Genomic DNA, 115343 nt, shown 5'->3' with positions numbered 1-115343 from the left:
AGCAGGGTCAATTCTGGAATCAGGGCGGAAAGCAGCAGGCTGCCGGCTCAGGCTCTGGTGTTATCTATAAAAAAGAAGGCGGCAAAGCGTATATTGTCACGAACAACCACGTGGTTAAGGATGCATCCCGTCTGGAAGTGACCTTGAGCAACGGTACGAAGCTGAAAGGAACACTTCGTGGAACTGATCCGCTGATGGACCTTGCGGTGGTGGAAGTGGACGGAAGCAAGGTGAAGAAAGTGGCACAATTCGGATCTTCCAGCTCGCTGAAGCCGGGTGAACCGGCAATTGCGATCGGTAACCCGCTCGGCACCTTCCCTGGTTCGGTTACAGAAGGTGTGGTCTCCAGTGCCGACCGTACGATGCCGGTTGATATTGATGAAGACGGCAACCCGGACTGGCAGGCAGAAGTCATCCAGACGGATGCCGCGATCAACCCGGGTAACAGTGGCGGTGCGCTCGTGAATATTGCAGGACAGGTCATCGGCATCAACTCCAGTAAGATCGCTCAGGAGGAAGTAGAAGGAATCGGATTTGCGATCCCTGTCGATACCGCCAAGCCGATCATTAATGACCTAGAAAAGTATGGCGAAGTGAAGCGTCCGTTCCTTGGAGTAGGACCGATCCCGCTGTCACAGGTCAGCAGCTATCACCGTCAAACTACATTGAAGCTGCCATCCAGCGTGAATTCAGGAGTCGTGGTAATGGATGTTGAACCATTGTCACCAGCTGACCGCGCAGGCATTAAAGAAATGGATGTGATCACAGAGTTTGACGGCAAGAAGATCGGATCTCCGCTGGAGCTTCGTAAAGCGCTCTACAAGAAAAAGGTCGGAGACAAACTTGATATCACCTATTACAGCAAAGGCAAAAAGAAAAACGTCACCGTGAAACTGGCGATGCAAAAATCATCATAACAAAATCAGGAGAGCCTTCTCCTGATTTTTTTGTCGAATAAAACAAGAGAATAGCGAAGGTGCGCTTTGTGTTAAAATACGAGGAGAGTATCTTGTGGATAAGGAGAATGATTTTGAAGAAATATTGCTGTGATGAACATGTGGATATCGGAATCGACGAATTGATCGATGAATTGGAAATTTACCCGAACCTGGAGTTATTAACAGAAGAAGAAAAGTTATCAACAATCTGTACATATTGCGATAAAACGGCCATATATAAAGTGTCGAACGAGTGATCCTATACTAAATGTGGATAGAATCTGTGCATATGTGGATAACTTTAGTGGATAAGTTGTTTATAAAAGGAGTTTTCCCCTGTGAATATCTTAGTTGTAACGGTTGGCAAACTGAAAGAAAAGTATTTAAAAATGGGAATTGACGAATATGTAAAGCGGCTCGGACCATACGCAAAAATCGACATTGTCGAAGTACCGGACGAAAAAGCACCCGAAAACCTGAGCGACCAGGAAATGCAGCTCGTCAAAAAAGCAGAAGGCGACCGCATCCTGGCCAAAATCCCCCAGGACGCCCACGTCATTGCCATGGCGATTGAAGGCAAACTGATTTCCTCAGAAGACTTGGCCAAAAATCTCGATCAGCTCGCCACCTACGGCAAAAGCAAAGTGGCCTTTGTCATCGGCGGATCACTGGGACTCAGTGATGAAGTAATGAAGCGGGCGAATGAAAAGATTTCCTTCGGAAGGATCACCTATCCGCATCAACTGATGAAGCTGGTGCTGGTGGAGCAGATCTATCGGGCGTTTCGGATTAATCGAGGGGAGCCTTATCATAAGTGAGTATATAGGTCTTTTTTGAGGCGTCAAAGTAAAACGCAATGTTTTGACGCTTCTTTTTTTTGTTTCAATGATACAAACAGTAATATGTTTATCAAGTTATATTAGTAAGGTACTCATTTACGTTTAATAAAATGAAAGAGTAGATAGTAAACAATACATTCATTAATGTTAATAAAAACTTATTGATCAAAGGTGAAAAATTAGTGGGGTTGTTTTTAAAATTTTTAACAATAATGGGAAATAAAGTAGAAATTACATTGATAAAATTGTAGAATAAAAATGGGGTTTTTAAAAGTATTTATATCTTTGCTTAGCAAAAGTAATTGGTAATAAATTTATCAATAGGGAGGTACTTATGGAGATACATCTAAAGAGGAAAGAGTTATGGATATTTATCTTATCTGTATTTATATTGGGTGGGGAGATAGGACTTATAGCCAATGTATTATTTACTGAGTTTTATAGTGAAAATAGATTATTGTTTGTTGCTTTTTTAGCCTTATTATTGTTACTAACTATATTTGCATCAATTAAATTAATGCTGGCAACTAATGAAAAAGTTTTTGAAAGAGACTTTATTTTTACTTATGATTTAAGTTCTAATAAATTTATTGATATACCTTATAATCCTTCAAGTGTCAATGCAAGAGTTTTAATGGATAACTTAGGTGTAAAAAATAAAGAAAGGGTAAAAATAGAAAGGGTTTTTGAAAAGAATATAGAGTTTTATAACTTTAGTAATAATATTGTGGCTCAGATTATTTTGTCTCGCATTATTAAACATAGCCGCAATAAATATACAGAAACAGTAACCTTACAAAAACTAAAAGAACTACTTGTTAATTATAGATATATAGATGTAGATTCTATTGTAGGAGAAGATATAACTTTTAGAGTTAAGGATGGTAAGGAAATTAAGCGGCCAAATTTAATTCTTCCTAAAGGATTTAAAATTAATTGTAACGATATTAGGAATATTAATATAAAATCCTATTATGGTTTTGTGAATTTTGAATGGAATACCGTTGCAACCACTGATACTAAAACATCACAGTTACTATCTACCTTTAACGATATTGATCTAAGTAATTGTATTGAAGTTCAAGTGAAAATTAGACTTAAATATGGTTATAGTATTTTCAAATTATTTAAGAAGGATATTGTTGACTTTAATGAATTTATTGAGAATTGTAAGGATAAAATGAATACATTTAGTGTAGAGTATAGTAAACAAAAATATGATAATGATTATTCTGTGAAAATATTGAAGTATATTGAAAATCAGTTTGAAGATAACTTTAATAAAATCAAGAATATAATAAATAAATTGTTATTGATTAATCAACTTATGCCTTGAAAGAGATGTGAAACCACTTGTCAGGAGATAAACAAATTGCAAAAAAAATACTATCTTCAGGATATTTTGCTAGCCAAATACCAGGTGAATTTAAATCTACTTCATTATGTGAGAGTTTAGATAACCTTGATTTAACAAAATCAAGGTTATCAAAAGAAGTGCTAAATAAATGGTGCAAATTAATAGATTTTTCAATCCCGAAGACAGAAAACTTTCGTAGAGTTTTATCTATTCCACATCCACTACACTATATATTGCTAGCAAGATTAATTGAAGATAATTGGGATGGTTTAGAGGTGCATTTCTCAAAATCAGAGTTTTCCTTAACAACTCCACAAATTTATGAAAGCAGCATAGAACCAAAATATAAAATGTCAGAGAAGATTAATAGAAGATTACATAATCTGGTATTTAAAAGATATATTTTACAAGCAGATATTACAAGGTATTATCCGAGTATTTATACTCATTCAATACCATGGGCACTTCATACAAAAGAGGTCGCAAAAGCAAAACAAAGAGATGATAGCTACTATGGTAACGTGATTGATAGGTTAATAAGAAACATGCAGGATGGGCAAACTATTGGAATTCCTATTGGACCTGTTGCCTCATTCATAATACAGGAAATAGTCGGTACAAAAATAGATGAAGATTTTAAAAGTGAATATGGAGATGGTTTAGTAGGTTATAGATATACAGACGATATGGAATATTATTTTAGTTCATCTGAAGAAGCAGAAAGAGCTCTAAATATTTTAAATAAAATACTAAAAAATTATGGGTTAGATTTAAATATTTCTAAAACTAAAGTAATTAAAATACCACAAGCTTTGGAATCAGAGTGGTTGTATTACTTTCAAAAGTATAAATTTAGAGGAAGTAAAAAGGATAAGAGACAATCAATTTATCTGCAACATACTGATATCAAAGAATTCTTCAGTAAGGCTTTTAAATATAAAATTCAATTAGAAGAAAAGGGAATATTAAACTATGCAGTCAAGGTATTAAGAGGGGTTGTAATACATAAAGAAAATTGGGATATATTCGAATCATTGTTATTACAATCTATCCTAGTAGATTCAACAATAATGCCAACAGTTTTTGAAACTATTGAAGGATATAAGTATAGAGGTTATCCATTAAATTATGAAAGAATAAAAAAATTTATTAATATTCTTATCAAGGATAATGTGGAGTTAAGAAATGATTTTGAGGTATCCTGGGCTCTTAGTTTTGCAGCAAAGTTGAGTATTCCTATTGAAGAAGATGTAAGTAAATTTTTATTGAAGAATGATAATGCAATAATAAATATATTAGTAATGATATTAAATTCAAAAAATCTTTTAAAAGGGACTTTAGATTTTTCTTACTATGAAAGCCTTCTTACAGAAGAAAGTCTTTATGATAGCAATTGGCTCTTCTATTATCAGTGTTGTATTTATGGTTGGCTAGGGCAAGACAAGAATAATAAGCATTTTAAAGATGATAAATTTTTCCAACAGCTTTTAAATAACAATATATCATTTGTGGACTCTACATATTCTAAGGGATTAGAGAATTTAAAGATGTCTATCATTACTTTATGTCTAAATCACTATAAAAATAATTTAAAGACCTTAAAAGCACAAGATATCTTGGAAAGAATAATTGAAGAGTATTCTTTTTCAATTGAAGCTGATTTAATACAAGAATTGATTAGTAAGGTCGAAAAAGAAATTATCAAAATAAACACTGCTCAGGGAGCAGAGGAAGAACCCGAGGAAGTTGAAAGAGCAGAGGAAGAACCGGAGGAAGCTGAAAGAGCAGAGGAAGAACCCGAGGAAGCTGAAAGAGCAGAGGAAGAACCCGAGGAAGCTGAAGGAGCAGAGGAGGAACCCGAGGAAGCTGAAAGAGTAGAGGAAGAAAACAAAGAAACTGAAGTAAACGAAAATCATAGATTAGTTAGAGCAGGGAAAGATAATAACTGGTTTTTTAATTTCTTAACTACAAATGTGAACAAAGCTTCTAATATAAGACAGTATGAAATTGAAGAGGAGTATTAAGTTTTTGGCAGGTAACTGCTCGACAGAGTCACGTCGCGTCCGCTTGGCTACAATAGGGTGGAGAATACGAAAGTGATTCGGGTTCCGCCTTTTTAATGTGGGCATCTTACTCACGTTCTCCCTTATTATCTTTAATATTTACCTCCCTCCTCGGCTGCCACCTCTACCTTAGGAGACAAATTTTCATAAGGAACAGATTTGTTCAAGCGCTCTTTAAAATACTCATTCAGCTCAGGATCTGTACAAAAGATAAAGCACCCTTTCATCCCTCTCGTCATAAGGGTTCGGTAGGTGTTTCTGATAATTTGGTCTGCCAGTTCTTGTGCTTTCTCAGAATCCTCTTTGGCCAGTTTTTTAATTCCTCTAAGAGATTGATCGGTTTTAGCGCGCTTAGTATAATCTGTAACCACATGGCCATCCTTATAAGAAATATCCGGTCCTATTATAACACCGACGTAGTCAAATTCGAGTCCTTGAGACGTATGGATGCAGCCGGCTTCTGAGACGGAATCCTGTTCAATGGCCCAGATGCTGTCTGATAGATTCCAGCTGATTTTAAAATTGTATTCCGGTAGTTCAATGTCTTTATGTAATGTGTTTTTCCTGCCTTTCGTTGGCCATTCCCAACAGTATCCTGCGAGCATACGTGACTTGTTGTTTTTCTTATTGAGTTCTTCAATTTCCCTCAGCATGGCATTCGGATCATCACAGACCCTGAAGTCATAATCTATGCCACGGTCATTTGCGTTAGCCGTGTTCCTAATTTGAAGAACGTCATCCAGCCAGGCAATATAGGCGTCAGACCCATCACAGCGAAACTGTGAAACAAGCTTACCCTGAATCAGTTCAGCGTTTAGCTCTTTTGCATACTTGTTTATGAGATCAATGCTGCCAATATCTTTTAATGTGACTTTTTGGTTCTCATCGATAAAGAAAATCGTAAATTTTGATGAGTGGATTACCTCTTTTATCTGATTTTCTCCTAGATTACTGTATAGACCGGACTTTTCATTTAGACGGTGTGCTTCATCAATTATGAGAACGTCAAATTCATCCTTATCGGATTCCGTGAAGCTTCCGGATCCTTTAAACAGGTTATCAATCTGGGTTTTCTTAATGGTGCCTTTCAATTTAGAAGCGTACACATTACGTGGAGCTGAATTCTTCGAAACATAGAGGGCTGTTAGTTCCTGATTAATAAGATTTACAAGAAGGTTTACAGCCATAACTGATTTCCCTGTTCCTGGTCCGCCTTCAATGACCATAACTCTCTTTTTGCTCGTTTTAATACTCTCCAATGCTAAATGAAAGGCATCTTCATAAAAAACTTTTTGTTCATCAATCAGTACAAATTCCTCGTTCCCTTTCAACATGCTTGCAAGAGAATCCTGTAATGACTTTGAAGGACGAATTTTGCCGTGTTCTATTTGATAAATTAACTGATTACGGTCACCGAAACGAACGTACTTCTTAATAAAGTCCCTTAATTTTTGTATTTCACCCTTTGCAAAAACCGGTGCTTTCTCCAGATGATCTGCATAGTGAGGATCCATTAACGGGTCATTTTCTGTTTTCCTGTAGTTATGTAGATAGGCACAGGGATCCAACAAAATATGCTGATCCTGTACATTTTGATTAAAGTCATGAATTAAGGCAGCATATGACCATGCCTGATAAGAGGGATGGGTGACTGTCCGCTTCCCTCCTCCGAGATAGGTAGAAACAAGCGCATCCTTGGAAGTTACCTTCTCAACCACCGACCATTGCTTCAATTCCACAATTACAACATGATCCTGAAGGCCATCGTGACCGGCTACTAAGAAATCAACCCGTTTGGATGTATTGGGTATCTTAAATTCTATGGCAACAGCCGAATCATCTGGGATTTCTTTATCCTGCATGACATTTGACATTCGTTGGAGTGAATTCTCCCATGAGTGTATTTCACTTTTACTCGTCCGGCCGATTTTCTTTTGATAGGAGTCGTAAAGGCGTTCCACAAGAAGTTCATTTGTAACATCAGAGATAAATTCCGTTTTTGTCGCTTCATAAATGATCAAGTTGATGTCACCTCTTTGGAGAGTTTAGTGCCTATATTTTATCACTTATTGTAAGAGGTATTGGAAAATTACGCCAAAAATTATTTGATTTTATAGGCTTTATCTTTTGGCTAATAAATATAATTTCAAAAAAACTAATTATAAGTGAAGACATATTGAGCTTCCTTTTTTATTTCCTCCCAGTTCATATTCAGTTCACATTAATCCTTTATCATTACCTTCATAATCAGTTAAAGAGTTAGAGGGAGGATTTCCATTGAATCAATTTACCAATAAAAGAAAAGGTATGGATCATAAAGACTTGGCTGTGGAAGCGCATGGTTTGGTTAAGGTATTTGGTGAGAACCGCGCGGTGGATGGCGTGGATTTAAATGTTCGTGCGGGCAGCATCTATGGCGTGCTTGGCCCGAATGGAGCGGGGAAAACGACGACGATTCGGATGCTGGCCACCTTGCTTAAGGCGGATGCAGGTTCAGCAAAAATTTTCGGATACGATGTGGCGAAGGATGCGCAAATTGTTCGTCAGTTGATCGGAGTGACCGGCCAGTATGCGTCCGTCGATGAGTCACTCAGTGCGACGGAGAACCTCGTGATTTTTTCTCGTTTGCTGGGGCTGAGCCGGGCAGAATCCAAGCGCAAGGCTATGGAGTTATTGGAGGAGTTTGGTCTAACGGAAGCGGCAAAACGTCCGCTTAAACATTTCTCAGGCGGTATGCGCCGCAGGCTGGATCTGGCCGCAAGCCTTATTGCCCAGCCGCCTCTCATCTTTTTGGATGAACCTACGACAGGACTTGATCCACGGACACGAAACCAGATGTGGGATACAATCCGCCAGTTAGTTAAGGAAGGTTCAACGGTCCTACTCACTACACAATATCTTCAGGAAGCGGATGAACTGGCTGACCGAATCGCAGTGATTGACCACGGCCGGGTTGTGGCAGAAGGCACGGTAAATGACCTGAAAGAATCAGTTGGCACCTCCTCCCTGCATTTAAGCATTCAAAACGAACAATCGTTGTCAAAGGCCCGCTTGATTGTGGAGCGAGTGCTTAACGTCAAGTCTGCGGTAACGGCGGAAGGCGGAAAGATCACCGCACCGATGGCTGATGCGGACCGGGTGACAGATTTGTTAATCACCCTGAGAGAAGCCGGTATTCAACTGGAAGAATTAAGTGTGCAAAAACCAACGCTCGATGAAGTATTCCTGTCGATCACTGGCCAAAGTACGGCATCCCATACACCGGTGAAAAAGGAGGAGTTAGCATGAGCAGCACAACGATAAAAGCACCTCATGAACGGAAACTTCGCAGGAAAACGAGCTTTCGGGAATCCGTAAGAAATTCGTTAACGATGGCTTACAGAGGCCTGCTTAAAATTAAACGTACACCTGAACAGCTATTTGATGTGACTCTTCAGCCAATTATCTTTACGCTCATGTTTACGTATATTTTTGGCGGAGCGATCTCGGGGAATGTGCACAACTATTTGCCTGTTATTATTCCGGGGATCCTCGTCCAAACGGTGATTACAACCTCTATCGTGACAGGCGTACAACTGCGGGAGGATATGGATAAAGGCGTATTCGACCGGTTTAAGTCGCTGCCCATCGCGCGCATCGCCCCATTAGCGGGGGCGTTGCTGGCTGACACTATACGGTACACGATCGCAACGGTACTCACGTTTTCCATGGGCTATGTGATGGGACTCCGTCCTGAGGGCGGATTAGGCGCAGTCGTTGTTGCCGGACTTCTCGTCATCGTATGTTCCTGGGCCATCAGCTGGATCTTTGCTTTCTTCGGGGTCATTTCGCGTACCGCTTCAAGCGTACAGGGAATTTCAATGCTTGTTCTGTTTCCGCTCACGTTTCTCTCGAACGCCTTTGTGCCGGCAGAAACCATGCCTAAGCTGCTTCAATGGTTTGTAAAAATTAATCCTATCTCGCACCTGGTGACAGCTGTACGAGAGTTAACCAACTCCGGCACAGTGGGCTGGGACTTCACGATCTCCCTGATTGGAGCGGCAGTGATCGTGGCGATTTTTGCGCCAATCACGGTACGCGCTTATATGCGGCGTGCCTAGTGAACAACGAATGGAAATGCTAAAATAAAGATCATTGAGCTTGTGAGAACTACCCTTTGAATTGGCGGTTCTCACTATTTTGTTATAAAAGGAATGAATACGATGGCAAAAATATTAATTGTTGATGATGACCCGCATATCCGGGAATTAATACATGTCATTCTGGCGAAAGAAGGCTTATCCACGGTAGAGGCAGCAGATGGGGAAGCCGCTCTTTCCTTGCTTGATAAACATAAAATTGATCTCATCATTCTTGATATCATGATGCCGAATATGGATGGGTATGCATTTTGTCAGGAAGTACGCACCTATTATTCAGATAAGCTCCCAATATTAATGGTCACCGCCAAAGGAGAAACGGCTCAAAAAGTAAAAGGGTTTGACCTTGGTGCAGACGATTACCTGGTGAAGCCTTTTGCCGGAGCGGAGCTGGCGGCACGGGTGAGAGTTTTGTTGAAACGGTATCAGATTAATCTTTCCAATCGAATAGAAATCGGCGATGCCGTTATTGACCGCGACACCAATAAAGTCCTACTGGGCAAAGAGACGATTGACTTGCCGCTAAAAGAGTTTGAGCTTTTATTTATGCTCGCCTCCCATCCGCAAAAAATCTTTTCCAGAGAGCAATTAATTGAAGACATTTGGGGCTTTGACTATGCGGGTGATGAACGCACGGTCGATGTCCATATCAAGCGGTTGCGGCAGCGGTTTTCTGATGAGGATTGCCCGTTTAAAATCTCTACTGTCCGCGGGCTGGGCTACCGGCTGGAGGTTCATTCATGAAGCTTCCGGAATGGGTGAAACGAGTCTTTGGTTTTCTGGCTGTTATTACTGCGTTATTTATCAGCTGGTCCTGTGCCTATTGGCTGACCGGATATGTTTATGAACGAAACGACGGTGTCCCTCATGAATTTTTAAGACAGATTATTAATTCCTTGCTGGGATTTTTTATTTTTGGATGCGGAGTCTATTTGATTACCAGAATACCCTGGGTCAGGGCTCGGCAGGAGAAATTCCTGCATCCCTTGATTAACGCTATGAAAATGATGGCTGAAGGAAACTTTAAGATCGATCTGTCCTTTTATACGCAGCAAATGGGCGGCCGCAGCGATCACCCTTATTCCAGAATCGTCGAGAGCATTACCGATATGGCGGAAAAGCTGGGGAAGATGGAGGAAATGCGGCAGGAATTCATCTCGAATGTCTCCCATGAAATTCAATCTCCTCTCACATCCATCATGGGATTTGCCCATGCGCTCAAGAACGAGAATTTGAGCCATGACGAACGCAAACACTACTTGGACATTATCGAAACGGAGAGTATACGGCTTTCAAAATTAAGCGATAATCTTTTAAAGCTCACTTCATTGGAGTCCGAGCATCCACCCTTTGAGTTAACGGAGTACCGGCTGGACCACCAAATTCGCCGAATCATTCTGGCTAATGAGCCGCAATGGACCGAGAAACAAATCAACATGGAGATTGACCTTGAAAGTCTATCGATCACAGCGGATCGGGATTTAATGGATCAAGTATGGATTAACCTGCTTCATAACAGCATTAAATTCACACCGGAAAAAGGGACTATTTCAGTCGAGGCATTCAAAAAAGAAGACGATTCGCTGATCGTTAACATAAAAGATACTGGAATCGGCATGAACCAGGAGGCCCTCCTTCATATTTTTGAACGATTTTATAAAGCTGATCAGTCCCGCAACCGAAAATACGGGGGCAGCGGTCTTGGACTACCCATCGTAAAAAAGATCATCGATTTGCATAAAGGCAGTATCCACGTTGAAAGTGAGCCTGGAAAGGGTACGTCGGTTACTGTTGCTTTAAATGAAGTGATAAACCAAGAAAATAAAGCAAACGAATACTAAAAAGACCTGCCGGATAAGAACCGGCAGGTCTTTTCCTCTATAACGGCATTCCTGCTTCCAGGAAGGCGAGGGCTCGGTCCAGGGCATCGATAAAATCGGTCTCCGGGTGCTGAACACAGTAATATTGCGAGGAGACAATGGCTCCCATCAGTGCCCCGGTGAGTGTAACGATGTCCTGATCACTGGATTCGCGATTCTCCCGTTCGGCGATCAGCTCCGTAATCATCTGGGATGTATCGGCGAGCTGGTTGAAGGAAGCCACACGGAGTTCGGGAATGGACATGATAAGCTGCATCCGTTCCTGAAGCGCCTCCCTCTCCTTTTCCGGTATTTGGACTAAACCGGACTTTACGGAACTGCGAAATGCCTGAATGCTCGTTAATTCCTTGGGTTGTTTTTTAAATGCATGGATTAAGAGAGGATCATAATCGTCATAAAATACGACAGATTCCTTGGTAGGAAAATAGCGGAAAAAGGTGCTCTGTGAAATTTCCGAAGCTTCCGCAATCTGCTCGATGGTGGTCTCAGCGTATCCCTGCTGCTGAAACAAGCGCATCGCGTTTTGCTGGATGCTGTTTCTTGTTTTTGCTTTTTTCCGCTCGCGAAGACTGGGTTTTGGTTGATGTTCTGAGGACAATAGATCACCCCTGTGTTGGATACTGTACAATTCGTCTCTATGTTACAGTTTACAACTTTATCAACCGGTACACAATTATCCGTCCCTACGCACTCTTTTCTTCGGACTGGGAACCTTTGCGGGGCAGGAAGACTAATGTTGCCGCTATTCCGATGATGGCAATTCCTGCGCAGGCGATCAGCATGGTATCCATCCCTTCAACAAATGCTCCCCTTACGTTTGTTAATAAGGTGCCGGACTTTAATTGCATGGCAACCGCTACTCCTGCTGATACACTCTGTTCTGCCGCATGGGCCGCTTTTGCGGGCAGGCCGGTCAGCTCCAGTCCGTTGCGGTAGCTTGAGTTCAGGATGGTACCCAAAACCGCTACACCAAAAGCACCGCCAACCTGGCGCATGGCCATAATCAGAGCTGAACCAACTCCGCTTCTTTCCGCGGAAAGCACCCCAAGTGCAGAATCCATAGCGGTAGGCAGGGCCAGCCCAAGCCCGATTCCTGTGATCGTGATCCAAAAGGCTGAAAAGCTGAACGTGCTGCCCGTTTTGGTCAGTGCTCCGGCTGCCAGGCCTGCAGCCAGAAAGAAAAATCCAAAAGCGACATTATTTTTTGTCCCTGCTTTTTTAACCAGATTTCCCGAGACTTTTGCCCCCACGATCAATCCTGCAATTAACGGCAGCAGACGGAGGCCGGTGCCAAGTGTATCAATCCCTTTGACCGCCTGGAAAAAGAGAGGGATGGTAAAAAGAATCCCAAACATCGCGAAGGAAACCAAGGTAGCCAGTATCGCTCCCCATGTAAAGCTTGGTGAACGGAATAACAATAAATCAATGAGCGGATGCTTCGTTTTTCTTTGCCAATAGACAAAGACAGCCAAAAGAATCACTCCAGCTGCAATGGAAATCAGCACGCTGCCCGTGCTCCAGCCTTTGTCGCCTGCCCGAATGACGCCATAAGTAACGGCCACGAGTCCAAGACTGGAAGCTGCAACACCGAAATAGTCTATTTTTGAAGCTCTCTGGCTTCGGGATTCAGGCATTAAGATAGCAATGGCGAGCAAGCCAGTGACTACAAATGGAAGGTTAAGCAAAAATACAGAACCCCACTCATAATGCTTCAGCAGCCATCCGCCTACAATTGGTCCCAATGGAATTCCCATCATGTTTGCGGTCGCCCAGATCATCATCGCTTTTGTCCGTTCTTCTCCTGAAAAAAGCACGGGAAGAATGGACATGGATAGTGGCATAAGAAAGGCAGCACCGAGGCCAAGAACAGCCCGCATGCCAATCAGCATTTCCGGTGAATCGGAATAAGCGCAGCCTAAGGAAGCAAGACCGAAAAGCACAAGGGCCATCAACAGCATTTTTTTACGTCCATAACGATCGCCAAGCATTCCGGCAGGCAGCAATAAAGCAGCCAAAACGAGGTTGTAGGAATTCGCAAACCATTGAAGCTCACTTGTGTTAGCGTCCAATTCCGTTGCCAATGTAGGCAAAGCGATGTTCAGCACGGTCATATCAAACCCTACAGCCAATAAAGCAAAAGATAACGCACCAAGCACCCACCATCTCCGTGTCTGCATATCCATCATCTCATCCATCCCCTTTAAAAGTGAAAGTTAATTTATAATGAAAGTTTATATTAAATGAAAGTAACTGTCAAAATATTTTTGAGGGGTGAAATTCGGTCACATGAAAAGGAGGCTGAACACCATGTTCAGCCTCCTTCATACTTTATTCTGAATCGTTTATTTCAATGCTGCATTCTCGCGGTGTACACCAACATATTTAGCAGCCTGAGAGCCCGATATCTTTCCAAAGACTGCGCCAGACATCAATCCGGAACCGCCGGGATAGTTTTTGTAGAAAATGCCGCCAACCATCTCGCCTGCTGCAAAAAGGCCGTTAATCGGTTCTTGTTTTTCGTTTAGCACTTCGCCATCGGAATTGACATGCAGTCCGCCAAAGGCAAACGTAATCCCGCAGGTGACCGGAAAAGCATAAAAGGGTCCTTCTTCAATTTTGAGTGCCCAGTTCGTTTTTGAAGGGGTGATGCCCTTTGTTCCCTTCCCATCTTTTACGGAAGGATTATAGTCTCCCTCCTGAACCGCCTCATTATATTCTTCAATCGTCTGCAGGAATTGTGCTTTATTTACCGGCAATTGCTCAATCAATTCTTCGAGGGTATTGGCCTCATAAACCGTTGCTTCCTCCAAATTGTATTCTTTTCGCAGCAGCGGTCTGACCTGGGAATCAAAGATTTGGTAAGCCACATGATCGGGCTGTTTTAAAATTTCACGGCCGTATTTCGCATAGGTATAATTCCTGAAGTCCGCTCCTTCATCGACAAAGCGGTGCCCGTCCTTGTTTAACATGATCCCCAGTGGATAAGAGTGCTTTTTGAAAATATCACCAGGCTTGGTAAAATCGCCTACCTTTGGAACGTTCGCATCTGTTCCGATGGAATGGCAGCCATCCCATTCGCCAAAGGTTTGAGCGCCTAGTTCAAGCGCCATCTTAATGCCGTCCCCGGTGTTGTATTCCGTTCCCCTTACAATCGCGGCTTCCCACTCAGAACCAATATGCTTGGAGCGCATCTCTTTATTGGCTTCAAAACTTCCGCAAGCCAATACCACGCTTTTGGCTTCCACCGTTTGTTCTTGTCCCTTTTGCTGGATGACGACTCCCGATATCTGCTCATTGTCAGTGAGCAGACGGACAGCCTGTGAATCGTACCAGATATCAATGTTCAGCTCGTTTGCGCGCTTTACCAGCTGTTTAATCAGGCCAATGCCTTTATCCTTTGTCTTGACCGGAAGCCCGCCCCAGAAGTGAATCTTCCCTTCTTTTTCAAACGACTGGTTTTCATAGTTTAATTCAAATTCGACACCGTGTCCGCGCATCCATACGATCGTTTCATAGGACTTTGACACCAATTGTCCGGCTAATTCGGGATGGCTTTGCTGCTCGGTGACTCTCATTAAATCATTGTAATAATCAGACGTGCTGTACTCAGGCATGACGATCGTGTCTGCCTCTTCGTCTTTTAACTGAGGTATAACTTTTCGAATATCTTTTAGCTCCGAATAGGCAAAACGGATCGCTCCGTCTGTAAAAAAGGAATTGCCGCCACGTTTATGGATGGGTCCTTTTTCTAGAACCAACACTTCTGCTCCGTTTTCTTTTGCAGAAATCGCTGCACATAAAGCCGCATTTCCCGCCCCCACAACAATCACATCATATGCTTTTGACATTGGGCCCCTCCTATTATTTTGAGTATTACTAATAGTATGATAATTATAGTAAACTGTAACAAATAGATAAAATATTGAATTTCTATGCGCAGCGATAGATATTCTTTATTTTTAACAAGATAGGTGAAGTAAAATTGAATGAAAAAGACTGGCTGATTCTAAGAACCATTCATGAAGAGAGAAATATCACTAAAGCGGCTGAGAAATTGTATATCTCACAACCGTCTCTTACATACCGTATTCAACAACTGGAGCAGGAATTAAATGTGAGAATTCTTTCCCGTAGAAAAAGAGGTGTTGATTTTACGCAGGAAGGCGAGTATGTGGTTCAATATGCCACGGATATGACACACCGGCTGAACGAAATGAAGGATTATTTGGCAAATCTGCAAGGAGCCATAAAAGGCACGCTGCGGCTCGGAGTATCTCAAACATTTGCCCGTTACAGGCTTCCGGGCATCCTGGCAAACTTTTTAAACGATTATCCTGAAGTGGACATTCACCTAAAAGCCGGGTTTAGTTATCAGGTGATTCAAATGATCAATAAAGAAGAAGCAAATATCGGGATTATACGCGATGTCAGTGATTGGCGGGGTCCAAAATTATTACTGGATGAAGAAAGCATTTGTATTGTATCGAAAAGTAAGATCGATATCGACCAACTGCCTTACCTGACGAGGATTAATTACAACACAGATCCCTCCCTGAAAAGTGTGATTGATGCCTGGTGGAAAGAATCGTTTGACCACCCGCCGACCATAACGATGGAGGTCGATTTAATCGAAACTTGCCGGGAAATGGTGCTCAATGGGTTGGGATATGCGATTTTGCCTGCCATATGCCTGGAAGGATACGAGAAGCTGAATACCTATGAAATGTACATTCATGATGAAAAAGTGGTCAGAAATACATGGCTCATTTTTAACGAACGGTCATTGGATCTTTCTGTTGTAAAAACATTTATTGAGTTTATGGATAAAGGGTCGTGATAAAACGGAGGAAGGAAATGAGAAAACTTCTGGCTGTTTCTTTAAAGGTTAAAATACTTACGTTAATTATCTTGTTGATTGTCTTTATCGTTATTTCATTGTCCTCCATGTTCATCCTCATGAAGCGAAAAGATGATATTGCAAAAGCAGAACAGCTATCCTTGCAGACAGTTAAAACCTTATCGTATATGCCGGTTCTTCATGACTACTTCCGATCTGGGCAAAAGACTCTTAATCTTGGAATGTTGATCGAGCAGATTCAAAGAGAACCTGAACCGATTACCGTCTTTTTTCAAAATCGTAATGGCGCCACTTTTGCTTCGACAGACGGGCTTCAAGTCTATAAGGATATAAAGGCAAAGGATAATGATAAAGCGCTTACATTCGGAAGCAGTTATGTCTTAAAAACGACAGAGGACAGGAAAGAAGTGTTAAAAGCAGTCGCCCCCATCGTGGTGAGTTATGGGAAGTATAAGAAGATAGAGGGAGCCGTTGTTGTCCTGTATGATGTGGACACCTTATATGCCAGTATTTGGGAAGATATAAAAAAGATCTTCACAGCATCGATTATTATTCTACTGATTGGAGTGATTGCGAGCTATTTACTGACAAAGAGTATCCGTAAAGATACCCTGAACCTTGAACCCTCTGAAATTGCCGCCCTGTTCAGGGAGAGAGGAGCGATCCTCCAATCGGTGAAAGAAGGAATCCTTGCGGTAGATGAGGAAGGATCTATTACCATGATGAATTCGTCGGCCCATGATCTATTGGATATAGATGACCATTCAGAAGGAAAACAAGTATCAGATGTGATTCAATCCAGTGAAATGCTGGAGCTTCTTGGCAGTAATGAAAAACAAACAAATGTTGAAATTCAATACCAAGAGAAAATGATGATTATCAATACACAGCCCATTATAGAGGATGGGAAAAAGATAGGTACGGTTGCCAGTTTCCGCGATCGCACCGAATTCAAGCATATGATTGAGGCCCTTTCTGAGGTAAAGGAATATTCGGATGATCTGCGGGCGCAATCTCATGAATTTACCAATAAGTTGTATGCCATTCTGGGGCTTCTGCAGCTGGATAAAAAAGAGAAGGCGATTGAATTTATCAAAAGTGAAACACATATTCAAACAGTGGAAGAAGATCTGCTATTTACGAAGATAAACGATGAACGGTTACAGGCCATCTTGCTCGGGAAGATCGCACAGGCATCAGAAAAGAAAATCGATTTTGTCATCGACAAAGAAAGCTCATTGGCGTATCTCCCGGAAGAAATCAACTTATCTTCACTCATTATTATTTTAGGCAATCTGATTAACAATGCTTTTGATGCGGTTAAGCATACAAAGGAAAAAAAGGTAAGCTTTTTTGTAACGGATATTGGAAATGAAATCATTTTTGAGGTGCAGGATAGCGGAACGGGAATTCAAAAAGAGATGGAACACCAACTGTTTCAAAAAGGGTTATCGTCAAAAGGGAAAAACCGAGGGTATGGTCTTTTTAACGTGGAAATCGAGGTAGGCTCACTGGGAGGTGCGATTGAGTATAGCAGCGGCAGTGGTGAAGGAACGGTGTTTACCGTGTATTTGCCAAAGGCTTCTTAAGGGGGGATTAGCACGTGGATGTAATGAATGTGGTTATCGCAGAGGATGATTACCGGATTGCCCAGATTCATGAAGAGTATTTATCCCATGTTAAAGGAATGAAGGTGGTGGGAAAATCTCTGAATGCAAAAGAAACGATGGAACTGCTGGACCATCATGGTCAATCGGTAGATTTACTGTTAATGGATATTTACATGCCGGATCAATTGGGAATTGATCTTTTAATAGAAATTAGGGAGAAGCACCCTGCGGTTGATGTCATTTTAATAACGGCTGCCAAGGAAAAGAACTACTTAAACCGGGCGTTAAAATTAGGCGTGGAAAATTATTTAATTAAACCTGTGACGTTGGAAGTTTTTGTTAAAACGATAGAGAAGTACAAAGAAAACAGGCGCTTGTTTAACTCCATTTCAGAGGTGGATCAAGAAGTGGTTGACCATTTTTTTGGACAATCTGCAGTAAAACAACAGCAAAGAATAGACTTTCCTCCGGGAATTGATTATTTAACGTTGGATAAAGTAAGCGCTGTCCTGAAAAAGGAAGACGGCGGACTGACCGCTGATAAAGTAGGGGAAAAAATGGGAGCTTCCCGAACAACCGCCAGGAGATATCTTGAATATATGGTGAGTATCAAAAAGGCATCGGTTGAACAAGTATACGGAGTCGTCGGACGGCCGGAACGGCATTATTTTTTTAAGAAGATATAAAGGATAGGCACATATATCGTGCTTTTCCTTTTTTATTTGGCCGGCTTTTGCTTGTGAAACCTTTAACATATGAACAATATGTACTTAATTTGGTTTTTGGTTTTAAAGAACAATTTTGAGAAAACGTTTACATTTCTGAATAATAAATCTACGATTAACTCAAAATTCAAAAGAAAAGGGGATAGAAACACATGAAAAAATTGATCATCGTGTTGTTTGCGGTTCTTTTGTTGTCGGCATGTTCCACAAGCAAAACTTCAGGCAACGCCAAGTATCCTACCAAAAATATTGAGTTTGTTGCTCCGGCAGCACCAGGCGGAGGCTGGGATTTAACTGCGCGTTCGGTCCAAAAAATACTCAAGGATAAAAAACTCGTATCCAATAATATCAATGTCATCAATAAGCCCGGCGGAGGCGGAGAAGTTGGGTGGAACTACCTTCATACGAAAAATAGCCACTACCTGGCTGTTAATTCCAGCTTGCTCCTCACCAATAACTTACTCGGCCAAAGTAAGCTGACGTATAAGGATTTTACACCGTTGGCCACCCTCGTTACAGAGTGGCAGGCGATTGCAGTACCTATGGATTCACCATACAAGAGTGTAAATGATTTATTTGATCAAATCAAAAAGGATCCAAAATCGATAAAAGTAGGTCTCGGACCTGGCTTGGGGAATGATGATCATCTGGCTTTTGTTCAGGCAGCTGGTGAAAAGGGCGTGAATGCCAAGGATTTAAACTTTCTCGTCTATGATGGCGGAGGCGGAGATGTGGTTACCGCCCTGTTAGGAAAACACGTGAATGCAGTAACCACTTCATTATCTGAGGTTAAAGAGCAGCATTTGGCCAAAAAATTAAGAATACTAGCCATTTCAGCTGATAAGAGAGATGAATCGATCAAAGATGTGCCTACATTGAAAGAAGAAGGGATCGATATGGTCTTTCCGCACTGGAGAGGAATTATGGGACCTCCTGATATGACGGACGCGGAGATTAAATATTGGGATGAGAAATTAGGAGAGATGGTCAAGACCGACGAGTGGAAGAAGCTGCTTAAAAATAACGACTGGGCTACCTTTTACCAAGACAGCAACGAAACGAAAAAGTTTTTGGAAGAGCAGGACAAGCAGTATCGGGATTTGGTAGAAAAATCGGGATTAGGTAAATAAAGGGGCAATTAGAATGAAAATAGTCAAAATCGGAATGCCTGTTTTAATGATTTTGATCAGTGCGGCCTTTTTAATCGGTTCTTTCATGTTACCTAAGGCCAATCTTGGTAATCCCAATGGGCCACTGTATTTTCCAATGGGTTTAAGTATCTTTATGCTTATTTTAAGTATCATTTACTTGTTCAAAGAACTGAAAACGATCAATGAAGTGAATGAAAATATACAGGCATTACTTAATAGCAAGGCCATGAAATTAATAGGGGTATCGATCGTTTTGGGTGTGGTGTACTCCTTGATCTTTGAGATCGTGGGCTTCCTGGTTTCTACCATTGTGTTTTTGGGATTGTTGTTATTTTATTTGAACGGAAGAAAGAAATGGATCGTCAATATCGTGGTGGCGGTTGGTTTTTCATTTATTACTTGGTATGGCTTTAGTCAATTGTTAGGAGTAAGTCTGCCGTAGAACAGGAGGAAAGCTGAATGGAAGGTTTTTTTGAGGGACTTTTGACTGCAATCCAGCCCATTAATATCTTTTGGTGTGTTCTCGGTGGTTTCTTAGGAACAGTGGTTGGAATGCTGCCGGGATTGGGACCAGCGACAGCGGTTGCGGTCTTAATCCCAGTGACCTTCGGAATGGACCCAACCAGTGCCATCATATTAATGGCGGCCATTTATTATGGGGCGATGTACGGAGGGTCAAGGAGTTCCATCTTATTAAATACACCGGGAGATGGATCAGCGATTGCGGCGACCTTTGATGGATATCCCATGTCCAGAAAGGGGCAGGCCGGCCAGGCGATGGCGATTTCAGCTGTTGCTTCCTTTATTGGCGGTGTCTTGGCTACCATTGGTTTTGTTTTCTTGGCGAAACCTTTGGCAAGCTTTGCTTTAAAATTTGGTCCGTCCGAGTATTTCCTGTTGATGCTGTTAACTCTTTCGGCCATTGTTTCGCTTTCGGTCGGCAAAATCATCAAAGGATTTATTGCCATGAGCTTAGGGCTCTTATTAAGTACCATTGGAATTGATCCGCAAACGGGCATTCATCGATTTACGATGGGAAGCCCTCATTTAAGCGAAGGAATCGATTTTCTTATTGTTATCATTGGGGTATATGCGGTTGGTGAAGTATTTTATAACTTCTTGACCATCCATAAAGAGAAAAAAGATCCTGATGATAAGGATAGTATGAAAAAAGTTTGGTTCACAAAAGAACAATGGAAGAGGTCGAGATGGCCGATCTTGCGCAGTGCACCATTAGGTTTTATCATTGGGGTTTTGCCTGGTGCCGGCGGATCAATTGCCTCCATGATCAGTTATTCGACGGAAAAACAGATTTCCAAAAGGCCTGATGAATTTGGTAAAGGGGCCGTTGAAGGACTGGCAGCACCTGAATCGGCCAATAATGCGGCTTCCGTTGGGGCCATGATTCCCTTATTAACAATGGGGATTCCGGGTTCAGGAACGACTGCCGTCATGCTTGGCGCATTAATTATGCTGGGTGTAAGACCGGGACCCATGCTGTTTGAAAATGACCCGGGAGTCGTATGGAGCCTCATTAATAGTATGTTTATAGGCAATATCGCGTTGGTTATTCTTAATGTGCTTTTGGTTGGTCTGTTGGTAAGGGTTTTAAAGACACCTGCCCAAGTTCTTTATCCAATCATTATCATGCTTGCCTTTATTGGGACGTATACGCTAAGTTACAGTACGATGGATTTCTATTTGTTATTGCTGTTTGGTGTCATCGGCCTGTTCATGAAGGTCATGGGCTTTCCGATTGCTCCGCTTGTACTTGCCTTAATCGTCGGAACCGATATGGAGCAGAATTTCCGGATGGCGCTTACGTCATCAAATGGAAGCCTGGGAATCTTTTTCTCCTCATGGATCTCGATTTTGTTAATCGTCTTAACGGTCCTGTCACTATGCTACCCATTACTGATCAAACTGCTTAACAGCAGAAATAAAAATAAAACCAATACAGTGGCGGGTTAAAAGGTACCGCCATATAAAAACAAGTCCCTGCTAATTAGCGGGACTTGTTTTTCTTTATAGAGTTGTAGCGTAAGATCATCACTTTTCCTTTAGGAATAAGGCACTTGCTCTTTTTTATGATTCTTTGACATGTTCCAGACATACATTCCGAGGCCGGTCAATGCCATGGCCGACAGCACCGGGTGCTTGGAGGCTTTGACGTACCAGCTTCGGTTGCGTACCCAGCCGGTATTGGTGCCCCGCTCATGCATACCGTAGCCGGGATGATACAGTCCGCTTTCTTCGCGCGTGTTGGACGGCCCGTTGTCGTGCTGTGTGCGGAACATGGTCGCCTCCATCCATTTGTCCATCATGCGGGGAGCGAGTCTTCCCAATACCGCGGTAAGCTTCGCCTGTGATCCGACAAACATGTCCCTCGTCGGATGGGATGCCGCATACAGAATGGCATCCGCTACCGCTTCAGGTGCGTACATCATGCCGATATGGGCCGGCTGCTTGTCCAGGTAGCTCATCGCGTGCTCGTTGTATGGCGTATCGATCCTGCCGGGATGGATTAAGGTCACCGAGACGGGTGCCTTATCTTTTTCTAGTTCCATGCGCAGGTTCTCGGTCCAGCCATGCAGAGCAAATTTTGCCGCGGAATAGGTGGACTGAACGACGGCCCCGCGGTCGCCGAACAGGCTTCCCACGTTGATCAACGCTCCGGGAACGCCTCTTTCGGTAAAGTGCTTTACCGCCATTCTTGATCCGTACACCACGCCCCAGAAATTCGTTTCAAACATTCGCTTCATATCTTCTGTGCTGACGTCCATCGCTTTGCCGAAAATCGATACCCCTGCATTGTTGACCCATGTATCAAACCGGCCGAATTCACTCAGTGCAGTGTCGGAGATTTTGCGTACATCCTCCTCCTTGCCCACATCTGCTACAACATAGGCAGCGGGACAGCCTTTGCCTCTCAGTTCCTCTGCCAGCTGCTGAAGAGCCGCTTCATTCCGGGCTGCCAGCACCACTTTTGCTCCTTTTGAGGCTGCCATTCTTGCCGTTGCCAGCCCAATGCCGCTCGATGCCCCGGTAATGACCACAACCTGATGCTTCAGTTTCTTTAACGAAATTGCCATCATGTTCCCTCCTCATTAAAAGTAGACACCTTATCCTCTACCCGGTGGGCTACGGTACCAATCATGAAAGCTTGTATTCCATAAAAAAAGAAGCCTTGCGATAAGCGAGGCTTCTATATTTTCACTATGTTATTCAGGCTCCACAACTGCACCATCAAAGGCAGACCGGTAAATGTTCCGGATATCATCTTCCAGCAGTGGGAGCGGGCTTCTGGCCAGGATTCTTTTTTGTTTTACCCCGTCCTGTGTCAGGCTCTCGAGGGCTGATTCGGGGACATCAAAACCTGAGAGTGTATTGGGAATGCCCACATCATTGACCAGCCGCTTCAGTTCCTCGACACAACGGTAGGACGCCTCTTCATCGGAAAGGAAGGCAGAGTTGCCGCCAAGCGCATTTAAGATATCTCCCATGCGTGTAACGCAGCTTTTTCGGATATAGCCCATCACATACGGCAGCAGTACGGCATTGGACTCGCCGTGAGAAATGTGGAATTGGCCGCCGAGCGGATAGGCAAGCGCATGAACACCGGCCACACCTGCATTGAAAAAGGCAAGACCGGCGATATAGCTTCCGTTGCTCATGTCAATCCGGGACTGTTCATCGTTGCCGTTCTCAACAGCGCGGCGAAGGGATCGTGCGATCAGGCGGATCGCCTGCAGAGCTAACCCGTCTGTCGTAAGGCTCGCGTTGACGGAAATGTAGGCTTCCACCGCATGTGTCAGTGCATCAATGCCGGTTGCTGCAGTTACTTTTGGCGGTACGGACAGGGTCAGTGCAGGATCAATGATCGCCACATCGGCAAGCAGGTTATCATGGGTGACCACGTCCTTTGTCGTTTCAAGTGACAGTACGGAGATATTGGTGACTTCTGAACCGGTTCCGGAGGTGGTTGGAATCAGGATCTTTGGCAGGCCTTTTCTTTCAACCTCTCGTGTGCCTGTTAAATTCAAATAATCCGTAACAGGGCCTTCGTGAACAGCGAGAACGGAAGCAAGCTTGGTCAAATCCAGTGCACTTCCCCCGCCAACCCCGATCACCATGTCAAATCCGCCTTCCCGGGTGAAGGACACGAGCTTTTCTCCCACTTCAACAGGCGGCTCCGGAACGACCTCCGTGTACAGGGTGACAGAATATCCCTGTTCCTCGAGCGGACCGGTAATCTTGTCGGTCAATCCAATTTTGGCGAGCATCGGATCCGTAACCACAAGAACCTTTTTCGGACCGTATTTTTCAACCTCGGGCAGCAGTTCCTTTAACGCTCCCCAGCCAATATAGCTTAATGGTGTAAACACCAGCTTTGCTGCATTCATTTTTCGTTGTCCTCCTTCACTCGTAATAGCCTTCCGTTGATTTGCGGAAGGTTTTAAATTGATTGGCATCATGACCAAACCAGACCTGAGAGTTGGTTTGATTGGCGAGACGTCGGATTTTTTCCACGGCATTCAAATAGCCGAGGGAGTCATAGATAATGCCCGGAGGCTTTACGGGCGGGCCGAAGCTCTCAGCTGTATAAATAGCGTCTGAAGCCAGGATAATGCCGCCGGTTTCCGGCATGTTGATTTGCAAACCAAGCATGCCCCATGCGTGTCCGCTTCCAAAGTTGAGGAGGCTGATTCCTTCTGCCAGATGAATCTGATCTTCATTTCGCTTGATCGTTTTCCATTGCAGATTGTTTTTGATCCAGGCATCAATATCTCCCCATATGTAGGCGCCTTCCTTTTCATTTCGGGCATAAGCTTGCAACGCGCCGCTCAGTTCATCCTCATGGACGATGATCGTGGCATTCGTAAACAGCTCAAGGCATCCGGCGTGGTCGAGGTGGAGGTGAGATGCCACAACGTATTTAATGTCTTGTGGCCGTACGTTTAATTCCTCTAGCCGGTTGTGCAGGTAGCATTCCTCCCCCATGTTGATCGGGAACAAGGATTGAGTCGCTTTTCCCCATCGTCCTTCTGCACCCATTGATTCCGGATTGCAGGCCGTATCAAACAGGATTTTGCCTTCGGGATGGTCGATCAGCACGGTATACACCGGGAACTCGACAAACTCGGCAGGCGCATTCGGATTGTCCGCCGTGGCCGGATTGTGCATCGCAATCATCCAGTTTTTGTCCATCTGCATCCTTCCGTTATCCATTACATAAAGCTTTGGATTGGGTTTGATCACATTTGCCATTGAATTTCCTCCCCATTTGTTTAGTAAAACGCTTGCAAAACAACATTCTTTACATTCCCCTTTTTCACCATTCAGTAACTTTGTGGCTTGAAATGGAGCGGTTTTAGCACGATTTACCTATACCTATTTCGCATAATTTTTATTTTGGTGAAAATGATGTGTTTGGTGAGTAACTGATTAAAAATGGTGAGTAATGTACAGATTTCCGTGAGTAATGACACTAAAATGGTGAGTGAACCGAACATTTCCGGGAGTAACCACCATAGAAAGGTGAGTAAACCTAATCAGAGCAGAAAAAAGCCGCCCGGAAATCCGGACGGCTTTTCTTATACGTGAAAAATCCATACGACGATCGGACCGAACACCGAACCAAGAACGGCACAAAGCGTCATCGATACCGAACTCATGGATACAGTCAGTTCTCCGTACTCAAAAGCTTTTGACGTGCCAAGAGCATGAGAGGCGCTCCCAAAGGCAATGCCTTTTCCAAGATAGCTTCGGATCCGAAACCATTTCATAATCTTTGGCCCTAAGATAACACCCGAGAATCCGGCGATCATGACGAAAACAACGGTCATCGAAGGGACACCGCCGATACCAGTGGCGATCTGAATGGCAACCGGAGTTGTAATCGACTTAGGCACAATGGATAGGATCAAATCCCGGTCGATGCCGAATAATTCAGCAAAGAGAAGACCGCTGATCATGCCTGAGAACAAACCCGCAAATACGCCTCCGATGATAGGCAGGCTGTACTTCACCAGAATTTTGCGCTGGTTATATAGCGGGTACGCCAATGCGACAACCGCAGGACCGAGAAGGGAATTGATCCACTTTCCGCCGATCATGTACTGGTCATAGGAAACATGAAAGGCCAACAACAGCAGGATGATTGCCACGGTGGTGGTCAATACAGGAATGAGAATCGGATAGGAGAAGCGTACATATAGCTTTGTCATTGCGATATACACCGCAACGGTAAGCAAAATAATCAGGATTGCGATACTTGCTTGTTGCACTCGTCATTCTCCTTTCCCTTGTTGGCGTTTTTCTCGAGCAGCTGGCTGGCAATTCCTGCAGCGACCATTGTGACAATGGTGCTCAGCACGACAATCAGCAGCAGAACCAGGCCTTTGCCTGAAAATAGTGCCGGGTAATTCATAACACCCGTCATTGCGGGGATAAATAAAAGAGGAAGAAATGACAATAAAAAACTTGCTCCGTCTTCCACAATCTTGACCGGAACAATTTTAAAGGTTAAGCAGATCAGCATAAGGATCAGTCCCACGATGCTCCCCGATACCGGAAGATGAAGCAGGTTATGAACCCATTCTCCAATGAGGGAAAACGCGTAAAGAATGGCGATCTGCAGAATAATTCGTATAGCTTTCACAAAAGGTGCTGTTCTAATAAGAACAACTCCCTCCTTTCTGTCTGACTAGGGTAGCTCTTTACATTTTTCGTAATTACTTGTACGATACAATTATATATTTGTATTATACAAGCATATAGGCAAATGTCAATGAAATCGGGCTATAAGCTTGTGCAGGAGTGATGGGCTTTGAACAACAAGAATGCAGTTGAGCGAATTGAATATGAACTGACCACCTTTATCCGGCGGGCGGTATACATTGATAACTCGGAAAATAAAATAGGAAATCTGGAGAGAGCTTCGTATTTGATCTTGAGGCAGCTGGACGAGTTCGGACCTGCGCGGGTCAAAAAGCTGGCAGAGTCCTTTAAACTTGATATATCCACCCTCTCACGCCAGGCAGGAGCATTGGAGGGAAAAGGACTGATTGAGCGTTCCTCCGATCCATCGGATGGAAGGGTGAGTCTCTTTACCATTACCGAATTGGGCCGGGAGAAATTGAAAGCGGATAAAAAAACGAGGCTCGCCCGGTATCAAAACATGCTCGAAACCTGGACGAAGGAAGAGAAGGAGTTGTTTGGGGAACTCCTTGAGCGGATGAATGAGGCGTTTTTTGACTGATGGTATAAGGTAAATATAAAGAAAAAAACCAAGACTCAACGTTTTGGCTTTTTTATAAGGTCTCTCGAAATGGTTGGGTACACCAAAATACCCAATCCAATAATTAGTAATAAACTCCTGGGGAGAATAGACTAAAACCGGAGACACTCAGGTCTCCGGTTCTGCTTTTACCGTTTTTCTTCAATTAAGTTAACGATTCGCTCGCAAATCTCATGGGTAAGGAGTGAGTCATCCAATGACGGATCGGGCTGTCGATTCTGACGGACGCAGTCCAGAAAATGATCGGTGATCTGATAGAAGCCGCGCTTGAAGAGGGTGGGCTCCCAATCGCCAAATTTGGCCGTTTGAATGTCTTTATTGTGATAATGAGTGGTCTCTACCAAACTATTGACGACATATTTGTGATGGCCGGTATGGTATTCAATGATCTCCTCGGTCACACCGCCGTTTCGGTTCATGATTCCCATCGCCGTACAGCCATCCCCAATCAGCTGGATGATCACGAACTGGAGTTGGTCATCCTTTTTTTGATGCTCCACTTTCACATCAAGCACCTCGGTTCCCATTAAAAAACGAAGGGTGTCAACCACGTGGATAAAATCGTCAATGATAAAGCGGCGGGTGTAGTCAGGGGATGAGAATCGGTTCTTTTGCATCAAAATCAGGTTGGCTTTCCCTTGTTTTTTCAGCTCGCTGACTCTTGGAACAAACCGGCGGTTGAATCCGATCATGGCAATCACATCATTTTCTTTGGCGAGTTGAACCACCCGTTCTGTTTCCTGCAAATGAAGGGATACCGGCTTATCGATGTACGTATGAATACCGTTTTGCAGCAGCTGCTCTGCGATCTCAAGATGCGCATCGGTTGCTGCACTCACAAACGCGGCAGTAATCCCTTTTGCAAGCAGCTCGTCCACGGTTTGGGCTGTTTCGGGGATCCTATACTGGCTCGCCAGCTGCTGAAGGGTTTCTTCATTTCTCGTACACAGAACAAGTTCGATGCCTTCCTTTTGGGTAAGCACCGGCATATATGCCTTACGGGCAATATCCCCAAGTCCAATGATTCCTACTTTCATCTTTCTCACCTCATCTTCAGTATGTAAGTCGCTTTTCGAAAACCGTTCCATTTAAAGGTAACACGTTTACAGGCAAACCTCTTCCCTCACGTATCAGGTGCTATCCAAAATTTGTATTGACAGTGTAAGCAGCCGTCCCTTATCATTTAATAAAATGATCTGAAAATTAGGTCTTTTATTTTTGTTTAATTATTAAAGGTTATTAATTAATGTTCTTAAATTAGAAATGAGAGGTTATGGATGAAATCTTATTTACCTAACGATATAAAGGATGAAAACAGAAAAATCATTTTCGATATCCTTCTTCACCATCCGGAACTGGCCAAGGTGGAAATCACAGAAAAAACAGCGATGAGTTTTGTGACGGTCAGTAAAATCGTGAATTATTTTACCGAAATCGGCATTTTAAAGGAGACCGGAGAAAGCCGCGAGGGAATGGGCGGGCTTGGCCGGAAACGAACGGTTTACAAGTTCAATGAAAACAGCTATGTCACGATTGGGCTGGAGATCATCGGCCAGGCTGTGACGGGCCTACTTGTGAATTTAAAGAACCAGGTCATCGCTTCCCGCACCTTTCATACCGATCTTCCTTTCTACCATGAGGGTTTTGCCCGCATTTTTAATGAAATCGTAGAAGTCATGGAGGAGGAAGCAAAGCAATCCAGCAGTGTAGTGCTTGGAATTGGCATCGGTGTGGCTGGTGCCATTAATACAAGAAGCAAAACCATCAGGATGAAAACAGTAGAAGATCAGGAAGAGGATTTTCATTTCGCGGAGATTGTTGAAAGGCTGAAGGACAGTGTCTCCTATCCTATACTTCTTGAAAATGATGTGAATGCGTCAACCGTGGCAGAATTCCGCAGTCTGGAAGCGTTCGATGAAATGCCCGCCGATTTGATTCATATCTCCTTTGGAGAAGGAATTGGCGCCGGATTGATCCTGAATAAGCAGCTTCATAGAGGGTTCAATTCAAGAGCGGGTGAGCTTGAGTATCTATGCTTTGATGAAGATTTTAAAAAGACGCCTACTTCAGTCGGCTGGCTCGAAGGGAAGCTCGGTTTTAGTGCGATTGTAAAAGCATTTGATTTGAGCAATCCGCAAGAAAGTGAAGCATGCCAAGAATATCTGGCCAAAAAGGTCGCATTGGTAATTACCAATATTATCAGTGTCCTGGATGTGGACCGCATTATTGTCAGCGGCAAAACGATGGATTTGTTTTCGGACGATCTCCTGGATAGGATCAGAAAGTATGTCGGGCAGTATATGGATTGGGATCCAACCATTTCGTTCAGTGCTGCCGAGCACATGTCTGCTCTGGGAGCGGGAATTTTATCACTGCAGCGTGAAATGGGAAAGGTCATATCTGCTGAAAAAGCAGCCGGAGGTGAAAAACATGCTTGAAATTTTTGAAAAGGAAGAACAGGTGGCAGAGGCTATCGCCGATGCAATGGCAGCAGGCCTGAAAGAAGAGGCTCATCCTTTATTTTGTTTGGCTTCTGGAAGCACACCGCAGAAAAGCTACCAGAGGTTTGCTGTACAGGCGAAAGACACGGACGATATCAAGAAACTTCGGATCGTCAGTCTCGATGAATGGGTGGGCATTGAAAAACACTCGACGGGAAGCTGCTATCAAATGCTGCAAAGGGATTTATTTTCTCCAGCCGGCATCCAGTCACACCAAATCCTTTTTTATGATGGGATGAGTCCTGACTTGCAGCAGGAATGTGAAAAAATCGATGCTTATATCGAGCAGCATCCCATCACCTTCAGCTTAATGGGCGTGGGAATGAACGGGCATATCGGATTAAACGAACCAGGAACGCCAGTGCGGGATCATAGCAGTGTTGTCGATCTTTCAAATGAGACAAAAACAACCGCACAAAAGTATTTTGACGAGCCTGCCGCTTTGTCAGAGGGAATCACTCTTGGATTAAAACAGGTGATTCATAGCAAAAAAGTCATCGTAGCCATTACCGGCGGTCACAAAGCAGATATTGTGAAAGAGATCTTTAACCATTCGGAAGCTAAGCTGCCTGCCCAGGAATTGCTTCACCATGACCATATTGATTTTTACCTGGATACGGAGGCGGCAAAGTACATTACGCAAAAAGTTGAGGGATAAAAACATGAATGAAAGTGTGATCGGCATTGATGTCGGCGGTACGAATATACGTGTAGGCCTGGTGGAAAACGGCCTGTCTCTAACCAGGAAAGAAACCGCCTTGACAACTGAATACAAGAAACCAGCTGAATTCTTTGAAGAGATTTTTAGCATGATCAAAAAAATAGACCCGGATCATACTGCTAAAAAGATTGGCATCGGCCTTCCAGTGCCCTGGCCGGATGAGGCGGACCAAATCGTGGATGCGACCAATATTCCGTGGCTGGAAGAAGTGAGTGTGGATACCCTTCGCTCTTATTTTTCCGGTTATCAAGTGTTCATTGATAACGATGTGAACGTGGTTGCGCTGCTTGAGGCTCATTACGGCGCGGCAAAAGGATGTCGAAATGCAATGTACATCACGGTAAGCACCGGTGTGGGCAGCGGAATCATCATTGATAACAAAATTCTCAGAGGCTCACACGGATATGCCGGTGAAATTGGAAGCATGATTGTTTCCAGCCTGAAAAAAAACCATCCGAGCCTGTACGACGGCTCACTGGAATCATTATGCAGCGGTCTTGCCCTCGAAGAAGAAAGCAAGAGGGTGTATGGCGAAGCTGCCACGGCTTCCCTGCTTTTTGAGCAGTATCAAAAGAATGATAAAGAAGCGAAAAAGGTTATCGATTTATGGATTGAGCACTTCTCAAATGCCATTGCTTCCCTCATGCAAACGATTGATCCCGATATCTTTGTTTTAGGAGGAGCCGTTATCCATCATAATCCATGGCTGATCGAGAAGGTCGCGGAAGGCACCAGGAAAAAAGTTTTCAAAAACCTGAGAGACAAGATCAATATCGTCATCAACCAATACAGCTCTGAAGCAGGAGTCATTGGAGCAGGCTATCTGGCCATTCATCAATCTGAAGGAGAGATATAACATGAAAATTGCTTTAATTGGAGCTGGAAGTGTGTCGTTCGCACTTGGCGCGCTAAACGATATTGTTTTATCCGAAAAGCTGAAAAAGGCGGATCATTTGGAAGTCGCCTTAATGGATATTGAACAAGAGAATGTTAACCGGACGTATCAATACGCGTCAGAGATGTTTTCAGCGTTCTCCCATCCTGGTGAATTGTCCAGAACCACTAATCTCGAAGAAGCGTTAACTGAAGCTGATTTTGTAATCGTTGCCATTGAAGTAAACCGGTACTTTTACTGGTCTCAGGACTTCCACATCCCCCGCCGTTATGGAAGCAAGCAGATTTACGGAGAAAATGGCGGTCCCGGCTCCATGTTTCACACCTTAAGAAACCTGGGTCCGATGCTTCATATTGCCAGGGAAATGGAAAAAATATGCCCGGAAGCATGGTTTATCAATTACACGAATCCGGAAGCGAAATTGGTGGAAGCCATCTCCAAATTAACTTCCATCAAGGTTGTCGGACTTTGTCATGGACTTGATATGGGAATTGATCAGCTGGCAAGCTTTTTGGACATCCCGGCAAGCTCTATCGGTGTTGAGGGCGGAGGTTTGAACCACTTCGGCTTTTTTACAAAAATTTGGGACAAGGAAACAGGAGAAGACCTTTATCCTTTATTCTATGAAAAAGAAAAATCAGCCAATCGCCTGGCTCACTTTGATCATTATGCGTTATCCAGAACGATGTACCGTACGTACGGATATTATCCGTATCCGGGAACGAATCATTGCGGCGAATATGTTTCATACGCTGAAGACTTTTACGCAGGTTTGTCTCTTCAATTCCGCTATGATCCGATCCGGGAAAAGCTGTGGCAGAGCGGTTCTGAAGTACCGGAATTTGTGTATTGTGCCAGCGGGAATTCCCTGGATAAAGGGTTATTTGACGACACGACCACACAAGAAGATTGGGCAGAACAAGCGTACACGTTTGATAAAAATAATGTGAGTAAGAGTAACGAATATGCCATTCCAATCATTGAAGCCATCTACTTTGATGAAGAAATCCAGATCAATGCCGCGAACATGCCTAATAAAGGAGCAATCAAAGGACTTCCGGATGACATGGTGGTGGAGACTCAAGCCATCGTGAACGGAAACGGGATCTCGCTCAGGCCGATGGAGATTGAACTGCCGACAGCCATTCTCGGAACCATCAATATTCAGGGAAGCATTCATAAGCTGTTGCTTGAAGCCTATGTGGAACAATCCAAAACCAAACTGCTGCAGGCTATATTGCTCGATCCTCAGGCTCCTTCCTATTATCAGGCTTGCGCCATGATCGATGAAATGTGCGAATTGCAAAAAGATATTTTGCCAGAATTAGAGTGGAAATAAAGAAGATATCCCCTGGGTATCTTTTTTCATCTCTAGACATCAAGCTCGCTCATTAAGGCATGGGTGTTTCCTTCTGTATCCGTAAAGAAGGCCATCCACGTTTCCCGTTGTCCCATTCTCGCAATGAGATGGGGTGCGCTGATGAATGATACTCCGCGGCCGGCCATCTCTTGATGTGCTTTTTGAATATCCTCGACCTGAAAGTAAATGACTGAGCTTGGATGCGCAGAGGCCTCGTTTTCAGGTAAATCAAGCAATAACCGCAGGCCATTGCACTCGAAAAATGCCATATTGCCCGTTTGGAATAATAGATTCAATCTCAATTTTTCCTGGTAAAAGGTAATGGCACGCTTTAAGTCGTTTACTGGGACTCCGATTTGACCTACTTTATGTATGACTGCTTCCATTATCATCTCTCCTTTATTTGTATTCTTCATCAGCATACCGGATGCCGCTTAATCTTTCTTATCCAAAATCACTTTTTTTCGGTATGAAAGAGGGGAATATCCAGTTTGCTGCTTAAACATTTTGCTAAAAGAAGCGGGTGTTTCAAAACCCAGGTCAAAGGCGATCCGGGTCATGCTTATTTCCGGCTGTTTCAGCAGTTGTATCGCTTTTTGTACACGGTAAGCGGTAATGTGCTGATGGGGCGTGCAGCCATACACAGCGGTATAGTTTTTGATGAGATGGTTTGGAGAGAGACAAGCGATATGGGAGATTTCCTTAAGTGTAAGCGGCAGATGAAAAAAGGCACGGATGTATTCTTGAGCAACACTGACTCTTCGGTAGACTTCTTCTCTCGTTGATCGTTTTAATGCAGGCAGCGCAATGATTTCATTCTGGAGATGGCATTGCTCCGTGATAATATGCTCCATAATGGTATAAAACTGCTCTTCTTGCCAAGTGGCACTTTGGAGTGACATATTTCCCCGGAAATAGTCGATTTGTTGGGAAAGATCCGCGGAGATAGGGTAGGTTTTTTCAAAAAAACCTGCAGAACTTATCGTTTTGAAGGGATCATCGAGCAGGCTGTGTTCGGCTTCGGATAATGTCCTCATCACTTCACCCGCAAGTTCATCGGTGAAAAATAAACAGAAGGACTCTACCTCTGTTTCTTCCTCAATGGAAATAGCATAATCTCCCGCGTTTAAAAGCAGGTAGCTGTCTTCCTCCACGGCAAAAAAACCGGAGTTCGTCTTGTAATGCGCCTTGCCGTTTCGAAAGGTTTTAATGGATAGCTGTCCTTTTCCTTCATAGTAAAATTGGTTGCTTTTTGCGTTCAGCGCGTAATTCAGCATACATTTCTCCATGGGATTTGTCCTGTTTACATTATATCCTCATGAAGGTCAGGTATAAAGATATCCATTGAAATATCGGGCATATCGGAGGGCGATACACCAAATCGCTGACCGGGTTTCCATTTTTGTGGAAAGGGGGAAGATATAGATGTGTCAAAGTTGCTCATACTGGGAGTAGCGAAACTCCTCAATGCCTGTTATTGTATGTTAAGATAACAATTGAAAATTAAGACCTTGTCTGTCCCGGTGGCAGTTCAATATAGAATCTGAAAAGAGGGTAACAACATGATGAAGGAATCCATTTATGGATTAACATTCGAACAGCTTTCTGCCTGGCTGCTTGAGCGCGGCATTAAGCCATTTCATGCGGCCCAGGTGTGGGAGCAGCTATATCGAAAACGCGTGACTTCATTTACGGAAATGTCCGGTGTAAAAGAAGAATGTGTGAAGCTTTTGTCCGAACGTTTTTCGTTTCAGACGATGCAGCAGCACGTCAAACAGGAATCAGAAGACGGAACGGTCAAATTCTTGTTTAAATTGCAGGACGGCAATTTGATTGAAACGGTGCTGATGAAGCATAAATATGGATTGTCGGTTTGCGTTACCACCCAGGTTGGCTGCAACATCGGATGCAGCTTCTGTGCAAGCGGTCTGCTGAAGAAAAGCAGAGACCTATCCAGCGGGGAAATCGTGGAGCAGATTATGAATGTCCAGCTGCACCTTGATGAGCGCAACAAGGACGAGAGAGTAAGCCATATTGTGGTCATGGGGATCGGTGAGCCGTTTGACAACTTTGAAAATATGATCGATTTTATTAACGTGGTAATCGATCCTAAAGGACTTGCGATCGGCTCCCGCCGCATTACGGTATCTACCAGCGGGCTGGCGAAAAAAATCCGCGAGTTTGCCGATACGGGGCTTAATGTGAACCTTGCATTGTCGCTGCATGCTCCCAACAACGAGCTGCGCACACGGATCATGAAGATTAATAAGGCGATTCCGCTTGAGCCATTAATGGAAGCCGTCGATTATTATATTACAACCACCAACCGCCGGATTACGATCGAGTACATTCTGCTGCGGGATGTGAATGACCATCAGAAAGAAGCAGAAGAGCTTGCCGATCTGTTTCAGGATAAAAAACAGAAAGTGTATGTGAATCTGATTCCCTACAACCCGGTGGATGAGCATGGCCAATACCAGCGAAGCGAACAGGCTTCCGTTCTGGCGTTTTACGATACGCTGAAAAAGCGCGGCATCAACTGTAAAATCCGCCAGGAGCACGGCACCGATATCGATGCGGCATGCGGCCAGCTGCGAAGCAAGCAGATCAAGAAGGAAAAAGCACAATAAGGATTTTAAAGGCTGAATTTGGTTTCAGCCTTTTTTTATCTTTTGTGAAAATGATGTGTTTGGTGAATAACTGATCAAAAACGGTGAGTTAACTCTATACCATTCTGCCGGTAGTCCAGAAAAGCTGTCAGGGAATTCGGCAGCTACACTGAGCAGGTTAACGCTTAAGGGGGAAAGGGTATAATAACATCAATCATTTATTTATCCCCTGAATACATTTAAAGGAGAAATCGTATGATTCCCAGAACGATAGAAGAACTAGAGGAAATTCGCAAAGAGTGTAGAGCGCTAGTGAACAAGCGGGCATCTGCTTCGGCTGCTGCTTCAATCGTTCCCATTCCCGGCATGGATGTTGGGGCCGATATTACGATCATGATGGAGCTGCTCCCTACGATCAATGAAAAATTTGGCCTGGCACCCAAACAGATTGAAAAACTGGATGCCACGCTGAAGGGAAAAGTCATTGTGGTTCTTACCTCGATGGGAAGCGAGTTTGCCGGCAAGGTGATTACGAAGAAAATGATCGGTCTTCTGTTAAAGAAGGCTGGGAAGAAGATTGCGGTTAAGCAGGTTTCGAAGTTTGTACCTTTGGTGGGACAAGCGGTGGCGGCCGGCATCAGCTTTGGAGCAATGAAATATCTTGGAAACTCCCACGTGGAGGAATGTTATCAAGCCTGCAAAAAGATGATTGAAGACCAGCAGGTACCCGTCGGTTAACAAAAAACACCCCGTATACACCGGACGTATAAATCCAACGTATAGGGGGTGTTTTTATTTATTTTTTAAGTTGGCCAGACGGAAGACCGGAGATATAACCGACACCGCCAGTTTCCTGAATGCCGATTCCTTTTTTCATGGCTTCTTCAAGCTTCGTCTTATCTACTGCTGTAATCTGTTTTCCTTCCAAATCCTCACCTGGGTGCTGGAAGTTGCTGAGAACATAGCGTGAGTTCTTCACGTGGTCCACTGCACGTAAGCCGGTGGCTTCTGCTCCAACAGGTACAGATAAGATTCTTGATAGTTTCTTTGTTTTCACATTGTAGGCCCAAACAAAGTTATTCGTATGGTGTGCGCTGTCTTCACCAATGAACAGAGTGTTCATGTCGTCAGAAAAGCTCAAGTTGTCAGGGTTGGCTACTTTATTTGGATTCGCTGTATTTCCATAGGCATCCGCTTTAGGATAATCTTCACCGACCAACAGGCCATTCATGCTCGAAGGCACATACTTGCTGTCAATGTGTCCTTTTTTATGATCTTTTTCACCAGGATTCAAATCCAGTTCAAAGGTAACACCTGAGTCAATGACCGGAAGCTGGATATCATCCTGAACCCCGTCGATTTCTTCTTTTTTCATACTGTTGTTTTCATAGGAGATGGCAATATAGGCTTTGTTGTCCGCTTTATTTACTGCGATGCCTTCCATCTTGTTGAATTCGGAGGTTGCCCCAAGCAGTGCACCATATCGGCGGGATTCCAGGAATGCAGCTGCTTTTTCCATGCCCGGCTTCACTTTCAGGTACTCCACTTTTTTGCTTGCTGCGGTTTTCACGGCTTTAAAGCCGGGTGCAAGCTTGTCTGATGTTTCAAAGATATCGCTGAACTTGGTGCCTTTGTCGATGATTCTCTTTACTTCTTTATCCGTAGAGTGGCCAAGCTTAATCCACTGCAGATCTCCTGCTCCACCGTTGGCCGTTGAAGTCTGCTTGAATTTTGCCGCATAAAGTGTGCCTGCAGAGAAGTCACGCTTTTTATCAGCAACATACATAAACATCATGGTATTGCCGCCGTCATCTCCGAAAAGTGCGGTCTTTTGGTCTGGAAGCACCTGCATGATCTCATGAGAGAACCGGCCTGTACTATAATGCTTTACAACCGCTGCCTTACCATTTGGATGTACGGAAATCTCAGGAATCCATCCGTAAAAATAAGGATTGGCTTTGGATGCATCACCAAAATACTGTTTGGCAAAGTTGGTGACGTCACGGTAGGAAGAGGAAGCTGGATCTTCAAATGCTCTTGCATCCGGTTCATATTCTTCAGACCCGAGATGAGTTCCCCATTCTGTTGTTGATCCATTACATGGTGTCCATAGTCCGTTTACATTAGAGAAATCAATCTTTTTTGCATGATTTACGGTAAGCTTGCCGGTCTTCTTATCCCGGTCTACTTGTGTCAATGTCATGGACGCAGGAAGGCCGCTAATCTCTTTTCCGGAATTGTCCATTGAATCATACTCATAGTGAGAGATGATATAGTCTTTTCCAGCAATGGTGATGAAGCTGTTGGAATCGGGTGCATCAGAAATGTAATAAGACGGCTTGTCCGGAACACTGCGGTCAATGATTGGGTTACCTTTAGCGTCTATTGGAGTGCCGGCTGGTATCTTTTCGCCTTTGTTGTCTACAATTTTATCCTTTGATAAGAAGAGCTGGTTGTAGTCTAGAGGCATTTCTTTCACTTTACCATTTTTATAAGTAATTTTTACTTTGGCGTCTGTGTAGGTTTTGACCATGTTTTCGATGGTGCTGGGGGCTTTCATTGATGAAAATTCGATGTTCTTGATTTGATTGTGTTTTTGCTTGTCATGATGATTATGCTCAGCGAATACAGGAATGGCGCTTGAAGCCATAATGGCTAATGATAATCCGACTGTGATACCTTTTTTCATGGTTCATCCTCCCTAACGAGTGTGATTCGTACTCATTAAACCACTTTACTGTTAAGGAGGTATGAAGAAAAGGGGATTAGTGTTGGCGTTTCGTAAAGAAATCATGACAAAGCTTATACATTTAATTCTGATTGCCCACTGCAATGGGTGTCTTGTAGCCTAAGGCATGAAATTCCGAGATTTTTGGCTCTGACTGCCTGGCCACCAGTCCCTCTCTCCCTTTCTCGCACACGGCCTGAACGTTACTAATCTTGATTTGCTGGATTCCGGGGCCGATATGCAGAGCGGTAGGTGCTGAATCCTGAATGGTCACGTTGCGGATCTCTACAGCATCTGCCCCATGGCCACCGCCAAATACTTTGATGTCTTCCCCTGCGGTTTTAAAATGCTTGATGTCCAGCCCGTTTAATATAATATTCCGCGAACGGTATTGCACGGCAATGACCGGCTCTCCGCGGTAATCGTAGTCAGGGTCTCCAACGACGGTAAAGTGATTGATCACCACATTTCTGTAGGCAGAAATGACCATCGCCCTTGGCGTGGAATCCTTGTATAAAGGCGTTCTTATCGGAGCCACCGCGACAATATGGCTCGCTTTTATATTATAGGCGGTCATCGACTCTGGATCGGTTTCGATGTGATGGCCGATATGCCTGAAGTTATATGAGCGGTTGTCATGAATGGACAGGTGCCCGATAATCTGTGTGTTGCTTGCGGCTGCCGAATTATAATGAGCTTTGATTTCCACACCGCCGAAGCAGCGGGTTGTTGAATTGTTCACGAGGGTGACGTTCCTGGAGCCATCATCGACCTCGATCCCGTTGGAATTTGAAAATCCTTCTTTGTGCGCCCGGCCGCTTGGATCACACATATGGCAGTTTGAAATTAGAATATTATCGCTATGATGGGTGGTAATTCCATCATCCCCAAAGCCATACCCATTTAACTGATCGAGCCAGATGTACCGGCTGCTCCTTCTGGCCCTTGTGCCATCCCCAAAATACGTGTAAACCGCAGAGGACACATCAAAACAGTGCAGTCCCGGGTTGATTCCTTCGACATCCTTCACCCACCCGTAGGTGACGTGTGCAAAGGTGAGACAGCTTGATTGATTGTTTCCGGATGCTGTCCGTTTATTGGGACCTAATCGTTCGACGTTCCAATCCAGACTCATACCCTGGACAAAAACATGGTGGCTGCCTCTCCATCGCCCCGAATTGGTGAGCAGCTGCCGGCTTCTGGGTGCGCGGTCATGAAGCTTGATTACGGTTGTTCCTTTACCGGATCCAACGAACATCGTCCATGAAGGAAGCCGGATGCCTTTTGTGATAAACATGCCTTCAGGCACAATAACTTTTACCTTTCCATGGCCGATCGCTTTTTTGAACGCTTCCGTATCATCGGTTACTCCATCGCCCGCTGCGCCAAACTCTTTGACATTAACCTCCCTGGTAATTTCGTTTTGAAGTCTGCTAAACTCCTGATCGAGTTCCTTTTTCCATGAGGGAAAAATCGTGTCCTGCCCATCGGTCTCCACCATTGGCATGTCTTCGAGATGTTTGTCCCATGACGTCGACAGCAGAATTCGCGGAAAGCCGTGCAGCAATTTTTTTAACGAGAATAACGAGGAATGCAGCACGGCAGGCAAGGGTTTCAGTTCCTGAAAAAGAGTGTCTGTCTGTCCGATCACGTTTTTCAGGTTCTGTTTTTGGCTGAAATAGGAGGCAATCAGCTCCTTGTTTTCCAGTGGATTATGTTTTTTATCTAATGTCAGCATGCATGCTTCACCTCAGCTCAAACGATATTATCTTTCCTGTACCTTCTATTCCCGTTTTTTTCTCCAAATGAATCGCCATTCCTTCTAAAGGCATAAGAAAACCCCTTCAGATGAAGGGGGGATTAATGCTCAGTTAAGCTGCCCAGTGAAACCTGCTGCTCGTTTTCAGGCTGCCCGAGCGGATAGATGCGGGCGGTTTCTCCTTGTTCGTCGACATGCTGGATATATACTGGCACGCCATCTAAGGTCACGTTTGCCATCACAGGAGAAGACGCAATTTCTTGTGCGCGTTGCTTGTTCATTTAAAAAAACCTCCTTTTTCGTCCTTACTATGGCCGGGGAGGAGGTTTTTTATACGAGATGAATTTATTGTGCCAAAAAGATCAGCTGATATAAAAACAGCACGGCGAACACGTAGACAAGCGGATGTACTTCCCGTATTTTTCCTTTGGCAAATTTCATGATCGGATAGGATATGAACCCAAGGGCAATTCCGTTGGCGATGCTGGATGTCAGCGGCATGCTGACGATGACGAGAAAAGCCGGGAAGGCTTCATCGAAGTCATTCCAGTCAATTTCCGATATACTTTTAATCATAAAGCTGCCGACAATGATTAAGCTTGGTGCGGTAATGGCAGGAACAGCAGAAACAGCGCTGACGAGCGGTCCGAAAAACGCGGCGATCAGAAACAGGATGACGACGGTTACTCCGGTTAAGCCTGTTTTCCCGCCTGTACCGACTCCGGCCGAGGATTCCACCGTTGCTGCCGTTGGGCTGGTCCCGAACATGGCACCAACCGCTGTACCGATTGAATCAGAAAAGAAGGCACTGCCTGCACGGTCGAGTTTGCCGTTCTTCAGCAGTCCTGCCTGGCGTACGATGCCGAGAAGAGCGCCGGTTGTATCAAAAAGCATAACCAGAAGGAATGAAAACACAACGCTGTACAATCCGTAGTGAATGACATCGGCCACCGACTGGATGGGATTATAGACGAGCACTCCTTCAGGAAGGTGCGGCACGGAAAGAAATCCTTTATCAAAATTTAACCGTCCGGTGAAAAAGGCGATGATGCCTGTAATAATCATGCCGATAAAAAGGGCACCCTGCACGTTGAGTGTCATTAATGTAATAGTGATGACAATTCCGATCAATGTCAGCGCCACTTTCGGCGAGCTAAAGTCTCCAAGCGTTACGAGATTGGTTGGATGATCGGCGACAATGCCGGACAGGCGCAGTCCGATAAAGGTAATGAACAGTCCGATGCCGGCTGCAATTGCATGTTTTAAATTGGATGGTATAGCATTAATCAGCTTGGCCCGGAATGACGTCAAGGACAAGATTAGAAAAATAATGCCTGTGATAAAAACCGCCGAGAATCCAATGGCATAGGAAATGTTATGGCTGCTGATGACCGAGTAGGCAAAATAAGCGTTCAGCCCCATGGATGGACCAATGATAATTGGGTAGTTTGCGAAAAATGCCATACACAGTGTTCCCACGACCGTAGCTATAATGGTAGCGGTAAAGCCTTGCTCGAACGGCACGCCCGCATCTTTTAAAATCATTGGATTAACAACAATAATATAGGCCAAGGTTAAAAAGGTGGTAATACCAGCCAGGAATTCCGTTCGTATGGTGGTATTCCGCTCCTTAAGTTTAAACATATTGACACTCCTAACTTCAATTTCATTCTATTTAAAAAGGTGCCACTAACAAATAGACTTCTCCATTACGGGTTCAAGGTAAACCTAAAAAATTACTTTACCACAAAAAAGAGGCAAATGGAGTGAGGAAGTTTTTCCAAGAAAACATTCAGAAACTTCTGAGCGGAGTATTTCTTTAAAATAGAAGGTGTTACTCTAAAATTGTCAAATATTATTAAGTAGAGGAGTGTCGGAATCTATTCAAATCGTTCGAAGTTCTATATAGTAGAACTTCAGCCACTATTATTTCAGACTCTCTTCTTTAACAGCATACATATTTTAACGTATGGCTGAGTAATACCTTGTGCCACCAGGTAGTTTTAGATAAAATATTAGGAGGAATAGATACTATGCAATATCATTTTTTAGTAGGTAATGACAACGGAAACAGCGAGCATGATATTTATATTGATGGACGTTTGTTTCAACAGCCGAACGTCAACTGCGCAGTGGACCAGCTGCCTTGGAGCGAAGAGCAGGCTCCTGAAACCATCGTACGCAACCTTCAGGAAAACCTGATTGTAACGATTGATTCTCCTGCTGCACGTGCGGGTATGTACTATGTGGGCAAGTTCGCGCTTGAGAGCGGCGAGCTGATTGAAAACATCCAGGTGGGTGTGGACTACAAATACGAGATTGACCTTCCAGTCGTTAACACGCTTGCTCAAATTGCAGCTGTAGCGGTTCAAAAAGGATTTGCAGAAGAAAAGAAGCTGCCTGCCTCCATCGATGTATCGGCCGATATGGCAACTGCACTTCCGATTACCCAGCATTCTGACGAATCTGCAGCAAAATTTGAAAAGCGCTTCATGAATGGCCCGCACCACGTAACTGTTCATGTGGGCAAACAGCGTGTAGCTGTAAAAGTAGAATTTGAGTTTGTAAAAGTTATTCCTGAAGCAACTCCAGTAACTTTCTCTCTTCAAAAAGATGCAGATGGCAACTGGAGAAAAGGCGATATTTTTGATGCTTTTATTGAAGAAAATGATCTTCCGAAAAACTTTAACGGAAGCTTCTTTAAAAACAAACGAATCCTTCACACGGATATTGGCGACGGTTCAACCGAGTATCCAATTACAGAAGGAAATAAATTTTTGCGCCAGTTCGTGCACGGTACCAACCACGGTGCAGGGTATGCGATCGAGGAAGCGCTCAGCGAGTTTAACCGCCTGATCCACCTTCCGGACAGCCCGCGTCAATTTTTCAGTGACGTGATCAAAAACCCGAACCACAAATATCATGCGCGTGCGATGAACACGTTGAAAAGACCGCTTGAAGGACAAGCGCGCCAGATCATCAACAATATCCGCAAGCAATTGACAAAAGCCAGAAACGAAATCGATTTGATCTGCGTATACGGCGGCGGAAGCATTCTTATGCAGCCGATCCTTGCTCCGATGCTAAAGGAACTTTGTGAAGAGCGCGAAATCCAGCTTCTTTACATCCCTGCAAAATATGCAGTAACGATGAATGCGAACGGACTGGATGCGTTTGTACGCGGAAAAATCTACGGTGCGATCAAAGACCGCGCGAAACAGCCGGTTTAAGTTTTAATTTTAAATGGTAAGGGGGTGTAATGATGAAGAAACAAAAAAAGCCAGGCGATAATATTTCATTGAAGACGAAAAAAAATGAAGCCCCCGCCATTATTGACTGGATCAACTCACAAACGAACCTGATGGATTCCATCCGCTATCTCGTCGAAAATGAAATTAAAGCCAACGGTGTGCGAAACCTTCAGCAGCATGTGCCTGCTGACCGGGGCTTTGCCTTCGGGGATGAAGACCAAGGTATGGTGCAGGAAGATCCGAAGCATTCACCGGAATATGATAATGTCACCGATGATGAGGAAGAAATCGACGAGGACGATATTGAGTCCTGGACATAATAAGAATACTGAACTTGAAAGCCGGCTTGGGAGATATACTCCTGAGCCGGCTTTTTTTTGCAGATTTGTCTGTGTACCGATTTTTCGGCAAAGTTGCCCGCAAACTCCGAAAACCTGCCTGAACACCCCGCAAACACACTCTCATCACCCTCCAAAATCCCCCCTTCCCTCGTTCACTATGAAAATACGCCTCAAGTCTTAGCAGAAATATAGCTGGAGTACATTATAGGAAAATTCGCCAGAAGGTAAGCTAGATTTAAGAAAGGAGGAAACAACAAATGAAAAAATTTGGTTTGTTTTTACTCGGAGGCATTGCGGCGGTTATCCTGCTGGCGAACCTCGGACCGATGATCGGCCTCGCGATCGGGCTGGTGATTCTATATTTTGCCGTCAAAGGCTTCATGAAGGCGGAAACGACATCCAAGAAAGTAATCTGGGCCGTAATCGGCATAATCGCGGCGTGCTCCGCTATATCCAATATTCCGGCATTGCTGGGAATTGCAGCAGTTTATGTACTATACGTGGTGTATAAGAGCTGGAGCGGGAAAAAACAGGATTCGAACGATGACAGTGACCCATTTGTAAACTTTGAAAAACAATGGGCAGAAATGAACAGAAACTAACAAAAGGAGAGAGGATTAATGAGTACATTGTTTACAAGAATCAAGAATTCTATTGCGGCGGATTTTCATGAAATGCTGGATCAAAAAGAACAGAAAAACCCGATTGCCCTGCTCAACCAATATTTACGGCAGTGCGAGCAGGAAGCGGACCGGGTCAGAAAGCTGGTGGAACGCCAATATACGCTGACTGAGGAATTTACAAAAGAACATCGGGAAGCAAAGGCCCACGCAGAAAAACGAAAGCGGCAGGCGGATTTGGCACTTCAAGCCGGTGAAAGCGAGCTGCATGAATTTGCAGTGGCTGAACAGCAGCAATACGAGGAACGTGCAGGCCGGCTGAATCAATCAAGAGAAGAAGCGGCACGCGAGCTTCAAAATTTGGAGCAAAAGTTTGAGCAAATGAAGCATAAATTAAAGGATATGTATGTGAAACGCATGGAATTAATGGGCCGTGAGAATATTGCCCGGGCAAACCGGGGCATGAACAAGGTGCTTGATGCGAGTGCAGGCGCTAAGCCGGGGCTGCGTTTCGATGAAATGGAGCGTTATCTTGAGCGGCTTGAGCATCAAGTCAATTCCGACTACCACCGCAACACGATCGATGAGCGTTTTGCCCAGCTTGAAAAACAATGGGAAAATAAAGAAAAACCTACGATTTCCTGAGATAAAAATGGTATTCTAAAAGGCGTAGAGCTCTGCGCCTTTTAGGAATATTTAGGAGCCGGAGACTGAGAGAGAAGGGGGTGCACCATGTTTAGCGGTAAGAAAACAGATTTAATCAGCTGGCTACTATTGATCGGTCTATTTCTTCTTATTCTTGAACTTATTTTTCGCGGCGGCGAACTGATTTTCATTTTTGCCGTTATGGCAGGCTGCATCTATGTTGGAGGGAAAAGAAGGACTCGGACATTCGGGAAGCTCCTCTATTGGGGAGGATGGTTTGGAGCAGCAGTTACATTGCTGAATATGATGGCATTCAAATTTGTGCTTGTTGCTATTCTCATTTATCTGCTGATCCAGGTGTATCAGAACAAAAAACGGCCGGCATGGATTAAGCCGGAAATCAGAGATCCGGATTCCAGGCTGTCCGAGTCACTCTTTAAAAAGAAAAATCTATTTAAAAACATTGTGTACGGACCTCAGCAAACCCCGGACCATGTGTACGAGTGGGAAGATATTAATATTCAATGCGGAATCGGCGACACGGTCATTGATCTCAGCAATACGGTCCTCCCTGAGGGCGAGTCAGTAATCACGGTTCGAAACATTGTCGGCAATATCAAAATTTTCGTTCCGTACGAAGTGGCGGTCAGCGTCCATCACTCAGTGCTTGCAGGCAACGCGACCATTTTTGATATCCATGAACCGAAAGTGTTTAATCAGCTTTTTTCCTACCATACAGATAACTACTATGAAGCGTCACAGCGGATTAAGATCATCACGACGTTGGCGGTTGGGGATTTAGAGGTGAAGCGGACATGAGTATGTTAATGCGCAGTGTCGTCATATCCCTTGCCATCGCTTTTGTCGTTATGTTGGTGATCTTCATTACGGTGTTTATGGCGTTTCCCCTGCCTGATGTCTCTTATTTATGGGAGCAGCATCTGTTCAGCCTGCCGTTTATAGTGGTTGTTCCTGCCCTGAGCCTTGTTATTGGCGGTTTTTTTGGTTTGTTTCAGGGCATCACTGCACGCCGGCAGCTGAAGCAGGTGGAAGAAGGATTGCGGGAAATCGAGAACGGCAGACCCATCTATCTTCCGGTGGTGTCCGAGGGCACGGAAGTGGATGCGCTCTGGAAACGGATGAAAAATGTTCAGCGCCATGCTGCCGAGCAGGCAAGGGCATCCCAGAAGCTGGCGAATGAGAAAGCGGAAGACCAGGAAAAAGTCATTCAGGAAATGATCTCAAGAGAACGGCACCGTTTGGCAAGGGAACTGCATGATTCCGTCAGCCAGCAGTTGTTTGCCGCCTCTATGCTGATGTCCGCCATTAATGAATCCAAAGATCCGGATGCACCCGAAAACCGTCAGCTCAATTTGGTGGAGCAGATGATTCATCAGTCCCAGCTGGAGATGAGAGCCTTATTGCTCCATCTTCGCCCTGCCGCTTTGAAAGGAAAGTCATTGCAGGAAGGAATTAAAGAGCTGCTCGATGAACTGACTCAAAAAGTACCGATTGACATTCATGAAAAAATTGAAGACATGCGTTTGGATAAAGGTGTGGAAGACCATCTGTTTCGAATTTTGCAGGAGTCGGTTTCCAATACATTAAGGCACGCAAAAGCCACCTCGCTGGAGATTTTGCTGATCGAGCGGGAAGGCCTGATTATTTTACGGGTGTCCGATAATGGCGTTGGGTTTGCACTTGATGAAAATAAAGCAGGCTCATACGGTTTGCAAAATATGCAGGAACGGGCGCTGGAAATTGGCGGTACGTTAAAAGTGGTGAGTCTGCCCGACAAAGGGACCCGACTGGAAGTTAAAGTACCTGTAATTTCGATGGAGGAGGATCAAAATGATTAAAGTATTGTTTGCGGATGATCATGAAATGGTGAGGATCGGTGTTTCATCCTACCTTTCCGCCCAGCAGGACCTGACCGTGGTCGGTGAGGCGGAAAATGGAAAAAAGGCCGTAGAGCTGGCTCTTGAGCTGCGTCCGGATGTGATCTTGATGGATCTTGTTATGAATGAAATGGATGGCATTGAGGCAACCAAAAAGATTATCGAACAATGGCCCGAAGCCAAAATCATTATTGTCACCAGCTTTCTGGATGATGAAAAAGTGTATCCCGCCATTGAGGCCGGTGCGGTAAGCTATATGCTAAAAACCTCCAAAGCCAGCGAGATTGCGGATGCGGTTCGAAATACATATTATGGCCAGTCCGTTCTGGAGCCCGAAGTGACAGGCAAAATGATGAACCGCATGCGGCAAAGGAATAAGCAGCACCCACATGAGGAGCTGACAAGCCGAGAACTGGAGGTGCTGCTTCTCATGACAGAGGGGAAATCCAATCAGGAAATCGCCGATGCCCTGTTCATCGCCCAAAAAACCGTCAAAGTTCACGTAAGCAACATCTTGAGCAAACTCGACGTACAAGACCGCACCCAAGCCGTCATCTATGCGTTTAAACATAATCTTGTGAAATAAGGGTGTTAAATTAATGCTTGTAGAATTTGGAGGAGCTTTTAAAACTCTTCATTGACCAGTTGATTGTAGTGAAAGGTGCGAGACTCCTACGGGAAATGCGTGACAGGTGAGACCCGCAGGCGCTTGCGCCGAGGGGCTCAGCGCACGCCCCGTGGAAAGCGAGCATCCTGGAACAGAAATCAACTACCCACATAAACAACATAGAATACTAAATTCTCCGCCGAGCATTCTCCAGATGCCGGCGGTTTTTTTGCGTTCACCGATAAATCCTTGAGAAACGGGGAATAAAATAGTAGACAGAGAAGTGTGAATATTGTCCACATGATGTAAACAAAACCGAAATATGATAATATAATTTAAGAACGAGATACTTATCATCACTGGCTAAACTCTGAATAAAAGTGTTTTTCTCACGTGTACATTTGTTCAGACTCACATAACATATTTTTTTATCCATGAAAGGAGAGTAATGTATGTCAAGTCATGTACTGGACCAATTTTTACAAGAAAACCTTGGAGATTTAAAAGAAAAAGGGCTTTATAACGTGATTGATCCGCTTCAAAGTGCGAACGGACCGGTGATCAAGGTTGGCGGAAATGAACTGATCAACCTCTCTTCCAACAACTATCTTGGATTGGCGACGGATGAGCGCCTGAAGAAAGCTGCCAAAGAGGCCATTGAAGAATATGGTGTTGGTGCAGGGGCAGTGCGTACCATCAACGGTACGATGGAGCTTCATTTGAAGCTTGAAGAGAAGCTGGCGGAATTCAAACATACGGAAGCCGCGATCGCCTATCAGTCCGGTTTCAACTGCAACATGGCTGCCATCTCTGCTGTCATGGATAAAAATGACGTAATCCTTTCTGATGAATTAAACCATGCTTCCATTATCGATGGTTGCCGTTTATCAAAAGCAAAGATTATCCGGGTGAACCATTCCGACATGGAAGATCTTCGTGCGAAAGCGAAGGAAGCCAAGGAATCCGGCTTATATAACAAAATCATGGTCATTACCGACGGTGTTTTCTCCATGGACGGAGATATTGCCAAACTGCCTGAAATCGTGGAAATTGCAGAAGAATTTGACCTGATTACGTATGTGGATGATGCCCACGGTTCCGGCGTGCTGGGCAATGGCGCAGGAACGGTGAAGCACTTTGGGCTGTCCGACCGAGTAGATTTCCAAATCGGTACACTTTCAAAGGCAATTGGTGTGGTCGGAGGATATGTGGCCGGCAAGAAGGATTTGATCGACTGGCTCAAAGTCAGAAGCCGTCCATTCCTATTCTCGACCTCCCTTACTCCAGGAGATGTGGCCGCTTGTACAAAAGCCATCGAAATCCTGACTTCCAGCACAGAGCTGCAGGAACGTCTTTGGGAAAACAGCAAATACTTAAAACATGGTCTTGAAAAGCTCGGTTTTGATATTGGGAACAGCGAAACACCTATTACACCGGTCATCATTGGGGATGAAGTGAAGACGCAGGAATTCAGTAAAAAGCTGAACGAAGAAGGCGTATATGCCAAGTCCATTGTTTTTCCTACCGTACCCAGAGGGACGGGCCGAGTAAGAAATATGCCTACTGCCGCCCATACAAAGGAAATGCTCGACCAAGCTCTTGCCATTTACGCAAAAGTCGGCAAGCAGATGGGGATTATCTCCTGATCGCACAACCGGCATAGATTTGGAGGAATTATGATGAAGAAGATTCTGATTACAGGGGCGCTTGGCCAAATCGGTTCAGAGCTGGTCATGCATGCCCGTAACATATATGGAAATGACAATGTTATTGCAACGGATATCCGTAAAACCGACAGCGCGGTCGTCCATTCGGGACCATTTGAAGTGCTGGACGTTACCGATCCGCAAGCGATGGCGAGCATTACAAAAAAACATCAGGCAGATACCATTATCCACCTTGCAGCCCTGCTCTCTGCCACAGCAGAAGCAAAGCCTTTGCTCGCATGGAACCTGAATATGGGTGGTCTGGTGAATGCGCTGGAAGTGGCCAAAGAAATGAACTGCCAGTTCTTCACGCCAAGCTCCATTGGCGCTTTTGGCCCGTCTACGCCGAAGGACCAGACACCGCAGGATACGATTCAGCGTCCGACCACGATGTACGGAGTCAACAAAGTAGCTGGTGAGTTGCTGTGTGACTATTATTACAACAAGTTTGGACTGGATACACGGGGTCTCCGTTTCCCTGGGTTAATTTCATATGTAACACCTCCTGGGGGCGGAACAACCGATTATGCGGTTGAAATTTATTATGAAGCGGTACGCAAGGGAAGCTATACCTCTTTCATTGATGCAGAAACCTACATGGATATGATGTACATGCCGGATGCGTTAAATGCGATCATCAACCTGATGGAAGCAGACCCTTCCAAGCTGGTACACCGCAATTCGTTTAACGTGTCGGCCATGAGCGTGGAACCAGAACAAATCGCAGCATCGATCAAAAAGCAGATGCCTTCCTTTACGATGGATTATGATGTGGATCCAATCAGACAGGCGATTGCCGAAAGCTGGCCGAACCACATCGATTCATCTGCTGCTGCCAATGAATGGGGCTTTAAAACAGACTATAATTTAGATAAAATGACAGCAGATATGCTGTCAAAGCTTACTGATAAGCTGAACAACAAAGTGGCAAATTAAATACCAAAGAAGAAGGAAGCCTGAACTGGCTTCCTTTTTTAGAACGGAAAGGAGTACATAAATGGCTGATTTTAACTTCATGCATCTGAACCCGCGGCTCTTGGAATCACTGAAGAACCAGGGGATTTACGAGCCGACGCCGATCCAGGAACAGGTTATCCCTCTTCTATTGGAGGGAACGGATGTGATCGCCAAGTCACAGACCGGAACAGGGAAAACCATGGCATTTGCCTTGCCTGTTCTGCAGCGGATAGATCCGGAAGTCAAAAATGTCCAAGCATTGATTGTGGCACCAACAAGAGAACTGGCCATCCAGGTGGCGGAGGAAGTAAGAAAATTAAGTGAACCGATGGGCATTGACGTTTTATCCGTGTATGGAGGACAGGATGTAGTAGCGCAAATCCATAAGCTCGGCGGTCACGTGCAGATCATTATTGCTACCCCAGGCCGCCTTCTGGACCATGTCAGGAGGGGCACAGTGGATTTATCGCAAACCTCCATGCTTGTTCTAGATGAAGCCGACCAAATGCTTCATATCGGATTTCTTGAAGACGTGGAAGAAATTATCCGGCAGACATCCAAAGAGCGCCAAACGATGCTTTTTTCCGCTACAATGCCTCCTGAGATTGTAAAACTGGCAGAAACCTATTTAAACCACCCGAAAGAGATTTCCATACGAAAAAAGGAAATCACCGTGAAAGAAATCAGGCAGCGGGTTATAGAAACAACCGACCGCTCCAAGCAGGATGACTTAAAAAAACTGCTTCGGATGCACCGGCCGTATCTGGCAATCATTTTTTGCCGTACGAAACGCAGAGTGAGTAAATTGTATGAAGCCTTGAGGGAAGCCGGGCTTGAAGCGGACGAACTGCACGGAGATCTTTCACAGGCTAAGCGGGAAGCAGCGATGCAGCGCTTCAGGCAGGGAGAGACCCGTTTTCTTATTGCAACCGATGTGGCTGCACGGGGACTGGATGTCGAGGGCGTTACTCATGTGATTAACTATGATATTCCCCATGATACCGAAAGCTATATTCACCGGATCGGACGTACAGGGCGTGCAGGCAGCAAGGGGCTTGCGATCACCCTGGTTGCTCAAAAGGACCGAAGGTATCTTGAGCTGATCGAAAAAGGAATCCGGCAGCCGATCCAAAAGCAAGTACTGGAAAAGCCGGAACGGAAGGATATCATCTCACCAGAAGCGAAAAAAATTGGGCAGAACCCCCGTAAGCCATATCAATCAAGCTTTAAAAAAGGCAAAAGGCCCCGGAGGTAATGACTCATATGGGAGCAATGATCTATGAAAGTTTTATTGGCTGAAGACGACCGCCGTCTCGCCCGTCTGGTCATAAAAATTCTTGAAGATGAAGGATATCGGCTCGAGTGGTGTGAAGATGGCGAAACCGCTTTGTACCGTGGCCTTGAAGAACCTTTTGATATTATGATTTTAGATTGGATGCTTCCGAAAAAAGACGGAATTGCTGTCAGCCGTGAACTGCGGAAAGAAGGCTATCATGGCGCCATTCTCATGCTTACTGCAAGGAATCAGGTGGATGACCTTGTTCTCGGATTTGAATCGGGTGCCGACGATTATCTGGCAAAACCTTTTGAGTTCAAGGAGCTATTTGCCAGGCTGGCTGCGCTGGGCAGAAGACGGACAATTCAATATGAAGAAAGCTGGATGGAAATCGGGGATTTACGTCTCGATATTCAACGCCATGTGCTTAAGCGAAAAGATGAAACCATACAGCTGACGCCAAAAGAATATCAGCTTCTTGAGTTGTTTGCCCGCCATAAAAATCAGGTGCTGACACGAGAAGTTATTCTTCAACATGTTTGGGGAGCAGAAAGTGACGTGACGATGAATACACTTGAAGCATTTATCAAATTATTGAGGAAAAAGATGGATCCTTCCGGCAAGAAAAAATACATTCAAACCGTCAGGGGAATCGGTTACCAAATGGTGAGAGACTGATGCTGAATCAATTGAGACGGAAACTGACATGGAATTACAGCAGCTGGTTCTTTATTACGCTGTTTATTATTTTTGTGCTGTTATATTTTTTAGTAAAAGGCATGATGTTTGAGACTGCCAGAGAGGACATCCAGGATATTCTTCATTACGAGCTGAATAAAGACAAGGCTTCAGAGCTCAATGAAGATTCTGTAACACAGGATCCAGGTTCACTCTATTATTCAGTAGTCGTAAAAAACGGATCCGGTGATTCAACAGGAAAAAGGAATCAGGCGTTTAACCGGTTTGTTCAATCCAAATCATGCTGTTCCAGGGAAGGCAAACTCGCAGAATTAAAAGGAAAGAACGGCCATGAGAAACAGCACATCATCTATGCAAGTGCACGTCTGAATGAGACAACGGTCCTGTATGTCGGAAAAAACATCAGTGGCGTCCATGAAAAGGTGGAGCGCTGGTTTTTCCTGCTTTCCCTTCTGGGTCTGGCGGTCTTTATTTTATCCGTCGTTATGGGGGAACGACTGTCCAGAAAAGCGTTAAAGCCGGTGATTCAAAATATGGAGAGCCAGAAAAAATTTATTGCTGATGCTTCCCATGAACTCCGGACACCCATAAGTATCTTTTCTGCTTCACTTGAAGTATTGGAAAAAGAGGAAAAAAGCAAGATGTCGTCTTTTTCCCAGGAAACGCTCAATGAATTAAAGGAAGAGGTTCATCAGATGAAAAACCTGGTGTCTCATCTCCTGACGCTGGCCAAAGACCAGGAACGACAAGAAATTCATAAAGATTCTTTCTCGATTAATGAGCTTGCAAGGAAAATGGCCAATCAATATGAGCGGCTCTCTCAAAGCACACGAACTGTCAAAGTGATTGCCCCTCCTGAAGATCTTATAGTGGAAGCGGACAGGGTGAGAATTAAAGAACTGCTTCAACTATTGCTCGATAACGCGCTTAAATACTCTGACGCGGGTTCTCCAGTTGAAATCAGGCTTAAAGCGCAGGCAAAGAATAATTTGGTGATTGAAATAAGAGACGAAGGAGAAGGCATTCCTTCGGCGGATTTGCCTTATCTGTTTGACCGTTTTTATCGAGTGGACAAGGGAAGGTCCCGGACACAGGGCGGGGCAGGTCTTGGTTTATCGATTGCTAAAGAAATCACCAGTCTATATAGAGGAAGCATAGAGGCCGAAAGCCAGCTGGGCAAAGGCACTACCTTCAGAGTAGAGCTGCCGATCCTGGCGTAAATGTTTTTCAGTTTAATTTCAGTTTCTTTGTGTATGTTAAAAAAAACACAAGGGAGCTGAAATTTTTTTATGCTATCTACTCCGCTTCATCCATTATTGGTTCACTTTCCTATTGCCTTGCTTATCATTGGTGTGATTGTACAGATCATCGCTGTTTGGAAGAAACCATTTTTTGACCGGCTGGCATTATTCCTTTTCTCGACCGGCTTTTTGACAGGAATCCTTGCTTATGTGTCAGGAGACGGGGCTGAACACTTTTTAAGAAACCAGGTAGGTCACAGTATTGAGAGTGCGGTTCATATTCATGAAACCTATGCACTGGTCACTCTTTTTATTTTTGGAGCTGTCGTTTTGCTGAAACTGCTCCATATGTTTGGATTCATTAAGCCTCTTTTACCGCTGGTGCTTGTCCTTTCATTAGCCGGTGCGGTTACATTGTCTCTTACAGGGCATTACGGGGGCAAAATGGTATACCACCCGGAATCCATTACTTCTGACTCTTCATCCGCGGATAAATAAGGGAATGATGGGGAAAAAAATAAGACCTAAGAATGGAAAAACTTAAGCGTTGAAATTATTTTTCAGAAGTGGTTTAATATGAAACGCAGAGGGAAATACCATGGTTAGAACTTAAAAGAGTCGCCGCAGACGGCGGCTTTTTCTTTTCTTGTGTATGGAAATAATTCGGAAATGGAAGCGTAAGAAGGAAATCCCAGAAATATGAACATTCTTTGAAAAATATGTGATGAAGTCGTGAAATTTAGTTGAAGAACTTATGACAGTTTATAAAAGGGTATCTATTTTTGGTGGAAATTTGGTATTATGTGAACAAAAGCACAATGTTAGTTATTTTGCAGTGAGAAATCTCACACGATGTTGAAAGGAAGGAAGGTGGGCCTAGTGTTTAAGCGGTTTAAACCGTTTTTTGCGTTGGGACTTATGCTGTCCGTTTTCTTATTAGGCGGATGCAGCAATTATATAGTTCTTGATCCGAAAGGGCCTGTTGCTGCGCAACAGAAGGATCTTATTCTTTACTCTATAGGCTTTATGGCACTTATTTGTGTAGTGGTTTATGCATTATTCGCAGTTGTCGTTATTAAATACCGCAACCGAAAGAATGATGATAACTTTGAACCGGATCAGCATGGAAGCAAAAAGCTTGAAACGATCTGGACAGTTATCCCCATTTTGATTATCATCGCCCTTGCCATTCCGACGGTAATTTCGAACTATGATCTTGAAAAGCCGCCGAAAGCTGTGAATGCGCAGCAACAGAAAGAACCTATTGTCATAAATGCTACAGCAGTAAACTGGAAGTGGATCTTCTCCTATCCGGAGCAGGGCATTGAAACGGTCAACTATATCAATATTCCAAAAGACCGTACGGTTTTGTTTAAATTGACCTCTGCAGATTCCATGTCTTCATTCTGGGTTCCAGAACTTGGAGGACAAAAATATGCCATGGCCGGCATGGAAACAAAACTTTACTTACGAGCCGACCATACAGGAACTTTCTCCGGCAGAAACTCCAACTTTAATGGTGAAGGATTTGCTCACCAGATTTTTGATGTGCATTCCGTTAATCAAAGCGAGTTCGACAAATGGGCAAAGGATACAAAAAGCAAGGCGCCTAAGCTGACCAAAAAGCAATATGATCAATTAATGGTTCAAGGCGAAGTAAAGAAAATGACATTCTCGTCAACACACTTAAAATGGGTAGATCATGCTAAAGAAGCAGACTATGCAGTGAAGACTCGTGAGCGTTTAGGCGAGGTTCCGCAAAATCCGCATGGATCCAAAGCGAAAGATGCGAACAAGCCGGAATCTGACTCTCATGGGGAATCTCATTCCCATTAATAGAGGAGGCACTAAATTATGAAATGGGATGAATTTTTTGTTACGGGAGACCCGCTGATTTATGGTGCGGACGTCTCTATCGTTTTAACAGTTATCGGAATCCTATTCTATCTGACATTTTTTAAAAAATGGAAGTGGCTATGGACTGAATGGCTTACTACCGTTGACCATAAGAAACTAGGAATTATGTACATCGCATCCGCAGTACTCATGCTGTTTCGAGGCGGAGTCGATGCTTTGCTCATGCGTGTACAGCTTGCTACACCAGATTCCAAGTTTTTGGATTCACAGCACTATAACGAAATCTTTACAACACACGGTACGATCATGATTATCTTCATGGCGATGCCGTTCTTGATCGGACTTATCAACGTTGTTATTCCGCTTCAAATCGGAGCGCGTGACGTAGCATTCCCATATCTGAATGCTGTCAGCTTCTGGACATTCTTTATCGGTGCCATGCTGTTCAATGTGTCCTTCGTTATCGGGGGATCACCATCTGCCGGATGGACAAGCTATATGCCGCTTGCCGGTAATGAGTTAAGTCCCGGACCGGGTCAGAACTACTACTTGCTCGGACTGCAGATTGCCGGGATTGGTACCCTGTTAACGGGTATTAACTTCCTTGTCACGATACTCAAGATGCGTGCGCCTGGTATGACATTGTTCAAAATGCCTGTATTTACCTGGTCTGCATTGATCACTATGATTATCATCGTGTTTGCATTCCCTATTCTTACAGTAGCGCTTGCACTTATGACATTTGACCGTTTATTCGGTGCCCATTTCTTCACCCTCCAGGGGGCTGGAATGGATATGCTGTGGGCGAACCTTTTCTGGCTATGGGGCCATCCGGAAGTATATATTGTTGTCCTTCCTGCATTTGGTATGTTCTCAGAAATTATCAGTACTTTCTCCCGTAAAACGATTTTTGGCTACAAAGCAATGGTTTGGGCGATGGTTATTATCGCCGGGTACAGCTTCCTGGTTTGGGTTCACCATTTCTTTACCATGGGCTCAGGAGCATTAGTTAATTCGGTATTCTCGATTACAACAATGATTATTGGTATTCCAACCGGGATTAAGATCTTCAACTGGCTGTTCACGATGTACAAAGGTAAGATTTCCTTTACGACACCAATGCTTTGGTCACTTGGGTTTATCGTAAACTTTGTAATCGGTGGGGTTACAGGCGTCATGCTTGCAATGGCTGCAGCAGACTACCAGTACCATAACACGTACTTCCTGGTTGCCCACTTCCACTATGTATTGATCGCTGGTACCGTATTCTCATGTTTCGCAGGACTTATTTTCTGGTATCCGAAAATGTTTGGTTACAAGCTGAACGAAGCGATAGGAAAATGGGTATTCTGGGTGTTCAACATCGGCTTTAACGTATGTTTCATCCCTCAGTTCATTCTGGGTCTTGACGGAATGCCGCGACGTGTATACACATACAGTGCTGCATCAGGCTGGGGCGGATTAAACATGCTCTCCACTGTTGGTGCATTCTTGATGGGTATCGCGTTCTTGATTCTTGTTTACAACTTCTACTACAGCTTCCGTTATTCGGAGCGAGAAAATACAGGCGATTCTTGGGGTCTTGGACGTACGCTTGAATGGGCAACCACTTCTGCCGTACCGCCGCATTATAACTTTGCGGTAACTCCAACAGTAGATTCCTTTGATCCGTTGATTAAAATGAAACGTAATAATGTAGATCTTAAACCGAAGATTGAGGACATCAAAAAGATCCACATGCCGGACAATTCAGGAGTTCCATTCTTTATGGCTTCCTTCTTCTTTGTCGCAGGTTTCGGTTTAGTGTTTGAATGGTATTGGATGGGTATTGTTGGTTTGATCGGTGTGTTTATTACCTTAATCATCCGCTCATTCGATAAAAACGAAGGATACTATGTAAGTGAAGAAGAAATAAAAGAAACGGAACGGTTAACCGTTTAAAGGAGGCGTGAACAATGGCACATGCAGAAGTACACGATCATAACACGCCTTTAGAATATCAGTCAGAGACCGGGCGCTTGAACATCCTCGGTTTCTGGGTTTTCCTTGGGGCGGAGATCGCGTTGTTTTCAACGCTGTTTGCAACGTACCTGGTTTTAATGTACAGAACAGGTGACGGGCCAACCCCACATGAGCTTTTTGAATTAAAAGGTGTGTTGATTGAAACTTTCCTTCTACTGACAAGTAGTTTTACCTGCGGTATCGCGATTCACGAAATGCGACGCCGCAATAGAAAAGGTTTATTTATTTGGATGATCATCACATTGGCTTTGGGTGCAGGTTTCCTTGGCTATGAGATCTACGAATTTGTAACGTATGTGCATGAGGGCGCTGCTATTGGTACGAGCGCATTCTGGTCCGGTTTCTTCGTTATCGTAGGAACGCACGGATTGCACGTAACAATGGGTATCGCTTGGATTACCTTAATCTTGATACAGGTGGCAAGACGGGGACTAACACCTCAAACGTCTGCTAAAGTCTTTATTTCAAGTCTTTACTGGCACTTCCTTGACGTGGTGTGGATCTTTATCTTTACCGCCGTGTATTTAACAGGGATGGTGTTGCATAATGGCTAATCCACAAGATTCACTTTCCAGAGAGCACGGCGGAATTCCATGGAAACACGTGATTGGATATATTTTGTCCATCGTTCTTACAGCATTCGCTCTTTGGGTGACGTTTGGAACCGGATTTCCACCCCGCACCATATTGATTATCATTTTTGTTTTTGCCTTTTTACAAGCAACTCTGCAGTTACTAATGTTTATGCATATGACAGAGAGCTCTGAGAAGAAAAGCAAGCTTACTGGCAATACACAAACAGGAAACATCCTGTTTGCCGCTTTCATCGCGATTGTTATCGTTGCCGGTTCAGTTTGGGTAATGGCAGAATTACATGGATCGCATGATCATCATAAGATGGAAATGGATCATGATATGAAAATGGATGGCGACATGAAAATGGACCACGGTGATCATAAATAAGAACACAGAAAAGCACCTTGCAGATTCTGCAAGGTGCTTTTTTTATATTGTTTTATTTAGATTCACGGTACAATCTGCGTCGTTCACGCTCACGGCGGATAAACGGAATTGCATAGATCTTGAAGGCCGCTACATGGGCGAACACGACGTTTGCAACGAATACAATATTAAATATCAGATGTGCTAAAGGATTTAAATCTCCCATAACGTACAGTCCTACATACAGCCACATGACCGCAATAAATGGAATCTGCCATAAGGCAAGTTTTCTATGATCATGCCATAGGAATAACGGAGTAGCAGTAGCAACGAAAAGATAGACAACATAAACATCCATTATAATCAGCTCCTTAAAATTGTGACAGCGTTTCCAATTGTGTCGAAGTTAGGTCTGTTTTGTGAACAATTTGTTACAGTTAGTATACCACATTTGAAAAAATTTACTACAGAAAAACAAAAAATTGGGGACAAAATTTCTATATTCTCCTAAATGGATGGGAAATCCATCTGGGACAATCGAGGGATTATTAAACTGTTCAGTCGTTAAAACCATTTGAAATTCCCACACGTAAAAAAGCATGGCGCCTTTACTAGACTGCCATATTGAAATGAGACAAGAATAAAACACCTTTATTAGGCTGCCATTCGACCAAATTCCATGGGTGAATGGTAGCCTAATTTTTCTTGTATTCTTTCTTCATTGTAGTAGTTTATATAATGGTCAATTTGCTCACGTACCTTATCTAAAGATAAAGAATTGAATTTTACATACTGAAATTGTTCCGATTTTAAATTGGAATGAAACGACTCGATGACGGCGTTATCCCAACAGTTGCCCCTTCGCGACATGCTGCTGATTACTTCTTCCTCTTTCACAAAGTTCTGAAAGGCATAGGAAGTATACACACTGCCCTGATCGGAATGGAGAATTACCCCTTTCGGGTTCCCTCTATGGTCCAAAGCCTCTTTTAGCGTATCCATGACTAAGGGGGTTTGCTGATGTGTATAGAGTTTATAGGCTACAATTTGGTTATTATATAAATCTATAACCGTCGATAAATAAAGGGTAGACGATCCATATTGAATATAGGTAATATCCGTCACCCATTTCTGATTGGGCGCGCTGGCCCGAAAATTTCGCTCTAATAGGTTGGGGGCCACCACGATCGTTTCTCCTTGGGATTTCCATCTTTTTTTCGGCTTTACCCTGCATTGAAGATGATGTTTCTGCATTATGCGCTGAACGGTATTTCGATTGAGCTTTACTTGGTGCTGACGCCATAATAAGGCTTTGATTTTGCGGTGTCCATATCGATATTTTGTTTCCTTGCACAATGAAATAATGACCGTTTCTTCTCTGCTTAATGATTTCAACGGAAGCGTCTTGACCCAGCGATAGTAATTCGCCCGCGGCACATTTAATACGGATAGAACGGCAGAGACCGTATACTTTTTCCGCAATTTCTCCACAAGCTGCAGGACTACTTCTCTTTCAACTCCTTTACCATCTCCAAGTACTTTTTTAAGATTTCGTTCTCCTGTTTTAAATGGGCATATTTCTTCTCTTTTTTCTCTTCCTCACTCAGGATGTCTGGACCAAGCCCATAGGTGTATTGCTTTCCAATCGGCTGATCAAACCGATGGATCTCATTATTTTTATACCATTTCATCCAGGTACTAATTTGCGTTTTGTTCTTAATCCCGTGCTTTTCCATAATCTCCTGGTTGGTCAATTGGCCGCTCATTTTATCTTTAATCACAGCCCACTTCACTTCACTTGAATATACGTTTTTGCCCATGCAAAAACACCTCCGAATTCTCACTTGTTTTAAGTGTAACATTTCGAAGGTGTTTTATTGTGTCTCATTTACTTAGGTTAGTCTATTACGCCATGCTTTTTCTCTTCGTTTTTATCGGATTTGTCCATCGCCTGTCATGCAGTACTTGGTGGTGGTCAGTGCAGGCAAGCCCATAGGACCGCGAGCATGGAGCTTTTGGGTGGAAATACCGATCTCAGCCCCAAACCCGAGTGCAGAGCCGTCAGTGAAGCGTGTGGACGCGTTATGGTACACAGCTGCTGCATCAACACGGTTCATGAAGTTTGCTGCTGCACGGGCATCTTCTGTAACGATCGCTTCAGAATGCTTTGTTCCGTAGCGGTCAATATGATCAATAGCCTCATCCATGCTGTTTACGGTTTTAATCGCAATGGAAAGGCTGAGAAATTCCTCTGCCCATTCTTGTTCAGTAGCAGGAACGGCCTCGGAGAAAGTAGAAACGATCTGTTCATCACCATGGACCGTAATGCCTTGCTCCTTCAATGCACGTTCGAGTTCCTGCTGATTTGCTTCCAGCCAGTTACGGTGAACGATCAGTGTCTCTGCGGCATTGCATACGGCAGGACGATCCGTTTTGGCGTTAATCAGGATATTCAGGGCTTTGTTAACATCTGCTGTTTCATCGAAATAAATATGGCAGTTCCCCACTCCGGTCTCCAGAACGGGTACGGTGGCTTCGTTCACTACGGTATTGATGAGTGAACCGCCTCCCCGGGGGATAAGAACATCAATATATTCCTTCATTGTAAATAGTTCGGCTGAAGCCTTTCTGTCGGTCGTTGCAATGAGCTGAGCCGCATCAGATGGTATCTTTGTTTTGGCTAAAGCCTGTTGAATAACGCGGATGATCCCTTTATTGGAATTTAGAGCGCTTGAACCGCCCTTTAATACGATAGCGTTTCCTGACTTGAGCGCCAGTCCTGTGGCATCCACCGTGACGTTGGGGCGTGCTTCATAAATCATGCCGATTACGCCGAGTGGAACACGCTTTTGTTCGACTTTCATGCCATTATCGAGTGTCCATTCACTTACAATCTCACCGATTGGATCGTTTTGTCCCGCAACCTGTCTCAGTCCTTCAGCAAAGTCGGCAATTCGTTCTTCTGAAAGGGAAAGACGGTCCATAAAGGCTTGGGTAAAGTCTTTTTCTCGTCCGTTTTGCAGATCCTTTTCGTTTTCTTTTAAAATGAAGGCAGCCTGCTGTTCCAGCTCGTCCGCCAGGATATGCAATGCTTCGTTCTTTTCCTGTTCAGAAAGGCCTGCCAGTATTTTTGACGCAATTTGCGCGGCCTTTGCCTGTTCTTTTACACTCATCTGGGTTACTTCTTTTTCTAAAATACTCATCAAACGCCTCCTTATGATAGTAGCGGTACAGCTAAACTGGTGTGGCATACAAGATCAGCATTGTTAATAGCTTCCTGAGGATCAACATCAATGATATCTGCAATTTCTTCCTTCGTATGTCCTTTAATCTTGATTAAGTCCTTCGATGAGTAATTGCTGACGCCAAGTCCAATCTGAATGCCGTCCATATCTTTGATGCGCACCACAGCGCCTTTTTTAAAATAACCTTCCACATATTCAATTCCTGTAGGGTACAAACTTTTATGCTCTGTAATCTCAGCTTTTGCTTCGTCTGACACCACGATTTCACCTTCTGGACCTGAATGAAACGCGATCCATTGTCTTCTGACATCAAGGTTTTCACTGTCCTCCTGCGGGGTGAAATACGTTCCTCTTGCTGTTTCCTGTACCGCATTATAAATAATGTTGGGTTTTGCAGCATCTCCGAGGAACGATGGAATACCGGAGGCCATCGCAATTTTCACAGCATCAATTTTTGAACGCATGCCGCCTGTTCCTACTTCACTTGCGGAATCGCCGGCAGAGGCTTCAATTTCTGGTGTGATTTCGTAAACCTCTTCCAATAAACGGGCATCCGGGTTATTTCTTGGATCTTCCGTATACAGACCATCGATATCTGATAAGATCAGAAGCTGGTCGGCATTGACCAGGCCTGACACTTTGGCGGAAAGGGTGTCATTATCTCCGAACTTCAGGCGTTCCACCGTAATCGTGTCATTTTCATTAATGATCGGCACGATGCCGCGGTCCAATAAAACATTTATGGTGTTCCTTGCGTTCGTGTATCGTTTTTTATCAGAAAAATCACTTCGCGTAATCAGGATTTGAGAAGCAGTATATCCGTGAGAAATAAATCTTTCCGAATAAGCTTCCATTAAAAGTCCCTGTCCGATTGAAGCAGCGGCTTGCTTTTCCGGAAGAGATGTCGGTCTTGAAAGGCATCCGAGCTTTCGGTATCCGGCAGCCACAGCTCCAGAAGAAACGAGCACTACCTCATGTCCATCATCCTTAAGCATGACAATTTCGTCCACCAGGCGCTCCAGCTTTCTCCGGCTGATTTCACCATGACGGCTTGTTAAGGAACTGGATCCGATTTTTACGACAATGCGTTTATTTTTAATAGTAGATAGACTCAAAACGTTCACTCCTCATGTGTTCTTTTTCCGGTTCAATAAGCAACGGTTACGAGTATAACGAAGCATGAAAATCGATACAACCGCTCATGCCGAGATAGTGTGGATGATGTCCATAAAGGGAGGAATATGGAGGATACCGGATTTAATTTCATCATGGGGTGTGAGAGGACGTGAAGGAGGAGGAGGGGATGGATTATGAAAGGATAGAAATCGAGCAAAATGAAAAAATGTGGGTATTTTCGGAAATTTCAAGCAAGCGAAACCATTGTCATGAAAGGGTTTTCATTGGTTTTCAAAAATTCAAGCAGGCTTTATGAAAATAAAAAAAGAAACTGTCCCGAAAGACAGCTTCTTCTCATTGAATTTACTTTCCTGACGGTATAACCCGCTTGATGAAAAAGGAGAGAACCAGGGCCACAAAGGCGATTCCTGTTGCGACGATAAAGGCATCGTTAATTCCATCAATCGCTGCCTGCTTTGCGGCTGTACCGTAGATCACCTGAATACCTAATGAATTTCCTGCGCTTGAAGGCAGTCCGGCCATATGGGCAAGTCCCTGGCCCAAAGCACCGATTTTCTCTGAAACGATCGGATTTGAGGTGGTTACGACATTGGCGTAATCAGCGGTATGGAATTCCTGACGGTTGGAAAAGATCGTCACCAGGAAGGCCGTACCGAGTGAACCTGCCACCTGTCTCATCGTGTTGGATGTGGCGGTACCATGGCTGTTTAAGTGCCGCGGCAGCTGATTCATCCCTGCGGTCATTACGGTCATCATCAAAAACGACATGCCAAACATTCGGGAAACATACATGAACAAAATATGTCCATAGGTGGTGTCGGTGGAAAGATGGCTGAATTCCCATGTGGTGATTACCGTAATGGTCAACCCGATGATGGCCAGCGGGCGTGCACCGATCCGGTCAAACAACGCTCCGGAAATCGGAGACATAATCCCCATAATGATGGCTCCCGGCAATAAGAGCAATCCGGACTCCAATGGAGTAAATCCACGGATATTCTGCAGATAAATCGGCAGAAGGATCATGGCTGCAAACATCGCCATATTGATGATCATGCTGATGACGGTTGTCAGTGCAAACACATCATATTTAAATACACGTAAATTCAACATCGGTTTATCGGTGGTAAGTTCCCTCCATGTAAATGCGGCAAGGGAAACTAACCCGATCATAATGGTAGATAATACAATGGCACTGGTCCAGCCTTCACTTCCGGCTTCACTGAAGCCGTATAATAGCGAACCGAAACCAATCGTTGAAAAGAGAAATCCTGTGAAATCGAACTTTGGATTCGATTTTTGAATAACGTCTTTCATCCATGCAAAAGCGATAATCAGGTCAATGACACCAAACGGAATGATGATGTCAAAAAGCAGTCTCCAGGAGTAATGCTCCACAATATATCCTGAAAGCGTTGGGCCAAGAGCGGGAGCAAAAAGCATCGCAATTCCCATGGTCCCCATCGCCTGACCGCGTTTTTCAATAGGAAAGACCGTAAGAAAAACGGTCATCATGAGCGGCATGATAATACCGGCTCCAGCGGCCTGAACCACACGCCCCACCATTAACAAGCCAAACGACGTTGAAATGGAACAAATGACGGCTCCTGCTGTAAACAGGAACATGGCGGCAATGAACAGAGTTCTTGTTCCAAACCTTTCGATCAAATAGGCTGTAATCGGAATACATACCCCGTTCACCAGCATATATCCGGTGGAAACCCACTGAACGGTTGTAGCAGAAACATTCAAGTCATTCATGATGTGGGGAATCGCTACATTGAGCAACGTTTGGTTCAAAATAGCGATAAAAGCCCCAAGCATCAGTACAGTCAGGATTCGTCCCACTGGAATGGGTTCATCCTGCTTTGCTTTTTTAATGGTCTGAAGGGAACTTTCTACCTGCTGCTTTTCGGCAGCGGACGTCACAAATTCGAGAGCGGGTTCAGAGACCGCTGTATCTTCCAGCGTCGCATCGATCAGTTCGTTGGAGTCATATGGATGGCCCGTAGCCCGCTCCGAAATATGATCCTGCTCTTCCCATTGTTTTCTCCGGTTTGCACGGACTGCAATAAAGTTCACCGTCAGCAAAAGAACAATGGATATAAGGACATAGCCTATGATATAAATTGACATCGTCTCACCACCTACTTGTGGATCCGTACGGTTACATTCATTCCAGGAACAATATCAAGGCCAGAATAGCTGTCTAACGAAATTTTAACAGGAATAACCTGGGTTACTTTTGTGTAGTTTCCAGTGTTATTTGAGCTTGGCAGCATGGAAAACGTGTTGGCAGTTGCAAGGCCAATCTCTTCCACTTTTCCTGAGAGTGTGTTGTTAGGGAACGAATCGACATAAACATCAACGTCTTGATTTTTTTTCACATCGTCAATATCTGTTTCCTGCACGTTGGCTGTTACCCAAAGGTTACTCATGTCATAAGCGTGAGCAAGCGGTGTTCCGGCAGCCACAAACGAATCCTCCACGGCAGCTTGCTGAACGATCGTGCTATGCTTTGGCGCATCAATTTTTACTTTGGACATTCCTGTTGATCCTTGGGAAGGAGCAGCAGTAATGGTCCCAATTTCAGAGCCTTTATTGAATTCTTTGCCGACTTCACCTTTCCAGTCTGTCAGCTTTCCGTTGGCTGGAGCTGCGATGGTTACCTGTTGGCCCGCAATTTGGGCATTATCTGTTTTGATGTAGTTCGCAGATTGGTTGTAATAGTAGTACGCAGCAATGCCACCACCGATTAAAATGATTAAAATAATTACGTTTAAGACCGCTAAACGGCGCATGTTCATGAATGGTTTTCCTCCTTGGTTGTTAGAATCGTCATGATTTGCTGATGAATTCTCAGCAGGTGGTCTTTATCTTCAGGATCCATTTTTGTAATCTCCATAATTCTCTTTGTGAAAGAAGAATCATCTCCTGTAGCTTCCTGAAGCTTTTGTTCGCCATCCTCCGTTAGTTTCAAGGTGATGGCTCTTCTGTCAGCGGTTGATATATCGCGTTCCAGCAAACCGCTGGATACGAGCCGGTCAACCACACCGCTCATCGTGCTGTTTGTTAATTTTAAACTGGCTGCAAGCTCCCTCAGGCCAGTGTTTGGTGAACGGTGAATTTTGTACATAGCTTTTAGCTGCACCACCGTCAATCCTGCCCTGTCAGCATCTTCCTTCATCAGTGAGTATAAGGCTTTTTGTATTCGTATAAAGGAATCCAGCAGCTCATTGTTGAGCAGATTCATTAAACTATCATCCCCACTTTCTCATTTTGTGAACAGTTTGCTTTATTAATAGTTCGCATACCAACTATTTATGCACAAAATATATATTAAATGCTTGCTGAAGGAATTGTCAATAAAAAACATTGCATACAAATTTTATTTTGCGCGACTTTTTTCAGGTTAATCTTTTTTTCACTTTTTACAAAGTTTTAACAGCCTGTAACTCTCTCTCCACAACTATCCGTTATACTTAACGTGAATTGACTAAAAAAGGAAAAGGGGTAAAGCTGTGAAAAGATTTGCGAAGGATCGAATGGGCCGTGTTGCTATGTTTATAAGCGTAATGGGAATCCTGCTTCCAGCTCCGCTTGCCAACGCTCAAGAAGAACCATTCACCACACCAAAAACCAAAGAGGTACAAAAACTGGAGAAGGGTCTTACATATACCGAGTCTGTATATGGGAAGGTGAGCGGCCCCTCTGGCTATATGGTCGATGCTGCGTTTACAGAGGACCAGGCTGAAGCCGAACAGCTTTCAAAGGAACTAACGGAAAAAGGTTATAAGGCGACGGTCAAAACGCTGGCGGACCGGGCACAGGATGACCCTGAACACGGAAAACCTCTGGGCTATCTCGTACGAACGGGCCCTTTCCAAAAGGAATCGGATGCAAAAAGCGAACAAAAGAAATTGGTCTCTGAAGGATACAGCAAATCGAAAGTAGTCTATATCCCTGAAGATGGGGAAGAATCCACAGGCCCATGGGCTGTACGCATTCTGGAGATAAACACCCGCCAATGGAATGGAAGTCTTGAGCCAGTACTGGCTCAAGGTGTCGTTCCCGGCAAGGAAAAGCTAAGTGATATGGCGAAAACCACACATGCTGTGGCGGGAGTCAACGGCGGTTATTTTGTCATGGGACCGCAGGATGGAACAGAAGGAGACTTGGCGGGGGTTTCTGTGATTAATGGAGACCTTATCAGTGAAGCGGTTAAAGGAAGAACCAGCCTGGTACTGAACCGGCAAAATCAAGCCAACATCGCCTCTGTCAAGACCAAACTGACGATCAAAGGGAACCATGATACCAGGGCAACGCTCGATGGATTGAACCGGGTTCCGGGGCTTATCCGAGGCTGTGGCGGAATTGGTGACACAGAAACTGTTCTTCCCCGGCATGACTTTACATGTACGGATCCGGATGAATTGATTCAATATACATCTGCATTCGGAAACAGGACACCAGAAGGACCAGGAACGGATGTCGTGCTAGATCGCAATGGAAGGGTGCTCGATGTCCGATTTTCACGCGGTGCCAGCATACCGTTTGGCGGCTCGGTCATTGCCGGAACTGGAGATTCTGCTGATTGGCTAAAAGAGCATGCGGTGGCTGGAAAGAAGCTTTCAGTAAAAAAGACCGTTACGGCTGATAACAAAACTCTCCCATCGTCCGCGAAATATGGAGTGATTAACGGCGGTCCAAGGCTGTTAAAGCATGGAAAAGTCTATATTAACGCCACAAAGGAAGGGTTTCATCAGCCCGTTGATCCTGAATTTTACTATCGTTTTGGCGAGCGGAGGAATCCACGAACCATCGCCGGTATCAAACCGAACGGAACTTTGCTTCTGGTGACGGTGGATGGCAAGAATCCCGGATATAGCATCGGGATGACCTTTGAAGAAGAAGCTCGATTAATGAAAGCACTGGGGGCAATGGAAGCAGTGAACCTGGATGGCGGGGGATCCACCACCATGAATGTGAACGGTGAGCTGGTGAATGATCCATCCGACGCAGCGGGTGAACGGCCAATCGGTGATGGCTTACTATTACTGCCTTCAACCAACCAGTAACATGCAAAAAGGCTGAGCGCCTGGTCTTCGAATGGGGCCATGCGTCAGCCTTTATTTAATGTTGCTTGTTCAGATGCTGTTTCGCCTGTCTGATGAGTTCACTCACCATCCGGCCGCCGATCTGGCCGCCAACCGTTCCGGCCTGCTTGGCTGTCAGCTGTCCGTTGTAATCTTTTTGCATCGGCACATTCATGCCTTTTGCTACTTCATATTTCACCGCCTCGGGCTGGGACGTATCTACAGCATAACCAACTTCTTTCATTACCTTTGCCTTCAGCTGGTCCAGTGCGGGCCTTGATTCAGGTACTAAGGGCGTGCGGCTTCTTCTTGCCATGCATTTTATCCTCCTTACTTGCCGTTCTTGCCTCTAGTTTGCCCGTTTACGGGAAGTTCAACCGGGTGGATTGGCGCATATGAGTGGCTTGAAAAGGAAAAAGAAATATAATAGTGGGTTTTTATGAAAGTTATTGAAGTGGGGGTGTGGCGGGATGTGTGTGTTGAGTACTGCGGGAACATGATGCTCGGCGTTAGTTGCGGTTCGACACGGTTTAGTTGCGGTGTTAGCCCATTTACTTGCAGTTCGGCAAGAAATACTTGCGGTAGAGGCCTAAGTACTTGCGGTTCGACATGATTTAGTTGCATATCACATCATTTTCATAAATTGTCGGGCCTAACCGGAACTTTAGTTTTTCTTATATTGATCCAGCTTCAGCGACCAAAAGCTCGATCGTTTCACTCTCTCACAAAAATACAAAAAGCGTATTTGTGTTCAAGAGTTCCAACGACTTCGCTTTTAAACGGTCGCTTCAGCTTTTCCAACTATGATCCAGCTTCAGCCGCTAGAGACTCGATCGTTTCACTCTCTCACTACAACACAAAGAGCGTGTTGTTGTTCAAGAGTTCCAACGCTTGTCGTCTCTAAACAGCGGCTTCAGCTTTTCTATTTAAGCATTATTTTTTTAAAATGTGTGATACTTGTTTTATGATAGGGATAATGGAATTTAAGATTTCCAAAGAAATGGAGTGAGGTTTTTGGGTACTCAAGAGAATCAGCAGCTTGCTACGTTTGCGGGAGGTTGCTTTTGGTGCATGGTTTCGCCGTTTGAGGAACAGCCGGGCATCATTTCCGTGGTTTCAGGATATACGGGCGGCCACACCGAGAATCCGACGTACGAGGAAGTCTGCTCCGATACGACCGGACATTACGAGGCCGTGCAGATCACTTATGATCCGGATGTTTTTCCATATGAAAAACTGCTGACTCTTTTTTGGCAGCAGATTGATCCGACAGATCCCGGCGGCCAGTTTTATGACCGCGGCGATTCTTACCGCACCGCCATTTTTTATCATACAGAACAGCAGAAGGAACTGGCGGAAGCGTCCAAACAGGAGCTTGCCGAAAGCGGCCGTTTCCAGAAACCGATTGTGACGCCGATTCTTCCGGCATCCACGTTTTATCCAGCAGAGACGTACCATCAGGATTACCATAAAAAGAACCCTGCGCATTACCAACGGTACCGCAAAGGTTCAGGGAGGGAAGATTTTATCAAACAGAATTGGAGCAACAAACCAGACAAAAATGAACTGAAGAAAAAGTTAACACCGATTCAATATGAGGTGACCCAGAACGATGCGACGGAACCTCCGTTTCAGAACCCGTACTGGGATCATAAAGAAGACGGTATTTATGTAGATATTGTCTCAGGAAAACCGCTGTTCACCTCTCTTGACAAGTTTGATTCCAATTGTGGCTGGCCGAGCTTTACGAAGCCTATCCAGCAGTCGGAAGTTGAAGAGAAAAAGGACTTCAGCCATTTTATGGTCCGTACTGAAGTCAGAAGCAAATCGGCCGATTCCCATCTTGGACATGTGTTCAATGACGGACCGCAGGATAAAGGCGGTTTGCGGTATTGCATCAATTCTGCCGCATTGAGGTTCGTCCCGAAAAGCGACCTCGAAAAAGAAGGATATGGCGAGTACCTTTCCTTATTTGAAAAAAGTGAATGACGGGGAGAAACAGGCAGGTGAAAAACTGCCTGTTTTTCTTATGTTAAACCAGGGAAGTCTAGGAAGACACAGCGGTCCTGAACGGGGGAATGATGATGGATGAAAAACAAAATCTTACAGAACAAAGGAAAACCGAGCACATTGATATCGCGCTGAACAAAGAGGTGCAAAGCCGAAACATAACGACCGGATTTGAGAGGTATTCGTTTAAGCATAATGCGCTTCCTGAAATCAATTTCCGTGATATCGATCTTTCCACTGCCTTTATGAAAAAGGGCCGGCGTACCCCGTTCTTAATCAGCTCCATGACAGGGGGCACAGAACGGGCCTACCAGATCAACAGGAGGCTGGCCATGGCTGCCGAGAAAATGGGCTGGGCAATGGGTCTCGGTTCGATGAGAGCAGCGGTGGAGAATGAGGGTGTAGCTTATACATTTAACATACGAAAATATGCACCGACTGTACCGATTATCGCCAATTTAGGGGCCGTCCAGTTCAATTATGGCTACGGCACCAAGGAGTGCCTGCGGGTGGTGGAGATTGCGGAAGCGGATGCACTCGTCCTGCATCTCAACAGTATGCAGGAAGCCTTTCAGCCGGAAGGGGATACCAACTTTTCAGAGCTGCTCCCCAAGATTGAAGAGGTGGCCGCAAGCCTCCCCGTTCCAGTGGGGGTTAAAGAAGTGGGAATGGGCATTGATGGCGAGACCGCCAAAAAATTAAAAGAGGCAGGCATTCAGTTTCTTGATGTGGCGGGAGCAGGGGGAACGTCCTGGATTCAAGTGGAAAAGTACCGTTCAAAGAACAAAATGAGAGAGCAGGCAGCAGAAGCGTTTCAACAATGGGGACTGTCCACCGCCGATGCCTTGATTGAGGTACGGAAAGAAACCGCATTCGAAAATATCATTGCGAGCGGTGGTATGAAAAATGGAGTGGATGCTGCAAAAGCTTTGGTTCTAGGGGCTGATGTGGTTGGATTTGGCCGGTCCTTGCTGCCAGCAGCCGCTGATCAGGACGAAGACGCTATCATTTCCAAGCTGGAACAGATTGAATTTGAGCTGAGGGCGGCGATGTTCGGAATCGGTGCTGGGACCATTTCTGATCTTAAAGCGACGAACCGGCTTCTTAAGATTGAAAATTAGTTTTTAGCTCCGGAATAAGAATGGAAGAAAGGCTTGTCAAAGGGATTGGGAACTCGGGAAGACCGATATAATACGGGGTGTACTCATAGCTCTGATAATAAATCACCAGATTTTTGGAGGTTAAAAAAAAGCGGTCGTCGTCTTTGACGCTTTCATATGGCTGAATGAGAGGAAACTGGTATTCCTTAAATTTTTTCTTGATGATGGAGGTCAGCCTTGTTTTGTAAAAGCTGTTCGATTTAAATAAATCGCTCAGCTTATCGATTTTGCCCATATTAACATCCATGGTGATTGAATCCTGGAGGGTTAGGCCGTGTGCAGCTTCTTTCCAGTACGCGTAATTGGTAAAAACGATACTGAGCCACTTTCCCTGATTAAGCTTCACTTCAAAACTCCCTGTCATCTCCTCCAAATTTTTGCGCTTGATCCCGTTCTCAGCCATCAGCCCAGAGACCTTATTCTTTATCGCGGTGTTCAGCTTGTTCTGTGTCTCCAAATTGGCAAGACCAATAATCTGAGGGTACTGAACATTTACGTTATCGGTCTGGTGCTGTTGAATGAGCAGGTTGGTATAGGGATGGCGTTTTGGTTTTTGCACAGTCATCACCTCAAGCTTTATACATATTTTGAAATGGGGCCATAAGGTTTGAGCTGGCGGAATTCAGGATAGACCGATTCAAATTGAATATAGACAGGAGCTTCCTTGTATTCAGGGTGGGCGTCAAAAAAATAGCGGTCGCCGTATCGGAAAGCTTCAAGAACACGTGGCAACTCCCGCAAAAAGATCTCATTTCGTTGTCTGGCCACTGATTCGGTTGTATTCTCATCTGCAATCAGCACATAACCGTACAGCACTTTTTCGCGATTGAATGTTTTCCATTCGGCATATACTTCATCCCGCATCGGATTTGCGGTATCGTGGGCAAATTCAGGGCCAACCACTAAAAAAAGCTGGGCGGTCGTGTCGGAATGGGTCAGCGTGTAGCGGCGTGGGGATTTGGGGTCTGTTGGTGCGGCGTTTGGGCGGTATTGAACAAAAAGCTTTTTAGGATCAAGCATCTTCATCAATGTTCCTCAATTCCGTTTTTGTTCCAATGTATACAGAGGGAAGCCAAACGGTGAACTATTTTCCTCAAAAAACTTGCTCCAAATAAAAACGCCCCGGAAATGAACCGGAGCGTTACTAATTATGACTGGCTGGGTTCAGCCACTTTCACGAGCTGTTTTCCGAGGTTTTCTCCCTTAAACAAGCCCAGGAATGCATCGATGGTGTTCTCGAAGCCTTCAACGACGTTTTCTTCGTATTTCAACTTTCCTTCTTGCAGCCATTGTCCCAGCTGCTTTGCGCCTTCCCCAAATTGGGAGGCATAGTTGCTGACAATGAATCCCTTGATCAGTGCGCTGTTGATCAGCAGCTGTCCTTGAATGCGTGGACCCACGTCCTGTTTTTCAAGATTATAAAGGGAAATCTGCCCGCACAGCGGAATTCTCGCATATTTGTTCAGCAGGCTGATGACGGCATCCGAGATTTCTCCGCCAACATTGTCAAAATAAACATCTACGCCATCCGGGCATGCTTCTTTCAGTGCCTGGCGGATGTTGCCGGCCTCGCGGTAGTTGACCACGGCGTCAAAGCCCAGTTCATTTTTCAGGTAATTCACTTTTTCTTCTGATCCGGCAATGCCGACGACCCGGGCGCCTTTAATTTTGGCGATTTGTCCGACGGTACTTCCTACTGCACCGGCTGCACCAGATACCACCACGGTTTCCCCTTCCTGCGGGTTGCCGATATCAAGTAATCCGAAGTAAGCGGTAAGGCCCGGCATGCCAAGGATGCCAAGATTGGTCGTAATCGGAGCGAGCTCAGGATCGAGCTTGCGTACTTCCTGTTCCCCTGCAGTGGTGTAAAGAGCCCATGGCAGATTGCCGATGACCAGGTCTCCCTCTTCAAGTTCGCCTGAGCGGGACTGGACCACTTCGGCAACAATTCCCCCACTGACGGGCTGATTTAATTCAAACGGTGGTACATAGGATTTTGTGTCATTCATTCTTCCCCGCATATAAGGGTCTACAGATAGGTACAACGTTTTAAGCAGTACTTGACCGTTTTGCGGTTCTGGAATCTCGATGTCTTCAAACGTAAAGTTCTCCATGGAAGGCATACCTTTAGGACGGCTTGTTAATAAGATGTGCTGATTTTTTTGTTCTGTCATATCTTCTTCACCAAACCTTTCATCTATTATTATTGCAATGCCTCTTAGCCATCATAAAGGGAAATTTACAGGAAAGCCAATGAATTTGCTTTTTCAAGGGTAAAAGAAGGTTTGCTCCGTTCCGTCAAAGAACTAGTTAATGATTGTGCAAAAATGAGTAAGAAGGTGGTGGGAAAATGAAGCTGGAATCTTACAGCAATGTAAACGAATTTTATAGAGCTGCTGAACCATTTTTGATGAAGCAGGAAGCAGCCAGCGGCAATATGCTATCCAGCTGCATGAAACAACTTGAGAAGCAATCATCTATACATAATCCGCCTTTTCTGTGCTGTGTGAAGGAAGATAAGGATATTCGGCTTGCGGCGTATATGGCGCCCCCAGGTCCTCTGCAGCTATTTGGAGAGGAAGAAGGGGTAGAATCTGTCGTTCACAAGCTGATTGATGAAGACTGGGGCATTGTACGGCTTTCCGCTCCTGCTGCACTGGCCCATGCGTTTGCAGAAGAGTGGCTGCTTCAAACCGGTAATACGTACCGCGTGATGTCGAGTATGAAGCTCTATGGAACAGCTAATATTTCATTTCCCTTAAGCTGCGGTGGGGAGCTCCGGAAAGCAACTCCGGAAGACAGGGAAATGACAGGAAGGTGGCTGTATGAGATGGGTATAGAAAACCGCTCATTGCTTACGAAGAATGAAGCATTGGAAAAGGCAAAAGAAATGATAGGGAAAGATAGCATCTATTTATGGGAAAACGAGAAGTCCGAACCTGTCAGTATGGCTGCACTAACCCGGCAGACCCCAAGCACGATGATGATTAATATGGTGTATACTCCGCAGGAACAAAGGAGAAAAGGCTATGCCAGAGCATGTGTGGCGAATCTCAGCAAACGGTTGCTTGAAACGGACATCACTTATTGCACCCTTTATGCCGATGGATCGAATGCTGCTGCGAACGAGTTATACAGCAGCATTGGCTACCAGGAGATTGAACAGTACACAGAGCTGAGTTTCAGCCAAAGATAATCAAAAGGAGAAATGAAGATGGAAGCGATCATTCGAATGAGTAAAAAGGCAGATTCCCCACAGTTAAAGGCGCTTATGCTTGAATATATTGTGGATTTCTACAAGAGCCCGAAGCCGGCTGATCAGAAGCTGGATGACTTGGTCGCTGTTCTATTGGAGAGAGAAAAAGGGCTTCAGTTTGTAGCCGAACAGGATGGAGTTCTTAAGGGATTTGCCACGCTTTATTTTACATACAGCACCACACGGGCAGATAAAATCACGGTTATGAATGACCTCTATGTGGCAGAGGACAGCCGGGGAACCAATGTGGCCACCGGTTTATTTCAAGCCTGTAAGAAGTATACCGGCGAAAACGGGTATGCGGCCATGCTTTGGGAGACCGCACAAGACAACCACAGGGCACAACGATTTTATGAAAAAATGGGCGGGCACAAAGGCGATTTTCTCACGTATTCCATTTAAATCGTTTATATTTGGGACACAATGCTCTTATGCTGATAAAAAGGAGTATTGCCATGGGAGCATTTGCAAAGCCAAGGCTTGTGGTCAGCCGGTGTCTGGAGTTCGATAACTGCCGGTACAATGGGGATGTCATCCATCATCCGACCATCCGGAAGCTGATGAAATACGTAGATTTTTTAACGGTTTGCCCTGAAGTGGAAATCGGGCTGGGTACACCGAGAGAAACCATCCGCATCGTTCGGCAGGATGGAGAGCAGCGGTTGGTGCAGCCCAAAACGGAACGGGATGTAACAGTGGATATAGAGCGATTTTCGAATGCATACCTGCAGTCTTTGGAACACATCGATGGTTTTATTTTAAAAAGCCGTTCTCCTTCCTGCGGGCTTAAGGAGGTTAAACTGTACGCCTCAACTGAAAAAGGGCCGGCCGTCGGCTCGAGCAGCGGGCTTTTCGGGGGAAAAGTCCTTAAGAAGTTCGGCCACTTGGCGGTGGAGGATGAAGGCCGGCTGAATAACTTTTTGATCAGAGAACGGTTTTTCACAAAAATTTTTCTGCTTGCCGCCTACAGGGAATTGAAGAAAGAAGGTTCCTTGGAGCGGCTTCATGATTTTCATGAAAACAACAGATATCTGTTTCTGGCTTACAGCCGGCCGACACTGAAGCTGTTAACCCGCATCTTAAAAAACAAGGACCGGCATGCGCAGGATGAACTTTTTTCACTGTATGAAAAAGGGCTGCAGCGCCTATTTCTGCGGACCGCACGATATGATTCAAGCTTGAATGCTGCAAGAGAAATGGTTAAAACCTTTGAAGTGCAATTGAATGAGAGGGAAAAATCACATTTCCTTGAAATGACGGAAAAGGTGGAAGAGAAAAAAGAGCCTTTTTCCAGTGTACTGGCCATGCTGAAATCTTGGGCGTACCGTTTTGAAAACGAAGAGCTGCTTCGTCAGAGCTGGTTTCAGCCATACCCTGAGGATCTGCTTGAAATCTCGGATTCCGGTAAAGGAAGAGATTATTAAAGGGCCAACCGCCTTTATTGACATGGTATAGTTGTAGAAGACTATACAAAGAGGTGGACGAGCATGTTTTTACATAAAGGAGAAGTGTTATTTCGGCAAGGGGAAAGTGGTCCGCTTTTTGAACTGAAAAGCGGGCTTCTTAAGGTGGTCCGTGTTCATGAAGATGGAACCGCATCTTTGCTTAATTTAATTCTGCCTGGAGAAGTGATTCCCCATCATTCTTTGATCAGCCAGAAGGATTATCATGGAACTGCCATTGCCCTGCTTCCGGCTGAAGTAGAAGTGATTCCGGAAAAGCAGTGGTACAGGGGGCTCTCGGAAAACCCTGAAAAGTACCGGGAAGTGGCGCTTCTGCTGCAAACCAGGCTTCGGATGATGCAGCAGCGCATCGATCAGCTGACGGCGGTTTCAACAAAGGATCGTGTCCTGCTGCTGGAAAGCTGGTTTCAGCAATACTTTCCTGATCTATCGGTGAAGGATGTACTGACACAAGAGGAAATCGGGCAGTTTGTCGGCCTGCGCAGGGAAACGGTAAACCGGATACTCCGTCATCTTTAAGTCATTATGAAAAAAATCACATAATGTTTTTCCTATATTTTCTTATTTCCTGTCCACACTAATGATGTATCACCCAATAAAAGGAGGATGAACATCATGAAACGTGTGATAATGCTGGCTGCAGCTTTCTGTTTTGGTATCGGCATTTTTGCCGGAGCCCTGGCTGCACATGCTCAAGGTACAAACAGCAAACAGCCTCACCATATGCACAGAGATCATATGTGGAAGCAGCTTGCACCCTACAAGGACAAGCTGCATGAGAAAAACCAGTTGAAGGCGGAGTATTACGGGCTGAAAAAAGAAGCGTTGCTGAAAAAGGATACTCTTTTACAGCTTCATTCAGGAAATCAGCCGGGAAGCTGGCACAAAAATCCGAAAATGAAGCAATATCATCAAAGCATGAGAAAGCTTCATATGGAAATGAAATCGCTCAAGGATAAGGAAAAGGCAGAAAAGAAAAATCTGAAAACTGCTCTTAAAGCGAAGGATAAAGCAAAAATCGGTTCTCATTTAGACCAGATGCTGCTCATCCAAAAACAGATCAATCATAAGCTGGCCGAGCGAAATAAGATGCTGGACACCATGATCAAGGAAATGAAAAAATAGTAAGAGACCAAAAGGCAGGGCAGCGTCCCTGTCTTTTGCATTGGCTGGGGCGGAGGGAGAAAAAAGATGAAGAATATCTATAGTGACGATTTATATGGGGAATTTGAATTGGAAGACGTATTGTGCCGGTTGATTGAATCGGCTCCCATTCAGCGACTGAAGGGGGTAATGCAGGGCGGAGCAAGCTATTTGGTCTGTCCGGAGTGGAATGTTACCCGGTATGAACATTCCCTTGGAGTCATGCTCCTGATCCGACGGCTCGGTGGAAGCCTTGAAGAACAAATTGCCGGCCTGCTTCATGATGTATCCCATACGGCCTTTTCACATGTGGTGGATACGGTATTGAAACGATCGGAAGAGGATTATCACGAAGAAATCTTTCACACGGTCATTGAGGATTCAGAAATTCCATCCCTATTGCAAGACTATGGCTACAGTACTGATCTATTGAACGGCGATTTTTTTATTTTGGAACAGAATCTTCCCGACCTCTGTGCCGACCGGATTGACTATACACTCAGAGATATGTACCAGCAAGGGAAAATTACGAAGGATGAGACCCTGGCGTTTCTTCGATCCTTGAGTGTTCATGAAGGAAAACTGTATGTACGGTCACTGGAGGATGCCCGCTGGTTTGTGGAAACCTACTATAAAGAAGTGATTGATTACTTTCTTCATCCCCTGAACGTGTACAGCTATGAGGCTCTTTCCTCCATTTTGAAAAGAGCTCTTGAATGCAAGATCATTACGATGCCGGACTTTTTACTGGATGACGCTGGTTTGCTGCAAAAAGTACAGAAGCATGGGGATGAGGAGATTCAAAGAGCGGTAAATGAGCTGATGAACTTTTCAGGTGAACTGGAGGAAACGGAAGATGACTATGAAATTCACAGAATCAGCAAGCTCCGGTTAATTGATCCTCTTGTTATGCAGGAGGGGCGGTTGGAGCGGGCATCCGTTCTGTCGGAGGAAATCCATTTGGTGAATCAAGCAGCGCGCGAAAGGGCAACAAAAGGAGTTTATCTCAGAGTGAAGGTTATTTAGTCCAAGATTTGTTGTTTTGAGAGCTGGAAGAAGGAGCTGGGGTGTTACTTGCGGAATTGGGCTGAATACTTGCGGTCCGACACGATTTAGTTGCGATTACAGGCCGTTTAGTTGCGGTTCGACACGAATTACTTGCGGTTCGACAAAGAATACTTGCATTTTACGTCATTTTCATAAATTCAAAAAAAGCGAAGCCCGGCTCAGGCTTCGCTTTTTTCTGTCTTAAATTTAAAGCTTCTTGCAATATAAATAACGGGAGTCGAGGCTGCCGATACAATAAATTTAAGCAAATAGGTGGTAATGAAGATTTCAAACCATACATTCCACTCGTACACGCCGGCAAAGGCGAGGGTACAAAATACGAGAGAATCGATCAGCTGGCTCAGCAGCGTGCTTCCGTTGTTCCGGATCCAGAGCTGTCCGTATCCGGGAAAGGCCTTCTTCAGCATGGAATACAGTCGCACATCAATAAACTGGCTGATCAGATAGGCAGCAAGGCTGGCAGCAGCAAGACGAGGCATCAACCCGAACAGTGTTTCCATCGACGTTTGAGCAATATCGCTCTGTGCCGGTTCAAAAAACAAGGCCATCTGCATGATGATCGTTGTCATGATCAGGGTGAAAAATCCAAACCAAACCGCTTTTTTGGCTTCTTTCTGACCGTACTTTTCATTCAGCAAGTCGGTAGAAAGGTATATTGTGGAATACATAGTATTACCGAGTGTCATCACCAAACCAATCATTTCTATCGTTTTGACGACCTGAATGTTGGCCAAAATGGTGGCTGCACCTACCCAGACATATAAACCCTGCTTTCCGAACAATCGGTAACAGATTAAAAATAATATAAAGTTCACGAGGGCGAACAAAATGCCATAGTAAACGTTAAACACAATAATAACCTCCTAGTTTTGATACAGCGGGAGTTCTCGAACCGCATAGTATTTAGTTTTGCACAAGGCTTTATTATAGGAGAAACCAAACAAGAAAGCAATGGTGACGCTGATTTCGACAAATTATTTACCGGGAAATATAAGCCATAACAAAAAAACACCCTCCCCTCTTGGACAAAAGAAGGAAGGGTGTTTCAATTATTCATCAGATTGCCTGGAATGCTTTTTCAAGTGCTGATTCTGCAGAAAGATACTCGTATCCAAGATCTTTAGCTACTGCTTCATACGTAATATGGCCGCCAGCAACGGTTAGACCCAACTTCAATGCCGGATTTGAAAGAACGGCTTCAGTCACGCCTTTGTTTGCGATTTGAAGGGCGTAAGGAACAGTCACGTTTGTTAGTGCAATCGTAGAAGTACGGGGCACTGCACCAGGCATGTTGGCCACTGCATAGTGAACCACGCCATGCTTCACATACGTTGGGTTATCGTGAGTCGTGATATGGTCGACCGTTTCAAAGATTCCGCCCTGGTCAATCGCCACGTCCACGATGACAGATCCTGGTTTCATGGACTTGATCATTTCTTCGGTTACAAGCTTAGGCGCTTTTGCTCCTGGAATAAGTACAGCACCGATAACAAGGTCAGACTCGGCAACTGCATCAGCAATGTTCAGCGGGCTGGACATCAAGGTTTGTACGCTTTTTCCAAAAATATCCTCAAGCTGACGGAGACGGTCAGGGTTCAAGTCGATGATCGTTACGTCTGCACCAAGTCCTGCCGCTACTTTAGCTGCGTTTGTTCCAACGACACCGCCGCCGATAACGGTAACTTTCCCGCGTTTTACTCCTGGTACGCCGCCAAGCAGAATTCCTTTTCCGCCTTTTGGTTTTTCAAGGAATTGCGCTCCGATTTGAGCGGACATGCGTCCAGCAACTTCACTCATTGGAGTCAGCAATGGAAGTGTGCGATTGTGTTCCACTGTTTCATATGCGATGGCTGTCACACCGCTTTCGGTAAGAGCAGCTGCAAGCTCAGGCTCGGCTGCAAGGTGAAGATAGGTGAAAAGAATCAATCCAGAGCGGAAATACTTATACTCGGAAGCAAGTGGTTCTTTTACCTTCATGATCATATCGGATTTCGCCCAGACATCTGCAGCATTGTCGATCATTGTAGCGCCGGCTGAAGCATAATCTTCGTTCGGAAAGCCGCTTCCTTCACCTGCGTTTGTTTCTACCAATACTTCATGTCCTGCTTTTATTAATGCCACAACACCCGCAGGCGTCAAAGCTACGCGATTCTCGTTGTTTTTAATTTCGGTAGGTACACCAATAATCATTGTAAATCCTCCTTGCGCCGTCTAAAATGATGGCGTTTTCAATTCTGTGTTTTCAGTATAATCCTTTCTTTTTTAATTTTCTTTGTGAGGAAAATAAAAAAGAAAGAGAAGCATTTGTGAAATTTCACAAATGCTTCTCAAGAAAAAAGACGCTGTATTTGTAAGTCCAGATAAAGCATCGTTTTCTGGTTCGTATTTTTATAATCAATCTGCCCAACCTCGGAAATACGTTTCAGCCGGTAGGTCAGGGTATTTAAGTGGATGTGCAGCACGGCTGCGGTCTGGTGTGCATTGGAGCCGGCTGAAAGATAGGTATCGAGCGTTTGATACAAATCCGTCTTGTGGAGCCGGTCATATTCCTGCAATTTGGCAAGTGAAGGATTGCGATAACGGCTCGCCTGCTGCTGTTCATGGATCACATCAAGAAATTGATAGATGCCAAGGCTTTCATAGCCGAAAAGGTCCTCGACCCCTTCTGAAAACCGGTCTTTGATTTTGATCACCTGCTGAGCTTCCTTAAAGCTTTTTTCAGTAAGCTGATAGGCATGGTAAACTCCCCCAAACCCGGCGGTGATCCCTTTCACACCGAACCTTTCGGCCATTTGCTGGGTAAAGGAGCGGATAAATTCCTGCAGGGTATCGCGCAGATCCTCTTTTCGTGACGAGGTCACAAGCATGATCATCTGATTTTCATCTGCGGCTGTCAGCTGGGCCTTTACGCTTTGGTTGACCGAAGTTATATAGCTTATGTTTTTCTCAAAGGCAGCATCAATTTCCTGAGGGAATTGAAAAATGAGAACAGAGACGGGCGAACTTGGCATGATTCCAAGCTCTCTCAAACTGTCGAGAATTGCTTCTTCACTATTCATATGCCCGGTTAACAGCTTCCAAAAGAACTCCTGAAGGCTCTCCTGTTTTCTTCGTGAACCTGTATAAAGCTGCAGCAGCTGGTTTTTTGCCGATTGGGCGGCCTTCTTTAAAAGCCCCAACTCTTCATCGGCTATATGGCGGTCGACTTCAAGCGCCCAGATGTAGCCGAGAACTTCCTCGTTTTTGCGTATCGAAACCGCTACACGGTCGCCTAGTCCCACCTTTGAAATGGATGAGACACGAAGAGGTTCATCGCTGGACTGCAGACGGGGGATTACTCCATCCCTCCAAAGGCTGTTAATGACTTTTTCCGGTACACGGCGACCGATAATGGTGGCAATCCGTGCGGGGTCTGTGCTGTCTTCATGCGTGCTGTAAGCAAGCAAACGGTGATTGGCATCCTCAATGGTAACCGGGCAGTGAAGAACCTCACTGATAGTATCTGCCAGGTTCTCCAGACTTCCAAATGTCCCCTTGAACGGATCTTGTGGATGAGAAAAAGAGTTCATACGCTACGCTCCTGTAAAAGTACTGTTATCTCTATGATAAAACACCTATTGCTATAGAAACTAGCTTTTTTATTATTTACCAAAGGATTCACTCCCAACAGCTTCTTCAAAAAAGGAAAAAGCGGGCGTTTTGTGGAATTTAGGGAAGGTAGAGAAAGGGGAAGATCAGATGAAATTTAGTCAGTTTGAGTATAAACGCCCTGATATGAACCAACTTCAACAGGATTTTCAGGAAAGGCTGAAAAGGTTTGAGTCAGCGCCGTCTTTTGAGGTCCAGGATCAGATAGTAACAGAGCTGGTATCGCTGCGTAACCATTTTGAAAGCAAGCAAAATATCGTACATATTCGTTACACGAGTAATACAGAAGATGCCTTTTATAAACAAGAACATGATTTTATGGATGAAAATGGCCCGCTTTATCAGGGGATGGTCAGCGACTTCTTCCGTGCACTCGTTAAGTCGAAATATCGAAAAGAACTGGAAAGCCACTGGGGCAAGCATTTATTCAACCTTGCGGATACAGAATTGAAGACGTATTCTCCTGAAGTGCTGGAGGATTTGAAACAGGAGAACCGGTTAAAAAGCCAGTATGTGAAGCTGCTTTCTTCTGCTCAAATCGAGTTTCAGGGAAAGAAAAGAACACTTGTCCAATTGATGCCGTTCACCCAATCTACGGACAGAAACATAAGAAAGCAGGCGGTAAGTGCGCATTTCGGCTTTTTTAATGAACACAGAGAAGAACTCGACAGGATATACGATGACCTGGTGAAGCTGCGTACCTCCATCGCCAGAAAGCTCGGGTTTTCAAACTTTGTGGAACTGGCTTATAACCGGCTGAACCGGACCGATTATAACAAAAATATGGTTAAGGTTTTCCGCGATCAGGTGAAAGAACATATTGTTCCGTTCTGTAACAATCTGCGTGAGAAACAGCGGGTACGCATCGGTGTGGATTCGCTGAAATTTTATGATGAATCCTTCAGCTTTCCAGAGGGCAATCCGAAGCCAAAGGGAGATGCTGAGTGGATTGTGGCTCAGGGGGCAAAGGTATTCAAGGAGCTGTCTCCCGAAACAGATGAGTTCTATACGTTTATGGTGGAAAATGAACTGCTCGACCTGGTCGCGAAGGAAGGAAAGGCACCAGGTGGGTATTGCACGTATATCAGCGAATATCAATCTCCGTTCATTTTTACAAATTTCAATGGCTCCCAGGGTGATGTGCGTGTGTTGATGCATGAAGCGGGCCACGCCTTCCAGGTCTACACGAGCAGAGGCTACGAGGTGCCGGAATACCAGTTTCCTACGCTCGAAGCCTGCGAGATTCATTCCATGAGCATGGAACTGATCACCTATCCGTGGATGGACTGTTTCTTTGGTGTGGATACGGACCGGTTTTTGTACGATCATCTGACGGCGGCGGTAAAATTTATTCCTTACGGCGTGGCTGTGGATGAGTTTCAGCATTTTGTATATGAGAATCCGGATGTTTTGCCGCAGGAACGGAAACAGGAATGGCGCCGGCTGGAGAAGAAGTACTTGCCGCACCGGGATCATGACGGTATACCATTCTTGGAAGAAGGCGGCTTTTGGCAGATGCAGACGCACATCTACCGGACTCCGTTCTATTACATCGATTATACATTGGCTCAGGTATGTGCCCTTCAGTTCTGGAAGCGCACAAGGGAAAACCATAAAGCTGCCTGGCACGATTACCTGGAGCTTTGTGAACAGGGTGGCAGCCTGCCGTTTACCGAGCTCGTCAATATCGCGGGGCTGGTATCTCCATTTGAAAATGGTTGTGTGGAATCAGTCATGAGTGAAGTGAGGAAATGGGAAGCACAGATCGATGACAAAACGTTTTTGCAAAAAGCATAGTGATAGAGAACAACCCCTGGTCTTTTGAAGCCGGGGGTGTTTTATGAAAGGGCTTAGATTGACATCCATCACAGTGAAATTTGTAGTTTTTTTGACAGATGGTCCAAACCCCCTGTTTCAAGGGGGAGTTAGCTTGGGGTTTATTGTCTACAATGGTAGAATAAGAAGCGACAGTAGATGATTTGAGGAGGACCAAGCTATGAGCGACCATTCGAATTCTGAAGTGAAACAGAGAAACTATACGCCTCTTGTGATCGGGCTTTCAATAGCGATTAACGTTCTTGTTGTTATTTTATTTTTCCTGCCGGCCTACAACGGCCACGTGGCATTTGATGTTCATTTACTGCCGCGCCTGAATGCGATTTTTAACAGCTTTACTTTTGTGTTTTTGCTTGCAGCATTGTTTTTTATCTTAAGAAAGAACATTACGATGCACAAGCGGTTTATTTACGCAGCGTTTACGACGACTTTTTTATTTTTACTTTCGTATGTGACGTATCATTATTTGTCAGAGTCCACAAGCTACGGTGGAGAAGGGCCATTACGGTACATTTACTTCTTTATTCTGATCACTCACATTATCCTTGCTGCATTGATTGTCCCGCTTGCCTTGTTTACACTCGCCCGCGGACTGAATATGCAGGTGGCCAAGCATAAGAAAATCGCCAGATGGACCATGCCGCTTTGGCTGTATGTCAGCTTAACCGGTGTTATTGTTTATTTGATGATCTCCCCGTATTATTAAGAAGCAGGAAACGTTCCTGCTTCTTTTTTACATAAATAGAACCGAATAGCTTTGAGGCAAACGGGTAGTAATAAGAATGAATCCGAAACAAGGAGGAATAGGATATGAGCGATCAGCAAAAACTGGAAGATGCGATACTGTATATCAAGGACAGTACGTCTTACAGCGAGGACAACATCCGCCTCGTATTGAAAGAGGAAGGTCATTATTTTGAATTGCAGAATGCAGATGTCGACATGGATGAGCTTGTTGATTATCTGACTAGAAAGACCAACCTCACCGAGCTGGAAGTGAACGATATTTTGGAAAAAGAGCTTGAATATTTCGAGGAAACGGAAGAATAGAACCATAACAGCCCGGCAGGAGAACCTGTCCGGGCAGTTTTTTTATGAAATATCAATACGCTATCCCAACACGGGAATGAAGAAATTCTTCAGAAGACAGCTGCTTATAAGCGAATTGAGCTGTATCTCCTGTGCTGATCTGCTTTCCGTCTAGAGGCAAAAAATCCTTTTCTGTCCGGTAACTTCCGGTTGGAGGCCCGTCTGGCAAATACGTGGGACAAACGATGGTCCATTCCAGGGAAGACTCCTTGATGGCAAGGTACGCATCATGATGCTCGCGTGCGGCACGGGTCAATTTCCGTTTGGACTCACTGGATTGATAGCGAAGCAAACCAGGATCCGTACGGCTGTTCAGAATCCCTGCTGTACCAATTGTCAGCAGGCGCTTGATGCAGCGGTCTTGCATCGCCTTGATCACCAATGGAACAGCTTCCGTAAGAACGGTCCCGCCATCGGAACTGAGCGTGCTGATTACGGCGTCACATCCCTCGATGGCCTGTTCGATGTCTTCTTTCACGGTTGCATCTCCCCTGTACACATGAAACGCGTTCACATCGGATGGAAGTTTTTCCGGGGTTCTCACCAGAACATTCACCTGATGTCCATCCTTGGCTGCAAGGCGGGCGATTTCGTTTCCGACACGGCCGGTCGCCCCAAGTAATAATAATTTCAATGCGTTCTCCCCCTGTTTTGTTCTCTACCATTTACCATACTTGATGTGAGCTTTGTTTAGCAAAAGATTAGTATGTTATCTGTATATTCTCTATAATGAAACCAAGATAAAAGAAGGAGGATGAAGTATGAGCGAGAAAAAGACAGTTGGTTTTGTGGGAACAGGCGTCATGGGGAAAAGCATGGCCGCCCATCTGCTTAAGGCAGGACACCCGGTACATATTTATACGAGAACAAAGGAAAAAGCGGAAGACTTGATTCAGCAGGGAGCACAATGGAAGAATACGGTTGCGGAAGTTGCGCAAACCTCTCAGGTTGTCATTTCCATGGTAGGCTATCCATCGGATGTGGAAGAGGTGTATTTTGGGGAAAAAGGCATTCTCGAAAACGCTGAAGAAGGCACCTATTTGATTGACATGACCACCTCCAGCCCCTTGCTTGCACAGAAAATCGATGCCCGTGCGAAGGAATTAAACCTTCATGCGCTGGATGCCCCGGTATCAGGTGGGGATGTAGGAGCCCGGGAAGCAAGGCTTTCCATCATGGTCGGAGGAGAAAAGGAAGATTTTGAATCGGTTCTTCCTGTTTTTGAGTTAATGGGGCAAAATATCGTTTATCAGGGAAAAGCGGGTGCGGGCCAGCATACAAAAATGTGCAACCAAATCGCCATCGCATCGGGCATGATTGGTGTTTGCGAAGCTGTCATTTACGCCGAAAAAGCCGGTTTGGATCCAAACACAGTATTGAAAAGCATTGAATCTGGAGCAGCAGGAAGCTGGTCGCTTTCCAATCTGGCCCCGCGGATCATCAACGGAAACTTTGAACCTGGATTTTACGTGAAACATTTTATTAAAGATATGAAGATTGCCCTCGAATCAGCAGGTGAGATGGGGATTTTGACACCCGGATTGCAGCTGGCCAAGGATTTGTACGAGGAGCTGGCCGAAATGGGCGAAGAGAACAGCGGCACTCATGCCCTGTATAAACGCTTGAAGGCCTGAATGGTAAACAGAAGGAGGTGATCGTATGCAGCGTCTTATCTATGAAAGTGCATGGGACAAGACCATCGCAGCACAAGATCGGAAAATGATCGAGGAAATCTTTAATGAGACGTTAGAGGAGAACGGACAAAACGTTGCGTTCCCGCTCGTACGCTCCGCATTGAACCATAAAGGAGATCTTCTCGTTACGTGCCTCATTCATAACTTTGGCAGCGAACCGTTCTCCATCGAAGATACAGAGCTAACGTATAAGGAAGACGGTGCGTTGGTCGCGGAAATGGCATTTACCACTCCGCAGGTTCAACTGCCTCCCCAAACCAGCATGCCCTGGACCTTCATATTTCCAAAATCATCCATCCAAAAGGAGTCGGTTCATACCGGCGGCAAGCTGGATTTCAAATAGAAAAGGGGATGCCTGAAAGTCAAAAATTGACCTTCAGGGATCCCCTTTTTGCGTAAAAAAGCTTCCATGAAATGTTGATTGTAGTGGAAGGTGCGAGACTCCTGCGGGATTAGCGTGATAGGTGAGACTCCCGTAGGCGCTTGCGCCAAAAGGTAGGCGTTCACGCCGGTAAGGCTCACCGCACGCCCCGCGGAAAGCGAGCGGCCTGGAACGAAAATCAACGGCTTCCAGACTTCTTAGACAGCCCGATTTTTAACGATAGTTAATGAACTGCACGTCAATTGGCAAATCTGCCTGGCGGACGGCTGCGATGATCTGCTGAAGATCGTCACGGCTTTTGCCGGTTACCCGCACCTGGTCATCCTGCACCTGGCTTTTAACTTTAACACCGGAATTCTTGATGATCGTGTTGATCTTTTTGGCATTTTCTTTGTCGATGCCCTGTACCAGCTTGGCACGCTGGCGCACCGTTCCGCCTGACGCCTGCTCGATTTTGGAATAATCGAGGTTTTTAATAGGAACTTCACGCTTGATTAGTTTGCTGATCAATACGTCCTTCAGCTGCTCCATTTTGTATTCATCATCAGAAACCAGTGTGAGCTCCTCGCTGCTTTTGTCCAGGGAAATGTCACTTTTGCTTCCCTTAAAATCATAGCGGTTTTTAATTTCTTTCATCGCGATGTTAATCGCATTGTCCACCTCGGAAAGGTCGACCTTCGAAACAATGTCAAATGAGCTTTCTTTACTCAATCGGTCCGCCTCCTTTATGTAATCTATCAATCTTCTATACTCCTATTATATTAGCTGACCATAGTTTTGACAAAATCCTGTAAAAATATAACGGGGTTCAGGCTGGTTTTTCTATGCTACAATGAGCCTATCTGACAGGCAGCTGGAGGTATGCATGCTTCATTATAAAACCTATCTGAAAGGTCCAAATCACGAGTGGATTGTCTTTGTGCATGGCGCGGGCGGCAGCTCTTCCATTTGGTATAAACAAATACGCGAGTTCAAAAAGGAATTCAACGTCCTTCTTTTGGATTTAAGAGGCCATGGGCGTTCCAAATCGAAACGTTTATTGTTCCGCAGCTATTCTTTTCAAAACATCAGCCAGGATGTGCTGGAAGTCATGGATCATCTCGGCATTCCGTGTGCTCATTTTGTCGGCATCTCGCTCGGTACTATCCTTATCCAGACGATTGCCGAACTGGAGCCGCACCGGGTGCGGTCGATGACACTGGGCGGAGCGGTCATTAAGCTTAACCTGCGTTCCACACTGTTAATCCGATTGGGGAACGCCGTCAAAGCGTTCGTTCCGTTTATGTGGCTGTACAGGCTGTTTGCCTGGGTAATCATGCCGAATAAACATCATGAACACTCAAGGTCCCTTTTCATCAGGGAGGCAAAAAAATTATGTCAGAAGGAATTTAAGCGATGGTTTACGCTCACCATGCGAATCAATTCTTTTCTGAAAAACATGAGAGAACGGGAAATTCCTGTCCCCACCTTTTATATCATGGGGGAAGAAGATTATATGTTTCTCCCGGCCATTCAGACGATGATTGATCAAAAAAAGTATTCCCGCCTGCTTGTTTTGAAAAATTGCGGCCATGTATGCAACGTGGATCAGCCTGATTTGTTTAACAGTGCTGCCCTCGATTTTATAAGAAAGCATCTTTCTGTTGCTGTTTCTGTATCCTAAAATCGCCTATTTAAAAGTCCGGTGCCACCGGCTTTTTTTATTGGCTTAAAGTTAGGGTAAACACTAATAGTGTATAAATAAAGAAAGGTGTGAACAGGTTGCCACGTTTAAAAAATAAAGAAGATTATCTTAATCTTGAGATTGGAAACTATGAAGTTTGGGTGAGAAAAAGGTATAAAATCCTGTATACCCTTAATGACTTTATGATAGGGCTCTGGTTTTTGGCTGGCAGTATTCTTTTTTTGTTTGAGTCGGCCAAGACGGTAGGCGCCTGGCTTTTTATTGTCGGCAGTCTTCAGCTCATCATGCGGCCTGCCATTTCTCTGGCCAATGATCTTCACGTCAAGCGGCAGAATGAACGCCTGAACAGATCAAAAAGGGAGAATAGGTGAATTATCTTTTCTCCCCGGCCTTTTTGAGATAGGTTTCAAACAGCAGGTCGATCAGCAGCATGAGCGAGGATCGGGCGGTAATGTCGTATCCTGCGAACTGAACCCTTTGTACGGTAAAGCTGAGGTTGGTTTTAACCAGACCGCTTAAGGAGGAATCGGGGGAGTTCGTAATGGCGGCTGTATCTGCCACAATATAGGACAGCTTTTCCGCTGCCTGAAGAAGTGTTTTCGTTTCTCCGCTGGATGAAATGAAAATCACCAGATCTTGGGGTTCCACCATGTTGGGCAGCAGATCGATCATATGGGATTCATAGGTGTAGTGTGTCGGTTTGTTGGTCTGCATCAACAGCTTGCTGAAATATTCGGCCATCATCTTGGAAAGGCCAACGCCGATTACAATCACTCGTTTCGCGTTTCTCATTTTATCTGCTGCTTCTTCGAGCTGTGAACTTCGAATCGTTTCAAAAGAAGAAAGAAATTCCTCCCTGTATCGTGTAAGCGGGGCCATTTCTTTGAAGGAAACGGTATAATCCTGAGATTTTAATACATACTTTAATTCTGAAAACCCCTCGAGTCCAAGTTTATGTGACAACCTGACAATGGTCGTCGTACTCACGTTGTTTACCTTTGCGATTTCAGTCAGAGACAAGCTTTTCGCTTTGTCCAAATGCTGATCCATATAATAAAATGCCTGCTTTTCAGTAGGGGTCAACCCGGAAAGCCTGCTTCCGAAATAATCCGCTAATTTCCCCATCGTTTGTGCCTCATTTCCCGTGTTCTTTTTTTCAGTATAGCATGTCACCTCTCCCCTTATTCAAACGCCTGCCTGGATGGGGCTTAAGCATTCTGTACAAATGTACAGCGACTGTACAAAGAAAACGCTCCCATCTGTGTTACAAATGAGATATAGCAATTATGTAAGTGGTTTCAACAACAGGAAAGACAAGGAGTGAGGCATCGTGGAATTAAAGAACATGACACGTTCTGGCTTAGTGATATTTAACAGTAAAGCACAAACAAAAGCTCAAGTGCTCGATGAGCTTGTTTCTGCTCTGGATAAAGAGGGAGTTCTCTCCTCTGCAAAAGATTTTATGGAAGCGGTTATCAAAAGGGAAGAGATTTCCGCAACGGGGCTGGAAAGAGGGCTTGCCATTCCTCATGGTAAATCGGCTTCGGTTAAACAAGCGATGTTCGCTGTAGCCCGCTTGGAGCAGCCTATCAGCGACTGGGAGAGCATTGATCCTTCCAACCAGGTGCAGCTCGTATTTCTTCTCGCCATTCCGGAAGCTGAAGCAGGAAGTACGCATTTAAAGGTGCTGTCCGAACTCAGCACACGGTTAATGGACGAAAAGTACATGGATCGGCTGATGGCTGCCAATTCTCCTGAAGCCTTTTTGGAGGCGCTTGATCAAACCGATGAGGCTGCGCCAGAAACTGAACAGCAATTTACCAAAACCGTCGTTGCCATTACTGCTTGTGCAGCAGGCATCGCGCACACCTACATGGCCGCAGAAGCGCTTGAAAAAGCTGGACGGGAACTGGGTGTGCGGGTGCTGGTTGAGAAACAGGGTGCCAATGGGCTTGAGGATGAACACAGCAGACAGGCCATTCAAGAGGCGGATGCCGTTATTTTCGCAACCGATATTGCCCCCAAAGGCAAAGAACGGTTTGCCGGTAAACCGTATGTGCAAACACGGGTGGCTGAACCCCTCAAACGCGGTAAGGAAATGATCCATAAAGCGCTGGAAAACCCGGATGGCGTGATTGATGGACAGGTGGATTCAAGTGCCGCGGCACAAACGCCGGAGAGCAACGGTTTCTTCAAGGATATGGTGCAGGCGGTCATGACGGGAATTTCCTATATGATCCCGGTCATTGTAGCGGCGGGGATTATGGTGGGTCTTGCCAAGCTTGGTGCCATGCCTTTCGGGCTGGTGAATGAGATCAGCGATCCGAAGTACGCCAACCATGCGAATGATTTTTACGTGATCCTTCATTACCTTGACCAGTACGGAGCGATGATTTTTAAGTTCATGTATCCTGTCTTCGCGGCATTCGTTGCCTATTCGCTTGCCGACCGGACAGGACTTGTCGCCGGATTTATCGGCGGTGCCTTTGCCGGCGGATTGCATTTCACGTTTTGGAATAATCCGGACGGTGTGCCTTCAGGATTTTTCGGAGCATTGATTCTCGGACTTGCCGCAGGATATATTGCCCGTTTCTTAAACAAAAAAATAAAGCTGAACAAGAATTTCCAGGCGATGAAGCCAATGTTTATTATTCCGGCTGTCAGCGTACTTTCCATTTTCCTTTTGAACTATTTTGTGGTGGACCCGGTGTTCGGAGGATTGAACGTTCTTTTGCGAGGATGGATAGAATCCGCACAAGGATCAGGGCAGGTTGTGCTGGCCTCCATTATTGCAGCAGCTACCGCATTTGACCTTGGAGGGCCGATCAATAAAGCAGCAGGCGCAATTGCTATTGGGCTTGCCGCAGACCATGTTTACCCACTTACGGCCCGTGTGCTTGCCATTGTTATCCCGCCGATCGGACTGGGGTTGGCGACAGTTATTGATAAGTATGTGGTTGGCCGTCGCGTATTTGAACAGGATTTGCGTGTGGCAGGAAATACGTCTCTAGTGCTTGGCTTTATTGCCATCAGCGAAGGCGCGATTCCATTCATGCTGCGCAATCCGGTCATTACCATTCCTATTAATATTTTGGGTGCGATTATCGGATCAAGCACTGCGGTATTGCTGGGTGCCGTTCAATGGTTCCCGCTCCCGGCTGTTTGGGGCTGGCCACTGGTAGAAAACCTGTGGGCTTATCTTATCGGCCTCGTTGTCGGTGCTGCCTTTATCGCGTTTGCCAATATTTTTATCCGATTTGCTCTTTTGAAACGAAAAGAGAGAGCGTAAATAGATAGAGGGGTTCTTCTTAGCACATTAAGATGATCCCCTTCTTTCATTGAGTAAGCTTCTGGGAGGGACATCAAGTGAAAAAGAAAAAAGTATATGTTGTACCGCATTCCCACTGGGACCGGGAATGGTATTTTACGATTGAAGATTCCAATCTGCTTCTGGTGGAGAACATGGACCGGCTGATGGACGTGCTGGAGCAGGATGAAGAGTATAAGGGTTATATATTTGACGCGCAGAGCTCCATTTTGGATGAATACCTGAAAATCCGGCCGGAAGAAAAGGAGCGGCTGTCCCGCCTGATTACGGATAAACGAATATTTGTTGGGCCTTGGTATACACAGGCGGATTCCCTGTTAATTCATAAAGAATCGCTGATCCGTAACCTGCTGTACGGGACGAGAATTGCAGAGAAAATGGGACACAGCATGAATGTCGGCTATCTGCCGGACATTTTTGGCCAAAATCAGTACCTGCCCTCTATTTTCAAGCAGTTTGATATAGACTACAGCATTCTTCAGCGGGGAGTCTATACGGACCAGCTTAAAGGAAATTTGAATTTCCACTGGTCGTCCCCTGATGGAGAGAGCATTAAAGCCAACAACATTTATTTTGGATATGGCCCGGGGAAGTTTCTTTCTGACGATGAGGACTATCAGAAAGAACGCTTGCTTCCCATTCTCGACAGGCTGTCGAAAATGAATCAGGACAGCGATGCGTTGCTTTTACCTGCAGGCGGAGACCAGGTTCTGGTACGGGAGCATTTTCCCAAAACGGTGAAGGCACTCAATGAACAGGACGGAGTGTATGAATATGTTCTTTCCGACTATGAAACATTCATGCAGGACGCCTGGGAAGAGGAGAGCCGCTTTACCAATCGGATCGATGGAGAATTAATTGCTTCACAGAAATCAAGGATTCACAATACCATTCGTTCCCAGCGGTATGACATCAAAAAGCTGAACGACGATGCGGAAGATAAGCTCATCCATCAGCTGGAACCGCTCGCCTCCCTTGCTTCGGTTCTCGGATTCCGTTATCCGCAGGCCTGGATGGATGAGATGTGGAAGATGATGTTTGATGTGCATGCGCATGACAGTATTGGTGGATGTAACTCGGATGATACCAACCAGCAAATCGTCAACCGTTTGAAAAAAGTGATCCGTATGGCGGACGGCTGTTTGAATCTGCTTAAAAAACAGATCACTGAAGCTGTTTCGAAGAGAATTGGCAAAGATTCCATTTATGTTGCCTTTCATTTTCTGCCAGAGCCCTATCAGGGCCAGCATACCGCAATCCTTTTTACTAAAGAAAAAGAGTTTATGGTTCTGGATGAAACAGGACATTCCGTTTCCTTTGACCTTCTGAAGCAAGACTATATTTCAGGCGGAAAAACCATTGTAGTAACGGCTGAAGGAGAAAAAGAAGTGGAGGCACCGGGATATTACCGAAACGAAGTGCTGCTGCACGACGTTTCCTTGCCTGCCATGGGTTACAGCGCCTTTGAAATTCAGCGTGCAGAGGAAAACAGCTCTTTAATCGCATCTACCAAAGATCAAACGATCGAAAACGATATCCTTCAAGTTACTGTGGAAAATGGAACGGTTAATGTCCTTAACAAGAAGACGGGTCAACACCTGTCCGACATGATTCGTTTTGAGGATACGGCAGATGCGGGAGATTCCTATGATTACTCACCTCTGGAGGGGGATGCCCCCATCTACAGCGGCGAACTGGAATTGGTTTCTGTAAAAAAAGGAGCCCGCTCAGAGGAAATGGAGATGGCTCACAAATTGCTTCTTCCGGCAGGGATGGAGGAGCGGAAACAACGGAAAATGACAGAACCGCTTCTCATCAGCACCCGATTGAGTCTTGTTGAGGGGGAACCATTTGTACGAATCACACACCATATCGATAACTCTGTATGTGATCATCGCGTGCGAGTGCTGCTGAAAACACCAGTGGAGCAGCCGGAGGTTTCTTTTGCAGACCAGGGATTCGGACTGATTGAGCGCCCGACGATTAATCCATACTTCGAAAATTGGCGTGAGAATGGATTTGCGGAGGCTCCTGTGCCGATTTATCCGCTTGAAAATTTGGCCGGTACAACAAAAGGCGGGCATACCGCTGCAATTTTCTCTAAGGGGATAAAGGAATATCAGCTTCTGAAGGAGAGCGGGGAACTTGCCCTCACGTTATACCGAAGTGTTGGCTTACTGGGCCGTGATCATCTCGCATGGCGTCCGGGAAGAGCGTCAGGCATCAACAACAAAGTGGTCTTGACACCTGATGCTCAAATGAAGGAGAACATGCAATTCGACTATGCGTATTATGTCAGCGGTCCTCTTCAGGAAACAGAGCTATTTCAAAGGGCGGACCAATTCCGTGGCCACCAGGCGGGCTACCAGAAACAGTCGCTGAACACATTTGAAGAGCGACTTGACCGGTTTGAGATCCCTTATCCGGTCAACGAACTGCCGCAACGTTTCAGTCTTGTTGAAAACAGCAATCCGCACGTGCACTTCTCTGCTTTGAAAAAAGCGCATGATGGACGTTCGCTGATTCTCCGCCTGTTTAATCCGACCCATCAACCACAGACATTTACGCTTACTGGCGAAGAGCTTAAGGATTGCTCAATCGTCCAGCTGAATGAAAAACATCCAATGGAGCTTCAGGACCAGGGGATGGTCATTCAGCCACTGGGCTATGTGTCGGTGAAAATGGAGATGCAAGGAGGGCACAGCAAATGAACAAACAACGTTTCATCCAGGACGCACAAGGCTTGTTAACGGCTGTTTATGGTGAGGAAGGTGCAGAGGAGAAAACGCACCAACTGGTGTCCCTTGTCCAAAAATGGAAGGAGAACAACGCGCCGTCTTCATCACCTTTGTCGCAAAAAAATGTTTATTTAATTACGTACGGAGACAGCATTCAAAAAGAGGGGAAATCTCCTCTGGCTGCTTTGCATCAGTTTCTGAATACAAAAGCCAGGAATGAAATTACAGATGTGCATCTCCTGCCTATGTTCCCCTACACCTCAGATGACGGATTTTCTGTAGTGGATTACCGTGAGATCAATCCTGAACTGGGATCATGGGAGGACATCAGCCATCTGTCGAATGATTTTCATTTGATGTTTGACTTTGTGGCCAACCATATCTCAAAGTCGAGTTCCTGGTTTAAGGGATATCTTGACGATGATCCGCTATACCGGCATTATTTTATTCCGGAAGACAGCGTGTTTGATGCAAAAAGAGTAGTACGTCCAAGAACTACTCCTCTTTTTCACAGCTATGACAGCTTTTCCGGGAAGAAAACGGCCTGGACAACATTCAGTGAGGATCAGGTGGATGTGAACTTCAGTCATTTTCCCGTGTTGCTGGAAATGACCGACATCCTGCTCATGTATGCTCACAGGGGAGGGACAAGCATCCGGCTTGATGCGATTGGTTTCTTATGGAAGAAGTCCGGCACAACGTGTATCCATTTGCCTGAAACACATGCGATGATCCAGCTTTGGCGGCTGATCCTTGATTATTTGGAAAGCCGGACACAGTTGATTACCGAAACAAATGTCCCGCACAAGGAAAACATCAGTTATTTGGGTGATGGAGAAAACGAAGCACACATGGTTTACCAATTTCCCCTGCCGCCACTTGTTCTTCATGCCTTCACCGTCCATGAAACAACCAAGCTGTCCAATTGGGCCCGTTCCATTAAGAAGGTTTCTGACCATGCCACCTATTTCAACTTTTTGGCGAGCCACGATGGAATCGGCATGAGACCGACCGAAGGCATCCTGAGTGATGAAGAACGGCAGTTGCTTGTTGATAAAGTGCAAGAAAACGGGGGAAGAGTGTCCTATAAAAGCAATGCGGATGGAACCGAATCCCCTTATGAGCTGAATATTAACTATATGGAAGCCCTGATCAACAGAGGAGAGGACAGGGACGGAGAGCTTAAAATTCAAAAAATGCTCGCGGCTCACTCCGTTCTTTTCTCTTTTATCGGTGTTCCTGCCGTTTATTATCACTCCCTTTTAGGTTCAGAAAATGATGTGGAGGGTGCTGAGCAATCGGGAATTAACCGTCGCATCAACCGGAAGAAGCTGGACTATGACGCGCTGATCCAAGAGTTGGAGACGTCAGAAAGAAGAAGCGGTGTCTTCAAAGGATTGAAACAGATGATAACGATCAGACAGGCGGAAACTGCATTTTCACCATTTGCCGACCAGAAGGTAATGGAGCTGGGAGATGAGATTTTTGCATTGGAACGATGGAACAAAGAGACCGATGAACGGATTCTTTTTGCCGTCAATACGGCGGCCAGAAAAGTATCCGTACAATTGCCGGCAGAGGGGACAGACCTGTGGACAGGCAAGGCGGTAGAGAGCCTGACCGAACTTGAACCTTACCAATTTATCTGGGTGAAACCTCAGTAAACTAAAAACCAAAGAAAAGAGGCGGGCTTCATGAAAGAAGTCCGCCTCTATTACCTATGATTAAACCCAAGTATCCAAGTTATTTTCATCTTTAACGAGTACCAGCACTTTTCCCTGATCAAGCTTCTTTTCGTATTCATCGGCTTCCAAAGAGCTTAAGCCGATCTCTTCTAATTTACTGCGAAGCTCATCTCCGCGTTTCCGGAAGACATTTTTAATGGCAGTTCCGAGTCCTTGTTCAGGAGTACCAATGGTGTTGGCATCTGCTGCATCAGCGATCGCCCTAGTATCATCCTTTTCGTGAGCAAGTACATAGACGTTTTCCTGGTCAATACCTCTTGTTTCAAGTTCCTGAACAGCAGTAATGACTTCCTGGTCCGTTGTAAATTCACGTACTAATGGTTTTGCCATGGGTAAATTCCTCCTTATAATTCGTTACAGTTGTTCAATACACGTTTTCCGGATGTGATAAACATGGAAAAATCCTCCTTGGTGTTTGAGTCCCTTTCGTTTGGGGGAAAATAATGCGTATAAAACAGTAAGAAAGGATGAGCGACAAATGTTATGGACCATTATTGGAATCCTGATCATACTTTGGATATTAGGCCTTGTGTTCAAAATTGCGGGCGGCATTATTCATATTCTCCTGATCGCGGCGGTTATCGTTCTGATTTATAAACTCATCAAAGGAAGAGCAACCAGACATTAGTTACAAAATTTAACAAATAATAATCAAAAAGAAACTGCCGGCCTATTCAGCCGGCAGTTTTTTAGTGCTATTTCCTTTGTTTAAAAGTGAACGATTAAACAAAGCATAGTTGAAACGCACCGATTTCTTCAGGCATTATTTCTTGTTTTTTACAAAAATTTAAAACATTTGCCTTTATTTTACGAATAAAGTCTTTTATTTTTATTTTCAAAATATATAATGAGATTGGCAGCAAAATAACAAAAGACTTTAGGGGGATACATATGGGGAAAAAGTCCTTTTCAGCAATGGGGCGCACATTACTGGCATCAACGATGGCATTATCTGTGCTGGCCGCTCCGTTAACGTTTGATTCGGTGCAGGCAGCAGCCAAAAACCAAAAGCAAAGCAAAACGGAAGCCGTTCAGCTAAGAATTTTAGGAACCACGGATATTCACACCCACATCGCCAATTACGATTACTATAAAGATGCTGAAACAGAAGAGTTCGGCTTGGCCAAAACCGCGACTCTGATCAAGAAGGCAAGAAGCGAATCCAAAAACAGTATGCTTTTTGACAACGGAGACCTGATTCAGGGTAACCCTCTTGGCGATTACAAAGCAAAGGTCGACAAGCTGAAACCCGGTGAGGTCCACCCGGTCTACAAAGCGATGAAGCTTTTGGATTATGATGCTGCAACCGTTGGAAACCACGAATTCAACTATGGACTTGACTATCTTCAGGAAGTCCTTAATGATGCTCCGTTTCCTTATGTAAATGCCAATGTCTATAAAGATGACCATGACAAGAATCCCAACAACGATAAAAACTATTTCAAACCCTATAAAATCATCAAGAAAAAAGTAACCGACCAGCACGGAAGAAAACAAGTCATTAAGGTAGGCGTAATCGGTGCTGTTGCTCCACAGATTACTTTGTGGGACAAGGCTAACCTTGATGGAAAAGTCATCACAAAGGATATAGTGGACAGCGTCAAAGCCAAAATTCCTAAAATGAAAAAAGACGGTGCCGACCTCATCGTGGTTCTGGCCCACTCCGGAATCGGCGATGCTGACCGAAAGCAAATGGAAGAGGATGCGGCTTATGATCTGACAAAGGTCAAAGGCATCGATGCCATTATTTCGGGTCACAACCATAAAACCTTCCCAGGTGATTTTGCGGACCTACCAGGGGTGGATGAGAAGAACGGAACCATTAACGGCAAGCCTGTTATCATGCCTGGAAACTGGGGCAACCAGCTTGGCGTAATGGATCTCAGTCTTGTTAAGGCTAAAGGAAAGTGGATGGTTGCCAGAGCGAAGACGCAGCTTAGAGCAGTCTACGACAAAAATACGAAGAAAAGTCTTGCGAAAACCGATGAAAGCATCATAAAGGCAATCAAAAAGGACCATCAGGGAACGATTGATTATGTCCGCCAGCCAGTCGGGCAAACGACGGCAGACATTAACAGCTACTTTGCACTCGTACAAGATGATCCATCGATTCAAATCGTAACCAACGCGCAAAAGTGGTACGTTGAAAAGCAATTAAAAGGAACAAAGGATGAAGGCCTTCCAGTTCTTTCTGCAGGAGCGCCATTTAAAGCAGGCGGCCGAAATGGGGCCAGCTATTATACCAATATTCCAAAAGGAACCATTGCGATTAAAAACGTTTCTGACTTGTATTTGTATCCGAATACGGTTGCGACCGTTAAGGTAAAAGGATCAGACGTAAAAGAATGGCTTGAAATGTCTGCAGGACAGTTCAATACCATTGATGCGTCCAAAAAAGAGGAACAACAGCTTGTTAACAATGATTTCCCAACCTACAATTTTGATGTCATTGATGGCGTAACTTATGATATCGATGTGACACAGCCGGCGAGATATGATAAAGACGGAAATGTCATTCATGGAAACAGCAGCCGTATCAAAAATCTTCAGTACAACGGCGAACCAATCGACAACAACCAGGAATTTATCGTAGCAACTAATAACTATCGTGCGAGCGGTCTGTTCCCGGGCGTGAAAAACAAATCCGAAGTAAATCTGTATCCGGATGAAAACCGACAAGTGATCATCGATTATATCCGCAATCTTGGCGCAATCGACCCTTCAGCCGACCAAAACTGGAAGTTCGCGCCTGTTGCAGGAGAACCAAGTGTAACATTTGAGTCTGCACCGGATGCACAGAACGCTGTTCCGGCAGACGGGTCCATCAAATACGAGGGAGCCGCTGCAGAAGGGTTCGCTAAATATTCGTATAAATTGAAAAAGCTGCAAAACATCAGTGTACAGCTTTTGGGCATTAATGATTTTCATGGACAGCTCGACAACTTCAATGCAAAACTGAATGCCGGAGGAGCGGAATATTTGGCTGCCTACTTAAAGCAGCGTGAAGCCACGAACCCGAACACTCTTCTTCTCCATGCGGGTGATGCGGTTGGCGCAAGTTCCCCGGTATCCGCATTGCTTCAGGATGAGCCTACGATCCGCTTTTTAAACAAGCTTGGATTTGATGCAGGGACCCTAGGAAACCATGAATTTGATGAAGGTGTAAAAGAAATGCTCCGCCTCATCAAAGGAGGAAGCCACCCGAAAACCGAAGCTAAGTACGGACCGTTTGAAGGAGCCAACTTCCCGTATGTTGCAGCAAATGTTTTGGATTCGAAGACAGGCCAGCCGATCCTTGATCCGTATGTGATTAAAGAAGTTGGCGGAGCTAAAATCGGAATTATCGGGGTTGTTTTGTCTGAAACGCCAAGCATTGTGATCCCAAGCGGGGTAGAAGGTGTAGTATTTACAGATGAAGCGGAAGCCATTAATAAGTACGCGAAGGAACTTGAAAATAAAGGTGTAAAATCCATTGTCGTGCTTGCCCATAACCCGGCAAACTCTACAGCAGACGGGCAAAACGCTACGGGTGAGCTTGTTGATATCGCCAATAAAGTAGATGATGAAGTGGATGTGATGTTCGGCGGCCACAATCATGCGCTGACTAATGCTGTCGTCGACAACAAGCTTCTTGTTCAGTCCTATTCGTCAGGAACGGCTTTCTCGGATGTGGATTTGGAAATTGATCCTGTAACTCAGGATATTGTTAAGAAAAAAGCGGAAGTCGTTAATGTAGACCGCAGCAAGATTGCGCCAGATCCTGAAATTAAGGCATTTGTAGACCGTTATGTGGCAGACGTGGCTCCTATTTTGAATGAAGTGATTGGAGCCACTCCAAACTATATCAGCAAAGACATTAATTCCGACGGGGAATCCACAATGGGGAACCTGATCGCAGATTCAATGAAGGCCCAAACCGGAACGGATTTTGCCTTTATGAACCCGGGAGGCGTCCGGGCTGATATTGATGCGGGAGAAATCACATGGAAGGAAGCTTTCACCGTGCAGCCTTTCGGCAATGATCTCGTAACCATGGATTTGACCGGCGCCCAGGTAAAAAGCCTGCTGGAAGAACAATGGGCGGATCCAACCCGTGCTAAAATTTTGCAGATCTCTGGATTGAAGTTCACCTATGACGATTCAAAACCGGCAGGTGAACGGATTGTGAGCATTACGCTTCCAGATGGAACGGCTGTGGATGCAGCCAAAACGTATTCTGTTACGGTGAATAATTTTATGGCCGGCGGCGGAGATGGATACACAACGTTACTTGATGGTAAAAACTCAAGTGTAAACATTGTGGACCTTGATGCCCTCGTCAAATACATCAAAGCCAAAGGAAGCGTTGATCCGAAAATCGAAGGAAGAATCACAAAGCTTAACAAGTAATTTCATCAAACATTGAAACCAGCTCAGCACCCGAGCTGGTTTTTTCTTGTCCGTGCTGTAAGTACGCTCTGTAACTTGTGATATAATCCAGTTATTGGCGCACTTTTCGTACAAAGGAGTCATGATTGTGAATGAATACCGTTCAGAGCAAATCGATGTAATAAAAGGAAGAAATCATCTTTTGTATAAGGTGCTGTGGGGCTTCTTTATCGTGGATCTTCTTATCGATTTTTGGGTTGATCCAGAGATCGCCTTATTTATGCTGCCGCTTGGTGCTGTTGTCTTTGGTATCGTTACATATCTGGCTATCAGTAACAGGCATCCTGTCTTCACCATGTATTTTACCGTTTCGAGTTTTTACTTTTTTCTGTTTTGCCTTTTATGGGTTCAGCCCATTATGGTGAATTACCTTTATATATGGTTTTGTTTTATATTGAGCACCATTTATCATCAGTACCGTGTGATCGTCTATGCCGGAGTGCTGTCGATTGCCATGTCTTCCTATTTCTTTTTGGCCGATAGAGAGCTTTTTGCCAATGTGGAAGACTTTGATCTTATTTTTATCATCCTGTTTTTTGTATTCGTAACGCTTTTTTTCAGCCTGTCTTCCCAGTTCACGGAAACGCTCCGTCTGAATTCCGAGAAACGCGAAAAACAGACGGCAAGTAAGCTGACAGAAACAAGAGAATATTTTCATTCCATCATCTCGCAAACCGCGGATGCCATTCTGGTGCAAAGTAAAAATGGCGATGTAATGACGGTGAACAGAGCATTTCTCGAGCTGTATGGATGGAATGAGGAGGAAATGAGAAATATTCCTTTTCAGCATATTCCTGCCACGCAAAAGACGGTGTTCAATGAGGTATTAAGCAAAATTGTAAATGGAGAAGCCGTTTCGGGGTATGAAATGGTCAATCAAAAAAAATCAGGCGAGCTGTTCCCTGTTTCAGTCACCTTTTCCCCTATTCGGAATGTAGATGGCTCAATCAGGGCCATTGCAGGGATATACCGGGACATTACGGAAGCAAAAAGGACAGAAGAATTAATTATACAATCTGAAAAATTATCGGTGATCGGCCAGCTGGCGGCAGGTGTGGCACACGAAATCAGGAACCCGTTGGCGATCTTGTCAGGATTTGTGCAATTTATGCGGGAGGAAAAAATCTCCGAAGAGTACACCGGTATCATGCTGACAGAAATCAACCGGATGAATCAAATACTTGAAGAATATATGCAGCTGGCCAAGGCGAAACCGTTTACCACAAGCGAGCTGGATCTCACCGCTCTTGTTAAAGAAACGCTTGTATTAATGGAAGCTTTCGCAAGCCTTTCAAATATCTCCATCCATTATACAATGCAGGCCGATAACTGCATGATAAAAGGAGATGCCAATTCCCTGAAGCAGGTATTAATCAATCTGATAAAAAATGCGGTTGAAGCCTCCGAGCAGGGAAGCAAGATTGAGGTTATCGTTAAACGGACGAGCGGTTATGCCACCATTGAAGTAAAGGACGAGGGCCAGGGGCTTGCTCATGAAGACTTAAAAAGACTGGGAGAGCCATTCTTTACAAAAAAAGAAACCGGGACTGGTCTCGGTTTGATGGTGAGCTTTAAAATTATCGAACTGCATCAAGGAGAAATTACGGTGACGAGTGAACCCAATACAGGCACCATCTTTTCCGTTATGCTCCCTGAGCTTAATAAAAACCATTAAAAAGGAACAGCCGGCAAATGCGGCTGTTCCTTTTCCCTTATTATCCGTTGTTTTTGTAGCCATCGATGACCACATCAAGCTTTCCTGTCTCAGGGTCGATAACAAGGCCATGGACGGGGACTGATTCGGGAAGCAATGGGTGGTGCTTTACAAGATTAACGCTGCTTTCCACCGCATCCTCTACCTTATCAAATCCTCTGAGCCACTGGTTGAGGTCCATACCTGAATATTTCAACGTGTTAAGCGTTTCTTCGGTGATGCCCTTGCCTTTCATTTTTTCCATGAAATCGTCCGGGTTCATGGCACTCATACCACAGTCATGGTGGCCGATGACACACACCTCAGACGCTTTTAAGGCGTAAATGGCAACCAGGATGCTTCTCATAACGCTTCCGAATGGATGGGCGATAATAGCTCCCGCCGTTTTAATAATTTTTACGTCGCCGTTTTTTACATTCATAGCTTGAGGAAGCAGCTCCGTAAGCCTGGTATCCATACATGAAATAATGACCAGCTTTTTCTCTGGATACTTGGTTGATTCATATTTTTCATACTCTTTATTCGCCACGAATTTCTCGTTAAACGATAGGATTTCATTTAGAATTGCCACGTCTGTTTTCCCTCCATTTCATTATACTGTTATCTATTTTAGCGAATTTCTCGCAAAAATCAAAATTTCTATTGTTTTTATTAGACGAAACAAGCCTGTTATCGATAAAAAAACAGGGAGTTGGAACGCTTGTTTGCAGGCTGGCCATTAAAATCCTTCGTTTTTTGTAGGACAACCAAAACATATGTAGGAAAAAAACAAGCAAACCAAGCACATTGTGACAAACATTTCCATTGTCTCTTCGTATAATCAAACTATCAAGAACATAAGCATATAGGTTACTCCAACATCATGTCAGGAAGGAAGGGGGACAGGCAGAAGGAAGACGGAAGATCATCCATTTAAAATAGATGGACCAATTAAAAGGGGGATAACGGATATGGAATCCATGTATTTACTTGCTATTATTCTATTTACGGTGAATGTGATGTTTCAAAAAGCGGTTGCTTTGATGGTGACAAGAGTGGAACAAGCCGTTCTGGTGAATGAGCAAAAATTCAAACTGGCGGGCTTACTGGCCAAGATGGTGAAAAAGAAGGAACGGCCTTTCCTGACTAAGATCAATGTCTTTGCTCGTGAACGACGCAATGTGCAGTGGGTGGATACCTCTTAACTAACATAAAAGTGAATGAAATATGAGGGGAGAGGGTAAATGGCAAATGATATTACTTAGGATGGCTAGATATTATTTAGTAATACTTAAGGAGTTTGATCAACAAAAAGGGCATTCTGCTGGCAGATCCAAACGTCTTATAAAACGAATAATTCATATTGTTTTGCGGCCTGGATCACCGTGATTCTCTATGAATTAAAGAATTATGCGCGGAGTATGTCGGGCAGTCTCTTTAGGGCTGTCTTTTTTTCGTGCGCAAAAAATATGGTAGAATAAAGATACCATTAAAGGCTACTAAAAAAGGAGAACACGCTATGAGTATTTCTCTCCGTCATATTATCAATCAGATGGAAAAGCATGTGAATGAATTAAAACAGCTGCCGGAACGGTCTTCCAAAGTGAAAGAGCATGCAGCCGCGATTCGTGCGCTGAGTGACCTGATGCTGGATTCTGGTGAAACGACTGAAGAGAACCAGTGGACACCACCCTCTCAAATTTCTGCCCCGCCAGGTTTTTCAGGAACGTTGCCTAAAAAACCACAGAAAATGGATGATGATGAGGACGGCAATGGTGAATCCATCTTTGATTTTTAAAAAAGCTCATCCCCTAAATTAAAAAGGGATGAGCTTTTTCTTTAAAGCTGATAAATTCTCGCTTCGTGAGGCTGCAACGCAGTAAGCTGCTGAATGTCCTGATAGTTTCCAAGAATAAGCTTCTTGCCGCTGATGGACAATGTGTCGGGTAGCGATACGGTATTCGGCTCATTGCTGTGGTTCAGTAGAATCAGCCAGGTTACATCCCCAAGGCTTCTCGTATAGGCATAGATGTGCGGGTCCTCTTTGGAATGGTCATGATAGTCGCCATAAACCATCACATCATGCTCTTTACGGAGAGAAATGAGTTTTTGATAAAAGTAAAAAACGGAGTCAGGATCCTTTAACGCTTCTTCCACATTGATTTTTGTATGGTTCGGATTGACGGCAATCCATGGTTCTCCACTTGTAAATCCTCCATTAGCGCCAGCTTCCCATTGCATGGGAGTACGTGAATTATCACGGCTTAACGGCTGCAATTCGGCCAATACTTCTGAAGGCTCCCTCCCCTTCTGGGTTTCTTCCTCATATTTGTTTTTCATAGCAATATCCTGGTAGTCGTCGATCGATGAAAATTTGACGCCTGTCATCCCGATTTCTTCACCTTGGAAAATGTAAGGCATGCCAGGAAGCGTATGCAGCATAGTGGCAAGAAGCTTTGCCGATTCGCGGCGGTACTCCTTGTCATTTCCGTATCGGGTGACCTGGCGTGTATGATCGTGGTTATTCAGAAATTGTGAGTTCCATCCTTTTCCGTGCAATCCCTCATACCAGGTTTCCTGAATTGCTTTGTATCGCAGCATATCCCAAGATGGCATATCATCGGCCACCTGAAAATGAAATAGCGTATTTAATTCATGTCGGTCCTCTCCTACATACTTTAAGCCGTCCTTAGGTGTCACAAATGGAATTTCCCCGACCGTCATCACATCGTAATGGCTCAATACTTTTTCATTCATTTCTTGAAGATACTCATGAATGCCCGGATTATTTCCCAGGTAATCGATCTTTTCGGGGTGTTCGGCGTTGGGGAATCCCTTTTGTTTGGCCAAAAGATTGATCACATCCATACGGAAGCCATCGATTCCTTTATCAAGCCAAAACCTCATCATGCTGTATATCGCTTCCCGTACCTCTTTGTTCTCCCAGTTTAAATCAGGCTGCTGAACCGCAAAGGAATGCATATAATATTGGCCGGTAGGCTCGTCCCATTCCCACACAGATGGGGTGAAATAGGAGCGCCAGTTGTTCGGCTTCCCGCCATTGACAGGATCTTTCCAGATATACCAATCCCGTTTGGGGTTATCTTTAGAGGAACGGGACTCCAGAAACCATGAATGCTGATCTGATGTATGGTTGACCACCAGATCCATAATCAGTTTTAACCCGCGTTGATGGGCTTCGTCGAGCAGCCGTTCCCACGTTTCCATGGCGCCTGCCTTTTTCATAATGGACTGATAGTCTGAAATATCATAGCCGTTGTCCAGATCGGGTGATTCATAGACCGGATTCAGCCAGATGACATCTGCGCCCAGTTTTTTTATATAATCAAGCTTGGCGATTACACCCTCCAAATCACCAAATCCATCACCGTCTGTGTCATAAAAGCTTCTCCAGTAAACCTGGTAAACGACTGCTTCTTTCCACCATGTTCGTTTCATGTGCTCCATCCTCCCTTTTTTCTTTTATTATGAAGCAAGTCTTCTTTACTTGAAAGGACAAAGAGGGACCGGGGTCTGGATTTAACGCGAATGTTTTAGGGAAAGGGTGCTTAAAGCAAGCATTCTATTAAACAAGGGACGTGATAAATCATGAAAAGAAGCGGCAATATCACGGCATTAATTATTATGGGGTTTACGATGTTTGTTTTGGGAGGGCTTTCAAGTACCAAGGGCATTGTGCTTGATGAGGTGAAAAAGGATATCGGACTGGACTTGAATCAATTTGGTCTGGTTGTATTTATTTTTCAATGGGGGTTCACCCTTGCCAGTGTTGTAATCGGTTACCTTGTCGATAAAAAAGGGCTGAAACTGATGATTATCATCGGCTCGATTATTATGGGTGCAGGTCTGTTTGGAACAGGTTCGGCTCAAACCATTCTGTTTTTTCTCGGCTTTTATATGATTGTTGGGTTTGGGCTCGGGGCAATGACAGTGGCCTCGAATGCGATTGTTCCTTCCGTCTACCCGGACAAGCAGGGGCTGATGTTTAACCTCACGATGGGTGTTTACGGCTTGGGCATGTTTGCTACCCCTCTGATTCTCCGTTGGATGTTCTCCTCCAATATTTCCTGGCGGGTGTTCTATATTGGAATTGCGATCCTTCTTGTCGGCTTGATTCTCTTTGTACTGCTGACTAAGGTACCGGATGGAAAAGCTGACCGTGCAAGCTTGTCAGCGTTTAAGGTCATGTTGAAAAATGCTCAGTTCATTTTTGTGATGTTTATACTTATCTTCTATGTATCTTCTGAGGTCTCATTTTTAAACTTCTTTCCAAGCTATTTAAAGTCACTGAATTTAAGTGGAATGAGCATGTCGGATAAAGGGAAGCTGGCCACAACGATCCTCTCCATTTTTTCGCTTCTTTTCACGATTGGAAGGCTCGGCGGGGGCTGGATTGCCGAAAAAATCGGCGAGAAAAAGACCATTTTGATCTTTGCCTTTCTATCGGTAGCAACAGTCTTGATCAGCAAGTTTTTTGCAGATCAATGGGTCTACCTGTTTGCAGCAGCGGGACTTTTCTTCTCTGTTTTGTTTCCTACCGCAACAGCCATCGGAACGAAGCTTTCCGAAACGGGAGGCTCTGCATTGGGACTTGTATACGTTGCTTCAGGTATTGGAGGAGCATTTGCAGGCTGGCTCGTTGGCGCGGTTTCCGAAAAATTCGGATCCGCAGCGGGATTCAATCTTCCCATTATCTTTTTGGCGATCCTTCTCATCTTCTCCTTTTTCGTCAAAGATGTACCTGATGACAAGGCAAAAACGACCAATGCCTGATAAGAAAAGAGCAAGCAGTTCCTGGGTCTTTCGACCTGTTTTTAAAAACGGTATAAGGTATGATGGTAAATTTTACTGTTCGGGTTTATACTATTTTTACGAACATTTGTTCGTAAAAATACATGGTGAAGTGAGGGAGATCCAAAATGAATACAGCTAATGATTGGCTAGGGCTTGTTAATCTCCTAGGGAACGTAGGTTTTCCGGTCTTGCTTGCTGGTTATTTAATGCTACAGTTTGAAAAGAGGATTCAAAGTCTCGAAGGGGTCGTCAAAGGATTGCGGGATGAACTGGTGGATAAAGAAGAATTGGAAAAAAAGATAGAGCATTACGGAAAAAAGCTGAAGGAAAAAGAAGAGTCGAAAAAAACCGATGTTTCATAACTTCCTTTCGTTTCTGGTATGATAAAAGAAAACTAGAGGAGTGGGTTTAACATGAAGCTGTTTTTGATTTTGGGGGCAGCCAACGCGGCGGTTGCCGTTATGCTGGGTGCGTTCGGCGCACATGGGCTGGAAGGCAAGCTGTCAGAACGCATGCTCGAAGTGTATAAAACAGGTGTTCAATATCACATGTATCATGCGATTGGTTTGCTGGCGGTTGGTCTTCTCGCAGGAAAATTAACAGGATCCGGGCAGTTGCACTGGGCAGGGTGGCTGATGTTCATCGGAATCATTCTGTTCTCGGGAAGCTTGTACGCATTAAGCACAACTGGCATCTCCAAGCTTGGCATCATTACACCATTTGGCGGCGTTGCGTTTATCGCCGGATGGGTGCTATTTATTGTAGCTGCAGCAAAAGGACTTTAATAGGAAAAGAGCTTTGCGTCATACAAAGCTCTTTTTTGTATATCGTTACCTTGGGCTGTACGTAGCCATGCCTTGTGATTGTCCTTGCCCTTGTCCCTGTGACTGCCCCTGCTGCTGGCTTGATTGGCCTCCAAACGGATAGGTGTATTCAATCGGTTCATCAAACGTAATGTAATTGACAAAGACCATCAAGAGAAGATAGCGTTTTCCGCTCTGGGGATCGCTTAAGATGATATGGTCGCGTCCTGCAGCCTCGATGGTTCCTCTGAAGACTTTGGAATTCCACTTGTCACTGCCTTCAAAGGTTTGATAGATCGTAGCTACTTTGCCTTTATTCAGCCGCAAAATGTTCTCAATGTACGACTGCTCAAGCGGAAGCTGGCCGGGAGCGGCAATATCCGTAGGAGCCTGCCCCATGGCTGAGCCAAGTCCAAACCCCTGTGGAGGCATGCCCATGGACATGCCAGGGCCGCTGTAACCTCCGCTCTGTCCCTGCTGTTGTCCCTGCGGCATTTGCCCCTGCTGTCCCATCTGGCCGGATTGCGGCATCCCGTAATAGGATGGCATGCCGCCGCCCATTTGTCCCTGCTGTCCTTGCGTTTGCCTGTAATTACTCATGGTGTAGATCCCCCTTGTAAAAAGGTTTTGGTATCCGAAACAGTGTTGTTTTCCTTCCTTGCCTGTATAATTGCATAACTTTTCACGCGAAAAATAATCAGGAAGGAGCCACAAAAACTACAATTTATCATATGTAAACATGCAGAAGCTTAGACCAAAAAAAGCTGGCTCTCTGCTGCAGACAAAATCACAGCATTAGAACCAGCTTACGTTATTTTGTGATAGAAATTATACGTGCAAATAGCCCGGCACTGCCTCGCGGGTCAATTGGTTCCCTACATAGAATGAACCAAATTCACCGTATCGGGCACTCACTTCATCAAATCTCATTTCGTATACGAGTTTCTTAAATTGAAGCGCGTCATTTGCGAAAAGGGTAACTCCCCATTCCCAGTCATCGAAACCAACGGAACCGGTAATGATCTGCTTCACTTTCCCTGCATAGCTGCGGCCAATCATGCCGTGGCTGTACATCATTTTCTTTCGTTCTTCCATCGGAAGCATGTACCAGTTGTCATTTCCTTCGCGGCGCTTGTCCATTGGATAGAAGCATACATACTTCCATTTTGGAAGCTCAGGTTTCAATCTTCCCTGAATCATGGGATCCGTTTCTGGATCTACATTATTGGATGGGTTGTAGTTGCTCAATTCAACGACTGATACGTAGGAATAAGCCGGAGTTGTGAATTGGGCAAAGGTGGTTTTATTAAAGGCATTTTCAATTTCATTCAAATCTTCCAGTGTGGGACGCAGAAGCATCAGCATAAAGTCAGCCTTTTGGCCAACGATGGAATAAAGAGCATGGCTGCCTTCTTTCCTGGCTTCAGCACCTTCCCATTTTTCCAAAAATGCCGTAAATTCCTTGATGGCAGCTTCGCGTTCATTACCCGAAATGGCTTTCCATGCAATCCAGTCAATTTTGCGGAAATCATGCAGGCAATACCAGCCTTCCAGTGTTTGTGCAGCTTCACTCATGTATTGTCACTCCTTGGAATATAATAGTGCGTTTACTCTTAACCAATATACCATAACGGATGCAATAAAAAAAAAATCCCCGTCTCTATGGAAATGACGGGGGAAAATACCGTACGAGTTACGCAAATTGCTGAATGGCAGCAGTAAGTTTTCCGGTTAAATGGGACGTATTCTGCAGTTCATGTTCCGTAAAGGAAAGGCGGATATGTTTTTCATCCATATCCATCGCCTCTTCAAGCAGTCCAAAGAGACCATTTGCTTTCTTGTCAATTTCAAGAAGGATCTCCAATGTTGATCCGTCGCTGAAGAATACGGCTTCCAGCTCATCCAGTTTGCCCCTGAACATGCCTGTCGGAACATACTCAAACTCCTGGACGAATGGAAGGCGCCCCCTGTTATACCTGGAAGCCGCTTCACACTTTGCTTTGCGAAGTACGAAATCCAGCCCTTCGATCGCTTCCATCGCTTTGCTGACAAGCGGGTCGGGATTAACAGTAATGTAATCCTTGTCCTCCGGGTCAACAGCATTTTTGATATCCACCCCTGTTTTCAGCCAGACCGGTGTATGTCCGATGCTAAGCGGCACATCTATAGGAAGACGAAAGACAAAAGGAATTCTTTTCGTTTCCCCGGGCTGAATGATCAAGTGATCTGTTACTTTCTGGCGGGCGACTGCTGCATGCTCGTGAATTTTTTTGCCATTGGTTTCTCTTATGTACTCGGTCATCAAAAACAGTGAAACGGAATCAATAGGCTGTGCCACTTTGCCTCCAATAATCTGTACGGTACCTGTGATTTCCTCACCCGGAATAAAACGGTTTGAGTTTAGAATGGTATCCACCGTTGCCGCTCCGATCCCTATACTGGCCAGCATTTTATTCATGAATGACAAATCCAACATCTCCCTTGGTTTGATAGTACGTTATACGTGATTTAGCGTAAAAGGATTCAAAAGAATTTACAAAATTAACCTCTTTTCCAACACGCCAATTTTCGAAAAATAACAACTTTTTGGCAGAAACGCTTTCAATTTTGGGTATAGGTTTAAAACCCACCCAAAGTAGAGTACCCTAGTATGGAATGCAAAGGAACAGGAGGCTACTCGCATGAGCGATTTATTTAAAGAACTAAAAGAAAAAGTCCAACAGGAGAATCCGGCGATTGTTTTTCCGGAAGGAACGGATGAGCGTATTTTGAAAGCTGCAGCCAGGCTGGCAGAAGAAAATGTCCTCCGCCCTATCCTGATTGGCAATACAGGGGAGATTGCGGCAAAGGCTGAAGAACTCGGTGTGAAGCTCGGTGAAATTCAGCTGATCGACCCAAAAGATTATTCCGAAATTGAAAGCCTTGTATCTTCTTTCGTTGAACGCCGCAAAGGGAAAGCCACGGAGGAACAGGCCCGTCAAATTCTTTTGGATGAAAACTACTTCGGAACGATGCTTGTTTATACAGACAAAGCACACGGACTAGTGAGTGGAGCGGCACACTCGACGGCAGATACCGTCCGTCCGGCGCTGCAGATCATCAAAACAAAAGAAGGCATTAAAAAAACTTCAGGTGCATTCATCATGGTTAAAGGCGATGAAAAATATGTGTTTGCCGATTGTGCGATCAATATTGCTCCAACAAGTGAAGACTTGGCGGAATCCGCTATTGTCAGCGCCCATACGGCACGCGTATTTGGCATTGAACCCAAGGTTGGACTTCTAAGCTTTTCAACCAAGGGATCTGCGAAATCTCCGGAAACAGAAAAAGTGGTGGAAGCTACGCAATTGTTGAAAGAGAAAAACCCTGATTTTCCATTTGACGGTGAACTGCAATTTGACGCAGCCTTTGTTCCTTCCGTTGCTCAAAAGAAAGCTCCGGATTCCGTACTAAAAGGAGAGGCGAATGTTTTCATCTTCCCTGGCCTTGAAACGGGAAATATCGGCTACAAAATGGTTCAGCGCCTTGGCGGCTATGAAGCGATCGGTCCGATCCTTCAAGGACTGAACATGCCGGTGAACGACCTGTCCCGCGGCTGTAATGAAGAAGATGTATATAAGCTCGCATTGATTACTGCAATGCAGGCGCTATAACAAAAAAGCACTGTGAGATGATTTACATCTCCAGTGCCTTTTCGTTTCGTTCCCAGACACGCTGATAATTATAATCGTAAAGCTGAATTTCATTAACGGACAGCGGTGAGGAAACGAGATGGCTGCTCTCCTCCTGCAGAACATAGAGAAGGCGGGTCATCAAATCGCTGACCGTTAAAGGCTGGCCGGTAATCTCGGACAGGGATGCCATCACTTCAGGATGTATGTCAGGGTACGTGAATTTCGTTGTTTCCCCCTGTAGGCCCCGTTCGTAAAATTTCCGGATCACTTCCGCTCGTTCAGACCCGCTGCCATTGACACACAAGTAGATTTGAACGGCTGCTCCATTGCGGATCCGGCGCTGCGAGATGCCTGCAAACTTCTTGCCGTCCACACTCAGATCATAGCTTCCGGGGCAATAAGAATGGACAATTTCTCTCGCTTCAAATGAAACGTTATAAGGAAGCAGCATTTTTTGAATCAGTTCCACCATCGTGTCATAGCCTTTATTGATTTCGATGCTGCTGTCCTTTTCGGGCAGAATAATGGAGATGTTCAATACGCCTTCATCAAGAACGACAGCAAGGCCGCCGGAATTGCGGACAATGACACGATAGCCTTTAGATTTAAGTACGGCTACTCCCTCTTCCAGATGAGGAAGCCGCGTATCCTGGATTCCGAGAACAATCGTGTGATGGTGAACCCACGTGCGGACAGTGGGAGAGGATTCCTCATTCCCAACGGTCGTGCACAGGGTGTCATCCATTGCAAAGGAAGACAATGCGTCAAAGGAGGGCCCCAGACTTGATTGGTCGATAATACGCCATTTTGGCTGAAATAACAGTGATGTGATCATGTTTCATCTTTTCTCCGCTTCAATGATAAATGTTTTGGGAATACCACGGTCAAAATCGCCGGGATGCGGCTCTTCCTTCAGCTCGGTAATAAACAGACCGGAAGCCCCGAGCGCGGTGACAATTTCACCGATCGTCCATTTGCGGATCGCCACTTGATACGGCTTACGTTCTTCTTCTGTCGCATAACGAAGTTCGGGAAGGAACTTGGAATAGGAAACATCCACTGTTTCAAGTTCTGCACTGAAATAATCACCGGTTACTTTATGCTTTCTGACCGCCTGGCTTTTCCCTTGTGAGGTGATCAGTTTGGTAGATACCGGATGAAAGTCCTGCAGTACAAATTTGCCTCCGGGAGCAAGCAGGCTATGGACGGTTGTAAAAAACGGTACAAGATCTGTAAAATAGTGCAGAATTCCGTTTTCCGTTAATACCAGATCATAATCCCCGGTCAGTTCTTCTTTTGGCAGCGCCAGAACATCGCTTCGTACATACCTGAGCGGCACTCCTGCCTCCTTTGCCAGCTCTTTCGCATACCGTTCGTTCGGCTCTGACAGATCGATCACGGTTGCCTCGGCGCCCAGCAAGGCCATGGCTACCGCTTTGCTGCCGTGAGAACCGAGCAGGTTGCAGACTTTTTTGCCTTTAACATTTCCAATGTATGATTCAAGCGGGCTCAACCGCTTAAGAGGGTCTTTTTTTATTTTTGCGGCCGCTTTTGCCGGCTCGCCAAATCGATGGGTCCAGGCTTCGTACGACTTTTCGTTCCATGCCTGCCCATTTTGGTCATTCTGAAATTGATCCACGAGTTAACCTCCTGATTCTATCGTTCACTCCTTAGTATAACGCAATAGTGAGCCATGCTTCCATGTCATACTATTTTATTGCAACTTTTTGGAATGTAATTACGTATGCATAGGTATAGTGAATGGAACGAATGAAGAGAATGGGAGGAAAATTCTTTGAATAGAAACTTATCGAAAACGTTAAAATGGATCTCGGGGGGATATGAGGCACTGCTTGGCATTCCGTTTGTCGGCGGAACCATAGTCCTCTCCTTTGCCTGGACACCGCTGGCACTTGCCCTCGCGCTCCATATCGTAACCCTGATTTTCGCTTCAAAAGAAGGAACGGCAAAGCATGGAAGTGTTATGGGGATAATCACCTCATGCATCGCCTGGATCCCCTTCGTCGGAATGATCATGCACATTATCACCGCCATCCTGCTAATGGTCGACGCCTACAAACAAGAAGACCTAGATGACCAAGTAGTAGATACCCAATAAAAAAGAAGGCAATCATAGACTGCCATATTGAAATGAGACAAGAATAAAACACCTTTATTAGGCTGCCATTCGACCAAATTCCATGGGTGAATGGTAGCCTAATTTTTCTTGTATTCTTTCTTCATTGTAGTAGTTTATATAATGGTCAATTTGCTCACGTACCTTATCTAAAGATAAAGAATTGAATTTTACATACTGAAATTGTTCCGATTTTAAATTGGAATGAAACGACTCGATGACGGCGTTATCCCAACAGTTGCCCCTTCGCGACATGCTGCTGATTACTTCTTCCTCTTTCACAAAGTTCTGAAAGGCATAGGAAGTATACACACTGCCCTGATCGGAATGGAGAATTACCCCTTTCGGGTTCCCTCTATGGTCCAAAGCCTCTTTTAGCGTATCCATGACTAAGGGGGTTTGCTGATGTGTATAGAGTTTATAGGCTACAATTTGGTTATTATATAAATCTATAACCGTCGATAAATAAAGGGTAGACGATCCATATTGAATATAGGTAATATCCGTCACCCATTTCTGATTGGGCGCGCTGGCCCGAAAATTTCGCTCTAATAGGTTGGGGGCCACCACGATCGTTTCTCCTTGGGATTTCCATCTTTTTTTCGGCTTTACCCTGCATTGAAGATGATGTTTCTGCATTATGCGCTGAACGGTATTTCGATTGAGCTTTACTTGGTGCTGACGCCATAATAAGGCTTTGATTTTGCGGTGTCCATATCGATATTTTGTTTCCTTGCACAATGAACTAATGACCGTTTCTTCTCTGCTTAATGATTTCAACGGAAGCGTCTTGACCCAGCGATAGTAATTCGCCCGCGGCACATTTAATACGGATAGAACGGCAGAGACCGTATACTTTTTCCGCAATTTCTCCACAAGCTGCAGGACTACTTCTCTTTCAACTCCTTTACCATCTCCAAGTACTTTTTTAAGATTTCGTTCTCCTGTTTTAAATGGGCATATTTCTTCTCTTTTTTCTCTTCCTCACTCAGGATGTCTGGACCAAGCCCATAGGTGTATTGCTTTCCAATCGGCTGATCAAACCGATGGATCTCATTATTTTTATACCATTTCATCCAGGTACTAATTTGCGTTTTGTTCTTAATCCCGTGCTTTTCCATAATCTCCTGGTTGGTCAATTGGCCGCTCATTTTATCTTTAATCACAGCCCACTTCACTTCACTTGAATATACGTTTTTGCCCATGCAAAAACACCTCCGAATTCTCACTTGTTTTAAGTGTAACATTTCGAAGGTGTTTTATTGTGTCTCATTTACTTAGGTTAGTCTAACCATGCCTTCTTTTTTTGTTCTTTTTTAGGAAGGTTTTAAAAAGAAACTTCACTGCCCCGTTGATTGGAGTGCAAGGTGCGAGACTCCTACGGGACTAGCGGGACAGGTGAGACTACAGGCTCACCGCCCGCCCCGAGGAAAGCGAGCAACCTGGAACGTAAATCAACCCCTTCCAAGTCTTTTTTAGATTACAGAAGAAAAAGAAAGCATGAAAGCGAAAAAGAAATAAAGATGTCACAAACCGCTTCTTTTGTTTGTTGTTTCATGGTTCGAAACCACGTAGAATAGGGTATACTTCACATGAAAACATTCTAATAACCTACACGATTATCCTTCTTTCGACAATTTTTCCTGAGAAGGGATTTTCTATTTTTAGCAGAAATTTAAATATAAACTAATTGCGGCTGAAGGAGCATTTATTAAGATATGGCGAAAGAAATGGGTCAATTAAATGAAGAAAAGGTGTTCAAGGATCCGGTTCACCGTTATATACACGTAAGGGATGAACTGATCTGGAGACTGATCGGAACGCGCGAATTTCAGCGGCTTCGCCGGATTCGCCAGCTCGGCACGACCTACCTGACGTTTCACGGGGCTGAGCACAGCCGGTTCAGCCACTCTTTAGGTGTATATGAGATTACAAGACGCATCATCGAAGTGTTTCATAACCGGCCTCATTGGAATGAGGAAGAACGGATGTTGGTGCTCAGTGCAGCCCTGCTGCATGATATCGGCCATGGTCCCTTTTCTCACTCCTTTGAAAAAGTGTTCGGGGTGGACCATGAAGATTACACAAGAGCGATTCTGCTGGGCGACACGGAAGTGAATGAGGTACTCCGTCTGCAAGGCAGCGATTTTCCGAAAAAAGTAGCGGAAGTCATTGAAAAGACCTATCATGATAAGCTTGTGGTAAGCATGATTTCCAGTCAAATCGATGCCGACCGGATGGACTATCTTCTTCGTGATGCCTATTTTACCGGTGTGAGTTACGGGAATTTTGACCTCGAACGGATTCTGCGGGTGATGAGGCCAATGGAAGACGGAGCGGTCATCAAGGCGAGCGGCATGCATGCCGTTGAGGATTACATCATGAGCCGCTACCAAATGTACTGGCAGGTTTATTTTCATCCGGTTACACGGAGCGCTGAGGTCATTTTAAGCAAAATCCTTCACCGGGCAAAAGATTTATATCAGGAAGGCTACACGTTCAAGCAAAATCTCACTCATTTCCGCTCTCTGTTTGAAGGGGAAATTACATTAGAAGATTACATAAAGCTGGATGAG

The 115343-nt window shown here is 44.8% G+C and carries 111 protein-coding genes (2 of these 111 cut by a window edge); 69 read left to right on the top strand and 42 right to left on the bottom strand.

Going from position 1 to position 115343, the window contains the following annotated elements:
• The 5 genes from QNH15_RS25935 to QNH15_RS25915 form a co-directional block, all read left to right on the top strand.
• On the top strand, positions 1-917 hold the 3' portion of the coding sequence (locus QNH15_RS25935; RefSeq protein ID WP_283891692.1) for a S1C family serine protease. Its footprint begins 295 nt before the window's first position; the window shows 917 of its 1212 coding nt (coding positions 296-1212); the start codon falls outside the window, past its left edge; it ends in the stop codon at positions 915-917.
• A 113-nt stretch (positions 918-1030) separates the two neighbouring features.
• Complete coding sequence (locus QNH15_RS25930) at positions 1031-1195, top strand: CxxH/CxxC protein (RefSeq protein ID WP_430667113.1); 165 nt, start codon at positions 1031-1033, stop codon at positions 1193-1195.
• Positions 1196-1276: 81 nt separating this feature from the next.
• Complete coding sequence (gene rlmH / locus QNH15_RS25925) at positions 1277-1756, top strand: 23S rRNA (pseudouridine(1915)-N(3))-methyltransferase RlmH (protein WP_283891690.1); 480 nt, start codon at positions 1277-1279, stop codon at positions 1754-1756.
• Positions 1757-2111: 355 nt separating this feature from the next.
• Positions 2112-3113, top strand: a complete 1002-nt coding sequence (locus QNH15_RS25920) for a hypothetical protein (protein WP_283891689.1) — start codon at positions 2112-2114, stop codon at positions 3111-3113.
• Positions 3114-3130: 17 nt separating this feature from the next.
• Complete coding sequence (locus QNH15_RS25915; RefSeq protein ID WP_283891688.1) at positions 3131-5158, top strand: RNA-directed DNA polymerase; 2028 nt, start codon at positions 3131-3133, stop codon at positions 5156-5158.
• 131 nt (positions 5159-5289) lie between these two features.
• Here the strand turns inward: QNH15_RS25915 and QNH15_RS25910 are convergent, their stop codons facing one another.
• Positions 5290-7218: a DUF2075 domain-containing protein gene (locus tag QNH15_RS25910; protein ID WP_283891686.1), complete on the bottom strand. Its 1929-nt coding sequence runs from the start codon at positions 7216-7218 to the stop codon at positions 5290-5292.
• Positions 7219-7504: 286 nt separating this feature from the next.
• Here QNH15_RS25910 and QNH15_RS25905 point away from each other — a divergent pair, with 286 nt between their 5' ends.
• The 4 genes from QNH15_RS25905 (at position 7505) to QNH15_RS25890 (ending at position 11177) form a co-directional block, all read left to right on the top strand.
• Complete coding sequence (locus QNH15_RS25905) at positions 7505-8485, top strand: ATP-binding cassette domain-containing protein (RefSeq protein WP_283895771.1); 981 nt, start codon at positions 7505-7507, stop codon at positions 8483-8485.
• Complete coding sequence (locus QNH15_RS25900; protein WP_283891684.1) at positions 8482-9297, top strand: ABC transporter permease; 816 nt, start codon at positions 8482-8484, stop codon at positions 9295-9297. Before QNH15_RS25905 ends, QNH15_RS25900 begins: the two co-directional genes overlap by 4 nt.
• A 102-nt stretch (positions 9298-9399) precedes the next feature.
• Positions 9400-10080: a response regulator transcription factor gene (locus QNH15_RS25895; RefSeq protein ID WP_283891682.1), complete on the top strand. Its 681-nt coding sequence runs from the start codon at positions 9400-9402 to the stop codon at positions 10078-10080.
• Positions 10077-11177: a sensor histidine kinase gene (locus QNH15_RS25890; RefSeq protein ID WP_283891680.1), complete on the top strand. Its 1101-nt coding sequence runs from the start codon at positions 10077-10079 to the stop codon at positions 11175-11177. The genes QNH15_RS25895 and QNH15_RS25890 overlap by 4 nt, the downstream gene beginning before the upstream one ends.
• 37 nt (positions 11178-11214) lie before the next feature.
• Here QNH15_RS25890 and QNH15_RS25885 read toward each other — a convergent pair whose 3' ends face one another.
• The 3 genes from QNH15_RS25885 to tcuA all read right to left on the bottom strand — a co-directional run bounded on the left by QNH15_RS25885 (position 11215) and on the right by tcuA (position 15064).
• Positions 11215-11814 (bottom strand): acyl-CoA-like ligand-binding transcription factor, encoded by a 600-nt coding sequence (locus QNH15_RS25885; RefSeq protein ID WP_283891679.1) that lies wholly within the window; start codon positions 11812-11814, stop codon positions 11215-11217.
• 85 nt (positions 11815-11899) lie between these two features.
• Positions 11900-13402, bottom strand: coding sequence for a DHA2 family efflux MFS transporter permease subunit (locus tag QNH15_RS25880; RefSeq protein ID WP_283891678.1), 1503 nt, complete (start codon positions 13400-13402; stop codon positions 11900-11902).
• 156 nt (positions 13403-13558) lie between these two features.
• The gene (gene tcuA / locus QNH15_RS25875) at positions 13559-15064 is read right to left on the bottom strand and encodes an FAD-dependent tricarballylate dehydrogenase TcuA (RefSeq protein ID WP_283891677.1); all 1506 of its coding nucleotides are present in this window, start codon (positions 15062-15064) and stop codon (positions 13559-13561) included.
• A gap of 134 nt (positions 15065-15198) precedes the next feature.
• On the opposite strand from tcuA, the gene QNH15_RS25870 reads away from it, so the two are divergent.
• The 6 genes from QNH15_RS25870 to QNH15_RS25845 all read left to right on the top strand — a co-directional run bounded on the left by QNH15_RS25870 (position 15199) and on the right by QNH15_RS25845 (position 21531).
• Complete coding sequence (locus QNH15_RS25870; RefSeq protein ID WP_283891676.1) at positions 15199-16053, top strand: LysR family transcriptional regulator; 855 nt, start codon at positions 15199-15201, stop codon at positions 16051-16053.
• A gap of 17 nt (positions 16054-16070) precedes the next feature.
• Positions 16071-17663 carry a sensor histidine kinase gene (locus QNH15_RS25865; protein WP_283891675.1) on the top strand — a complete coding sequence of 531 codons (1593 nt, stop codon included), beginning with the start codon at positions 16071-16073 and terminating at the stop codon, positions 17661-17663.
• A gap of 23 nt (positions 17664-17686) precedes the next feature.
• Positions 17687-18370: a response regulator gene (locus QNH15_RS25860; protein ID WP_283895769.1), complete on the top strand. Its 684-nt coding sequence runs from the start codon at positions 17687-17689 to the stop codon at positions 18368-18370.
• Between the two features lie 191 nt (positions 18371-18561).
• Positions 18562-19539: a tripartite tricarboxylate transporter substrate binding protein gene (locus tag QNH15_RS25855; RefSeq protein WP_283891674.1), complete on the top strand. Its 978-nt coding sequence runs from the start codon at positions 18562-18564 to the stop codon at positions 19537-19539.
• A 13-nt stretch (positions 19540-19552) separates the two neighbouring features.
• Positions 19553-20002 carry a tripartite tricarboxylate transporter TctB family protein gene (locus QNH15_RS25850; protein ID WP_283891673.1) on the top strand — a complete coding sequence of 150 codons (450 nt, stop codon included), beginning with the start codon at positions 19553-19555 and terminating at the stop codon, positions 20000-20002.
• Between the two features lie 17 nt (positions 20003-20019).
• Positions 20020-21531 (top strand): tripartite tricarboxylate transporter permease, encoded by a 1512-nt coding sequence (locus QNH15_RS25845; protein WP_283891672.1) that lies wholly within the window; start codon positions 20020-20022, stop codon positions 21529-21531.
• A gap of 89 nt (positions 21532-21620) precedes the next feature.
• On the opposite strand, the gene QNH15_RS25840 is transcribed toward QNH15_RS25845, so the two are convergent.
• The 5 genes from QNH15_RS25840 to QNH15_RS25820 all read right to left on the bottom strand — a co-directional run bounded on the left by QNH15_RS25840 (position 21621) and on the right by QNH15_RS25820 (position 26221).
• Positions 21621-22652 (bottom strand): SDR family oxidoreductase, encoded by a 1032-nt coding sequence (locus tag QNH15_RS25840; protein WP_283895767.1) that lies wholly within the window; start codon positions 22650-22652, stop codon positions 21621-21623.
• Positions 22653-22781: 129 nt separating this feature from the next.
• The gene (locus QNH15_RS25835) at positions 22782-23963 is read right to left on the bottom strand and encodes an iron-containing alcohol dehydrogenase (protein WP_283891671.1); all 1182 of its coding nucleotides are present in this window, start codon (positions 23961-23963) and stop codon (positions 22782-22784) included.
• Between the two features lie 16 nt (positions 23964-23979).
• The gene (gene ahlS, locus QNH15_RS25830) at positions 23980-24828 is read right to left on the bottom strand and encodes an AhlS family quorum-quenching N-acyl homoserine lactonase (RefSeq protein WP_283891670.1); all 849 of its coding nucleotides are present in this window, start codon (positions 24826-24828) and stop codon (positions 23980-23982) included.
• A gap of 326 nt (positions 24829-25154) precedes the next feature.
• Complete coding sequence (locus QNH15_RS25825; RefSeq protein ID WP_283891669.1) at positions 25155-25847, bottom strand: LrgB family protein; 693 nt, start codon at positions 25845-25847, stop codon at positions 25155-25157.
• Positions 25820-26221 (bottom strand): CidA/LrgA family holin-like protein, encoded by a 402-nt coding sequence (locus QNH15_RS25820; RefSeq protein WP_283891668.1) that lies wholly within the window; start codon positions 26219-26221, stop codon positions 25820-25822. Before QNH15_RS25820 ends, QNH15_RS25825 begins: the two co-directional genes overlap by 28 nt.
• A 168-nt stretch (positions 26222-26389) precedes the next feature.
• Between QNH15_RS25820 and QNH15_RS25815 the strand changes: the two genes are divergently transcribed.
• Positions 26390-26821 carry a MarR family winged helix-turn-helix transcriptional regulator gene (locus QNH15_RS25815; protein ID WP_283891666.1) on the top strand — a complete coding sequence of 144 codons (432 nt, stop codon included), beginning with the start codon at positions 26390-26392 and terminating at the stop codon, positions 26819-26821.
• A 167-nt stretch (positions 26822-26988) separates the two neighbouring features.
• On the opposite strand, the gene QNH15_RS25810 is transcribed toward QNH15_RS25815, so the two are convergent.
• On the bottom strand, positions 26989-27897 hold the full coding sequence (locus QNH15_RS25810; protein ID WP_283891664.1) for a Gfo/Idh/MocA family protein: 909 nt from the start codon (positions 27895-27897) through the stop codon (positions 26989-26991).
• A gap of 240 nt (positions 27898-28137) precedes the next feature.
• Between QNH15_RS25810 and QNH15_RS25805 the strand changes: the two genes are divergently transcribed.
• From QNH15_RS25805 to QNH15_RS25790, 4 genes are read left to right on the top strand one after another with little or no spacing between them, the layout of a single operon-like run.
• Positions 28138-29298, top strand: coding sequence for an ROK family protein (locus QNH15_RS25805; RefSeq protein WP_283891662.1), 1161 nt, complete (start codon positions 28138-28140; stop codon positions 29296-29298).
• The gene (locus QNH15_RS25800) at positions 29291-30019 is read left to right on the top strand and encodes a 6-phosphogluconolactonase (protein WP_283891660.1); all 729 of its coding nucleotides are present in this window, start codon (positions 29291-29293) and stop codon (positions 30017-30019) included. The genes QNH15_RS25805 and QNH15_RS25800 overlap by 8 nt, the downstream gene beginning before the upstream one ends.
• A gap of 4 nt (positions 30020-30023) precedes the next feature.
• Positions 30024-30938, top strand: coding sequence for an ROK family protein (locus QNH15_RS25795; RefSeq protein ID WP_283891659.1), 915 nt, complete (start codon positions 30024-30026; stop codon positions 30936-30938).
• Position 30939: 1 nt separating this feature from the next.
• Positions 30940-32316, top strand: a complete 1377-nt coding sequence (locus QNH15_RS25790) for a family 4 glycosyl hydrolase (protein WP_283891658.1) — start codon at positions 30940-30942, stop codon at positions 32314-32316.
• A gap of 32 nt (positions 32317-32348) precedes the next feature.
• On the opposite strand, the gene QNH15_RS25785 is transcribed toward QNH15_RS25790, so the two are convergent.
• Both QNH15_RS25785 and QNH15_RS25780 read right to left on the bottom strand, forming a co-directional pair.
• Positions 32349-32723 carry a VOC family protein gene (locus QNH15_RS25785; protein ID WP_206738116.1) on the bottom strand — a complete coding sequence of 125 codons (375 nt, stop codon included), beginning with the start codon at positions 32721-32723 and terminating at the stop codon, positions 32349-32351.
• A 48-nt stretch (positions 32724-32771) separates the two neighbouring features.
• Positions 32772-33614, bottom strand: a complete 843-nt coding sequence (locus QNH15_RS25780; RefSeq protein WP_283891656.1) for a helix-turn-helix domain-containing protein — start codon at positions 33612-33614, stop codon at positions 32772-32774.
• A gap of 285 nt (positions 33615-33899) precedes the next feature.
• Between QNH15_RS25780 and rlmN the strand changes: the two genes are divergently transcribed.
• Together rlmN and QNH15_RS25770 are read left to right on the top strand one after the other, a co-directional pair.
• A complete protein-coding gene (rlmN, locus tag QNH15_RS25775; RefSeq protein WP_283891654.1) occupies positions 33900-34967 on the top strand; it encodes a dual-specificity RNA methyltransferase RlmN in 1068 nt (355 codons plus the stop codon).
• Between the two features lie 234 nt (positions 34968-35201).
• The gene (locus QNH15_RS25770) at positions 35202-35684 is read left to right on the top strand and encodes a hypothetical protein (RefSeq protein ID WP_283891652.1); all 483 of its coding nucleotides are present in this window, start codon (positions 35202-35204) and stop codon (positions 35682-35684) included.
• 58 nt (positions 35685-35742) lie between these two features.
• Here QNH15_RS25770 and QNH15_RS25765 read toward each other — a convergent pair whose 3' ends face one another.
• The 4 genes from QNH15_RS25765 to QNH15_RS25750 form a co-directional block, all read right to left on the bottom strand.
• A complete protein-coding gene (locus tag QNH15_RS25765) occupies positions 35743-37635 on the bottom strand; it encodes a PhoX family protein (RefSeq protein ID WP_283891650.1) in 1893 nt (630 codons plus the stop codon).
• A gap of 121 nt (positions 37636-37756) precedes the next feature.
• Positions 37757-39412: a glycosyl hydrolase family 28-related protein gene (locus QNH15_RS25760; RefSeq protein ID WP_283891648.1), complete on the bottom strand. Its 1656-nt coding sequence runs from the start codon at positions 39410-39412 to the stop codon at positions 37757-37759.
• Positions 39413-39534: 122 nt separating this feature from the next.
• Entirely contained in the window at positions 39535-39714 is a 180-nt protein-coding gene (locus QNH15_RS25755; RefSeq protein ID WP_061973210.1) for a small acid-soluble spore protein H, read from the bottom strand.
• 64 nt (positions 39715-39778) lie between these two features.
• Positions 39779-41077: an NCS2 family permease gene (locus QNH15_RS25750; RefSeq protein WP_283891646.1), complete on the bottom strand. Its 1299-nt coding sequence runs from the start codon at positions 41075-41077 to the stop codon at positions 39779-39781.
• Between the two features lie 389 nt (positions 41078-41466).
• Here QNH15_RS25750 and QNH15_RS25745 point away from each other — a divergent pair, with 389 nt between their 5' ends.
• From QNH15_RS25745 to qoxD, 17 genes are all read left to right on the top strand, one after another.
• Entirely contained in the window at positions 41467-42663 is a 1197-nt protein-coding gene (locus QNH15_RS25745; protein ID WP_283891644.1) for a ParM/StbA family protein, read from the top strand.
• A 29-nt stretch (positions 42664-42692) separates the two neighbouring features.
• On the top strand, positions 42693-43004 hold the full coding sequence (locus QNH15_RS25740; RefSeq protein WP_283891643.1) for a hypothetical protein: 312 nt from the start codon (positions 42693-42695) through the stop codon (positions 43002-43004).
• A 278-nt stretch (positions 43005-43282) separates the two neighbouring features.
• Entirely contained in the window at positions 43283-43627 is a 345-nt protein-coding gene (locus QNH15_RS25735; RefSeq protein WP_061973217.1) for a lmo0954 family membrane protein, read from the top strand.
• Between the two features lie 18 nt (positions 43628-43645).
• Positions 43646-44290, top strand: coding sequence for a PspA/IM30 family protein (locus QNH15_RS25730; RefSeq protein ID WP_283891642.1), 645 nt, complete (start codon positions 43646-43648; stop codon positions 44288-44290).
• An 87-nt stretch (positions 44291-44377) separates the two neighbouring features.
• Positions 44378-45109 carry a cell wall-active antibiotics response protein LiaF gene (gene liaF, locus QNH15_RS25725; protein ID WP_283891641.1) on the top strand — a complete coding sequence of 244 codons (732 nt, stop codon included), beginning with the start codon at positions 44378-44380 and terminating at the stop codon, positions 45107-45109.
• Positions 45106-46149, top strand: coding sequence for a sensor histidine kinase (locus QNH15_RS25720; RefSeq protein WP_283891639.1), 1044 nt, complete (start codon positions 45106-45108; stop codon positions 46147-46149). Before liaF ends, QNH15_RS25720 begins: the two co-directional genes overlap by 4 nt.
• Positions 46142-46774: a response regulator transcription factor gene (locus QNH15_RS25715; protein ID WP_283891637.1), complete on the top strand. Its 633-nt coding sequence runs from the start codon at positions 46142-46144 to the stop codon at positions 46772-46774. The genes QNH15_RS25720 and QNH15_RS25715 overlap by 8 nt, the downstream gene beginning before the upstream one ends.
• A 473-nt stretch (positions 46775-47247) precedes the next feature.
• Positions 47248-48441: a glycine C-acetyltransferase gene (locus QNH15_RS25710; RefSeq protein WP_283891635.1), complete on the top strand. Its 1194-nt coding sequence runs from the start codon at positions 47248-47250 to the stop codon at positions 48439-48441.
• Between the two features lie 33 nt (positions 48442-48474).
• Positions 48475-49437, top strand: coding sequence for an L-threonine 3-dehydrogenase (locus tag QNH15_RS25705; protein ID WP_283895766.1), 963 nt, complete (start codon positions 48475-48477; stop codon positions 49435-49437).
• A 61-nt stretch (positions 49438-49498) separates the two neighbouring features.
• Positions 49499-50713 carry a DEAD/DEAH box helicase gene (locus QNH15_RS25700; RefSeq protein ID WP_283891633.1) on the top strand — a complete coding sequence of 405 codons (1215 nt, stop codon included), beginning with the start codon at positions 49499-49501 and terminating at the stop codon, positions 50711-50713.
• Between the two features lie 24 nt (positions 50714-50737).
• Complete coding sequence (locus tag QNH15_RS25695; protein ID WP_283891631.1) at positions 50738-51412, top strand: response regulator transcription factor; 675 nt, start codon at positions 50738-50740, stop codon at positions 51410-51412.
• Positions 51412-52653: a sensor histidine kinase gene (locus QNH15_RS25690; RefSeq protein ID WP_283891629.1), complete on the top strand. Its 1242-nt coding sequence runs from the start codon at positions 51412-51414 to the stop codon at positions 52651-52653. The genes QNH15_RS25695 and QNH15_RS25690 overlap by 1 nt, the downstream gene beginning before the upstream one ends.
• A 69-nt stretch (positions 52654-52722) precedes the next feature.
• Positions 52723-53172 (top strand): DUF2231 domain-containing protein, encoded by a 450-nt coding sequence (locus QNH15_RS25685; protein ID WP_283891627.1) that lies wholly within the window; start codon positions 52723-52725, stop codon positions 53170-53172.
• A 354-nt stretch (positions 53173-53526) separates the two neighbouring features.
• On the top strand, positions 53527-54510 hold the full coding sequence (qoxA, locus tag QNH15_RS25680; protein WP_430667112.1) for a cytochrome aa3 quinol oxidase subunit II: 984 nt from the start codon (positions 53527-53529) through the stop codon (positions 54508-54510).
• An 18-nt stretch (positions 54511-54528) separates the two neighbouring features.
• Positions 54529-56472, top strand: coding sequence for a cytochrome aa3 quinol oxidase subunit I (qoxB, locus tag QNH15_RS25675; RefSeq protein ID WP_283891623.1), 1944 nt, complete (start codon positions 54529-54531; stop codon positions 56470-56472).
• A 14-nt stretch (positions 56473-56486) separates the two neighbouring features.
• A complete protein-coding gene (gene qoxC, locus QNH15_RS25670) occupies positions 56487-57107 on the top strand; it encodes a cytochrome aa3 quinol oxidase subunit III (protein ID WP_090238337.1) in 621 nt (206 codons plus the stop codon).
• The gene (qoxD, locus tag QNH15_RS25665) at positions 57097-57516 is read left to right on the top strand and encodes a cytochrome aa3 quinol oxidase subunit IV (RefSeq protein WP_425590420.1); all 420 of its coding nucleotides are present in this window, start codon (positions 57097-57099) and stop codon (positions 57514-57516) included. Before qoxC ends, qoxD begins: the two co-directional genes overlap by 11 nt.
• A gap of 52 nt (positions 57517-57568) precedes the next feature.
• Here the strand turns inward: qoxD and QNH15_RS25660 are convergent, their stop codons facing one another.
• The 7 genes from QNH15_RS25660 to QNH15_RS25630 form a co-directional block, all read right to left on the bottom strand.
• Entirely contained in the window at positions 57569-57853 is a 285-nt protein-coding gene (locus tag QNH15_RS25660) for a spore morphogenesis/germination protein YwcE (protein WP_283891618.1), read from the bottom strand.
• A gap of 296 nt (positions 57854-58149) precedes the next feature.
• A protein-coding gene (locus QNH15_RS25655; RefSeq protein WP_283889040.1) for an IS3 family transposase occupies positions 58150-59315 on the bottom strand; the annotation gives its coding sequence in 2 pieces (ribosomal slippage) (positions 58150-59039 and positions 59039-59315; 1167 coding nt in all).
• A gap of 111 nt (positions 59316-59426) precedes the next feature.
• The gene (locus QNH15_RS25650) at positions 59427-60698 is read right to left on the bottom strand and encodes a glutamate-5-semialdehyde dehydrogenase (protein WP_283891616.1); all 1272 of its coding nucleotides are present in this window, start codon (positions 60696-60698) and stop codon (positions 59427-59429) included.
• Positions 60699-60709: 11 nt separating this feature from the next.
• Entirely contained in the window at positions 60710-61855 is a 1146-nt protein-coding gene (gene proB, locus QNH15_RS25645) for a glutamate 5-kinase (protein ID WP_283891615.1), read from the bottom strand.
• Positions 61856-62219: 364 nt separating this feature from the next.
• A complete protein-coding gene (locus tag QNH15_RS25640) occupies positions 62220-64013 on the bottom strand; it encodes a DHA2 family efflux MFS transporter permease subunit (RefSeq protein ID WP_283891614.1) in 1794 nt (597 codons plus the stop codon).
• 11 nt (positions 64014-64024) lie between these two features.
• The gene (locus QNH15_RS25635; protein WP_283891613.1) at positions 64025-64684 is read right to left on the bottom strand and encodes an HlyD family secretion protein; all 660 of its coding nucleotides are present in this window, start codon (positions 64682-64684) and stop codon (positions 64025-64027) included.
• Positions 64681-65130 carry a MarR family winged helix-turn-helix transcriptional regulator gene (locus QNH15_RS25630; RefSeq protein WP_283891612.1) on the bottom strand — a complete coding sequence of 150 codons (450 nt, stop codon included), beginning with the start codon at positions 65128-65130 and terminating at the stop codon, positions 64681-64683. The genes QNH15_RS25635 and QNH15_RS25630 overlap by 4 nt, the downstream gene beginning before the upstream one ends.
• Positions 65131-65398: 268 nt before the next feature.
• Between QNH15_RS25630 and QNH15_RS25625 the strand changes: the two genes are divergently transcribed.
• Complete coding sequence (locus QNH15_RS25625) at positions 65399-66955, top strand: phosphodiester glycosidase family protein (protein ID WP_283891610.1); 1557 nt, start codon at positions 65399-65401, stop codon at positions 66953-66955.
• Between the two features lie 55 nt (positions 66956-67010).
• On the opposite strand, the gene QNH15_RS25620 is transcribed toward QNH15_RS25625, so the two are convergent.
• On the bottom strand, positions 67011-67289 hold the full coding sequence (locus QNH15_RS25620; RefSeq protein ID WP_283891608.1) for an alpha/beta-type small acid-soluble spore protein: 279 nt from the start codon (positions 67287-67289) through the stop codon (positions 67011-67013).
• 698 nt (positions 67290-67987) lie between these two features.
• On the opposite strand from QNH15_RS25620, the gene msrB reads away from it, so the two are divergent.
• A complete protein-coding gene (gene msrB, locus QNH15_RS25615; RefSeq protein WP_283891607.1) occupies positions 67988-68962 on the top strand; it encodes a peptide-methionine (R)-S-oxide reductase MsrB in 975 nt (324 codons plus the stop codon).
• 95 nt (positions 68963-69057) lie between these two features.
• Positions 69058-70104, top strand: coding sequence for a type 2 isopentenyl-diphosphate Delta-isomerase (gene fni / locus QNH15_RS25610; protein WP_283891605.1), 1047 nt, complete (start codon positions 69058-69060; stop codon positions 70102-70104).
• On the opposite strand, the gene QNH15_RS25605 is transcribed toward fni, so the two are convergent.
• The 3 genes from QNH15_RS25605 to QNH15_RS25595 form a co-directional block, all read right to left on the bottom strand.
• On the bottom strand, positions 70088-70702 hold the full coding sequence (locus QNH15_RS25605; protein ID WP_283891603.1) for a DUF3298 and DUF4163 domain-containing protein: 615 nt from the start codon (positions 70700-70702) through the stop codon (positions 70088-70090). The genes fni and QNH15_RS25605 overlap by 17 nt on opposite strands.
• Before the next feature lie 17 nt (positions 70703-70719).
• Positions 70720-71169, bottom strand: a complete 450-nt coding sequence (locus QNH15_RS25600; RefSeq protein WP_283891601.1) for a staygreen family protein — start codon at positions 71167-71169, stop codon at positions 70720-70722.
• A 122-nt stretch (positions 71170-71291) separates the two neighbouring features.
• Positions 71292-72317: an NADP-dependent oxidoreductase gene (locus QNH15_RS25595; RefSeq protein ID WP_283891599.1), complete on the bottom strand. Its 1026-nt coding sequence runs from the start codon at positions 72315-72317 to the stop codon at positions 71292-71294.
• Positions 72318-72493: 176 nt separating this feature from the next.
• On the opposite strand from QNH15_RS25595, the gene QNH15_RS25590 reads away from it, so the two are divergent.
• From QNH15_RS25590 to QNH15_RS25565, 6 genes are all read left to right on the top strand, one after another.
• The gene (locus QNH15_RS25590; protein ID WP_283891597.1) at positions 72494-73339 is read left to right on the top strand and encodes a GNAT family N-acetyltransferase; all 846 of its coding nucleotides are present in this window, start codon (positions 72494-72496) and stop codon (positions 73337-73339) included.
• An 18-nt stretch (positions 73340-73357) separates the two neighbouring features.
• Positions 73358-73801 (top strand): GNAT family N-acetyltransferase, encoded by a 444-nt coding sequence (locus QNH15_RS25585; RefSeq protein ID WP_283891596.1) that lies wholly within the window; start codon positions 73358-73360, stop codon positions 73799-73801.
• A 53-nt stretch (positions 73802-73854) separates the two neighbouring features.
• On the top strand, positions 73855-74823 hold the full coding sequence (locus tag QNH15_RS25580; RefSeq protein ID WP_283891595.1) for a YbgA family protein: 969 nt from the start codon (positions 73855-73857) through the stop codon (positions 74821-74823).
• Between the two features lie 63 nt (positions 74824-74886).
• A complete protein-coding gene (locus QNH15_RS25575; protein WP_061973296.1) occupies positions 74887-75381 on the top strand; it encodes a Crp/Fnr family transcriptional regulator in 495 nt (164 codons plus the stop codon).
• A 96-nt stretch (positions 75382-75477) separates the two neighbouring features.
• Positions 75478-75987, top strand: a complete 510-nt coding sequence (locus tag QNH15_RS25570; RefSeq protein WP_283891594.1) for a hypothetical protein — start codon at positions 75478-75480, stop codon at positions 75985-75987.
• Between the two features lie 66 nt (positions 75988-76053).
• Positions 76054-77031 (top strand): HD domain-containing protein, encoded by a 978-nt coding sequence (locus QNH15_RS25565; RefSeq protein ID WP_283891593.1) that lies wholly within the window; start codon positions 76054-76056, stop codon positions 77029-77031.
• 200 nt (positions 77032-77231) lie between these two features.
• Here QNH15_RS25565 and QNH15_RS25560 read toward each other — a convergent pair whose 3' ends face one another.
• From QNH15_RS25560 to QNH15_RS25550, 3 genes are all read right to left on the bottom strand, one after another.
• Positions 77232-77924 carry a queuosine precursor transporter gene (locus QNH15_RS25560; RefSeq protein WP_283891589.1) on the bottom strand — a complete coding sequence of 231 codons (693 nt, stop codon included), beginning with the start codon at positions 77922-77924 and terminating at the stop codon, positions 77232-77234.
• Positions 77925-78129: 205 nt separating this feature from the next.
• Entirely contained in the window at positions 78130-79263 is a 1134-nt protein-coding gene (ald, locus tag QNH15_RS25555) for an alanine dehydrogenase (RefSeq protein WP_283891588.1), read from the bottom strand.
• A gap of 137 nt (positions 79264-79400) precedes the next feature.
• Positions 79401-80642 (bottom strand): PucR family transcriptional regulator, encoded by a 1242-nt coding sequence (locus tag QNH15_RS25550; protein WP_283891587.1) that lies wholly within the window; start codon positions 80640-80642, stop codon positions 79401-79403.
• A 169-nt stretch (positions 80643-80811) separates the two neighbouring features.
• On the opposite strand from QNH15_RS25550, the gene QNH15_RS25545 reads away from it, so the two are divergent.
• The 3 genes from QNH15_RS25545 to QNH15_RS25535 all read left to right on the top strand — a co-directional run bounded on the left by QNH15_RS25545 (position 80812) and on the right by QNH15_RS25535 (position 83607).
• Complete coding sequence (locus tag QNH15_RS25545) at positions 80812-82518, top strand: M3 family oligoendopeptidase (protein WP_283891586.1); 1707 nt, start codon at positions 80812-80814, stop codon at positions 82516-82518.
• Between the two features lie 199 nt (positions 82519-82717).
• The gene (locus QNH15_RS25540; protein ID WP_061973324.1) at positions 82718-83263 is read left to right on the top strand and encodes a DUF420 domain-containing protein; all 546 of its coding nucleotides are present in this window, start codon (positions 82718-82720) and stop codon (positions 83261-83263) included.
• A gap of 104 nt (positions 83264-83367) precedes the next feature.
• Entirely contained in the window at positions 83368-83607 is a 240-nt protein-coding gene (locus QNH15_RS25535; RefSeq protein ID WP_090238257.1) for a hypothetical protein, read from the top strand.
• 52 nt (positions 83608-83659) lie between these two features.
• Here the strand turns inward: QNH15_RS25535 and QNH15_RS25530 are convergent, their stop codons facing one another.
• Positions 83660-84280 (bottom strand): NAD(P)-dependent oxidoreductase, encoded by a 621-nt coding sequence (locus tag QNH15_RS25530; protein ID WP_283891581.1) that lies wholly within the window; start codon positions 84278-84280, stop codon positions 83660-83662.
• 127 nt (positions 84281-84407) lie between these two features.
• Here QNH15_RS25530 and QNH15_RS25525 point away from each other — a divergent pair, with 127 nt between their 5' ends.
• Complete coding sequence (locus tag QNH15_RS25525; protein WP_283891579.1) at positions 84408-85280, top strand: NAD(P)-dependent oxidoreductase; 873 nt, start codon at positions 84408-84410, stop codon at positions 85278-85280.
• A gap of 25 nt (positions 85281-85305) precedes the next feature.
• A complete protein-coding gene (locus QNH15_RS25520) occupies positions 85306-85683 on the top strand; it encodes an SLAP domain-containing protein (protein ID WP_283891577.1) in 378 nt (125 codons plus the stop codon).
• Between the two features lie 252 nt (positions 85684-85935).
• Here QNH15_RS25520 and QNH15_RS25515 read toward each other — a convergent pair whose 3' ends face one another.
• A complete protein-coding gene (locus QNH15_RS25515) occupies positions 85936-86433 on the bottom strand; it encodes a YajQ family cyclic di-GMP-binding protein (protein WP_283891575.1) in 498 nt (165 codons plus the stop codon).
• Positions 86434-86587: 154 nt separating this feature from the next.
• Between QNH15_RS25515 and QNH15_RS25510 the strand changes: the two genes are divergently transcribed.
• Positions 86588-87385 (top strand): alpha/beta fold hydrolase, encoded by a 798-nt coding sequence (locus QNH15_RS25510; protein ID WP_283891573.1) that lies wholly within the window; start codon positions 86588-86590, stop codon positions 87383-87385.
• Between the two features lie 98 nt (positions 87386-87483).
• Entirely contained in the window at positions 87484-87777 is a 294-nt protein-coding gene (locus QNH15_RS25505) for a YrhK family protein (RefSeq protein ID WP_283891571.1), read from the top strand.
• Between the two features lies 1 nt (position 87778).
• Here QNH15_RS25505 and QNH15_RS25500 read toward each other — a convergent pair whose 3' ends face one another.
• Positions 87779-88531 carry a MurR/RpiR family transcriptional regulator gene (locus QNH15_RS25500; RefSeq protein ID WP_283891569.1) on the bottom strand — a complete coding sequence of 251 codons (753 nt, stop codon included), beginning with the start codon at positions 88529-88531 and terminating at the stop codon, positions 87779-87781.
• Between the two features lie 205 nt (positions 88532-88736).
• Here QNH15_RS25500 and QNH15_RS25495 point away from each other — a divergent pair, with 205 nt between their 5' ends.
• From QNH15_RS25495 to QNH15_RS25485, 3 genes are all read left to right on the top strand, one after another.
• Positions 88737-90695, top strand: a complete 1959-nt coding sequence (locus tag QNH15_RS25495) for a fructose-specific PTS transporter subunit EIIC (protein ID WP_283891567.1) — start codon at positions 88737-88739, stop codon at positions 90693-90695.
• Positions 90696-90772: 77 nt separating this feature from the next.
• A complete protein-coding gene (locus QNH15_RS25490) occupies positions 90773-93445 on the top strand; it encodes a glycoside hydrolase family 38 N-terminal domain-containing protein (protein ID WP_283891566.1) in 2673 nt (890 codons plus the stop codon).
• Positions 93442-95136 (top strand): alpha-amylase family glycosyl hydrolase, encoded by a 1695-nt coding sequence (locus QNH15_RS25485; RefSeq protein ID WP_283891565.1) that lies wholly within the window; start codon positions 93442-93444, stop codon positions 95134-95136. The genes QNH15_RS25490 and QNH15_RS25485 overlap by 4 nt, the downstream gene beginning before the upstream one ends.
• A gap of 60 nt (positions 95137-95196) precedes the next feature.
• On the opposite strand, the gene QNH15_RS25480 is transcribed toward QNH15_RS25485, so the two are convergent.
• Positions 95197-95547, bottom strand: a complete 351-nt coding sequence (locus QNH15_RS25480; protein ID WP_283891564.1) for a YflT domain-containing protein — start codon at positions 95545-95547, stop codon at positions 95197-95199.
• Between the two features lie 148 nt (positions 95548-95695).
• Here QNH15_RS25480 and QNH15_RS25475 point away from each other — a divergent pair, with 148 nt between their 5' ends.
• The 3 genes from QNH15_RS25475 to QNH15_RS25465 all read left to right on the top strand — a co-directional run bounded on the left by QNH15_RS25475 (position 95696) and on the right by QNH15_RS25465 (position 101320).
• The gene (locus QNH15_RS25475; RefSeq protein ID WP_283891563.1) at positions 95696-95845 is read left to right on the top strand and encodes a lmo0937 family membrane protein; all 150 of its coding nucleotides are present in this window, start codon (positions 95696-95698) and stop codon (positions 95843-95845) included.
• Positions 95846-96108: 263 nt separating this feature from the next.
• Positions 96109-99606 carry a bifunctional 2',3'-cyclic-nucleotide 2'-phosphodiesterase/3'-nucleotidase gene (locus QNH15_RS25470; RefSeq protein ID WP_283891562.1) on the top strand — a complete coding sequence of 1166 codons (3498 nt, stop codon included), beginning with the start codon at positions 96109-96111 and terminating at the stop codon, positions 99604-99606.
• A 127-nt stretch (positions 99607-99733) separates the two neighbouring features.
• Complete coding sequence (locus QNH15_RS25465) at positions 99734-101320, top strand: two-component system sensor histidine kinase NtrB (RefSeq protein WP_283891561.1); 1587 nt, start codon at positions 99734-99736, stop codon at positions 101318-101320.
• A gap of 40 nt (positions 101321-101360) precedes the next feature.
• On the opposite strand, the gene QNH15_RS25460 is transcribed toward QNH15_RS25465, so the two are convergent.
• Positions 101361-101930: a beta-class carbonic anhydrase gene (locus QNH15_RS25460; RefSeq protein ID WP_283891559.1), complete on the bottom strand. Its 570-nt coding sequence runs from the start codon at positions 101928-101930 to the stop codon at positions 101361-101363.
• Between the two features lie 379 nt (positions 101931-102309).
• Here QNH15_RS25460 and QNH15_RS25455 point away from each other — a divergent pair, with 379 nt between their 5' ends.
• Both QNH15_RS25455 and QNH15_RS25450 read left to right on the top strand, forming a co-directional pair.
• Complete coding sequence (locus QNH15_RS25455) at positions 102310-102543, top strand: hypothetical protein (protein ID WP_283891557.1); 234 nt, start codon at positions 102310-102312, stop codon at positions 102541-102543.
• Between the two features lie 314 nt (positions 102544-102857).
• On the top strand, positions 102858-103136 hold the full coding sequence (locus tag QNH15_RS25450; RefSeq protein WP_283891556.1) for a YwdI family protein: 279 nt from the start codon (positions 102858-102860) through the stop codon (positions 103134-103136).
• 41 nt (positions 103137-103177) lie between these two features.
• Here the strand turns inward: QNH15_RS25450 and QNH15_RS25445 are convergent, their stop codons facing one another.
• Positions 103178-104797 carry a glycoside hydrolase family 13 protein gene (locus QNH15_RS25445; protein WP_283891555.1) on the bottom strand — a complete coding sequence of 540 codons (1620 nt, stop codon included), beginning with the start codon at positions 104795-104797 and terminating at the stop codon, positions 103178-103180.
• A 150-nt stretch (positions 104798-104947) separates the two neighbouring features.
• Here QNH15_RS25445 and QNH15_RS25440 point away from each other — a divergent pair, with 150 nt between their 5' ends.
• From QNH15_RS25440 to QNH15_RS25430, 3 genes are all read left to right on the top strand, one after another.
• Positions 104948-106132, top strand: coding sequence for an MFS transporter (locus QNH15_RS25440; protein ID WP_283891554.1), 1185 nt, complete (start codon positions 104948-104950; stop codon positions 106130-106132).
• A 146-nt stretch (positions 106133-106278) separates the two neighbouring features.
• A complete protein-coding gene (locus QNH15_RS25435; protein WP_061973362.1) occupies positions 106279-106515 on the top strand; it encodes a YvrJ family protein in 237 nt (78 codons plus the stop codon).
• A gap of 51 nt (positions 106516-106566) precedes the next feature.
• Entirely contained in the window at positions 106567-106938 is a 372-nt protein-coding gene (locus tag QNH15_RS25430; RefSeq protein WP_283891551.1) for a DUF423 domain-containing protein, read from the top strand.
• Between the two features lie 45 nt (positions 106939-106983).
• On the opposite strand, the gene gerQ is transcribed toward QNH15_RS25430, so the two are convergent.
• The 3 genes from gerQ to QNH15_RS25415 form a co-directional block, all read right to left on the bottom strand.
• Positions 106984-107556 (bottom strand): spore coat protein GerQ, encoded by a 573-nt coding sequence (gerQ, locus tag QNH15_RS25425; protein ID WP_430667111.1) that lies wholly within the window; start codon positions 107554-107556, stop codon positions 106984-106986.
• A gap of 228 nt (positions 107557-107784) precedes the next feature.
• The gene (hemQ, locus tag QNH15_RS25420) at positions 107785-108531 is read right to left on the bottom strand and encodes a hydrogen peroxide-dependent heme synthase (protein WP_129478749.1); all 747 of its coding nucleotides are present in this window, start codon (positions 108529-108531) and stop codon (positions 107785-107787) included.
• A gap of 118 nt (positions 108532-108649) precedes the next feature.
• The gene (locus QNH15_RS25415; protein ID WP_283895762.1) at positions 108650-109414 is read right to left on the bottom strand and encodes a sporulation protein; all 765 of its coding nucleotides are present in this window, start codon (positions 109412-109414) and stop codon (positions 108650-108652) included.
• Between the two features lie 223 nt (positions 109415-109637).
• On the opposite strand from QNH15_RS25415, the gene pta reads away from it, so the two are divergent.
• Positions 109638-110609, top strand: a complete 972-nt coding sequence (gene pta, locus QNH15_RS25410) for a phosphate acetyltransferase (protein WP_283891550.1) — start codon at positions 109638-109640, stop codon at positions 110607-110609.
• A gap of 22 nt (positions 110610-110631) precedes the next feature.
• Here the strand turns inward: pta and lipL are convergent, their stop codons facing one another.
• The gene (lipL, locus tag QNH15_RS25405; RefSeq protein ID WP_283891549.1) at positions 110632-111465 is read right to left on the bottom strand and encodes an octanoyl-[GcvH]:protein N-octanoyltransferase; all 834 of its coding nucleotides are present in this window, start codon (positions 111463-111465) and stop codon (positions 110632-110634) included.
• 3 nt (positions 111466-111468) lie between these two features.
• The gene (locus tag QNH15_RS25400; RefSeq protein ID WP_283891548.1) at positions 111469-112269 is read right to left on the bottom strand and encodes a class I SAM-dependent methyltransferase; all 801 of its coding nucleotides are present in this window, start codon (positions 112267-112269) and stop codon (positions 111469-111471) included.
• A gap of 156 nt (positions 112270-112425) precedes the next feature.
• Here QNH15_RS25400 and QNH15_RS25395 point away from each other — a divergent pair, with 156 nt between their 5' ends.
• Positions 112426-112749, top strand: a complete 324-nt coding sequence (locus QNH15_RS25395) for a hypothetical protein (RefSeq protein WP_283891547.1) — start codon at positions 112426-112428, stop codon at positions 112747-112749.
• 57 nt (positions 112750-112806) lie between these two features.
• On the opposite strand, the gene QNH15_RS25390 is transcribed toward QNH15_RS25395, so the two are convergent.
• Positions 112807-113972, bottom strand: a protein-coding gene (locus tag QNH15_RS25390; protein WP_283891546.1) for an IS3 family transposase whose coding sequence is annotated in 2 segments (ribosomal slippage) — positions 112807-113696 and positions 113696-113972 — 1167 coding nt in all. Because the reading frame shifts where the segments join, the coding sequence is not laid out codon by codon here.
• A 513-nt stretch (positions 113973-114485) separates the two neighbouring features.
• Between QNH15_RS25390 and QNH15_RS25385 the strand changes: the two genes are divergently transcribed.
• A protein-coding gene (locus tag QNH15_RS25385) for an HD domain-containing protein (RefSeq protein ID WP_283891545.1) crosses the window boundary here: on the top strand, positions 114486-115343 show its 5' portion. Its footprint extends 429 nt past the window's final position; the window shows 858 of its 1287 coding nt (coding positions 1-858); it begins with the start codon at positions 114486-114488; its stop codon lies beyond the right edge, outside the window.

Source organism: Fictibacillus enclensis (assembly GCF_030123385.1).
Classification (GTDB): Bacteria; Bacillota; Bacilli; order Bacillales; family Fictibacillaceae; genus Fictibacillus_C; species Fictibacillus_C enclensis.
Note: the sequence above shows the minus strand (reverse complement) of the source record. Positions and strands in the feature narration are given on the sequence as shown.

Excerpts from the sequence above, each read along its gene's own strand:
- QNH15_RS25595 (WP_283891599.1), bottom strand. The coding sequence starts at position 72,317 with ATGACAGAACAAAAAAATCAGCACATCTTATTAACAAGCCGTCCTAAA.
- QNH15_RS25550 (WP_283891587.1), bottom strand. The coding sequence starts at position 80,642 with ATGAACTCTTTTTCTCATCCACAAGATCCGTTCAAGGGGACATTTGGA.
- QNH15_RS25795 (WP_283891659.1), top strand. The coding sequence starts at position 30,024 with ATGAATGAAAGTGTGATCGGCATTGATGTCGGCGGTACGAATATACGT.
- hemQ (WP_129478749.1), bottom strand. The coding sequence starts at position 108,531 with ATGAGTGAAGCTGCACAAACACTGGAAGGCTGGTATTGCCTGCATGAT.
- QNH15_RS25735 (WP_061973217.1), top strand. The coding sequence starts at position 43,283 with ATGAAAAAATTTGGTTTGTTTTTACTCGGAGGCATTGCGGCGGTTATC.
- ahlS (WP_283891670.1), bottom strand. The coding sequence starts at position 24,828 with ATGGCAAATGTGATCAAACCCAATCCAAAGCTTTATGTAATGGATAAC.
- QNH15_RS25635 (WP_283891613.1), bottom strand. The coding sequence starts at position 64,684 with ATGAACATGCGCCGTTTAGCGGTCTTAAACGTAATTATTTTAATCATT.
- qoxA (WP_430667112.1), top strand. The coding sequence starts at position 53,527 with ATGTTGAAAGGAAGGAAGGTGGGCCTAGTGTTTAAGCGGTTTAAACCG.
- QNH15_RS25890 (WP_283891680.1), top strand. The coding sequence starts at position 10,077 with ATGAAGCTTCCGGAATGGGTGAAACGAGTCTTTGGTTTTCTGGCTGTT.
- QNH15_RS25755 (WP_061973210.1), bottom strand. The coding sequence starts at position 39,714 with ATGAACAAGCAACGCGCACAAGAAATTGCGTCTTCTCCTGTGATGGCA.
- QNH15_RS25750 (WP_283891646.1), bottom strand. The coding sequence starts at position 41,077 with ATGTTTAAACTTAAGGAGCGGAATACCACCATACGAACGGAATTCCTG.
- QNH15_RS25780 (WP_283891656.1), bottom strand. The coding sequence starts at position 33,614 with ATGCTGAATTACGCGCTGAACGCAAAAAGCAACCAATTTTACTATGAA.
- QNH15_RS25695 (WP_283891631.1), top strand. The coding sequence starts at position 50,738 with ATGAAAGTTTTATTGGCTGAAGACGACCGCCGTCTCGCCCGTCTGGTC.
- QNH15_RS25565 (WP_283891593.1), top strand. The coding sequence starts at position 76,054 with ATGAAGAATATCTATAGTGACGATTTATATGGGGAATTTGAATTGGAA.
- QNH15_RS25900 (WP_283891684.1), top strand. The coding sequence starts at position 8,482 with ATGAGCAGCACAACGATAAAAGCACCTCATGAACGGAAACTTCGCAGG.
- lipL (WP_283891549.1), bottom strand. The coding sequence starts at position 111,465 with ATGATCACATCACTGTTATTTCAGCCAAAATGGCGTATTATCGACCAA.
- QNH15_RS25800 (WP_283891660.1), top strand. The coding sequence starts at position 29,291 with ATGCTTGAAATTTTTGAAAAGGAAGAACAGGTGGCAGAGGCTATCGCC.
- qoxC (WP_090238337.1), top strand. The coding sequence starts at position 56,487 with ATGGCACATGCAGAAGTACACGATCATAACACGCCTTTAGAATATCAG.
- QNH15_RS25575 (WP_061973296.1), top strand. The coding sequence starts at position 74,887 with ATGTTTTTACATAAAGGAGAAGTGTTATTTCGGCAAGGGGAAAGTGGT.
- QNH15_RS25660 (WP_283891618.1), bottom strand. The coding sequence starts at position 57,853 with ATGGATGTTTATGTTGTCTATCTTTTCGTTGCTACTGCTACTCCGTTA.
- QNH15_RS25535 (WP_090238257.1), top strand. The coding sequence starts at position 83,368 with ATGAGCGATCAGCAAAAACTGGAAGATGCGATACTGTATATCAAGGAC.
- QNH15_RS25920 (WP_283891689.1), top strand. The coding sequence starts at position 2,112 with ATGGAGATACATCTAAAGAGGAAAGAGTTATGGATATTTATCTTATCT.
- QNH15_RS25500 (WP_283891569.1), bottom strand. The coding sequence starts at position 88,531 with ATGGGGAAATTAGCGGATTATTTCGGAAGCAGGCTTTCCGGGTTGACC.
- QNH15_RS25570 (WP_283891594.1), top strand. The coding sequence starts at position 75,478 with ATGAAACGTGTGATAATGCTGGCTGCAGCTTTCTGTTTTGGTATCGGC.
- QNH15_RS25685 (WP_283891627.1), top strand. The coding sequence starts at position 52,723 with ATGCTATCTACTCCGCTTCATCCATTATTGGTTCACTTTCCTATTGCC.
- pta (WP_283891550.1), top strand. The coding sequence starts at position 109,638 with ATGAGCGATTTATTTAAAGAACTAAAAGAAAAAGTCCAACAGGAGAAT.
- QNH15_RS25455 (WP_283891557.1), top strand. The coding sequence starts at position 102,310 with ATGGAATCCATGTATTTACTTGCTATTATTCTATTTACGGTGAATGTG.
- QNH15_RS25785 (WP_206738116.1), bottom strand. The coding sequence starts at position 32,723 with ATGGAAGCAGTCATACATAAAGTAGGTCAAATCGGAGTCCCAGTAAAC.
- QNH15_RS25840 (WP_283895767.1), bottom strand. The coding sequence starts at position 22,652 with ATGGCAATTTCGTTAAAGAAACTGAAGCATCAGGTTGTGGTCATTACC.
- QNH15_RS25585 (WP_283891596.1), top strand. The coding sequence starts at position 73,358 with ATGGAAGCGATCATTCGAATGAGTAAAAAGGCAGATTCCCCACAGTTA.
- QNH15_RS25720 (WP_283891639.1), top strand. The coding sequence starts at position 45,106 with ATGAGTATGTTAATGCGCAGTGTCGTCATATCCCTTGCCATCGCTTTT.
- QNH15_RS25860 (WP_283895769.1), top strand. The coding sequence starts at position 17,687 with ATGAATGTGGTTATCGCAGAGGATGATTACCGGATTGCCCAGATTCAT.
- QNH15_RS25865 (WP_283891675.1), top strand. The coding sequence starts at position 16,071 with ATGAGAAAACTTCTGGCTGTTTCTTTAAAGGTTAAAATACTTACGTTA.
- QNH15_RS25765 (WP_283891650.1), bottom strand. The coding sequence starts at position 37,635 with ATGAAAAAAGGTATCACAGTCGGATTATCATTAGCCATTATGGCTTCA.
- QNH15_RS25855 (WP_283891674.1), top strand. The coding sequence starts at position 18,562 with ATGAAAAAATTGATCATCGTGTTGTTTGCGGTTCTTTTGTTGTCGGCA.
- liaF (WP_283891641.1), top strand. The coding sequence starts at position 44,378 with ATGTTTAGCGGTAAGAAAACAGATTTAATCAGCTGGCTACTATTGATC.
- fni (WP_283891605.1), top strand. The coding sequence starts at position 69,058 with ATGGATGAAAAACAAAATCTTACAGAACAAAGGAAAACCGAGCACATT.
- QNH15_RS25620 (WP_283891608.1), bottom strand. The coding sequence starts at position 67,289 with ATGGCAAGAAGAAGCCGCACGCCCTTAGTACCTGAATCAAGGCCCGCA.
- QNH15_RS25540 (WP_061973324.1), top strand. The coding sequence starts at position 82,718 with ATGAGCGACCATTCGAATTCTGAAGTGAAACAGAGAAACTATACGCCT.
- QNH15_RS25790 (WP_283891658.1), top strand. The coding sequence starts at position 30,940 with ATGAAAATTGCTTTAATTGGAGCTGGAAGTGTGTCGTTCGCACTTGGC.
- QNH15_RS25805 (WP_283891662.1), top strand. The coding sequence starts at position 28,138 with ATGAAATCTTATTTACCTAACGATATAAAGGATGAAAACAGAAAAATC.
- QNH15_RS25520 (WP_283891577.1), top strand. The coding sequence starts at position 85,306 with ATGCAGCGTCTTATCTATGAAAGTGCATGGGACAAGACCATCGCAGCA.
- QNH15_RS25430 (WP_283891551.1), top strand. The coding sequence starts at position 106,567 with ATGAAGCTGTTTTTGATTTTGGGGGCAGCCAACGCGGCGGTTGCCGTT.
- QNH15_RS25905 (WP_283895771.1), top strand. The coding sequence starts at position 7,505 with ATGGATCATAAAGACTTGGCTGTGGAAGCGCATGGTTTGGTTAAGGTA.
- QNH15_RS25510 (WP_283891573.1), top strand. The coding sequence starts at position 86,588 with ATGCTTCATTATAAAACCTATCTGAAAGGTCCAAATCACGAGTGGATT.
- rlmN (WP_283891654.1), top strand. The coding sequence starts at position 33,900 with ATGATGAAGGAATCCATTTATGGATTAACATTCGAACAGCTTTCTGCC.
- qoxB (WP_283891623.1), top strand. The coding sequence starts at position 54,529 with ATGAAATGGGATGAATTTTTTGTTACGGGAGACCCGCTGATTTATGGT.
- QNH15_RS25475 (WP_283891563.1), top strand. The coding sequence starts at position 95,696 with ATGTTATGGACCATTATTGGAATCCTGATCATACTTTGGATATTAGGC.
- QNH15_RS25485 (WP_283891565.1), top strand. The coding sequence starts at position 93,442 with ATGAACAAACAACGTTTCATCCAGGACGCACAAGGCTTGTTAACGGCT.
- tcuA (WP_283891677.1), bottom strand. The coding sequence starts at position 15,064 with ATGTCAAAAGCATATGATGTGATTGTTGTGGGGGCGGGAAATGCGGCT.
- gerQ (WP_430667111.1), bottom strand. The coding sequence starts at position 107,556 with ATGAGTAATTACAGGCAAACGCAAGGACAGCAGGGACAAATGGGCGGC.
- QNH15_RS25590 (WP_283891597.1), top strand. The coding sequence starts at position 72,494 with ATGAAGCTGGAATCTTACAGCAATGTAAACGAATTTTATAGAGCTGCT.
- QNH15_RS25415 (WP_283895762.1), bottom strand. The coding sequence starts at position 109,414 with ATGAATAAAATGCTGGCCAGTATAGGGATCGGAGCGGCAACGGTGGAT.
- QNH15_RS25450 (WP_283891556.1), top strand. The coding sequence starts at position 102,858 with ATGAGTATTTCTCTCCGTCATATTATCAATCAGATGGAAAAGCATGTG.
- QNH15_RS25470 (WP_283891562.1), top strand. The coding sequence starts at position 96,109 with ATGGGGAAAAAGTCCTTTTCAGCAATGGGGCGCACATTACTGGCATCA.
- QNH15_RS25545 (WP_283891586.1), top strand. The coding sequence starts at position 80,812 with ATGAAATTTAGTCAGTTTGAGTATAAACGCCCTGATATGAACCAACTT.
- QNH15_RS25810 (WP_283891664.1), bottom strand. The coding sequence starts at position 27,897 with ATGAAAGTAGGAATCATTGGACTTGGGGATATTGCCCGTAAGGCATAT.
- QNH15_RS25525 (WP_283891579.1), top strand. The coding sequence starts at position 84,408 with ATGAGCGAGAAAAAGACAGTTGGTTTTGTGGGAACAGGCGTCATGGGG.
- QNH15_RS25715 (WP_283891637.1), top strand. The coding sequence starts at position 46,142 with ATGATTAAAGTATTGTTTGCGGATGATCATGAAATGGTGAGGATCGGT.
- QNH15_RS25740 (WP_283891643.1), top strand. The coding sequence starts at position 42,693 with ATGATGAAGAAACAAAAAAAGCCAGGCGATAATATTTCATTGAAGACG.
- QNH15_RS25445 (WP_283891555.1), bottom strand. The coding sequence starts at position 104,797 with ATGAAACGAACATGGTGGAAAGAAGCAGTCGTTTACCAGGTTTACTGG.
- QNH15_RS25850 (WP_283891673.1), top strand. The coding sequence starts at position 19,553 with ATGAAAATAGTCAAAATCGGAATGCCTGTTTTAATGATTTTGATCAGT.
- QNH15_RS25435 (WP_061973362.1), top strand. The coding sequence starts at position 106,279 with ATGAATACAGCTAATGATTGGCTAGGGCTTGTTAATCTCCTAGGGAAC.
- QNH15_RS25580 (WP_283891595.1), top strand. The coding sequence starts at position 73,855 with ATGGGAGCATTTGCAAAGCCAAGGCTTGTGGTCAGCCGGTGTCTGGAG.
- ald (WP_283891588.1), bottom strand. The coding sequence starts at position 79,263 with ATGATTATTGGTGTACCTACCGAAATTAAAAACAACGAGAATCGCGTA.
- QNH15_RS25700 (WP_283891633.1), top strand. The coding sequence starts at position 49,499 with ATGGCTGATTTTAACTTCATGCATCTGAACCCGCGGCTCTTGGAATCA.
- QNH15_RS25710 (WP_283891635.1), top strand. The coding sequence starts at position 47,248 with ATGTCAAGTCATGTACTGGACCAATTTTTACAAGAAAACCTTGGAGAT.
- QNH15_RS25440 (WP_283891554.1), top strand. The coding sequence starts at position 104,948 with ATGAAAAGAAGCGGCAATATCACGGCATTAATTATTATGGGGTTTACG.
- QNH15_RS25630 (WP_283891612.1), bottom strand. The coding sequence starts at position 65,130 with ATGAATCTGCTCAACAATGAGCTGCTGGATTCCTTTATACGAATACAA.
- QNH15_RS25835 (WP_283891671.1), bottom strand. The coding sequence starts at position 23,963 with ATGAATGCAGCAAAGCTGGTGTTTACACCATTAAGCTATATTGGCTGG.
- QNH15_RS25690 (WP_283891629.1), top strand. The coding sequence starts at position 51,412 with ATGCTGAATCAATTGAGACGGAAACTGACATGGAATTACAGCAGCTGG.
- QNH15_RS25600 (WP_283891601.1), bottom strand. The coding sequence starts at position 71,169 with ATGAAGATGCTTGATCCTAAAAAGCTTTTTGTTCAATACCGCCCAAAC.
- QNH15_RS25650 (WP_283891616.1), bottom strand. The coding sequence starts at position 60,698 with ATGAGTATTTTAGAAAAAGAAGTAACCCAGATGAGTGTAAAAGAACAG.
- QNH15_RS25770 (WP_283891652.1), top strand. The coding sequence starts at position 35,202 with ATGATTCCCAGAACGATAGAAGAACTAGAGGAAATTCGCAAAGAGTGT.
- QNH15_RS25640 (WP_283891614.1), bottom strand. The coding sequence starts at position 64,013 with ATGTCAATTTATATCATAGGCTATGTCCTTATATCCATTGTTCTTTTG.
- QNH15_RS25745 (WP_283891644.1), top strand. The coding sequence starts at position 41,467 with ATGCAATATCATTTTTTAGTAGGTAATGACAACGGAAACAGCGAGCAT.
- QNH15_RS25760 (WP_283891648.1), bottom strand. The coding sequence starts at position 39,412 with ATGCTGACATTAGATAAAAAACATAATCCACTGGAAAACAAGGAGCTG.
- QNH15_RS25895 (WP_283891682.1), top strand. The coding sequence starts at position 9,400 with ATGGCAAAAATATTAATTGTTGATGATGACCCGCATATCCGGGAATTA.
- QNH15_RS25880 (WP_283891678.1), bottom strand. The coding sequence starts at position 13,402 with ATGATGGATATGCAGACACGGAGATGGTGGGTGCTTGGTGCGTTATCT.
- QNH15_RS25730 (WP_283891642.1), top strand. The coding sequence starts at position 43,646 with ATGAGTACATTGTTTACAAGAATCAAGAATTCTATTGCGGCGGATTTT.
- QNH15_RS25845 (WP_283891672.1), top strand. The coding sequence starts at position 20,020 with ATGGAAGGTTTTTTTGAGGGACTTTTGACTGCAATCCAGCCCATTAAT.
- QNH15_RS25705 (WP_283895766.1), top strand. The coding sequence starts at position 48,475 with ATGAAGAAGATTCTGATTACAGGGGCGCTTGGCCAAATCGGTTCAGAG.
- QNH15_RS25480 (WP_283891564.1), bottom strand. The coding sequence starts at position 95,547 with ATGGCAAAACCATTAGTACGTGAATTTACAACGGACCAGGAAGTCATT.